Annotated in this window: 118 protein-coding genes, 2 tRNA genes and 4 pseudogenes (1 of these 124 running past the window's edge); 73 read left to right on the top strand and 51 right to left on the bottom strand. The window is 71.9% G+C overall.

The window, feature by feature from the left end; genetic code table 11:
- A protein-coding gene (locus tag ACF08D_RS23730) for a zinc-binding dehydrogenase (RefSeq protein ID WP_392224946.1) crosses the window boundary here: on the top strand, positions 1-88 show its 3' portion. The gene continues 911 nt to the left of window position 1, outside the view; the window shows 88 of its 999 coding nt (coding positions 912-999); its start codon lies off the left edge, out of view; it ends in the stop codon at positions 86-88.
- Positions 89-196: 108 nt separating this feature from the next.
- The gene (locus ACF08D_RS23725) at positions 197-1,090 is read left to right on the top strand and encodes a hypothetical protein (RefSeq protein ID WP_392224944.1); all 894 of its coding nucleotides are present in this window, start codon (positions 197-199) and stop codon (positions 1,088-1,090) included.
- Here the strand turns inward: ACF08D_RS23725 and ACF08D_RS23720 are convergent.
- On the bottom strand, positions 1,087-1,560 hold the full coding sequence (locus tag ACF08D_RS23720; RefSeq protein ID WP_392224942.1) for a GNAT family N-acetyltransferase: 474 nt from the start codon (positions 1,558-1,560) through the stop codon (positions 1,087-1,089). The genes ACF08D_RS23725 and ACF08D_RS23720 overlap by 4 nt on opposite strands.
- A gap of 59 nt (positions 1,561-1,619) precedes the next feature.
- Positions 1,620-2,447: an aminoglycoside phosphotransferase family protein gene (locus tag ACF08D_RS23715; RefSeq protein ID WP_392224940.1), complete on the bottom strand. Its 828-nt coding sequence runs from the start codon at positions 2,445-2,447 to the stop codon at positions 1,620-1,622.
- Positions 2,448-2,506: 59 nt separating this feature from the next.
- Here ACF08D_RS23715 and ACF08D_RS23710 point away from each other — a divergent pair, with 59 nt between their 5' ends.
- A complete protein-coding gene (locus ACF08D_RS23710; RefSeq protein WP_392224938.1) occupies positions 2,507-3,898 on the top strand; it encodes an NAD(P)/FAD-dependent oxidoreductase in 1,392 nt (463 codons plus the stop codon).
- Between the two features lie 217 nt (positions 3,899-4,115).
- Positions 4,116-4,928 (top strand): DUF6551 family protein, encoded by an 813-nt coding sequence (locus tag ACF08D_RS23705; protein ID WP_392224936.1) that lies wholly within the window; start codon positions 4,116-4,118, stop codon positions 4,926-4,928.
- Between the two features lie 313 nt (positions 4,929-5,241).
- Here ACF08D_RS23705 and ACF08D_RS23700 read toward each other — a convergent pair whose 3' ends face one another.
- Complete coding sequence (locus tag ACF08D_RS23700; protein WP_392224935.1) at positions 5,242-5,604, bottom strand: hypothetical protein; 363 nt, start codon at positions 5,602-5,604, stop codon at positions 5,242-5,244.
- Between the two features lie 62 nt (positions 5,605-5,666).
- On the bottom strand, positions 5,667-6,422 hold the full coding sequence (locus ACF08D_RS23695; protein WP_392224934.1) for a GntR family transcriptional regulator: 756 nt from the start codon (positions 6,420-6,422) through the stop codon (positions 5,667-5,669).
- Positions 6,423-6,500: 78 nt separating this feature from the next.
- On the opposite strand from ACF08D_RS23695, the pseudogene ACF08D_RS23690 reads away from it, so the two are divergent.
- From ACF08D_RS23690 to ACF08D_RS23620, 15 genes and pseudogenes are all read left to right on the top strand, one after another.
- Positions 6,501-6,778, top strand: a pseudogene (locus ACF08D_RS23690) (hypothetical protein).
- A gap of 376 nt (positions 6,779-7,154) precedes the next feature.
- Positions 7,155-7,379, top strand: coding sequence for a hypothetical protein (locus ACF08D_RS23685; RefSeq protein WP_392224932.1), 225 nt, complete (start codon positions 7,155-7,157; stop codon positions 7,377-7,379).
- Between the two features lie 8 nt (positions 7,380-7,387).
- A complete protein-coding gene (locus tag ACF08D_RS23680) occupies positions 7,388-8,053 on the top strand; it encodes a GntR family transcriptional regulator (protein ID WP_392224930.1) in 666 nt (221 codons plus the stop codon).
- A gap of 685 nt (positions 8,054-8,738) precedes the next feature.
- Positions 8,739-9,812: a DUF262 domain-containing protein gene (locus ACF08D_RS23675; protein WP_392224929.1), complete on the top strand. Its 1,074-nt coding sequence runs from the start codon at positions 8,739-8,741 to the stop codon at positions 9,810-9,812.
- The gene (locus tag ACF08D_RS23670; RefSeq protein WP_389659274.1) at positions 9,809-10,561 is read left to right on the top strand and encodes an MAE_28990/MAE_18760 family HEPN-like nuclease; all 753 of its coding nucleotides are present in this window, start codon (positions 9,809-9,811) and stop codon (positions 10,559-10,561) included. The genes ACF08D_RS23675 and ACF08D_RS23670 overlap by 4 nt, the downstream gene beginning before the upstream one ends.
- Positions 10,558-11,649 carry a DNA cytosine methyltransferase gene (locus tag ACF08D_RS23665; protein WP_392224926.1) on the top strand — a complete coding sequence of 364 codons (1,092 nt, stop codon included), beginning with the start codon at positions 10,558-10,560 and terminating at the stop codon, positions 11,647-11,649. Before ACF08D_RS23670 ends, ACF08D_RS23665 begins: the two co-directional genes overlap by 4 nt.
- Positions 11,650-11,999: 350 nt before the next feature.
- Positions 12,000-12,263, top strand: a pseudogene (locus tag ACF08D_RS23660) (hypothetical protein); the annotation flags it as partial.
- A gap of 113 nt (positions 12,264-12,376) precedes the next feature.
- Positions 12,377-13,634, top strand: a pseudogene (locus ACF08D_RS23655) (FtsK/SpoIIIE domain-containing protein).
- A gap of 85 nt (positions 13,635-13,719) precedes the next feature.
- Positions 13,720-14,376 (top strand): DUF2637 domain-containing protein, encoded by a 657-nt coding sequence (locus ACF08D_RS23650; protein ID WP_392224924.1) that lies wholly within the window; start codon positions 13,720-13,722, stop codon positions 14,374-14,376.
- A gap of 17 nt (positions 14,377-14,393) precedes the next feature.
- Positions 14,394-14,588 carry a mobile element transfer protein gene (locus tag ACF08D_RS23645; protein WP_150504141.1) on the top strand — a complete coding sequence of 65 codons (195 nt, stop codon included), beginning with the start codon at positions 14,394-14,396 and terminating at the stop codon, positions 14,586-14,588.
- A 13-nt stretch (positions 14,589-14,601) separates the two neighbouring features.
- Positions 14,602-14,760: a hypothetical protein gene (locus ACF08D_RS23640; RefSeq protein WP_392224922.1), complete on the top strand. Its 159-nt coding sequence runs from the start codon at positions 14,602-14,604 to the stop codon at positions 14,758-14,760.
- Between the two features lie 23 nt (positions 14,761-14,783).
- Positions 14,784-15,101 carry a SpdD-like protein gene (locus tag ACF08D_RS23635; protein ID WP_392224920.1) on the top strand — a complete coding sequence of 106 codons (318 nt, stop codon included), beginning with the start codon at positions 14,784-14,786 and terminating at the stop codon, positions 15,099-15,101.
- A gap of 89 nt (positions 15,102-15,190) precedes the next feature.
- Positions 15,191-16,582 (top strand): replication initiator protein RepSA, encoded by a 1,392-nt coding sequence (gene repSA / locus ACF08D_RS23630; RefSeq protein WP_392224918.1) that lies wholly within the window; start codon positions 15,191-15,193, stop codon positions 16,580-16,582.
- Entirely contained in the window at positions 16,579-16,770 is a 192-nt protein-coding gene (locus tag ACF08D_RS23625) for a helix-turn-helix domain-containing protein (protein WP_392224916.1), read from the top strand. Before repSA (ACF08D_RS23630) ends, ACF08D_RS23625 begins: the two co-directional genes overlap by 4 nt.
- Positions 16,770-17,931: pseudogene (locus tag ACF08D_RS23620) on the top strand (tyrosine-type recombinase/integrase). Before ACF08D_RS23625 ends, ACF08D_RS23620 begins: the two are co-directional and overlap by 1 nt.
- 76 nt (positions 17,932-18,007) lie before the next feature.
- Here ACF08D_RS23620 and ACF08D_RS23615 read toward each other — a convergent pair.
- Positions 18,008-18,107: transfer RNA gene (locus ACF08D_RS23615), tRNA-Thr, on the bottom strand.
- Positions 18,108-18,415: 308 nt separating this feature from the next.
- Between ACF08D_RS23615 and ACF08D_RS23610 the strand changes: the two genes are divergently transcribed.
- Complete coding sequence (locus ACF08D_RS23610; protein ID WP_392225580.1) at positions 18,416-19,192, top strand: DUF3800 domain-containing protein; 777 nt, start codon at positions 18,416-18,418, stop codon at positions 19,190-19,192.
- 670 nt (positions 19,193-19,862) lie between these two features.
- Positions 19,863-20,774, top strand: coding sequence for a nuclease-related domain-containing protein (locus ACF08D_RS23605; RefSeq protein ID WP_392224914.1), 912 nt, complete (start codon positions 19,863-19,865; stop codon positions 20,772-20,774).
- On the opposite strand, the gene ACF08D_RS23600 is transcribed toward ACF08D_RS23605, so the two are convergent.
- A complete protein-coding gene (locus ACF08D_RS23600; protein ID WP_392224912.1) occupies positions 20,747-21,430 on the bottom strand; it encodes a YdcF family protein in 684 nt (227 codons plus the stop codon). The two genes, ACF08D_RS23605 and ACF08D_RS23600, sit on opposite strands and share 28 nt — an antisense overlap.
- Positions 21,427-22,221, bottom strand: a complete 795-nt coding sequence (locus ACF08D_RS23595; protein ID WP_392224910.1) for a GntR family transcriptional regulator — start codon at positions 22,219-22,221, stop codon at positions 21,427-21,429. Before ACF08D_RS23595 ends, ACF08D_RS23600 begins: the two co-directional genes overlap by 4 nt.
- A gap of 155 nt (positions 22,222-22,376) precedes the next feature.
- Between ACF08D_RS23595 and ACF08D_RS23590 the strand changes: the two genes are divergently transcribed.
- From ACF08D_RS23590 to ACF08D_RS23540, 11 genes are all read left to right on the top strand, one after another.
- Positions 22,377-22,709, top strand: a complete 333-nt coding sequence (locus tag ACF08D_RS23590; protein ID WP_392224908.1) for a hypothetical protein — start codon at positions 22,377-22,379, stop codon at positions 22,707-22,709.
- 2 nt (positions 22,710-22,711) lie between these two features.
- Positions 22,712-24,058 (top strand): FtsK/SpoIIIE domain-containing protein, encoded by a 1,347-nt coding sequence (locus tag ACF08D_RS23585; RefSeq protein WP_392224906.1) that lies wholly within the window; start codon positions 22,712-22,714, stop codon positions 24,056-24,058.
- Between the two features lie 81 nt (positions 24,059-24,139).
- Positions 24,140-24,796 carry a DUF2637 domain-containing protein gene (locus ACF08D_RS23580; protein WP_392224904.1) on the top strand — a complete coding sequence of 219 codons (657 nt, stop codon included), beginning with the start codon at positions 24,140-24,142 and terminating at the stop codon, positions 24,794-24,796.
- A 19-nt stretch (positions 24,797-24,815) separates the two neighbouring features.
- A complete protein-coding gene (locus ACF08D_RS23575) occupies positions 24,816-25,001 on the top strand; it encodes a mobile element transfer protein (RefSeq protein ID WP_392224902.1) in 186 nt (61 codons plus the stop codon).
- A 14-nt stretch (positions 25,002-25,015) separates the two neighbouring features.
- Positions 25,016-25,312 carry a SpdD protein gene (locus ACF08D_RS23570; protein ID WP_392224900.1) on the top strand — a complete coding sequence of 99 codons (297 nt, stop codon included), beginning with the start codon at positions 25,016-25,018 and terminating at the stop codon, positions 25,310-25,312.
- 1 nt (position 25,313) lies between these two features.
- Complete coding sequence (locus ACF08D_RS23565; RefSeq protein WP_392224898.1) at positions 25,314-25,553, top strand: hypothetical protein; 240 nt, start codon at positions 25,314-25,316, stop codon at positions 25,551-25,553.
- Positions 25,554-25,558: 5 nt separating this feature from the next.
- Positions 25,559-26,107: a GGDEF domain-containing protein gene (locus ACF08D_RS23560; RefSeq protein ID WP_392224896.1), complete on the top strand. Its 549-nt coding sequence runs from the start codon at positions 25,559-25,561 to the stop codon at positions 26,105-26,107.
- A 91-nt stretch (positions 26,108-26,198) separates the two neighbouring features.
- On the top strand, positions 26,199-26,381 hold the full coding sequence (locus ACF08D_RS23555; RefSeq protein ID WP_392224894.1) for a hypothetical protein: 183 nt from the start codon (positions 26,199-26,201) through the stop codon (positions 26,379-26,381).
- A gap of 5 nt (positions 26,382-26,386) precedes the next feature.
- Positions 26,387-27,790: a replication initiator protein RepSA gene (gene repSA, locus ACF08D_RS23550; RefSeq protein WP_392224893.1), complete on the top strand. Its 1,404-nt coding sequence runs from the start codon at positions 26,387-26,389 to the stop codon at positions 27,788-27,790.
- A 2-nt stretch (positions 27,791-27,792) separates the two neighbouring features.
- Positions 27,793-27,996 carry a helix-turn-helix domain-containing protein gene (locus ACF08D_RS23545; RefSeq protein WP_392224891.1) on the top strand — a complete coding sequence of 68 codons (204 nt, stop codon included), beginning with the start codon at positions 27,793-27,795 and terminating at the stop codon, positions 27,994-27,996.
- The gene (locus ACF08D_RS23540) at positions 27,996-29,132 is read left to right on the top strand and encodes a tyrosine-type recombinase/integrase (RefSeq protein ID WP_392224890.1); all 1,137 of its coding nucleotides are present in this window, start codon (positions 27,996-27,998) and stop codon (positions 29,130-29,132) included. Before ACF08D_RS23545 ends, ACF08D_RS23540 begins: the two co-directional genes overlap by 1 nt.
- Before the next feature lie 71 nt (positions 29,133-29,203).
- On the opposite strand, the gene ACF08D_RS23535 is transcribed toward ACF08D_RS23540, so the two are convergent.
- Positions 29,204-29,277, bottom strand: a tRNA-Thr gene (locus ACF08D_RS23535).
- A 183-nt stretch (positions 29,278-29,460) separates the two neighbouring features.
- Here ACF08D_RS23535 and ACF08D_RS23530 point away from each other — a divergent pair.
- From ACF08D_RS23530 to ACF08D_RS23520, 3 genes are all read left to right on the top strand, one after another.
- The gene (locus ACF08D_RS23530) at positions 29,461-30,558 is read left to right on the top strand and encodes an ABC transporter ATP-binding protein (protein WP_392224889.1); all 1,098 of its coding nucleotides are present in this window, start codon (positions 29,461-29,463) and stop codon (positions 30,556-30,558) included.
- Between the two features lie 224 nt (positions 30,559-30,782).
- On the top strand, positions 30,783-31,196 hold the full coding sequence (locus tag ACF08D_RS23525) for a hypothetical protein (protein WP_392224887.1): 414 nt from the start codon (positions 30,783-30,785) through the stop codon (positions 31,194-31,196).
- A 39-nt stretch (positions 31,197-31,235) separates the two neighbouring features.
- Positions 31,236-31,952 (top strand): NDP-sugar synthase, encoded by a 717-nt coding sequence (locus ACF08D_RS23520; protein WP_392224885.1) that lies wholly within the window; start codon positions 31,236-31,238, stop codon positions 31,950-31,952.
- A 67-nt stretch (positions 31,953-32,019) separates the two neighbouring features.
- On the opposite strand, the gene ACF08D_RS23515 is transcribed toward ACF08D_RS23520, so the two are convergent.
- The 6 genes from ACF08D_RS23515 to ACF08D_RS23490 all read right to left on the bottom strand — a co-directional run bounded on the left by ACF08D_RS23515 (position 32,020) and on the right by ACF08D_RS23490 (position 38,298).
- The gene (locus tag ACF08D_RS23515; RefSeq protein ID WP_392224883.1) at positions 32,020-33,672 is read right to left on the bottom strand and encodes a DoxX family membrane protein; all 1,653 of its coding nucleotides are present in this window, start codon (positions 33,670-33,672) and stop codon (positions 32,020-32,022) included.
- Positions 33,673-33,766: 94 nt separating this feature from the next.
- Complete coding sequence (gene rlmB / locus ACF08D_RS23510; RefSeq protein ID WP_392224881.1) at positions 33,767-34,717, bottom strand: 23S rRNA (guanosine(2251)-2'-O)-methyltransferase RlmB; 951 nt, start codon at positions 34,715-34,717, stop codon at positions 33,767-33,769.
- Positions 34,718-34,796: 79 nt separating this feature from the next.
- Positions 34,797-36,191, bottom strand: coding sequence for a cysteine--tRNA ligase (gene cysS, locus ACF08D_RS23505; protein ID WP_392224879.1), 1,395 nt, complete (start codon positions 36,189-36,191; stop codon positions 34,797-34,799).
- A gap of 58 nt (positions 36,192-36,249) precedes the next feature.
- Positions 36,250-36,744 carry a 2-C-methyl-D-erythritol 2,4-cyclodiphosphate synthase gene (gene ispF, locus ACF08D_RS23500; RefSeq protein ID WP_392224878.1) on the bottom strand — a complete coding sequence of 165 codons (495 nt, stop codon included), beginning with the start codon at positions 36,742-36,744 and terminating at the stop codon, positions 36,250-36,252.
- Positions 36,734-37,471: a 2-C-methyl-D-erythritol 4-phosphate cytidylyltransferase gene (gene ispD / locus ACF08D_RS23495; RefSeq protein WP_392224876.1), complete on the bottom strand. Its 738-nt coding sequence runs from the start codon at positions 37,469-37,471 to the stop codon at positions 36,734-36,736. Before ispD ends, ispF begins: the two co-directional genes overlap by 11 nt.
- A 344-nt stretch (positions 37,472-37,815) precedes the next feature.
- Positions 37,816-38,298, bottom strand: coding sequence for a CarD family transcriptional regulator (locus ACF08D_RS23490; RefSeq protein ID WP_003953493.1), 483 nt, complete (start codon positions 38,296-38,298; stop codon positions 37,816-37,818).
- Positions 38,299-38,984: 686 nt separating this feature from the next.
- Between ACF08D_RS23490 and ACF08D_RS23485 the strand changes: the two genes are divergently transcribed.
- Positions 38,985-39,683, top strand: coding sequence for a DUF461 domain-containing protein (locus ACF08D_RS23485; RefSeq protein WP_392224875.1), 699 nt, complete (start codon positions 38,985-38,987; stop codon positions 39,681-39,683).
- 88 nt (positions 39,684-39,771) lie between these two features.
- Here the strand turns inward: ACF08D_RS23485 and ACF08D_RS23480 are convergent, their stop codons facing one another.
- A complete protein-coding gene (locus ACF08D_RS23480) occupies positions 39,772-40,452 on the bottom strand; it encodes a response regulator transcription factor (RefSeq protein ID WP_126884732.1) in 681 nt (226 codons plus the stop codon).
- The gene (locus tag ACF08D_RS23475; protein ID WP_392224873.1) at positions 40,449-41,675 is read right to left on the bottom strand and encodes a sensor histidine kinase; all 1,227 of its coding nucleotides are present in this window, start codon (positions 41,673-41,675) and stop codon (positions 40,449-40,451) included. Before ACF08D_RS23475 ends, ACF08D_RS23480 begins: the two co-directional genes overlap by 4 nt.
- Before the next feature lie 202 nt (positions 41,676-41,877).
- On the opposite strand from ACF08D_RS23475, the gene phoU reads away from it, so the two are divergent.
- Both phoU and ACF08D_RS23465 read left to right on the top strand, forming a co-directional pair.
- Positions 41,878-42,558: a phosphate signaling complex protein PhoU gene (gene phoU, locus ACF08D_RS23470; RefSeq protein WP_392224871.1), complete on the top strand. Its 681-nt coding sequence runs from the start codon at positions 41,878-41,880 to the stop codon at positions 42,556-42,558.
- Positions 42,559-42,664: 106 nt separating this feature from the next.
- On the top strand, positions 42,665-42,802 hold the full coding sequence (locus tag ACF08D_RS23465; RefSeq protein WP_392224870.1) for a hypothetical protein: 138 nt from the start codon (positions 42,665-42,667) through the stop codon (positions 42,800-42,802).
- A gap of 93 nt (positions 42,803-42,895) precedes the next feature.
- Here ACF08D_RS23465 and ACF08D_RS23460 read toward each other — a convergent pair whose 3' ends face one another.
- Positions 42,896-43,654, bottom strand: a complete 759-nt coding sequence (locus ACF08D_RS23460) for a phosphoglyceromutase (protein WP_392224868.1) — start codon at positions 43,652-43,654, stop codon at positions 42,896-42,898.
- Positions 43,655-43,772: 118 nt separating this feature from the next.
- Between ACF08D_RS23460 and ACF08D_RS23455 the strand changes: the two genes are divergently transcribed.
- Positions 43,773-45,044 (top strand): MDR family MFS transporter, encoded by a 1,272-nt coding sequence (locus ACF08D_RS23455; protein ID WP_392224867.1) that lies wholly within the window; start codon positions 43,773-43,775, stop codon positions 45,042-45,044.
- 61 nt (positions 45,045-45,105) lie between these two features.
- Here ACF08D_RS23455 and ACF08D_RS23450 read toward each other — a convergent pair whose 3' ends face one another.
- Together ACF08D_RS23450 and mshA are read right to left on the bottom strand one after the other, a co-directional pair.
- The gene (locus tag ACF08D_RS23450; protein ID WP_392224866.1) at positions 45,106-45,603 is read right to left on the bottom strand and encodes a YbjN domain-containing protein; all 498 of its coding nucleotides are present in this window, start codon (positions 45,601-45,603) and stop codon (positions 45,106-45,108) included.
- Entirely contained in the window at positions 45,596-46,975 is a 1,380-nt protein-coding gene (mshA, locus tag ACF08D_RS23445) for a D-inositol-3-phosphate glycosyltransferase (protein ID WP_392224864.1), read from the bottom strand. Before mshA ends, ACF08D_RS23450 begins: the two co-directional genes overlap by 8 nt.
- 346 nt (positions 46,976-47,321) lie before the next feature.
- Between mshA and ACF08D_RS23440 the strand changes: the two genes are divergently transcribed.
- The 3 genes from ACF08D_RS23440 to ACF08D_RS23430 all read left to right on the top strand — a co-directional run bounded on the left by ACF08D_RS23440 (position 47,322) and on the right by ACF08D_RS23430 (position 51,056).
- Positions 47,322-48,119: a class I SAM-dependent methyltransferase gene (locus tag ACF08D_RS23440; RefSeq protein ID WP_392224862.1), complete on the top strand. Its 798-nt coding sequence runs from the start codon at positions 47,322-47,324 to the stop codon at positions 48,117-48,119.
- A gap of 185 nt (positions 48,120-48,304) precedes the next feature.
- Positions 48,305-49,432, top strand: a complete 1,128-nt coding sequence (locus ACF08D_RS23435; RefSeq protein ID WP_392224860.1) for an NlpC/P60 family protein — start codon at positions 48,305-48,307, stop codon at positions 49,430-49,432.
- Positions 49,433-49,733: 301 nt separating this feature from the next.
- Positions 49,734-51,056 carry a PP2C family protein-serine/threonine phosphatase gene (locus ACF08D_RS23430; RefSeq protein ID WP_392224858.1) on the top strand — a complete coding sequence of 441 codons (1,323 nt, stop codon included), beginning with the start codon at positions 49,734-49,736 and terminating at the stop codon, positions 51,054-51,056.
- Here ACF08D_RS23430 and ACF08D_RS23425 read toward each other — a convergent pair.
- From ACF08D_RS23425 to ACF08D_RS23410, 4 genes are all read right to left on the bottom strand, one after another.
- Complete coding sequence (locus tag ACF08D_RS23425; RefSeq protein ID WP_392224856.1) at positions 51,053-51,382, bottom strand: DUF2516 family protein; 330 nt, start codon at positions 51,380-51,382, stop codon at positions 51,053-51,055. The two genes, ACF08D_RS23430 and ACF08D_RS23425, sit on opposite strands and share 4 nt — an antisense overlap.
- Positions 51,383-51,520: 138 nt before the next feature.
- Positions 51,521-52,093: a hypothetical protein gene (locus tag ACF08D_RS23420; protein ID WP_392224855.1), complete on the bottom strand. Its 573-nt coding sequence runs from the start codon at positions 52,091-52,093 to the stop codon at positions 51,521-51,523.
- A 25-nt stretch (positions 52,094-52,118) separates the two neighbouring features.
- On the bottom strand, positions 52,119-52,523 hold the full coding sequence (locus ACF08D_RS23415) for a helix-turn-helix domain-containing protein (protein WP_392224853.1): 405 nt from the start codon (positions 52,521-52,523) through the stop codon (positions 52,119-52,121).
- Between the two features lie 27 nt (positions 52,524-52,550).
- Positions 52,551-54,596, bottom strand: coding sequence for a HelD family protein (locus ACF08D_RS23410; RefSeq protein ID WP_392224851.1), 2,046 nt, complete (start codon positions 54,594-54,596; stop codon positions 52,551-52,553).
- A gap of 208 nt (positions 54,597-54,804) precedes the next feature.
- On the opposite strand from ACF08D_RS23410, the gene ACF08D_RS23405 reads away from it, so the two are divergent.
- Both ACF08D_RS23405 and ACF08D_RS23400 read left to right on the top strand, forming a co-directional pair.
- The gene (locus ACF08D_RS23405; RefSeq protein ID WP_392224849.1) at positions 54,805-55,629 is read left to right on the top strand and encodes a tRNA-dependent cyclodipeptide synthase; all 825 of its coding nucleotides are present in this window, start codon (positions 54,805-54,807) and stop codon (positions 55,627-55,629) included.
- Entirely contained in the window at positions 55,619-56,818 is a 1,200-nt protein-coding gene (locus ACF08D_RS23400) for a cytochrome P450 (RefSeq protein WP_392224847.1), read from the top strand. The genes ACF08D_RS23405 and ACF08D_RS23400 overlap by 11 nt, the downstream gene beginning before the upstream one ends.
- 125 nt (positions 56,819-56,943) lie before the next feature.
- On the opposite strand, the gene ACF08D_RS23395 is transcribed toward ACF08D_RS23400, so the two are convergent.
- Complete coding sequence (locus ACF08D_RS23395; protein ID WP_392224845.1) at positions 56,944-57,597, bottom strand: TetR family transcriptional regulator; 654 nt, start codon at positions 57,595-57,597, stop codon at positions 56,944-56,946.
- A 10-nt stretch (positions 57,598-57,607) separates the two neighbouring features.
- Positions 57,608-58,399 carry a TetR/AcrR family transcriptional regulator gene (locus tag ACF08D_RS23390; RefSeq protein WP_392224844.1) on the bottom strand — a complete coding sequence of 264 codons (792 nt, stop codon included), beginning with the start codon at positions 58,397-58,399 and terminating at the stop codon, positions 57,608-57,610.
- Positions 58,400-58,523: 124 nt separating this feature from the next.
- Here ACF08D_RS23390 and ACF08D_RS23385 point away from each other — a divergent pair, with 124 nt between their 5' ends.
- Both ACF08D_RS23385 and ACF08D_RS23380 read left to right on the top strand, forming a co-directional pair.
- Positions 58,524-59,474 (top strand): ATP-binding cassette domain-containing protein, encoded by a 951-nt coding sequence (locus ACF08D_RS23385; RefSeq protein ID WP_392224842.1) that lies wholly within the window; start codon positions 58,524-58,526, stop codon positions 59,472-59,474.
- Positions 59,467-60,222, top strand: a complete 756-nt coding sequence (locus ACF08D_RS23380; protein WP_392224840.1) for an ABC transporter permease — start codon at positions 59,467-59,469, stop codon at positions 60,220-60,222. The genes ACF08D_RS23385 and ACF08D_RS23380 overlap by 8 nt, the downstream gene beginning before the upstream one ends.
- Here the strand turns inward: ACF08D_RS23380 and ACF08D_RS23375 are convergent.
- The 3 genes from ACF08D_RS23375 to ACF08D_RS23365 form a co-directional block, all read right to left on the bottom strand.
- Complete coding sequence (locus ACF08D_RS23375; RefSeq protein WP_392224838.1) at positions 60,190-60,792, bottom strand: HAD family hydrolase; 603 nt, start codon at positions 60,790-60,792, stop codon at positions 60,190-60,192. The genes ACF08D_RS23380 and ACF08D_RS23375 overlap by 33 nt on opposite strands.
- 83 nt (positions 60,793-60,875) lie before the next feature.
- The gene (locus ACF08D_RS23370) at positions 60,876-61,838 is read right to left on the bottom strand and encodes an asparaginase (protein WP_392224836.1); all 963 of its coding nucleotides are present in this window, start codon (positions 61,836-61,838) and stop codon (positions 60,876-60,878) included.
- 41 nt (positions 61,839-61,879) lie between these two features.
- Positions 61,880-62,476 carry an ABC transporter substrate-binding protein gene (locus ACF08D_RS23365; RefSeq protein ID WP_392224834.1) on the bottom strand — a complete coding sequence of 199 codons (597 nt, stop codon included), beginning with the start codon at positions 62,474-62,476 and terminating at the stop codon, positions 61,880-61,882.
- Positions 62,477-62,618: 142 nt separating this feature from the next.
- Between ACF08D_RS23365 and dtd the strand changes: the two genes are divergently transcribed.
- Positions 62,619-63,044, top strand: coding sequence for a D-aminoacyl-tRNA deacylase (dtd, locus tag ACF08D_RS23360; protein WP_392224832.1), 426 nt, complete (start codon positions 62,619-62,621; stop codon positions 63,042-63,044).
- A 3-nt stretch (positions 63,045-63,047) separates the two neighbouring features.
- Here dtd and ACF08D_RS23355 read toward each other — a convergent pair whose 3' ends face one another.
- The 3 genes from ACF08D_RS23355 to ACF08D_RS23345 all read right to left on the bottom strand — a co-directional run bounded on the left by ACF08D_RS23355 (position 63,048) and on the right by ACF08D_RS23345 (position 65,158).
- Positions 63,048-64,028, bottom strand: a complete 981-nt coding sequence (locus ACF08D_RS23355; RefSeq protein ID WP_392224830.1) for a YgfZ/GcvT domain-containing protein — start codon at positions 64,026-64,028, stop codon at positions 63,048-63,050.
- Between the two features lie 9 nt (positions 64,029-64,037).
- Positions 64,038-64,517 (bottom strand): Fur family transcriptional regulator, encoded by a 480-nt coding sequence (locus ACF08D_RS23350; RefSeq protein WP_392224828.1) that lies wholly within the window; start codon positions 64,515-64,517, stop codon positions 64,038-64,040.
- A gap of 68 nt (positions 64,518-64,585) precedes the next feature.
- Positions 64,586-65,158, bottom strand: coding sequence for an FABP family protein (locus ACF08D_RS23345; protein ID WP_392224827.1), 573 nt, complete (start codon positions 65,156-65,158; stop codon positions 64,586-64,588).
- Between the two features lie 245 nt (positions 65,159-65,403).
- Here ACF08D_RS23345 and ACF08D_RS23340 point away from each other — a divergent pair, with 245 nt between their 5' ends.
- Positions 65,404-65,766: a DsrE family protein gene (locus tag ACF08D_RS23340; RefSeq protein WP_392224825.1), complete on the top strand. Its 363-nt coding sequence runs from the start codon at positions 65,404-65,406 to the stop codon at positions 65,764-65,766.
- 46 nt (positions 65,767-65,812) lie between these two features.
- Here ACF08D_RS23340 and ACF08D_RS23335 read toward each other — a convergent pair whose 3' ends face one another.
- The 8 genes from ACF08D_RS23335 to ACF08D_RS23300 all read right to left on the bottom strand — a co-directional run bounded on the left by ACF08D_RS23335 (position 65,813) and on the right by ACF08D_RS23300 (position 71,082).
- Positions 65,813-66,073, bottom strand: coding sequence for a DUF3099 domain-containing protein (locus ACF08D_RS23335; RefSeq protein ID WP_392224823.1), 261 nt, complete (start codon positions 66,071-66,073; stop codon positions 65,813-65,815).
- A 124-nt stretch (positions 66,074-66,197) separates the two neighbouring features.
- The gene (locus tag ACF08D_RS23330; RefSeq protein ID WP_392224821.1) at positions 66,198-66,485 is read right to left on the bottom strand and encodes a DUF1416 domain-containing protein; all 288 of its coding nucleotides are present in this window, start codon (positions 66,483-66,485) and stop codon (positions 66,198-66,200) included.
- A 41-nt stretch (positions 66,486-66,526) separates the two neighbouring features.
- Positions 66,527-67,372, bottom strand: coding sequence for a sulfurtransferase (locus ACF08D_RS23325; protein ID WP_392224819.1), 846 nt, complete (start codon positions 67,370-67,372; stop codon positions 66,527-66,529).
- Between the two features lie 188 nt (positions 67,373-67,560).
- Positions 67,561-67,641 (bottom strand): putative leader peptide, encoded by an 81-nt coding sequence (locus tag ACF08D_RS23320; RefSeq protein ID WP_392225578.1) that lies wholly within the window; start codon positions 67,639-67,641, stop codon positions 67,561-67,563.
- A gap of 196 nt (positions 67,642-67,837) precedes the next feature.
- A complete protein-coding gene (locus tag ACF08D_RS23315) occupies positions 67,838-68,530 on the bottom strand; it encodes a DUF2993 domain-containing protein (protein ID WP_392224817.1) in 693 nt (230 codons plus the stop codon).
- 104 nt (positions 68,531-68,634) lie between these two features.
- Complete coding sequence (locus tag ACF08D_RS23310) at positions 68,635-69,921, bottom strand: hypothetical protein (RefSeq protein WP_392224815.1); 1,287 nt, start codon at positions 69,919-69,921, stop codon at positions 68,635-68,637.
- Positions 69,922-69,931: 10 nt separating this feature from the next.
- On the bottom strand, positions 69,932-70,186 hold the full coding sequence (locus ACF08D_RS23305; protein ID WP_392224813.1) for a MoaD/ThiS family protein: 255 nt from the start codon (positions 70,184-70,186) through the stop codon (positions 69,932-69,934).
- A gap of 50 nt (positions 70,187-70,236) precedes the next feature.
- A complete protein-coding gene (locus ACF08D_RS23300; RefSeq protein WP_392224811.1) occupies positions 70,237-71,082 on the bottom strand; it encodes an alpha/beta hydrolase family protein in 846 nt (281 codons plus the stop codon).
- A gap of 221 nt (positions 71,083-71,303) precedes the next feature.
- On the opposite strand from ACF08D_RS23300, the gene ACF08D_RS23295 reads away from it, so the two are divergent.
- The 5 genes from ACF08D_RS23295 (at position 71,304) to ACF08D_RS23275 (ending at position 76,453) form a co-directional block, all read left to right on the top strand.
- Entirely contained in the window at positions 71,304-72,098 is a 795-nt protein-coding gene (locus ACF08D_RS23295) for a response regulator transcription factor (RefSeq protein WP_392224809.1), read from the top strand.
- A gap of 24 nt (positions 72,099-72,122) precedes the next feature.
- Positions 72,123-73,151: a LacI family DNA-binding transcriptional regulator gene (locus ACF08D_RS23290; protein WP_392224808.1), complete on the top strand. Its 1,029-nt coding sequence runs from the start codon at positions 72,123-72,125 to the stop codon at positions 73,149-73,151.
- A gap of 152 nt (positions 73,152-73,303) precedes the next feature.
- On the top strand, positions 73,304-74,281 hold the full coding sequence (locus ACF08D_RS23285; RefSeq protein WP_392224806.1) for a S1C family serine protease: 978 nt from the start codon (positions 73,304-73,306) through the stop codon (positions 74,279-74,281).
- A gap of 19 nt (positions 74,282-74,300) precedes the next feature.
- Complete coding sequence (locus ACF08D_RS23280; RefSeq protein WP_392224804.1) at positions 74,301-75,026, top strand: response regulator transcription factor; 726 nt, start codon at positions 74,301-74,303, stop codon at positions 75,024-75,026.
- Entirely contained in the window at positions 75,023-76,453 is a 1,431-nt protein-coding gene (locus tag ACF08D_RS23275) for an ATP-binding protein (protein WP_392224803.1), read from the top strand. The genes ACF08D_RS23280 and ACF08D_RS23275 overlap by 4 nt, the downstream gene beginning before the upstream one ends.
- Here the strand turns inward: ACF08D_RS23275 and ACF08D_RS23270 are convergent.
- Positions 76,430-77,305, bottom strand: a complete 876-nt coding sequence (locus ACF08D_RS23270) for a phosphatidylinositol-specific phospholipase C domain-containing protein (RefSeq protein WP_392224801.1) — start codon at positions 77,303-77,305, stop codon at positions 76,430-76,432. The two genes, ACF08D_RS23275 and ACF08D_RS23270, sit on opposite strands and share 24 nt — an antisense overlap.
- A 169-nt stretch (positions 77,306-77,474) precedes the next feature.
- Positions 77,475-79,307 (bottom strand): bifunctional metallophosphatase/5'-nucleotidase, encoded by a 1,833-nt coding sequence (locus tag ACF08D_RS23265; RefSeq protein WP_392224800.1) that lies wholly within the window; start codon positions 79,305-79,307, stop codon positions 77,475-77,477.
- Between the two features lie 143 nt (positions 79,308-79,450).
- On the opposite strand from ACF08D_RS23265, the gene mshD reads away from it, so the two are divergent.
- The 11 genes from mshD (at position 79,451) to pstB (ending at position 91,571) form a co-directional block, all read left to right on the top strand.
- Positions 79,451-80,389: a mycothiol synthase gene (gene mshD, locus ACF08D_RS23260; protein WP_392224798.1), complete on the top strand. Its 939-nt coding sequence runs from the start codon at positions 79,451-79,453 to the stop codon at positions 80,387-80,389.
- A gap of 141 nt (positions 80,390-80,530) precedes the next feature.
- A complete protein-coding gene (locus tag ACF08D_RS23255) occupies positions 80,531-80,917 on the top strand; it encodes a GntR family transcriptional regulator (protein ID WP_392224797.1) in 387 nt (128 codons plus the stop codon).
- Positions 80,914-81,822: an ABC transporter ATP-binding protein gene (locus tag ACF08D_RS23250; RefSeq protein ID WP_392224795.1), complete on the top strand. Its 909-nt coding sequence runs from the start codon at positions 80,914-80,916 to the stop codon at positions 81,820-81,822. The genes ACF08D_RS23255 and ACF08D_RS23250 overlap by 4 nt, the downstream gene beginning before the upstream one ends.
- A complete protein-coding gene (locus ACF08D_RS23245; RefSeq protein ID WP_392224794.1) occupies positions 81,819-82,790 on the top strand; it encodes a hypothetical protein in 972 nt (323 codons plus the stop codon). The genes ACF08D_RS23250 and ACF08D_RS23245 overlap by 4 nt, the downstream gene beginning before the upstream one ends.
- A 174-nt stretch (positions 82,791-82,964) precedes the next feature.
- On the top strand, positions 82,965-85,190 hold the full coding sequence (locus ACF08D_RS23240) for an RNA degradosome polyphosphate kinase (RefSeq protein ID WP_392224793.1): 2,226 nt from the start codon (positions 82,965-82,967) through the stop codon (positions 85,188-85,190).
- Complete coding sequence (locus ACF08D_RS23235; RefSeq protein WP_392224791.1) at positions 85,177-86,172, top strand: CHAD domain-containing protein; 996 nt, start codon at positions 85,177-85,179, stop codon at positions 86,170-86,172. Before ACF08D_RS23240 ends, ACF08D_RS23235 begins: the two co-directional genes overlap by 14 nt.
- The gene (locus ACF08D_RS23230; RefSeq protein WP_392224789.1) at positions 86,145-86,564 is read left to right on the top strand and encodes an NUDIX hydrolase; all 420 of its coding nucleotides are present in this window, start codon (positions 86,145-86,147) and stop codon (positions 86,562-86,564) included. The genes ACF08D_RS23235 and ACF08D_RS23230 overlap by 28 nt, the downstream gene beginning before the upstream one ends.
- A 901-nt stretch (positions 86,565-87,465) precedes the next feature.
- Positions 87,466-88,596 carry a phosphate ABC transporter substrate-binding protein PstS gene (gene pstS / locus ACF08D_RS23225; RefSeq protein WP_392224788.1) on the top strand — a complete coding sequence of 377 codons (1,131 nt, stop codon included), beginning with the start codon at positions 87,466-87,468 and terminating at the stop codon, positions 88,594-88,596.
- A gap of 111 nt (positions 88,597-88,707) precedes the next feature.
- Complete coding sequence (pstC, locus tag ACF08D_RS23220; protein ID WP_392224787.1) at positions 88,708-89,697, top strand: phosphate ABC transporter permease subunit PstC; 990 nt, start codon at positions 88,708-88,710, stop codon at positions 89,695-89,697.
- 8 nt (positions 89,698-89,705) lie between these two features.
- Positions 89,706-90,773 (top strand): phosphate ABC transporter permease PstA, encoded by a 1,068-nt coding sequence (gene pstA / locus ACF08D_RS23215; protein ID WP_392225576.1) that lies wholly within the window; start codon positions 89,706-89,708, stop codon positions 90,771-90,773.
- 21 nt (positions 90,774-90,794) lie between these two features.
- Positions 90,795-91,571 carry a phosphate ABC transporter ATP-binding protein PstB gene (gene pstB, locus ACF08D_RS23210; RefSeq protein WP_392224785.1) on the top strand — a complete coding sequence of 259 codons (777 nt, stop codon included), beginning with the start codon at positions 90,795-90,797 and terminating at the stop codon, positions 91,569-91,571.
- Between the two features lie 110 nt (positions 91,572-91,681).
- Here the strand turns inward: pstB and ACF08D_RS23205 are convergent, their stop codons facing one another.
- Positions 91,682-92,680, bottom strand: coding sequence for an anion permease (locus ACF08D_RS23205; protein ID WP_392224783.1), 999 nt, complete (start codon positions 92,678-92,680; stop codon positions 91,682-91,684).
- Between the two features lie 5 nt (positions 92,681-92,685).
- Positions 92,686-93,306: a DUF47 domain-containing protein gene (locus tag ACF08D_RS23200; protein WP_073757147.1), complete on the bottom strand. Its 621-nt coding sequence runs from the start codon at positions 93,304-93,306 to the stop codon at positions 92,686-92,688.
- Between the two features lie 193 nt (positions 93,307-93,499).
- Between ACF08D_RS23200 and ACF08D_RS23195 the strand changes: the two genes are divergently transcribed.
- Entirely contained in the window at positions 93,500-93,853 is a 354-nt protein-coding gene (locus ACF08D_RS23195; protein ID WP_392224781.1) for a metal-sensitive transcriptional regulator, read from the top strand.
- 11 nt (positions 93,854-93,864) lie between these two features.
- Here ACF08D_RS23195 and ACF08D_RS23190 read toward each other — a convergent pair whose 3' ends face one another.
- Both ACF08D_RS23190 and ACF08D_RS23185 read right to left on the bottom strand, forming a co-directional pair.
- Positions 93,865-94,047 (bottom strand): hypothetical protein, encoded by a 183-nt coding sequence (locus ACF08D_RS23190; RefSeq protein ID WP_392224779.1) that lies wholly within the window; start codon positions 94,045-94,047, stop codon positions 93,865-93,867.
- Between the two features lie 85 nt (positions 94,048-94,132).
- The gene (locus ACF08D_RS23185) at positions 94,133-94,945 is read right to left on the bottom strand and encodes a hypothetical protein (RefSeq protein ID WP_392224778.1); all 813 of its coding nucleotides are present in this window, start codon (positions 94,943-94,945) and stop codon (positions 94,133-94,135) included.
- Positions 94,946-95,056: 111 nt separating this feature from the next.
- Here ACF08D_RS23185 and ACF08D_RS23180 point away from each other — a divergent pair, with 111 nt between their 5' ends.
- Entirely contained in the window at positions 95,057-95,260 is a 204-nt protein-coding gene (locus ACF08D_RS23180; protein WP_392224776.1) for a hypothetical protein, read from the top strand.
- Positions 95,261-95,271: 11 nt separating this feature from the next.
- Here ACF08D_RS23180 and ACF08D_RS23175 read toward each other — a convergent pair whose 3' ends face one another.
- The 4 genes from ACF08D_RS23175 to ACF08D_RS23160 all read right to left on the bottom strand — a co-directional run bounded on the left by ACF08D_RS23175 (position 95,272) and on the right by ACF08D_RS23160 (position 98,957).
- Entirely contained in the window at positions 95,272-96,000 is a 729-nt protein-coding gene (locus tag ACF08D_RS23175; protein ID WP_392224774.1) for a phosphatase PAP2 family protein, read from the bottom strand.
- Between the two features lie 138 nt (positions 96,001-96,138).
- Positions 96,139-97,152 carry an NlpC/P60 family protein gene (locus ACF08D_RS23170; protein ID WP_392224772.1) on the bottom strand — a complete coding sequence of 338 codons (1,014 nt, stop codon included), beginning with the start codon at positions 97,150-97,152 and terminating at the stop codon, positions 96,139-96,141.
- Positions 97,153-97,234: 82 nt separating this feature from the next.
- Positions 97,235-98,020 carry an SAM-dependent methyltransferase gene (locus ACF08D_RS23165; RefSeq protein WP_392224771.1) on the bottom strand — a complete coding sequence of 262 codons (786 nt, stop codon included), beginning with the start codon at positions 98,018-98,020 and terminating at the stop codon, positions 97,235-97,237.
- Positions 98,021-98,069: 49 nt separating this feature from the next.
- A complete protein-coding gene (locus tag ACF08D_RS23160) occupies positions 98,070-98,957 on the bottom strand; it encodes an NAD(P)-dependent oxidoreductase (RefSeq protein WP_392224769.1) in 888 nt (295 codons plus the stop codon).
- A 108-nt stretch (positions 98,958-99,065) separates the two neighbouring features.
- Here ACF08D_RS23160 and ACF08D_RS23155 point away from each other — a divergent pair, with 108 nt between their 5' ends.
- The 7 genes from ACF08D_RS23155 (at position 99,066) to ACF08D_RS23125 (ending at position 107,088) form a co-directional block, all read left to right on the top strand.
- Positions 99,066-99,656 carry a TetR/AcrR family transcriptional regulator gene (locus ACF08D_RS23155; protein ID WP_392224767.1) on the top strand — a complete coding sequence of 197 codons (591 nt, stop codon included), beginning with the start codon at positions 99,066-99,068 and terminating at the stop codon, positions 99,654-99,656.
- 271 nt (positions 99,657-99,927) lie between these two features.
- The gene (locus ACF08D_RS23150; RefSeq protein ID WP_017945892.1) at positions 99,928-100,236 is read left to right on the top strand and encodes a hypothetical protein; all 309 of its coding nucleotides are present in this window, start codon (positions 99,928-99,930) and stop codon (positions 100,234-100,236) included.
- A 77-nt stretch (positions 100,237-100,313) separates the two neighbouring features.
- Positions 100,314-101,165, top strand: coding sequence for a hypothetical protein (locus ACF08D_RS23145; RefSeq protein ID WP_392224765.1), 852 nt, complete (start codon positions 100,314-100,316; stop codon positions 101,163-101,165).
- Positions 101,155-102,537: a hypothetical protein gene (locus ACF08D_RS23140; protein WP_392224763.1), complete on the top strand. Its 1,383-nt coding sequence runs from the start codon at positions 101,155-101,157 to the stop codon at positions 102,535-102,537. The genes ACF08D_RS23145 and ACF08D_RS23140 overlap by 11 nt, the downstream gene beginning before the upstream one ends.
- Entirely contained in the window at positions 102,534-104,087 is a 1,554-nt protein-coding gene (locus ACF08D_RS23135) for an SCO6880 family protein (protein ID WP_392224762.1), read from the top strand. The genes ACF08D_RS23140 and ACF08D_RS23135 overlap by 4 nt, the downstream gene beginning before the upstream one ends.
- A 15-nt stretch (positions 104,088-104,102) precedes the next feature.
- The gene (locus ACF08D_RS23130; RefSeq protein ID WP_392224760.1) at positions 104,103-105,503 is read left to right on the top strand and encodes an ATP-binding protein; all 1,401 of its coding nucleotides are present in this window, start codon (positions 104,103-104,105) and stop codon (positions 105,501-105,503) included.
- 1 nt (position 105,504) lies between these two features.
- Entirely contained in the window at positions 105,505-107,088 is a 1,584-nt protein-coding gene (locus tag ACF08D_RS23125) for a type IV secretory system conjugative DNA transfer family protein (protein ID WP_392224758.1), read from the top strand.
- Here the strand turns inward: ACF08D_RS23125 and ACF08D_RS23120 are convergent.
- Complete coding sequence (locus ACF08D_RS23120; protein ID WP_392224757.1) at positions 107,078-107,668, bottom strand: GNAT family N-acetyltransferase; 591 nt, start codon at positions 107,666-107,668, stop codon at positions 107,078-107,080. The two genes, ACF08D_RS23125 and ACF08D_RS23120, sit on opposite strands and share 11 nt — an antisense overlap.
- Before the next feature lie 27 nt (positions 107,669-107,695).
- A complete protein-coding gene (locus ACF08D_RS23115; RefSeq protein ID WP_392224755.1) occupies positions 107,696-108,595 on the bottom strand; it encodes an aminoglycoside phosphotransferase family protein in 900 nt (299 codons plus the stop codon).
- Positions 108,596-108,746 lie beyond the last annotated feature (151 nt).

Below are 108,746 nucleotides of genomic sequence, written 5' to 3'. Positions count from 1 at the left end.
CCAGCGCTTCCCGCTCGCCGAGGCCGCCGCGGCCCACCGCGCCCTGGAGAACCGCGCCACCGTGGGCAAGGTGGTCCTGGTGCCATGACCCCGCCGGGTGAACCGGCGTAGCGGAACCGGCGCAGTACCCGCGTGGGGCGGGCCCCGCCACCACGCGGCTCGCGCACCATCCAAGCCGACCGAAGAGGAGGCACGGATGACCACGAGACCGCGCACCACCCTGTACGCCGCGCTGGGCACCCTGTCCGCGCTGCTGGCGGCGACCGTCACCACCGCCCACGCCACCCCGCCCGCGGCCCCGGCCCCGGCCGCACCGGCTCCGTCGGGGCCCGTCACCCAGTGCGCGCCCGGCGGCACCCTGCGCGGGCCGCACGGCCAGTACGCCGACATCGCCCTGTGCGTGACCGGCACGGGCGCCACCATGACCGTGACGGCCGCCGCGACCTGCCGCCGGGGCCACACCGGGCTGCGCCCCCAGTGCCGCACCTCGGGCACCTGGACCGCGCACCGCGCCGGCGGTCCGGCCGACGCGCCCGCCGCGACCGGCACCCTCGCCGGCCGCGCCGACTACCCGGGCCCCGGGACGTACACCGTGGACGCCGAGGTCACCGTCGCCTCCGAGGCCGCGGAGACCGAGCTGACCGGCCGGGCGCGCGCCACGGTCACGCTCACCGCCGCCCGGCCCGAGCCGACGCACCGGATCACCGTCACCCCGGGCGGCGGGGCGCTCCGGGCGGGCGCGACCACCACGCTCACGTACACCGTGGCGCGTGTCGGCGACGGCGACGGCAGCGCCCGCCTCGGCCTGATCGGCGAGGAGGCGAGCGGCATCCGCCTCACCTCCGCCGACCGGCGCTGCGTCAACCCGCTCCCCGGCCGGGCCCCCTCCACCACCCGGAGCATGTACGCGCTGGACTGCGCCCTGACCGACCTCCAGCCGGGCCGCCCCACCACCGTCACGGTCCGCGCCACGCTGAAGAAGGGCGCGTGCTCGACGGTCGTGTCCAAGCTGGGCTACTGGACGCCGAGGGGGCAGGAGAGCACCGGTGGGATGCTCACCGGCCCCACGCTCACCTGCGCGGCCTCCTAGTCGCTGCCCAGCTCCGCCAGCGCCCCGTCGGTCAGCCGGTACACCGTCCACTCGTCCTGCGGCCGCGCGCCCAGCGACTCGTAGAAGGCGATCGACGGGGCGTTCCAGTTCAGTACGGACCACTCCAGGCGCTGGTAGCCGCGGGCCACGCAGATCCGCGCCAGCTCCCGCAGCAGCGCCTTGCCGTGGCCGCCGCCGCGCAGGTGGGGGCGGACGTACAGGTCCTCCAGGTAGATGCCGTGGACCCCGCGCCAGGTGGAGAAGTTCAGGAACCACAGCGCGAAGCCCGCGACCTGCCCGTCCTCGGTCTCGGCGATGTGCGCGAAGGCCGCCGGCCGCTCGCCGAACAGCGCCTCGCGCAGGTCCTCCTCGCCGGCCTGGACCTCGTCGAGGGCCTTCTCGTACTCGGCGAGTTCGCGGACCATGGCGTGGAGGGCGGGTACGTCGTCGATGACAGCGCTACGAATCATGACCGCAGCCTGCCTCGCCCACCCCCGGCCGCGCCAGCAGCGTCCAGGGACTGAACCCCTTACCGCGCGAGCAGCAGCCGCGCCACGGCCACCCGCTCCCCCTCCAGCGCCGTCGCCCCGTCCTCGACGTCCCACAGGCAGTCCTGGAGCACCCGCCCCAGCGTCCAGGCCACGGTCCGCGCCCGGTCCAGCCCGAGCGCCTCGGTCATCAGGTCGAACCGCCACAGCACCTCGGCCGGGTCGAACCGGTTGGCCAGCGCCGGCAGCAGTTCGAAGCCCGGGTCGCCGGCCAGCGGCTTGGGGTCGATCGCCAGCCAGGGCTCGCGGTCCGCGGCGAGGACGTTGCCGAAGTGCAGGTCCCAGTGCAGCAGCCGGTCCCCCGGCTCGCCCGCCACCTCCCGTACCGCCGCGGCGCAGTCCCGCAGCAGCAGCCGGTCCTCCTCGGCAGCCACCGCCCGCACGGCGTCCGGCACCTCGTCGAGCATGTCCGCGGCGATGGCGTCCAGCCCCCGCAGCCCGGCCGGCGCGGGCACGGCCACCAGCCGCGCCAGCAGCCCGGCGAGCAGGCGCGTGGCCTCCCGGGCGTCCGCCACCGCCGACAGGTGCCGGGTCTCGTCCAGCCGCTCCAGCAGCAGCGTGCCGGTGGCGGGGTCGTCCCGGAGCAGCCGTACCGCCCCGTCCCCGTCCCAGGCCCGCAGCGCGGCGGCCTCGCCCTCGTTCTCCTCGTCCAGCGGCTGCAGCTTCAGCGCCGCGGGCGTACCGTCGTGTGCCACGACCGGAAGCACCAGCGCCGACCAGCCGCGCATCGCCGGCCCCGTCCTCCGCAGCCCCCACTCCTCCAGGAACCGCCCCGCGTCCGGAGCCTTCTCCGCCGGGACCTCGATCACCGCACACCCCATCCGCTAACGTCCACACCCACCCACTGACGATGGACCCAAGGAACCACATGAGCACCGTCAACGGCGGCATATCGTTCTGGTACGCCCAGGAGGGCGCCCCCGCTCCCCGGGAGCCCCTCCCCGGCGACACCACGGCCGACGTCTGCATCGTCGGCGGCGGCTACACCGGCCTGTGGACCGCGTACTACCTGAAGAAGGCGGTCCCCTTCCTCAACATCGTGGTCCTGGAGGGGAAGTTCTGCGGGTACGGCGCCTCCGGCCGCAACGGCGGCTGGCTCTACAACGGCATCGCCGGGCGCGACCGCTACGCCAGGGCGCACGGCCACGAGGCCGCCGTACGGCTCCAGCAGGCGATGAACGACACGGTGACCGAGGTCGTCGAGACCGCCGCGGCCGAGGGCATCGACGCCGACATCCACCAGGGCGGTGTCCTCGAAGTCGCGTACACCCCGGCGCAGTTGGCGCGGCTGAAGGCGTTCCACGCGGTGGAGCTGGCCTTCGGCCAGACCGACCGGGAGCTGTACGGCGCCCGCGGGACCGCCGAGCGCGTCCGCGTCGCCGGTGCCGTCGGCTCCTCCTGGACCCCGCACGGCGCCCGGATCCACCCGGCCAAGCTGGTCCAGGGCCTCGCCGCGACCGTCGAGGCGCTGGGCGTCACCGTCCACGAGTCGACGCCGGTCACGGAGATCAGGCCCAAGCACGCCGTCACTCCGTACGGTACGGTCCGGGCGCCCTATGTCCTGCGCTGCACCGAGGGGTTCACCGCGAACATCAAGGGCCTCAAGCGCACCTGGCTCCCCATGAACTCCTCGATGATCGTGACCGACCCGATCCCCGGGGACGTCTGGGACGCCATCGGCTGGACCGGCCGCGAGACCCTCGGCGACATGGCCCACGCCTACATGTACGCCCAGCGCACCGCCGACGACCGCATCGCCCTCGGCGGCCGGGGCGTCCCGTACCGCTTCGGCTCCCGCACCGACAACGACGGCCGCACCCAGCCCGCCACCGTCGAGGCGCTCCGCGAGATCCTCGTCCGCTTCTTCCCCCGGCTCGCCGGCACCGGCATCGCCCACGCCTGGTCGGGCGTCCTGGGCGTCCCCCGCGACTGGTGCGCCACCGTCACCCTCGACCGCTCGACCGGCCTGGGCTGGGCGGGCGGCTACGTCGGCTCGGGCGTCGCCACCGCCAACCTCGCCGCCCGCACGCTGCGCGACCTGATCCAGCAGGACTCGGGCCAGTCCGGCCCCACGGACCTCACGACCCTCCCCTGGGTCAACCACAAGGTCCGCCGCTGGGAACCGGAACCCCTCCGCTGGCTCGGCGTCCACACCCTGTACGCCGCCTACCGCGCCGCCGACCGCCGCGAGGCCACCGCGCACACCCCCGCCACCGACCGCATCGCCACCCTGGCCGACCGCGTCTCGGGCCGCCACTGACCGGCGCGCACACGGACCCCGGACCGCCGTCGGTCCGGGGTCTTCCCGCCGGCCGCCAGGCTATGGGCGCCTCAACCAAGCGCCCCCGTAAGCGAACTGACGTACGGTAAAAATGCTGGGGTGTACTCCTTTCGGGCTAGTACCCTGTGCCCGAACGTCGCATCCCCTTCATTGGCAACAGCCACCCTCCTGAGCGCGACGTGAGGAAGGCAGAGGCATGCCCAAGAAGTACCCGTACCAACTGCCGCAGCACAGAGTCGTCCACGGCGTCTCCATTCCCGTCGAAGAGCTCAAGATCGACGACAAGGCCCAGAGGACTCTCAACGAATCCCGCGCCTTGGGAATCGCCAAGAACATGGTTCCGGAAGCGCTCGGGACCATCGTCGTCTCACAGCGGGCCAATGGCGACCGGTTCATCGTCGACGGAATGCACCGCTGGCATGCGGCCAAGGTCTCGGGGCTCGACACACTGGTGGCCGAGGTGCATCACGACCTCGATCAGCAGGAAGAGGCGGTCCTGTTCCTGATCAAGAACCGTGAATCGAGCAAGCCCCGACCCATCGACGAGTACAGGATCGGTCTGACCGCCGGGCTCCCTCTCTTCGTCGACACGGAGTCCGCGCTGGTGGCCCGCAACCTGTCCATGGGCTCGTCCGGGACGAACACCGTGGGCGCGGTCTCGGGCGTGCTCCGCATCACCGACCAGTACGGCCCGACGATCCTGGAACGCACGCTCAAGGTCGCCGAAGAGGCGTGGGGGCGCACGAAGGACACCTGGGACGGGATGCTGCTCGGGGGCATCGGCATGTTCCTGGGGCGGCATGGCGACCACGTGGACGACAAGGCGCTGGCCGAGAAGATCGGCAAGAAGGACCCGGCGTTTCGGTGGCGAGCCAACATCACCGCCCTGGCGTCCGCGGGCGGCACGCAGCACAGCGGAACGGGCTCCAGGGTCAGCACCTGCTATCAGCTGATCCTGACCGAGTGGAACAAGGGCCGGCGGGTCGAGAATCGGATCCCCGCCGGATGACCTGCCACCGAGGCGCTCAAGGGTTCGTGACGCCGAAACCGACGGCCGCGTCGGCACGCTGATCACACCGAAGGGCCGGCACACGGGGAACGCCCCCGTGTGCCGGCCCTTCGCCTGGAGCCCCCTGTCGGGTTCGAACCGACGACCCCTGCTTTACAAGTTCGATCTACGCCCTTCCCCGGGGGCCGCTGTCGGCTGGTCCTCGGCCACCCAGGGATGCCGCTGTACGGCGCCGTCCGGGCCCGTTGATGTCAGCGTTGGATGTCAGCCCGAGCTGGCGGACGACGCTGGGGCTCGCGACGGTTGGAGGGCACTACAGCTCCGGCCAGATGTGCGGCTCCATGTAAGCGTGCTCCCCTCGGAAGAACCAGTCCGCTAGATCCCCTAGCCGCTCGATGCACGCGGTGTAGTAGTCCGCCGGCTCCGGGCGAGGGAAGTTGGGGTGTGCCGTCCACGAGGGAACGTCCGTGGCAACGTGGTAGTACCCCTCGGCCAGCCATCGAGGAAGATCTTCGGCCTCCTGCATGCGTTCGCACACAGCACGCATGGCCTTCTCCAGCCTGGAGAAGGCCGCTCGGTCCCAGACCAGATCACTTCGCAGACCGAGCAGGAAGCTTCCGGGCTCAGAACGGAACTCGCGTTCCAGGGTCTTCAAGGCTTGGTCCATGGCATGCATGCTGCCAGGTTGCCCAGTCGGCGACGTGCGCGTACGGCCGGGGAGCACCCTCTGAAGTGCCCTCAGCGGTTGATGGGAATCTCGTAGACGATCTCGCAGAGAGCGGCGGGGACGATGATGTCGGCAGTCTCCACGGGGTGGCCCTGGTCGCTGTAGTAGGTCCGCCGGATGTGAGTGACAAGTGCGGCCTTCTGAATCCCGAGAAGTGAAGCCTCCTCAGCGGTCGCCTGCCGCGGCTCCGGCCGCTCGACCGCGTGGCTGACGGTGACGCCGATCTTGGCCATCCGGTTCACGACGCCGGCCCCCGCATGCGGCCCGCCCTCGGGAAGGACGATGAGGGTCCCGCCGGTGAGGTCGTACGGCTCCCAACTCGTCGACAGCTGTACGGGTCGCCCATCGGCAAGGAACTCGTACACGGTCCGGACGCACAGCTCGCCCTCACCGATCCCGAGCCGCGCAGCGATCTCGGCCGGCGCAGGAACCTTCGCATCGGTCCGGCTCTCCCAACCGCCGTTCCGCCCGACGGCCTTCATGTCCGCCCGAAACGGCGACCCATCCGGCTGCTCGCGCGCTGCGGACCGAACCATCCGCACCCGCTGGCGGGGCTCGGCCACGTAGGTCCCAGACCCGGCCCGCCCCTCCAGCACGCCCTGGGAGATCAGCAACTCCTGGGCTCGGCGAACGACGTTCTCGCCCACCCCGCACTCCTGGCCGATCTGGGCTCGCGAGGGCAGCCGGTCCCCAGGACTCCACTCGTGCTCCGCGATCCGCCGCCGCAGTTCGTCGGCGATACGGAGGTAGGGCGGCTGCTCAGACATATGGAAAATCTAGTCCACTAGGTCTAATTTAGTTAACTAGCTTCACTGAAAGTGATCGCCGGTGACGGAGGCTGCCTTGTGCCTGCTCCAGAAGTAAGCGCGGAGGCCCTCGCCGCCCGGCTGTCAGCCGTCGGCCTCACCACGCGCACGCAGGAGCATGCACGACACACAACGATCGAAGTGGAGGTGCCGGAAGCCCTCCCCGCCAAACATGGCGGGAGGTCCTGGAAGTCGTGGCGACGGCAGACCGGTTCGGGCTCCTCGCCACCAGCCTGGGCGGCCGCACCCTGTGGGCCGTCGTACGCAAAGCGGTCCCCGCGACGGGCGATGTCCGGGGACCTGGCCATCAGCGATAGGAGCTGATCAGCGTGCTCAACCGTATCCGCCGCGCCATCGCGCGCACCAGGGAGCGTTACTCCCGAACGCCCCGCCGCCACGCGCCCTTACCGCCCTCCGCCGCGAGTCGCGCGGACATCATTCGAGGAGAGGCGACAGTCCTGGTCCGCCCGTACGTGCCCGCCATCGAGCATCTCCTCATGCCGGCGGAGGTCTTCTGATGCCGTCGACTCAGGCCGCGCCGTACCGCTCGACCCCCTGCCGGATCGGCACGCATCACGAGTGCGCCCACCCCTCCCCGGCGAAGTCCCCGGTCGATATCCCCGTCATCTACGAGTCGTGCACCTGCCCCTGCCACGAGCCGGCCACACATCCCGTCCCCGCAGAGGTGACGGCATGAAGACCTGGATCCCGAACGGCGCCGTGGCCGGACCCGTCGAGATCACCTCGGCCAACGTGCAGCGCGGCGACGTCATCCAGATTGGCGGCCAACCCTGCCGAGTCGCCGACCTCCGCCAACTGCCCCTCGGCGCCAAACGCCTCCTCTTCGAGTCGGGCGAACAGTTGACCTTGCACCCCCGCACCCGACTCGTCGCACTCCGAGTCCTCAGAAGGTGGTGATCCAGCCCGTGCCGTCCCTCCGCGACACCATCGCCGCAGACCTCCGGACCCAGATCACCACGGGCCACCTCAAGCCCGGCGAACGTCTCCCGTCGGAATCCCAACTCGCCTCCCACTACAAGGTCAGCACCCCGACCATGCGCAACGCCCTGGCGCTCCTCCAGACGGAGGGGCTGATCGACAAACTCCACGGCAAGGGCAACTACGTCCGCCGCCCCGTCAGGCGGCTCACGTACGAGGGCGGCCTCCTCACGCCCACCCTCCACCTGACCGTCCGCACGACCCAACTCCGCGCCCAAGGCCCGCTGGCCGCCCTGCTCAAAGTCCGCTCACGCACCCCGCTGACTGAATTCCTCTGCATCGGTCACGAGGGGGAGTCCCCACACAGCCTGGCCCGCATCTACATCCCCCGCGACCTCGTCGCCGCCGAGCCGCCGTGGTGCCGCCAGCGGCCGGCGGAAGTCCGAGACAAGGTCACTGCCCGCCTCCCAACCTCCGAGGAAGCCGCAACTCTCCGCATCACCCCGACCCTGGCCATCCTCGCCATCACCCGCATCTCGACCGACCCCACCGGCCGCGTCATCGAGGCGGCCCACCTGGTCCTCCCCGGCGACCGCGCCGAAGCACTCTTCACCACCCACCAAACGACCGGGGAAGGAGGTGCAGAGGGATGACACCCCGCAACGGCCTCCGCCTCCTCCGTGGACACCCCCCGACGGCAACCCCTGCTACCTGAGCACCGACGACCCCAACAGCCACCTGTCCCGCCTATCTGACCACCTGGAAGCCGAACAGCTCGCCCTGGCGTCCGACCTCGTGGATGTAGCGGCTGGCGTGCTCGGCGATGAGAAGACGGATCTGGGCGCCCTTCGAGCACTGTCCGCGGACCTAGGCGAAGCCCTGCGGGACACTCTTCGCGTCGCGACAAGCCGCTGTCGCAGACTGACGTTTCCGGTGCTTACGGCTCACGAGGGCCAGGACAGCCCCCGGCTACCAGGTGTCCAGCATCAATAGTGACGACGCAACCCAACGGAGGCCCCGGGACACCCGGGGCCTCTGCGTGCAGCAGCCAAGTTCAAGCATCGGGCATCTTCTGATCCACCCACGCATCCTCACAGGGCTGCTGCCTGTCAGCGACTACATATCGTTCGTTCTGACACGGCCGTCGACGTCGCCAGTGATTGTAAATTTGAAGCGCCAGGACGGAAGACCTGAGTGGCCCTGGGGCTACAGAGGGGCGCCGCAGCCGGTCGGTTCGGCCGTGGGCTCTTGCATGGCAAGACGCCTGTGACATCATCAACTTGCGCCAACATGTTGGCCAATCAGTGAGAGCAGACGGCACCGGGGAGGCACCGAGCGATGTCGAGCGAAGCCATCATGATCACGCCCGACGAACGCGATGCTGCCGAGAAACAGATCGCCGATCAGACGAAGCGCATCGATTTCTACATCACCGAATATTCGGTTGAAATCCTTGCGAACAAGATGAACAGTGGCGAGTATGTCGTGCCCGACTATCAGCGCGAGTTCACGTGGGAGCACGAGCGGAAGTCAAAGTTCATCGAATCTCTGATCATGGGCCTGCCGATTCCATTCATCTTTTTCTGGGAGATGGAAGATGGCAAGCTGGAGATCGTTGACGGTTCCCAGCGGCTCAGGACTCTCGAAGAGTTCCTGCTAAAGGGGTACCGCCTTGGTGAGCTTGACCAGCTCACCAACGTGTCTTACTTCACCTTCGAAGATCTCCCTGAATCGCGACAGCGAAAGATCCGTAACCGTTCCATCCGCGGCATTGTGCTTAACGAACACGCTGACGAGGCCGCACGATTGGACATGTTCGAGCGGATCAACACGGGCAGCAAGAATGCCAATACTGCGGAGATTCGTCGCGGCGCATTGGCTGGCCCGTTCATGAGGCTTGTAATAGAACTCGCAACAGATACTCGGTTCGCTGAACTCGCTCCGATGAGCGCCAAGAGTAAGAGTGAACGGGGCTACGAAGAACTGGTGACCCGTTTCTTCGCGTACGGAGATGGACTCGAAAAGTATAGAGACCGTCCCGCTGACTTCATCTTCGACTATGTGAAGAAGAAAAACGTCGTTTTTGGTGAGCGACCGACGCTCTTGGACGAGTATAGGCGGCGTTTCCAGGAGATGCTGGATTTCGTGGAACGAGCGTTCCCGTACGGATTCCGCAAGGCGCCCACTGGAAAGGCTACGCCGCGGGCTCGTTTCGAGGCCATCGCAATTGGGTCTCACCTTGCGCTGCAGGAAAAGCCCGAGCTTCGCGAAATCGGTGCCGATCAACTGAACGTGCGCTCGTGGCTGGAAGGCGCCGATTTTACACGGGTCACAGGGTCTGACGGCGCTAACGCGCGCTCTCGTCTTGAAAGGCGCATCAACTTCGTGCGCGACAAGCTGGTGCGGGAATGAACGCCGGCGACCTTCTCTCATTCTTCGAAGAAAGGTTCGAAGAGGTTGACGCCTATGTGGGTTTACTCGAAGAGCTAGAGAAAGCCGCACAGGATGGCGCCCCCCGCCTCCACGGAACTGCTTACAAGATCTCTGCTACGCAGCAGAAGATCTTGTACTCCAGCCTGTACCTCCAGCTATACAATCTCGTCGAAGCAACGGTTTCGCGATGCGTAGAGGCAATAACCCAGGCTGCGGCTCACGATGGCCGGTGGCAGCCTCACCAGCTTAATACCGAGCTTCAACGCGAATGGATTCGCTCCATCGCGCGAACTCATACAGATATGAGCCCCGAGAATCGCTTGAAGCACGCTGTGCAGCTCAGCGAACACATCATCCAGCAGCTACCCGTTAGGGAATTCAGCGTTGAAGCCGGCGGCGGCGGTAACTGGGACGATGAAGCAATCTTCGTGATGGGCAAGCGCCTGGGGTGCGTGATCTCCATCACGCCTGAGACCCGACGAGACGTCAAGGCCAACATGCGAGACGACCTCGGACCCCTGAAGCTCGTCAAGGATCGTCGGAACAGTCTGGCTCACGGCTCCGTCTCGTTTGCCGATTGCGCGGACGGGGTGGCCGTCGAGGAGCTGCGACGGATGGCCTCCAGTGTCGAAGGCTACTTGCGTGAAGTGATAGACTGCTTCATTCGGCATATCGAATCCCACAATTTTCTCCGGCCGGATTGCAGGCCAAGCGGCGGTGCACCATGACGAGTACGTACCCGACTATTTCTGCAGTCGATCTCTTCTGTGGGGTCGGCGGACTCACTCATGGTTTGGTCCGGAGTGGCATCAACGTTACGGCTGGTGTTGATCTCGACGCCTCATGCCGCTACCCGTACGAAGCTAACAACGATGCCAAGTTCATTGAGCGGGATGTCAATGAGTTGACGCCTGAGGAGATTCTCCCCCACTTGAGTGGGGGTGAGTTTTCGCTTCTCGCCGGTTGTGCGCCGTGCCAGCCATTCTCGTCTTATAGCCAAAGTGGACGTGGTAAGAAGAGTGGCAAGGATTGGCAGCTGGTCTCCAGTTTTGGGGATCTGGTGGCAGATCTCCAGCCAGATCTGGTAACTATGGAGAACGTTTCTCAGCTCGCGTCACATAGCGTGTTCAAACGCTTTCTGAAAAGCCTCACGGGCTACTACGTTCATTGGTCGATCGTTGAGTGCACCAAGATTGGGGTTCCTCAATCAAGGAAGCGGCTGGTCCTTCTCGCGTCAAAGCTGGGTGATCTTGGCCTGGATCGCATCGATCAGATGAATTCACCCGTTCGTACAGTCCGGGATGAAATTTCTGATCTTCCTAAGATTCGTGCGGGCGAGCAACATCCTCGGGATCCACTCCACGCAGCCTGCTCTCTCAGCGAAATGAACATGAGGCGAATCAAGGCTTCGAAACCTGGTGGCACTTGGCGCGACTGGGATCCGGAGCTACTTTCCGCATGTCATCGGAAGAGCACTGGTGCTACTTATCCCAGCGTATATGGTCGCATGGAGTGGGATATGCCGGCCCCCACAATGACGACTCAGTGCTTCGGGTACGGGAATGGTCGCTTCGGCCATCCGTCGCAAGATCGAGCCATTTCCTTGCGGGAAGCGGCTATGATTCAGACCTTTCCTCGCTCCTATAAGTTTCTGGAGGAAGGGGAAGCTGTGCGCTTCAATCGCCTGGGGAGGCTGATCGGTAATGCTGTCCCCGTGCGGTTGGGCGAAGTAATCGGAGAGACCCTGAAGCAGCATGTCGCGGATGCAACGAGGGCGGATGGTTCGGAAACAATGCGTTCCGGGCGACTCTTCTAGTCAATTGGGCGCCGGAGTTGATGCGGGCGATGCTCACGAGGTCGGCGGAGCGGCTTTGGGGCGAGTGATCATGTCCCCGTAAGCTTCCGGCGCGTCGGGCAGTCTGTGGACCTGCCCGGTAAAGCACGACGTTGGGGCCATGATCTTAGAGGCTCGCCCCAAAGTGGCTGCCTTAGAGCCGTGGAGCCGGCCGCCCCAGCCACAGAGGGGTTCACCACCCATCAACCCGAGCCGTTAGCCGTGCGGCTGGCGGTCGGGCTGGAGCGGGGCGGAGGCAGGAGCGCAGGCCCGGGCGTCGGGCCGCGCGCGCCGCGCTGGGCGCGGCGGGAAGGACCGCCGTGCCGGCGCGCGCCATGGACGCCGAGACCGGTGCCGCACTGTCGACCGTGGACGTCATGTTCGCGGCCAACGGTGAGGTCGAGATCCTGACCGTGACGGTCCCGGAGACCGGCGTCTCCGCCGACCTCGTCATGGGAACCCCGGTCGCCGTCACCGGCCTGATCGCCCGGCCCTGGGAGAACGAGTTCAACGGCCAGCGTCGGCACGGCATCGCCTTCCGCGCCGTCGCGGTCACCTCGCTCGTCGGCAGCGCGGCGAACCCGAAGGCCGCCTGATCACGGAGTGGCCGAGTCTCTCCGCCGTGGTGGTCGTCGTCGCCCTCGCCGGTCTCCTGCGGTGGCGGCGGCCCGCCTGGTACTGGTTGGCCTTCGGGGCCGCGCTCGCCATCCTGCGGGTCCTGGTTCGGTACTCCTCGGTCATGGACGCCTGCGGGCTGACCGTTCCCTCCGCCCCGGTGGCGTCTCGCCATCGCCCGGATGGCCAACCGGCCCGTGCCGGAGCCCCGCGCCCCGCGCATCCTGCGGCTTCGGCCCACCCGTACCGGCCTCGTCTTACGGCTGGGGCTCCGCCCCGGACAGGACGCCTTCGACGTGGCCACCTCGTGCGACCGGCTGCGACACTCGTTCGGCATGCACGGTGTCGCTTCGCGGGAGATCCGCTCCGGCGTCGTCGAACTGCGGATGACCGGTTACGACGTGCTCAAGCGGGTGCAGATGCCCGCGGGCGTCGAGCGCTCGACCATGCGCTTGCCGGTCGCCCTGCGGGAGGACGGCGCAGTCCACTACCGCGACTATCGCACCACCCCTCACGCCCTCACGATCGGAGCCACCAAGTCCGGCAAGTCCGTCTACCAGCGGAACCTGGTCGCCGAACTCGCCGCTCAGGAAGTGGCCTTGATAGGAATCGACTGCAAGCAAGGGGTCGAGCTGTTCCCCCTGGCCCGTCGCTTCTCCGCCCTCGCCGACAACCCCGACACCGCCGCCGACCTCCTCGACGCCCTCATCGCACACATGGAAGGCGTCTACCAACTCATCCGTGCCGAACAGCGCATCACAGCCGACACCCCGGACGCCGACATCGCCGCCGACATCTGGGACCTGCCCGACCACCTCCGTCCCGTTCCCGTGGTCGTCCTCGTCGACGAGGTCGCCGAACTCGCCCTCTTCGCCACGAAGGAGGAGGAGAAGCGGCGGGACCGGATCATCACCGCACTCGCCCGACTCGCCCAGCTCGGCCGTGCCGCCGGCATCTACCTGGAGATCTGCGGGCAGCGCTTCGGCTCCGAACTCGGCAAGGGCATCACCATGCTCCGCGCCCAGCTCAGCGTCCGTACCGCCCACCGCGTCAACGACGAGACCAGCGCCAACATGGCCTTCGGCGACATCGCACCGGACGCCGTGCTCGCCACCGTCCAGATCCCCGTCGAGTCGCCCGGCCTCGCGATCACCGGCGACGCCTCCGGCGGCTGGGCCCGTATCCGTACGCCCCACACCTCGCTCCGTACGGCCGTCAACGCCTGCAACACGTACGCGCACCTCACCCCGGACCTACCCGGCCTCGCCGCCTTCCGGCCCGCCGTCGAGCCGCTCACGCACCCGGCCAAGGTTCCGGCCCCGGCATCCGCCGAGTCCCCGGCCACCGCCTGACCTTCACCCCACCCGGTCGGCGCGACCGCATCGCGCCACGTCCCTACCCCGCCATGCCCGGAATGCCCGCAAAGGAGGTGCCGACATGACCAGCAAGCTCCGCGTAGACGCCGTGCTGGTCCAAGCCCTGATCGCCGGTGCGCTGTCCTTCGCCCATCTGCACGACCTGGCCGCCGCGGCCGGTCAGACCGGATGGAAGGCTTGGGCCTACCCCGTCTCCGTCGACCTGCTCCTGGTCGCCGCCTGGCGTCGGCTCCGCTCGGACGGCTCGTCCCGGCTCGCCTGGTGCTGGTTCCTGGTCTCCCTGTTCGCCTCGCTCGGTGCGAACGTCGCCACCGCCGGGTTCCTCGACCTCGCCCATCCACCCGGCTGGCTGCGCTTCGGCGTCGCCGGATGGCCTGCGGTCGCCTTCCTCGGCGGCACGCTGCTCGCGCACTCAGCACCGCCGAAGGCCTTGGAGACCTGCCCGGTGGTCGAGCCGAAGCCGATCGAAAGCGTGTCGACCGAGGCGGAGCACGTCCCCGAGCCCGATCCCGAAGCCGCCGCCGAGGTGGAGCCCACCCGGCCCGCGCCGGCAACCGCACCCCCCGTGCCCGTCCCTGCCGCTCTGGTCGAACACGCCCGCAAGCTCGCCGACGACCACCACGCCCGTACGGGCCACCCCATCGACCCCGGCACCCTGCGCGCCCGTCTCGGGGTCCCCGCGCCCATGGCGGACGCCATCGCCGCCCAACTCGCCTAATCCGAACGGAGAACGCCATGTCCCCTCGCGACCACTTCCACTCCGTCATGCGCATCGGCCCCGTGCAGATCGGCACCCACCGCGACCGCCACGGCCGCACCAAGTACGCCGCCGTCTGCACCGCCGACCGCTGCGGCTGGTCCTCCGACTACTCCAGCTCCTCCGCCGCCCAGCTCGCGGCCCGTACCCACCGCTGCCGCATCTCCGACTGAACGGATACCCCTCGTGGATGTCCCGCTCTGGCTCGCCCTGATCGTCGTCGGCGCCCTCGGCATCAAGCTCATCCGCCCGCCCTGGTGGCTGGTCGCCGTGATCCTGCTCGGCGGCTTCCTCCTCGCCGACAGCCTGCTCGCCCCCGTCATTGGCACGGCGATCTCCAAGTAATCCGACCCGAAGGGAGAACCCCCATGCTCCGACCCAAGATCCCGACCATGCCGACGCCGGCCGGTCTCGTCACCCCGCCCGCCGTCGTCTGGCCGACCGCCGTCGAGCCGATCGCCGTCGAGCCTGTGCAGACGTCCCCGGCTCCGGGCGCCCAGCGCCCCACCGTCCAGATCACCCCCGGCACCGCACTCGCCGTCATCGGCGCCGGCACCGCCGTCGTCCTGGTCGTCGGAACGGTCCTGGTCTCGATGCTCCTCGCGACCGCCGTCACGGCCGCATCGGTCGCCGTCTGCGCCGTCGTCGTCCGTTCGCTGATCGCGTCCTCGGCCAAGCGCCGCTGACCGGCCCCGGGCGGCCTCGATACCGCCAAGCATCCGCCGCCCGGGAGCCGTACCCCTCGCCGATCTCTCGACCGGAAGGAACACCCATCATGGATCAGCGCACCGCCGCCACCGCGGCGGGCCTGGACCCGGCCACCCTCCACGACATCCTCCGAGTCGCCGCCGCCCCCGACTTCGACCGCTGGCGGGACCAGGTGCACCGCACCGGCGGCTGCTCCGATCCGGTGCACCTGACCGGCTGGGCCCTCGCCAAGGACCGCACGTCCGGCGAGACCCTCCGCCGCTACTCCACGGAGGTCGAGCCCGGCGGCCGCCTCCGCATCGCCTGCGGCAACCGCCGCGCCTCCCGCTGCCCCTCCTGCGCCCACACGTACGCCGGGGACAACTATCACCTGATCCACGCGGGCCTGGCCGGCGACAACTCCAAGGCCGTCCCCACCACAGTCCGCGACCACCCGCGGGTCTTCGCCACGCTGACCGCTCCGTCCTTCGGGCCCGTACACAACCGACCCGACCGCGGCGCCTGCCGCTGCGGCGCCCGCCACCCGGAGAACGACCCCGTCCTGGGCACGGCGCTCGACCCCGAGTCGTACGACTACGCCGGAGCCGTCCTCTTCAACAACCACGCCGGTCAGCTCTGGCAGCGCTTCACCAACCGGCTGCGGCGCGAACTCGCCGCCCGTGCCGGGCTCACCCAGCGCGAGCTGAAGGACGTCTTACGGGTCTCGTACGGGAAGGTCGCCGAGTTCCAGAAGCGCGGCGCCATCCACTTCCACGCCGTGATCCAGCTCGACGGACCGGACGGCCCCGGCACCGTCCCGCCCTCGTGGGCCACTGTGCGGCTCCTCGACGACGCGATCCGCGCCGCCGCCGTCCACGCGTACACGACCATCACCGTCCCGGCCGCCGGAGACCAACCGCTCCGACGGTTCCAATGGGGCCGCCAGCTCGACATCCGTCCGGTCAAGGCGTTCGGCGACGGCTCCGACATCACCGAACAGGCCGTGGCCGCGTACGTCGCGAAGTACGCCACGAAAGCCGCCGAGACCACCGGCAGCCTCGACCGGCGGATCGGCAACCGGGAGGTGCTCGACCTCCTGGACGTGGCCGACCACCCCCGCCGCCTCATCGAGGCCTGCCTCGACCTGGCCCCGCTCTACCCGGACCACAAGCTCACCGCCTGGGCCCACATGCTCGGCTTCCGCGGCAACTTCTCCACCAAGTCCCGCCGCTACTCGACCACCCTCGGCGCCCTCCGCCAGATCCGCGCCGACTACCGCGCCGCTCAGGAACGCGTGGACGCCGACCCGGACACCGTGCTCGTCCTCGCCTCCTGGCAGTACGCCGGACACGGCCACAGCCTCGGCGAGGCCGCCCTCGCCGCGACCATCTCGCGCGGAATCCGGCTCAACCGCCAGACCGCCCGCGCAGCCCTGCGCGACCAAATCGCCTTGGAGACACCGGAAGGAGCCGCAGCATGACCACCGCCACCACCGACGAACTGCTGACCGTGCCCGAGGTCATGGCGCGGCTCAAGCTCGGACGCTCCACCATCTACGACCTCATCCGCTCGCGCCGCCTCACCTCGATCACCGTCGGCCGTGCGCGCCGCATCCCGGTCGGTGCCGTCCGGGACTTCATCTCGTACGAGATCGGGGAGGCCGCCTGATGGCCGCCCAGCGCAAGCGCAACCCGAACGGCGCCGGCACCATCACCCAGCGGAAGGACGGACGCTTCCAGGCCGCCGTCTACGTCCTCCAGCCAGACGGCACCCGCGCCCGGAAGTTCGCGTACGGCAAGACCTGGGCCGAGTGCGATGCCAAGCGCCGCGCGCTGCTCGACAAGGTCGCGAGCGGTACCCCCGTACCCACCCGCTCGGCGAAGCTCTCCGAGTGGCTGACGTACTGGCTGGACAGCGTTGTCCGGCCGCGCCGCAAGCTCAGCACGTACGACAAGTACGAGGCGCACGTCCGCCTCTACCTCTCCCCCCTGCTCGGCACGAAGCGGCTGGAGTCGCTGAGCGTCCCCGACGTCCGGCGCTTCCTCCTCCAGCTGGAGAAGAAGACCACCGCGGCCACCGCCAAGGAGTCCCACCGCGTGCTGCGTACGGCGCTCTCCGCCGCCTGCCGGGAGGAGCTGATCGTCCGGAACGTCGCCAAGCTCGTGGAACCGCCCAGGGCCGCCGTACGCGACCTCAGCCCATGGTCTCTCGACGAGACCGCTCGACTTCCTCGCCGCCGCCCGCCGGGACTCGCTGTACGCCGCCTTCGTGCTCGCCATCGCGATGGGGCTCCGCCGGGGCGAGATCGTCGGACTGCGCTGGAACGACATCGACCTGGAGAACCGCGTCCTCCTGGTCCGCCAGCAGGTCCAGCGCCGCCGCGGGGTCCTCTACAACGACGAGACCAAGGGACGTCGCTCCCGGGCGATCCCCCTTCCCGCCATGTGCCTGGCTCCCCTGCGGTGGCATCGGATGCGCCAGAAGGCGACGTACGAAGCGGTCGGCACCAATTGGACGACTACGGGTTACGTCTTCGCCACCCGCACCGGCCGTCCCGTCGAGCCCCGCAACGTCCACCGCTCCTTCGTCCGCGTCAGCGAGGCGGCCGGCCTCCGCCCCATCCGCCTCCACGACGCCCGGCACGGCTGCGCCACGCTCCTCACGGCGGCCGGGGTCGCGCCCCGCGTCGTGATGGAGATCCTGGGCCACAGCCAGATCAGCCTGACCATGGATGTCTACACCCACGTCGTCCAGGACACCCAGCGCGAGGCCATCAGCCACATGGACCGGCTCCTCAAGCGAAAGCAGCCCAGGCCCGACCGCCCCTGAACGTCGCCGTTGATGTCAGCCGTAGATGTCAAAGACCCCCAACCATGATCGGTTGGGGGTCTTCGACGTTCCTGCCTGGAGCCCCCTGTCGGGTTCGAACCGACGACCCCCGCTTTACAAGAGCGGGAGGGGGCTCATAGCCGCGACCTGCAAGCTCGTCGTCCAGTGAATGCCCTGGACGGGCACCGCCCTTGCTCGGGGTTCCCCGTGGCTCCCCGCCACTTCTGGCACGGAAGTGGCACGGCCACCTTCTGGTCCGCAGCTCTAGCGGGATGGGACAGCGACGGCCATTCTGGCCGCTACAGGGCCCCGGACGGATACTGACAGACACAGAGCCGATTGCTCGGGTGCGGTGCAAGGCTGCTGTACTGCTGCTCCCAACCCGCCGCACCGCCAGTGCGATTCCGGAGAATGGGTGGTGGCCCTCGCCGACAAGATCTATGCTGCCCCTCATCGCCTGGGGGTCATAGTGGATCTTAATGGGATGGACTCTGTCGGGTCGCTTCTAGCACAGGCTGAGCGCCCCTCATTCGAGTGGGCCTACGTTGACGAGACCGGGGATTCCGGCATGTCTGGAGGCTCAGCCACGTACACACTGGCTTGCGTGCTGGTGCCTGCCGACGGATGGACTCAACGCCTCGACGTCTTGACGGCAATGCGCCGCCTAATCGGCAAACGGTATGGCGTACGTTTGCGCGACGAAATCAAGGCGAACTATCTCCTCCGAAGCCGAGGAGACCTTAAACGGTACGGACTCGGAGACGGACAGCGCCGGGACATATACCAGACTCACATGAGAAACCTGATCCTGGTTTCCTCAGGCGTCTTCGCCGTTGTGATCGACAAGCGCAGAATGACCAAACCGCGCGACCCTTCCGAAATAGCGTGGACCTATCTGATGCAACGCATGCGCGAACGGTCGAACCAGTCGGGCACGCCCATCGCTCTCGTGCACGACGAGGGCGACGACAAGAAGATCAAAGCGCTTCACAGGGCCTTTCGAAGGATCAGCTGGGACGCCCGGGGCAATCCTGTTCAGGCGCCCTTCTTCGTTGAGGACCCAATATCACGCCGATCAGACGACTCTTATTTCATCCAGCTAGCCGATCTTTGCGCCTACGCCGCGTATCGGCGCATTGTCCCTCCCATGGGGAAAGCTGGAGCAGTCTGCAATGAGCGAATGTGGGATGAACTCGGAACGCGCGCCTTGGCGGAGGTTTCCACAAACCGCCCCGACGGCATCGTCCATTGGCCTCGATAAAAAGAGGCCCCCCGTAAAGGAGGGCCTTGATCGCAGACCTACACCTGTCAAGGAGGACAGGTTCAGCCCGCACCTCGATACAACTCGAAATGAGAGATCAAGTCAAGCTGGCGGTCCACATGCCGCACGCTCAGCACCCACCTCAAGCACCCCAACTCCCATCCCGTCTGCCGTCGACCCACACTCCGTGGAGCGGGCGCGGTGCCGGGCGTCCAGGTGGAGCGCGCCACTGTACGAACGACCTGGACGCCCGGTGCCGTGTCTGCTCGGCTTGTCCTGGGTCGATGGCAGACGGGATGGGAGTTTCCCGCCTCAGCCCTCCACGGCCGGCACCCGCGTACGGCGCCCCCGCCATCCCGGAGTCGGAGCGCCCCCGCCGGAGGCATGTCGGTGACGGGGAGGGAACCGCGGGCCGTTGGGGCTCGGCTCATGCCCTTGGGCCTATCCCAGCCGTAGGGGCGGGCGTCGGCGCAGCGCGCGCGGAGCGGGCCGAAGGCAGGAGCGTCGCGCGGAGCGGAGCCGGGAAGCCCGCCCGGCGGAGCGGAGCGCAGCCGGGTGCTTGATGAGGTAGAGAAACCTGTAACAGCTCGCTCCGCCCCAGGCGGTCTTGTCGGCCTGGCCGCCAGGTGGTGGCATATGTGTGGGGACGGCACGCATTGGGGGGCGACCGATGAGCGATCTCACGGTGAAGTGGTGGAAGCGGCATGGCAAGCATCGGCTCTACGTAAACCTCCCGAACGGAACGGCCGTCGCATGGGCGGATCGAGCTACGAAGGCCGTGACGATCAAGGAACAGATGTACCAGGACGAAGCGTTAGCCCTGCTTCGACGGCACCTTGGTGAGGGGGTCACCGTTGCGTCAGCGCCATCCGCTCCGAGCATGCCCCGCTCTGTGCCGACCGCTCAGAAGCCCTCAACTCCAAGGCACCATGAGAATCGGGCGGCACCCCTCCCGCCCCCCTCTCCCAGCGATGACCTGGCGAGGAATCCGCCCGGCGCCGGCCTCATCGGGATGATCGCAACGCGCGGCCCCTCCACGGCTCAGCGCTTGTTGGCGAAGTTGTTGCGGCAGCCCTCCGAATGGGACAGCTGGTACACCGGGCTTGCGGGTGAACGGAAGGTCGGTCGGGAACTGGAACGCCTGACCTCACACGGCTGGCGGGTCCTCCACGGCATCGAGAAGGGCAACGGCGGCGACATCGATCACTTGCTCATCGGCCCCGGCGGTGTGTTCAGCATCAATACGAAGACCCACCGCGGAGCCTCGGTCTGGGTCGGCGACACGATGACCAAAGTCAATGGCGGGGACCCGAAGCCGTATGCCGCCGCGAGCAAGGCGGAAGCCGACTACGTGCGACGGGTTCTGGGGCGGCACTGCGACTTCGCTGTACCGGTGGACCCGGTCTTGGTGTTCGTCGGGGTCGCGTCCCTGCATCGCGCGGCCACGTCGCAGTACACCGTGCGCCTCTACCAGGAACGTGAGGTCGCGGCTCTCGGCCCTCTCACGGGCAGGCTCACACCGGAACAAGTGGAGAGCGTGTACGCCGTGGCTCGTCACCGGCGCGTCTGGCTGAGAGCTTGACCTTCCTCGTCCCGGAGGAGGCGGCTTGTGAAGCCCCGACCGCACAGGCGCTCATAGGCGTCGATCACATCGTGGGGCACCTGCTGCTCGATCATGAACCCCTGCTCCGGGTAGATGAGCAGTCTTTGCAGCGCGCCTACCAGCATGTCGATGACCAAACGGGCATCACCGATGGAGTCGACATACTCGTCCAATGTCAGCGGCGCGGAAGCGCTGACGATCTCGACTTCGGGCCAGAGCTTGCGCGCTGTGGCGTAGGCCCGCCTCTCCTCGTACGGCTTGCTGATCAGCAGGACGGAGGACACGTCGACTCCGGCTTCTTGCAGCAGCGCGCGGGAGAAGCGGATGTTCTCGCCGGTGTTCCGCGCACACGGCTCGACCAGTACGGCCGCCCTGGGCACGCCCAGCTGAAGTGCCCGCTCCTGGTAGTGGACCGCTTCGCCCCGGGGCATGCGATCTCGCGTTGTCGGGCTGGTGGCCCCGGTGAAGACGAGTAGTGGAGCCAAGCCGCGCCGGTACAGCTCGACTGCGGTGTCGGCCACCCCCAGGTCGTGGCTACCGAGTCCGATTGCGACCGAGCACGGCCGGAGAGCGTGTCCCATCTGGTGGTAGTCCCACAACCGCCGCGTGTCCGCCCAGTCCTGCGCCGAGATCACTGTTCGTTCCCGTTCTTGGCGGCTGAGTCCGGGACTTTGAAGTCGTACTCCCAGGCGAAGCGGGAAGCCGCGTGGACACCGATGGCGACCTCCACGACCGTCCCGGAAGCCGTATAGGTGGTCCGGCGCAGTTCGACAACCGGTTCTCCGGGGGGAAGCTGCAACAGCTTCACCTCGTCCGGAGTCGGAGCACGGGCGAAGAGCTCTTCCTTCATGTGATCGATCTCGTAGCCCGCGTCGTACAGGACGCGAAATCCGCCGCCTCGGCCGGCCGGACCGGGCGTCGGATCCACCAAGCGCGTGCCTTCAACGTGTTCAGGCCGGTAATAGCTGGTCAGGGTGTGTGTCGGCTGGTCGCCCTCCTTCACCAACCGCGCGCGGGCGTAGACCGGGGCACCCGTCGGCAGACCATGCGCGGCGGCTACCTCGGCCGGCGCCTCGACAAGGCTCACCGTCTGGGTCTGCTCGTTGCGGCGGTACGCGCGCCCGGAAGCCACGCGGTCGGCGATGAACGCCACCTCGTCCCCGTCACGCCACTTGGCCTTGTCGTATCGGGCGATGCCAAGCCGCTTGAGCGGTACTTGCTGGCGCACCACAGTGCCATGGCCACGGGACGAGGTGACCAGGCCTTCTGCTTCCAGTGCCTTGTACGCGGCATGGACGGTGGCCTTGGAGCCCTCGCCCGCCTCAACCAGCTCCCTGATGTGCGGCAACTGCTGGCCTGGCGCGTAGTCACCTCTCCGGATCTGCTCAGCCAGCTTGTCTGCCAGCTCTCGCCACTTGGGCGCCATCTCGAACCCCTTCCAACAAGGACAAGTCAAACACAGTCCTAGGACTGTTGACAGTCCTAGGACTGCGGGGTCACTATCTCTCTAAGCGCTCGCAGTCCTAGGACAGCGAACGGAGAGGCCCTTCTTTGGGCTGCCCGACAACGCAGGGAGAACCAATGCCGTCGTTCAAGGTAGACACGTCGACCGCTGTGGTGTTCGTCGCCACGGCTCCCGTGCCGAAGCTCGTGAGTAAGCAGACCGGTGAGCGTGCGATGGACCGGGAGACCGGTGCCGGGCTGTCCACGGTGGGCCTGCTGATCTCGGACGAGGGTGAGGGCAACCTCTACCAGGTGACCGTTCCGGAGACCGGCCTTCCGGAGGGGCTGGCGCCGGGGATGCCGGTGTCGGTGATCGGGCTGAAGGCCCGGGACTGGGAGAACACGTTCAACGGCCAGACCCGGCACGGCATCTCGTTCCGCGCCGTCGCCGTCACCCCGGTCGGGGCCTGACCATGACCGACCTGTCGACGTTATTCGAGGTCGGGATCCCGCTGGCTGGTGCCGGTGGTCTCGGCTACGCCAAGGTCCGTGCCCCGCGCGTGTTCTGGTCGCTGGCCGGGCTGCACGTGACAAAGGTGCGGTTCGCGGTCACCTACCGCTCCACGATGGACGTGTGCGGGCTGACGGTTCAGCCGTCCCGCCTGCGGGCGTTCATGGTCCGCACCGTCGCCCGCCGCAGCGACGTCCCACCTGTGCCGCCGAAGATCCGCCGGGTACGGGGCTCGGCGACCGGCCTGCGGGTCACGCTCCGTCTGCCTGCCGGTCTTGAGCCCGCCGACGTCATGGCGGCCTCTGAGCGGCTGCGGCACGCCTGGGGCGTCCACTCAGTGAACGTGGTGGAGACCAAGCCCGGGTTCGTGGAGCTGCGGATGACCGGCTACGACGTGCTGCGGCGGGTGAAGATGCCGCGCCGCCGCCCGTCCGGGCCGATGACAGTGCCGGTGGCTCTGCGGGAGGACGGCACCGCATACGTCCGGGACTACCTGAAGGTCCCGCACGCGCTGACGCTGGGGGCCAACCAGTCGGGCAAGTCGATGTACCTGCGCAACCTGATCGCCGGGCTTGCTCGGCTCGACGTCGCCCTGGTCGGCATCGACTGCAAGCGAGGTGTCGAACAGCGCGGGTATGCGCCTCGGCTGTCGGCGCTGGCTGTCACGCCCGGAGAAGCGTCCGACGTCCTGGACGCGCTGGTGGGCGAGATGGAAGACCGTTTCGACCAGCTCAGCGAGCACGGGGCCGCCGACATCTGGGCGCTTCCCGAGAAGGTCCGGCCGGTGCCGGTCGTGGTCCTGGTGGACGAGGTCGCGGAGCTGTTCCTGGTGGCGGGGAAGAAGGACGAGGAACGCCGGGACCGGATGGTCATGCAAATGATCCGGCTCGGGCAGATGGCCCGCGCGGCCGGCATCTTCTTGGAGGTCTGCGGGCAGCGGTTCGGCTCCGAGCTGGGCAAGGGTGCCACCACGCTGCGCGCCCAGCTCACCGGCCGGGTCGTGCACCGGGTCAACGACAAGCAGACCGCCGACATGGGCCTGGGCGACATCGCCCCGGACGCCGTGGTGGCCGTGATCACGATCCCGCCCGACCGGCCCGGCGTTGCCGTCGCCGGTGACTCCTCCGGCGGCTGGTCCCGCATCCGCACCCCCGAACTCAGCGCGGCCGAAGCCGCTGCCATCTGCGCCCAGTTCGCCCGCCGCACACCGCACCTCCCGCGCCTGGCCGCGTACCGGCCGGTGGTTTCCACCGCTGCCGAGTCCGGCGAGCCGGTGTCGCTGGTGAAGCCGATCCCGGCTACGGACTGACGGCCCCCTCTCCCTCCTCGGTCGGCGTGACCGTCTCGCGCCAGGTCCCTACCCGACCCATGCCTGAAAGGAGGTGACCTCGTGTTCCGCACCCTCCGCCTCGACGCCGTACTCATCCAGGCCGTGATCGCCGGTGCCCTGTCCTTCTCCCACCTGCATGACCTGGCGCAAGCCGCCGGGCAGGACGGCTGGAAGGCGTGGGCCTACCCGGTGAGCGTCGACCTGCTGCTGGTCGCCGCCTGGCGCCGCATGCGCGCCGACGCGGGCAACCGCGATGCCTGGCTGTGGTTCGCCATCGCCCTCATCGCGTCCCTCGGCGCCAACGTCGCCACCGCCGGAATGCTCGACATGCAGAACGTCCCGCCGTGGCTACGGATTCTCGTCGCCGGATGGCCCGCCCTCGCGTTCCTCGGCGGCACGCTCCTGGCCCACGCACCCACACCAGCGCCGGCGCCCGAACCGGACCAGGACCTGGTGGAAGGCCCCGGCCCCGAACCCGTTCCGGACATGACCGTAGAGCGGGCCCCGGATCCGGCGCCCGAGCTGCCGCCCGTCGACCCGGCCCCGCCGGTAGTACCTCGTGCGGCTCCAGTTCCGCCCGCGCTGCTCGACCACGCACGCAAGGTCGCTGACGCCCACCGCGCCCAGACCGGCACCCCGATCGACGCAGCGACCCTGCGCAGTCGCCTCGGTGTCCCGGCCGCACTGGCGGACTCCATCGCCCACCAACTCGCCTGACACGAAAGGAGAACGACCCGTGCGACCGAACCGCTTCTACAACGTCATCCGCATTGGCCCCGTCCAGGTCGGCACCCACCACGACGGCCGGGGCCGAACCAAGCACACCGCCGTGTGCTCCGCCCCCGGCTGCGACTTCTCCGCCGACTACTTCACCCGCGCCGCCGCCGAACTCGCCGCCCGCACCCACCGCTGCAAAGTCTGAAAGGAGACCGGCCCGTGTTCACTCCGAAGTACCCGCCCCCCGACACCTACACCCCGGCCCACCACACCGTGCCCGAGCACACGGCCGCCCCCGTGCCGGCACCCCCGGCCTCGGTCGCCCCTGCCGCCCGTACGGCGGTCCAGCTCACCCCCGGCAGCGCGCTCGCCCTCGTGGCCGGTGGCGGGGCCGTGGTCCTGGTCGTCGGCGCCGTCCTCGTCTCCATGCTCCTCGCCGTCGCCATCACCGCCACCTCCGTCGCCGTGTGCGCCGTCGTCCTCAAGTCCCTGATCAACCAGGAAAGGAAGCACTGACATGGGCCTCTTCCGCCGCAAGAGCGAAAGCACGCCGTCCAACCCGCAGATGGCCGAGCTGGGGCGCGAGTACGCCATCGCCAAGCGCCACGGCGACCGCAAGGCCATCGGCCGCATCCACCGCCAGCTCGGCACCACCGGCATGAACGACAACGACCGGGCCTCCTTCGAGCAGGGCCGCGACGCCTACGACGCCATCCCGCCCATCAAGCCCGCCCGCAACCGGCGCAAGGGACGGTGACCGGCATGGACGCGGTCACGATCGCCGCCGCTGGCTTACCGGCCCTCGGCTGGGCCCTGCACGGCGGGCTGCTCATCCGCCGCCTGGCCACCGCCCGCCGCGACCCCCTGACCGGCCTGCACACCCGCGCCGGATGGACCGCCCGCGCCGACCACCTCATGACCCGGCACGCCAACGCGCTCGTGGTCCTGGTCGACCTCGACGACTTCAAGGCCATCAACGACACCCACGGCCACGCTGCCGGGGACACCGTCCTCGCCGCGACGGCCGACCGCCTCAGCACCTGGTGCGGCCGTCACGGCATCGCCGCCCGCCTCGGCGGGGACGAGTTCGCCGCCATCGTCACCGACCCCGGCCACACCGCCGGCCTTCCCGCCCTCCGGGCCGCGCTCGACGAGCCGGTCACCCACCACGGCCACACCCTGCGGGTCTCGGCCTCGGTCGGCCACTGCCACCGCGCCCACCTGCCCCTCCCCGCCCTCACCGACGCCCTCTCGGCCGCCGACAAGTCGATGTACGCGGCCAAGGGCCACGGCAGGCGCAACACACACTAAGCGGCCCCCGGAGCGGCCTCGGTCGCCAAACTTCCGCCGCCCCGGGCGCCTGAACCCTTCCCAGATCCACCGGACCCGAAAGGGACAACCCATGATGCCCCAGCACCCGACCCCGCGCGTCTGCTCCCACTGCGACGGCTTCCCCGTCGTCCACATCACCACCGGCACCACCGCGCCGGACGGGCAGCGCCGCACCCTTCCCGCCACCTGCCCGGCCTGCAAGGGCACCGGCACCCGCACCGTCCCCGCCGCCCTCGCCCGCGCCGGGAAGTGACCGCCTTGACCGACACCGCCACCGCGGCGGGCCTGGACCCGGCCACCCTGAGCGATCTGCTCCGGGTGGCCGGGTCACCCGGCTTCGACCGCCTCACCGAACAGATCCGCCGCACCGGAGGATGCGCCGCACCCATCCGCCTGTCCGGCGGCACCAAGCTCATCGACCCCGCCACCAAGACCGTCCTCCACGCCTACACCACCGACAACGAACCCGGCGGCGTCCTACGCGTCGCCTGCGGCAACCGCCGCGCCTCCCGCTGCCCCGCCTGCGCCTGGACCTACGCCGGGGACACCTACCACCTGATCCGCGCCGGACTCGTCGGTGCACCCGACAAAGGCACCCCCGACACGATCCGCGACCACCCCCGCGTCTTCGCCACTCTCACCGCCCCCTCCTTCGGACCCGTCCACAACCGCCCCGGCAACCGGCCCTGCCGCTGCGGCACCCGACACCCCGAAGACGCACCCCAACTCGGCACCCCGCTCGACCCGGACACCTACGACTACGCAGGCGCGGTGCTGTGGAACAACCACGCCTCCGAACTGTGGCGCTACTTCACGATCTACCTCCGCCGGGAAGTCGCCCGCCGCGCCGGCCTCACTCAGAAAGCCGCCCGCGAGCAGTCCCGGGTCTCGTTCGGCAAGGTCGCCGAGTACCAGAAGCGCGGCGCTGTGCACTTCCACGCTGTCATCCGCTTCGACGGCCCCGATGGACCCGACACCCCGCCCCCGGCTTGGGCCACCCTCGACCTGCTCACCGACGCCATCCGGTCCGCCGCCGCCCGCGTTGAGGTCAGCGTTCCCGCCGCCCCAGAGCACGGCGTCGACCAAGAACTGGTGCTGCGGTGGGGCGACCAGCTCGACGTCCAGCCCATCGGAGCCTTCGGCCAGGGCGAGGAACTGACGGAACAGGCGGTCGCCGCCTACGTCGCCAAGTACGCCACCAAAGCCGCCGAGACCACCGGCACCGTCGACCACCCGGTCGGCAACAAGGAAGCCCTCATCCTCCTCGGCATCCCGGACCACCCCCGGCGGCTCATGGAAGCCTGCATGGACCTCGATGCGGCCTACCCGGACCGGCGCCTGCGGGCCTGGGCCCACATGCTCGGCTTCCGCGGCCACTTCTCCACCAAATCCCGCCGCTACTCCACCACCCTCGGCGCCTTACGCCAGGTCCGCGCCGACTACCGCGCCGCCCAGCAACACGCCGCACTCGGCCTGCCCGACCCCGACGAACACCCGGAAGCCACCGTCCTCGTCGTCGCCCACTGGGCCTACGCCGGACACGGCTCCACCCCCGGCGAATCCTGGCTCGCCGCCAACATCCAACGCGACATCCAGCACAACCGCGAACACGCCCGCGAAGTCCGCGCCCAGCTCGAAGCGTCCACCGAAGAGGAGTGGTGACCATGTCCGTACGTCTGCTCACCGTCGACCAGGTCGCCGAACTCCTCGGTACCTCGGTACGGTTCCCCAGGCGATTGATCGAGGAACGGCGCATCACCTTCGTGAAGGTCGGCCGCCACGTCCGCATCCCGGAGCCCGCCGTCGAGGCGTTCATCGAGAAGCACACCGTCCGGCCCGTCGAGCGTCGTTTCCGGGTGGTGGCCTGATGGCGAACCGCACCGGCCGCCGGCGCCGTTTCGGCAGTGTGCGCCAGCTCTCCTCGGGCCGCTGGCAGGCGCGCTACCGCGATCCGTTGTCGGGTGAGACGCAGTCCGCGCCACACACCTTCGACACGAAGACGGACGCCGGTGTCTGGCTGACCACCATCGAGGCGGAGATCATCCGGGGCACCTATCAGGCGCCCGACGCCGGAAAGGTCGCCTTCGGGCCGTACGCGGACGACTGGCTGAAGCACCGCAAGCTGGAGGACCGCACCCGGGAGCGGAACGAGAGCGTGATCCGGCTGCACATCAAGCCGACGTTCGGTGCCGGGACCGTGGCCGCGATCACCACGCCCCGCGTCCGGGCCTGGCGTACCAAGCTGCTGGAGGACGGCGTGGGTGAGCCGACCGTGGTCAAGGCGTACCAGCTGCTCCGGGCGATCCTGAACACGGCGGTGGACGACGAGCTGATCCGTCGCAACCCGTGCCGCATCAAGGGGGCCGACCGCTACGACGTGCCGGAGCGTCCGGTCCTCACCGTGCCCGAGGTGTACGCGGTGGCCGACGCCATCCGGCCGCACTACCGGGTGCTCGTGCTCCTCGCCGCCTTCACCACGCTCCGGTTCGGTGAGCTGGCCTCTCTGCGTCGCCGGGACCTCGACCTGGCCCGCTGCGTGGTCTTGGTCCGCCGTGCCCAGTCCGAGCTACAGAACGGCAGCCTGGCCGATAAGGCGCCGAAGTCCGCCGCCGGGGTCCGGCCGGTCGCCTTCCCGGCCGAACTCGTCCCTGAGCTGGCTCACCACCTGGAGCACTTCGCCGGGGCCGGGCAGGACGGCCACCTCTTCCGGGGCCCCCGCGGCGGCCTGCTTCGGCGGAGCAACTTCCGGGACGACTGGACCGCCGCCCGTGCGAAGGCCGGCGTCTCCGGGGACGTGCACTTCCACGACCTTCGGCACACGGGGAACACCCTGGCTTCCAGCGCCGGGGCCAGTACGCGCGAGCTGATGACGCGGATGGGGCACAGCACGACGCGGGCCGCGCTGATCTATCAGCACATGACGAGCGACCGTGATCGGCACATCGCTGGGAAGCTCGGCGAGATGATCCGCCAAGCCCGTCAGGGCGGGCCTTCTGGCACGTAGGTGGCACGGCCGTGATCATGCGAAAGGGCCAGAGCCGGGGAAACACACCCCTGCGCTGGCCCTTCGTCTTGAGCCCCCTGTCGGGTTCGAACCGACGACCCCCGCTTTACAAGAGCGGTGCTCTGGCCAGCTGAGCTAAGGAGGCACTGCGCACGAGTGTAACCGGACACCCGGCGCCTCCGGTCGGAAATCTCACCGCCCGGCGACTGCTGACAGGAGCCCCGGCGGGAGGTAGCGTCACCCCAGGTCCACCGCGTGGACCAGACCACCTCCATTCCTTTACTCGGATCGTCCGGCACGTTCCTGCCGGTGAAGGGAACGCATCACCATGGCTTCTGTCACGTTCGACAAGGCGACCCGGATCTACCCGGGTGGCACCAAGCCCGCCGTCGACCAGCTCGAGATCGAGATCGCCGACGGCGAGTTCCTCGTCCTCGTCGGGCCCTCCGGCTGCGGCAAGTCGACCTCCCTGCGCATGCTCGCCGGTCTGGAGGACGTCAACGGCGGCGCCATCCGGATCGGGGACCGCGACGTCACGCACCTGCCGCCGAAGGACCGGGACATCGCCATGGTGTTCCAGAACTACGCGCTGTACCCGCACATGACCGTCGCCGACAACATGGGCTTCGCGCTCAAGATCGCCGGCGTCAACAAGGCGGAGATCCGCAAGAAGGTCGAGGAGGCCGCGAAGATCCTCGACCTCTCCGAGTACCTGGACCGCAAGCCCAAGGCGCTCTCCGGCGGTCAGCGCCAGCGGGTGGCGATGGGCCGCGCCATCGTGCGCGAGCCGCAGGTGTTCCTGATGGACGAGCCGCTGTCGAACCTCGACGCCAAGCTCCGCGTATCGACCCGTACGCAGATCGCGAGCCTCCAGCGCCGGCTCGGCATCACCACCGTGTACGTCACGCACGACCAGGTCGAGGCGCTCACCATGGGCGACCGGGTGGCGGTGCTCAAGGACGGGCTGCTCCAGCAGGTCGACACCCCGCGCAACATGTACGACCGCCCGGCCAACCTGTTCGTCGCCGGCTTCATCGGCTCCCCCGCCATGAACCTGGTCGAGGTCCCGATCACCGACGGCGGCGTGAAGTTCGGCAACAGCGTGGTGCCGGTGTCCCGCGAGGCGCTGTCCGCCGCGTCCGGCAAGGGCGACACCACCGTGACGGTGGGCGTCCGCCCGGAGCACTTCGACGTGGCGGGCTCCGAGAGCGACCAGGGCCTGGCCGTGTCGGTCAACGTCGTCGAGGAGCTGGGCGCCGACGGGTACGTCTACGGCTCGACCCGGGTCGGCGGCGAGGACAAGGACCTGGTGGTCCGCGTCGGCGGCCGGTCCATCCCGGAGAAGGGCTCCGTGCTGCACGTCGTGCCGCGCCCGGACGAGATCCATGTGTTCTCGACGTCCACGGGTGAGCGCCTCACCGGCTGACGCCCGCGGAAACTCGTACACGGCCCCGCACTTCGGTGCGGGGCCGTCGTGCGCGGCGGGACCGGAGGGCGGGCGGAGAGCACCAGGATGTCGACAAATACCCCGGCACACCGGTCAATTCGGACTTCGTTCGTCAACACCCAATTCGAAAAGGAGCATCGAACCATCCCTCGTGGGGGTGACTAAATGTCTCCAAATCATCACTGGCCGCTACGCTCACGTCCGTGACCCACACCGCACGCCGAATCGGCCGCTCCCTCGCCCTCGTCCTGCCCGTCGTCCTGGTGCTCTCCGGAACTCTCGCGGTCACCAGTGTCCCGTGGGCGGGCGGTGGCTCGCAGACCCAGATGCTCACCGCGTCCTCGGAGAACGTCTCGGTACGGGCGAAGCCCCGTGCCCCCCAGGATATTCTCCGCGACAAGCTCCTGGCGGAACTTCAGGAGAAGGACCCGGGTGTCGCCCTGACCCACCTCCAGCGCACCGTCGAGGAGCGCCCCTCCCTCGCCAAGCACTGCATGTCGATCGCCCGCGCGCTCGGCAAGGCCGCCGTCCAGCACTACGGCCCCGTCCGCGCCCAGACGTTCTCCCGCCCCGTGTGCGACACGTCCTACGCCGCCGGCGTCGCCCACGAGAGCTGAGCGCATCACCGGCACCGGGGTGCGCCTATCGTGCGCGGTATGCACACCTCTCCGACGCAGGCCGTGGTCCTGGCGGGCGGCCAGGGTTCCCGACTGCGCCCCTACACCGACGACCGCCCCAAGCCGATGGTCGAGATCCCGGGAACCGGGACCCCGATCATCGGCCATCAGCTTTCCTGGCTGGCCGCCGAGGGCGTGACCGACGCCGTCGTCTCCTGCGGACACCTCGCCGAGGTGCTCCAGCAGTGGCTGGCGACGGCCCAACTGCCCCTGCGGGTCACCACCGTCGTGGAGACCGAGCCCCTGGGCCGCGGCGGCGGCCTCAAGTACGCCGCGGCACGTCTGCCGCACCCCGGCGAGCCGTGGTACGCCACGAACGGTGACATCTGGACCCGTTTCTCGCTGCGCGAGATGGCCGCGTTCCACGCCGAGCGCGACGCCACCGCGACACTCGCCCTGGCCCGTCCCCGTATCCCCTGGGGGGCCGTCGAGACGGACGCCTTCGGGCACATCACCGACTTCATCGAGTCGCCGCCGTCGCCCTACCTCATCAACGCGGGCGTGTACGTCTTCTCCCCGGCCTTCACGGACCTTCTGCCGGACGTCGGGGACCACGAGCGCACCACCTTCCCCCGGCTGGCCCGTGAGCGGCGGCTGGCGGGCTTCCCGCTGCCGCAGGGCGCGTACTGGAGGGCCATCGACACCGCCAAGGACCTCCAGGAGGCGGCGAAGGAGCTGGGCGCCCGGGCGTCGTAGGAGAACGCCGGCGCAGAGAAGAGGGGCGGTCACCGTGGACACGGTGACCGCCCCTCTCCGTCGTACGTCAGCCGAGCAGACCGCCGATCGGGTTGCGGTTGCCGCCGGTGGACGAGCCGCCGCCGGAGCCGCTGGAACCGCCGCCGCCGGAGCCGCCCGAACCGGAGCCTCCGGAGCCGCTGTCGTCGCCGCCTCCGCCGCCACCGCTGCCGCCGCCGTCACCGCCGTCACCACCGCCCGTGGAGGTGGGGCCGGCGCTGGAGGTCGGCGGGGGCAGGGGCTCGGACTGCTCCGGGGCCTCCTGGCCGGTGCCCTGGGAGGCGGTCGGCTGCTCCTCCTCCACGCGCTCCTCCTCGCTGTCCGTCGCGGCCGGCGAGGACGCCTCCTCCTCGGCCGTGGGGCCGGCGGAGGCCGACGCCGAGGGCTCGGGGCGGCGGGAGGACTCACGGGCCGCCGGGGAGCGCTCGCCGGGCTCCTCGGGCAGCGGCCGGCCGGGCAGGTGGTTGGTCGGGTCGTCGTTGGGCCCGGGGACGGTGACCATCTCCGTGGACCGTACGGCGCCGCCGAGCACCGAGCCGATGAGCAGCGTCAGCCCGATCACCACGGCGGCGACCAGGGCGCCGCGCCGCAGGACCCGGCGGCGCAGGTCGGCCAGCGCCGAGCGGGGCCCGAGGGTGCGCCACGCCTCGCCCGCGAGGCGCCCGTCGACGGAGTACACCGGCGCGCCGGCGATGATCAGCGGCGACCAGGCGGCGAGGTAGATGATGTCGGGCGCGTCGTAGACGGGGACCGTCTTCCAGCTCACGGTGAGGATCAGCGCGGCCGACAGCAGGGCGCCGAAGACCGCGGCGACCCGCTGCCAGAGCCCCAGCACGGTGAGGACGCCCACGACGACCTGGGCGAAGGCCACGGTGAGGCCGGCGCCCACGGGGTGGGCGAGGGCGAAGTCGCGCAGCGGCTCGGCGAGCGCCCAGGGGTGGAGGGAGTTCAGCCAGGTGACCATGGAGCCGCGCTCGCCGCCGTCGAAGTAGACGGGGTCGCACAGCTTGCCCATGCCGGCGTAGATCGAGATGAAGCCGAGGAACACCCGCAGCGGCAGCAGCACCACGCCCAGGTTCATCCGGCGGCCGGGGTAGTACGCGTGCCGGTGGGCCGGGCCGGTGTACGCCCCGGAGGCGCCGCGCGCGTCGGCGCGGTCGTCGCGGGGCGCGGGGTCGTCGGGGTGGCCGTCCCCGGGGCCGTACCCGCCGGGACGGCGGTCGTCGGGGTGGAACTCGTCGGGCTGCTCGTCGTAGGCGCCGACCGCGCGGCGCATGGGGGGCAGCAGCGGCGGCGCGTCGGGGCCGCGCTGGGTGCCGACGACGGGGGTGGGCATGGTGTCGTCGAGGCGCGGGATGACCTGGGTGGCGCCGGCGTCGAGCGTGCCGACGGCGGTCGACTCCCGCACGGCCTGGAGGAGCCCGGTCGCGCCGGGGTCGCCGGGCGAGGACTTCCCGCTCCACACGACGGGGGCGCGCCGCCGGGCGGCCCCCGCGCCGGCGCCGCTCATCGCGGGCACGCGGGCGGGGTCGGCCGGGCGGGGCCGCTTCACCGGGGCGAGCTGCACACGGAAACTGGCGTGGTTCACGATGACCTGCGCGGGATCGCAATCCACCTTGACCATGCTCAGCGCAGGCTGATCGTCGAATCCGGGCCGGGGCGTTCTGGTGTCCACACTCATCTAACCGAGTGACGTGGGTTTAGGACACTGCCTTGACGGCCGGGAAATGTCCGAGACCCGTCAAGATCATGACGGGTCCCGGGGTGACGCGTGATCAGGCGCGGCGGCGGGCCGCCTCGTACAGCACGACACCGGCCGCGACACCGGCGTTGAGCGACTCGGCGCCGCCCGGCATGGGGATGCGGACGAGGAAGTCGCAGGTCTCGCCGACCAGGCGGGACAGGCCCTTGCCCTCGCTGCCGACGACGACGACCACCGGGCCGCCGAGCGCGTCCAGCTCGTGCACCTCGGTGTCGCCGTCCGCGGCGAGGCCGACGACGGTGATGCCGGCCTTCTGGTACGCCTCCAGGGCGCGGGTCAGGTTGGTGGCCCGGGCGACCGGGGTGCGGGCGGCGGTGCCCGCGGCGGTCTTCCACGCACCGGCGGTCATCCCGGCCGCGCGCCGCTCCGGCACGACCACGCCGTGGCCGCCGAAGGCGGAGACGGACCGCACGACGGCGCCCAGGTTCCGCGGGTCGGTCACCCCGTCGAGCGCCACGATCAGCGGGTCCTCGCCGTCGTCGAAGGCGGCGGCGGCGAGGTCCTCCGGGTGGGCGTACTCGTACGGCGGGACCTGGAGGACGAGGCCCTGGTGGTTGAGGCCGTTCGTCATCCGGTCGAGCTCGGCGCGCGGGGCCTCCATGAGGTGGATGCCGCCGCGGTCGGCCGCGAGCTTGAGCGCGTCGCGGACCCGCTCGTCGTTGTCGATGAACTGCTGGACGTACAGCGTGGTGGCCGGGACGCCGTCGCGCAGCGCCTCGAAGACCGGGTTGCGGCCGACGACCATCTCGGAGGAGCCCTTGCCGCCGCGGCGGGCGATCTGGCGGCGCTGGGCCTGCTTGGCCTTGGCGTTGGCGACGCGGTTCTTCACATGGCCCTTGCGCGCGGACGCGGGCGGCGTGGGGCCCTTGCCCTCCAGGCCCCGGCGCCGCTGGCCACCGCTGCCCACCGTCGCGCCCTTCTTGTTGGACGTGCGGCGGTTCCTGCGCTGGCTGTTCCCGGCCATGACTTACCTGCTCTGTCGATGCGTGTCGTACATATGTGTGTCTATGAAGTGTGCCAGCGGAAGTGGGCCGGCGGGCGGCTCAGCGGGCGCCGAGCGTCCAGCGCGGCCCGTCGGGGCCGTCCTCGATGGCCAGCCCGGACTGGCCGAGCTGGTCGCGGATGGCGTCCGCGGTGCTCCAGTCCTTGCGGGCGCGGGCGGCCTCCCGCTGGTCCAGGACCATACGGACGAGGGTGTCCACGACGCCGTGGAGGTCCTCGCCCCGGTCGGCCTCGCCGGCCCAGTGCGGGTCGAGCGGGTCCAGCCCGAGGACCCCGAGCATGGCGCGGACCTCGGCCACGCGCGCGACGGCGGCCTCCTTGTCGTCGGCGGCCAGCGCGCTGTTGCCCTGCCGGACGGCGGTGTGGACGATCGCCAGCGCCTGCGGCACGCCCATGTCGTCGTCCATCGCCTCGGCGAACGCGAGCGGCACCTCGGCGGCCGGCTCGACCGGCCCGGCCTTCTCCACCACCCGCTGCACGAAGCCCTCGATACGGGCGAACGCCGACTCGGCCTCGCGCAGCGCCTCCGGGCTGTACTCGATCATCGACCGGTAGTGCGGGGTGCCCAGGTAGTAGCGCAGCACGATCGGCCGCCACTGCCTGACCATCTCGGAGACCAGCACCGAGTTGCCCAGCGACTTGGACATCTTCTCGCCGCTCATGGTGACCCAGGCGTTGTGCACCCAGTAGCGGGCGAACTCGTCCCCGTACGCCCTGGCCTGGGCGATCTCGTTCTCGTGGTGCGGGAAGACCAGGTCGAGGCCGCCGCCGTGGATGTCGAAGGCGCTGCCCAGGTACTTGTGGGCCATCGCCGAGCACTCCAGGTGCCAGCCGGGCCGGCCGCGGCCCCACGGGGTCTCCCAGTCGGGCTCGCCCGGCCTGGAGGCCTTCCACATGGCGAAGTCGCGCGGGTCGCGCTTGCCCGCGACACCCTCGTCGGGCTGGCGCAGGTCCTCGATGTCCTGGTTGGACAGCGCCAGGTAGCCGGGGAAGGACCGCACGTCGAAGTAGACGCTGCCGTCGGCCTCGTAGGCGTGGCCGCGCTCGATCAGGCCCCGCATCATCTCGATCATCTCCGGGACGTGCCCGGTGGCGCGCGGCTCGTAGGTGGGCGCCAGGCAGCCCAGCGCCTCGTACCCGCTGTTGAAGGCGCGCTCGTTCTCGTACCCGATCGCCCACCAGGGGCGGCCCTGCTCGGCGGACTTCTTGATGATCTTGTCGTCGATGTCCGTGACATTGCGCACGAACGTCACGTCGTAGCCGCGGTACGCGAACCAGCGGCGCATGATGTCGAAGTTGAGCCCCGAGCGGATGTGACCGATGTGCGGGGCGGCCTGCACGGTGGCACCGCACAGGTAGATCGAGACACAGCCCGGCGTGATCGGGGTGAAGTCACGGATCTGCCGGGCGCTGGTGTCGTACAGACGAATAGTCACCACTCCAGGGTAGTGGGCCTCCGCCAGTGCCCGGTGCCCGTACGGCACGACCGCCGTCTCAGCCCCGGCGGACGAGCAGCGCCGTGGCGATCGCGGCCAGCCCCTCGGCCCGGCCGGTCAGCCCGAGGCCGTCCGTGGTGGTGCCGGACACCGACACCGGGGCGCCGGCCGCCGCGCTCAGCGCCTTCTGCGCCTCGTCGCGCCGCTTGCCGATCTTCGGGCGTACGCCGATGACCTGGACGGCGATGTTGCCGATCTCGAAGCCCTCGGCGCGGACGATACGGGCCGCCTCGGCGAGCAGGGTGACCCCGGAGGCGCCGGACCACTCGGGGCGCGAGGTGCCGAAGTGGGCGCCGAGGTCGCCGACGCCGGCGGCGGAGAACAGCGCGTCGCAGGCGGCGTGGGCGGCCACGTCACCGTCGGAGTGCCCGGCGAGCCCGTACCCGCCGCTGTCCGGACCGTCCCACAGCAGGCCCGCGCACCACAGCTCGCGGCCCTCCTCGAAGGCGTGGACGTCGGTGCCGATGCCGATGCTGGGCAGCTCAGAAGCCATCGTTGGCCCTCCTCCGGGCGAGGACCGCCTCGGCGAGGACGAGGTCGAGCGGACGGGTCACCTTGAACGCTTCCTCGTGGCCGGGGACGACCACGACCGGCTCGCCGAGCCGCTCCACCATGCTCGCGTCGTCGGTGACGTCCTCGGTGACGGTGGCGTGGGCGCGCAGCAGCGTCTCACGGGCGAAGCCCTGCGGGGTCTGCACCGCGCGCAGCGAGGCGCGGTCCGGGGTGCCGAGGACCGGCTCGGCCTCGCCCTTCTCGCGGGGCTCGACCTGCTTGACGGTGTCGGCGAGCGGTACGGCGGGGACGACGGCGACGGCTCCGTCGCGGACGGCCTCGACGACCGCGTCCACGGTGTCGACCGGCACCAGCGGGCGGGCCGCGTCGTGGACGAGGACGGTGGCGACGTCCTCGGGCAGCGCCTCCAGGCCGAGGCGGACGGACTCCTGGCGGGTCTCGCCGCCGGGCACGACCCGGTAGTCGGTGCGCTCGGGCAGGGCGTGCGCGTCGAGGAGGTTCTTCACCTCGGACGCGCCGTCGGGCGGCGCGACCACGACGACCAGGGAGACCGCGCGGGAGGCCGCCATGGCGCGGACCGCGTGGATGAGCATGGGGGTCCCGCTCAGGGCGCGGAGCGCCTTGGGGGCTCCCGGGCCGAGCCGTACGCCCCGGCCGGCCGCGGGGATCACCGCGGCGGTGCGGGCGGGGGGTGCTGCGTCAGACATCGGTGGCACTCCGGCAGGTCGGTCGACGGCGGGCCGGCCGACGGGTCGGTCGGCGGCGGGCCGGTCGGGGGCGGTGTGCCGACAGCGGGTTTGTCGGCGGCAGGTTTGTCGGCTCGGCCGACATGGGTATGGCATCGGCGGGCGGGCGTGACGCCTGGACCGGGACCCTTCCGTGACCTCGGTCGAGCGACGCGCCGGCCGCCGCGCGGCGGGATGCCGCGTGGGGTGCGGAGCTGCGGAGCCGGACATGCCGCAGCGCCCGGCGACAGAGCTGTGGATCACAGCAGGGTCGGCGGGCACCGCGGCATCGCTTCATTCCGGCGCGCCGGTCACATGACCGGACGTCAGGACGCGAGGACCTCGTCCAGCAGGGCCTCGGCCTTGTCCTCGTTGGTGTTCTCCGCGAGGGCCAGCTCGCTCACCAGGATCTGCCGCGCCTTGGCGAGCATGCGCTTCTCGCCGGCCGACAGTCCGCGCTCGCGCTCGCGGCGCCACAGGTCGCGCACCACTTCGGCGACCTTGATGACGTCGCCGGAGGCGAGCTTCTCCAGATTCGCCTTGTAACGACGCGACCAGTTCGTCGGCTCCTCGGCGTACGGCGCGCGCAGCACCTCGAAGACCCGGTCCAGCCCGTCCTGACCGACCACGTCGCGTACGCCCACGAACTCCGCGTTGTCCGCCGGCACACGAACCGTCAGGTCGCCCTGGGCGACCTTGAGCACCAAGTAGGTCTTGTCCACGCCTTTGATCTGGCGAGTTTCGATGGCCTCGATCAGCGCGGCCCCGTGATGGGGATAGACCACGGTGTCGCCAACCTTGAACGTCATGTGACAGGTACCCCTTCCGTGGCTATCCAGGGTAACACGGATTCGGCTTCTTCTGAATGGCGTTTTCGCAGGTCAGGGCATATCTCGGGGCTTGACAACGGCAACCGGAACGTGCTGCGGAGGGCTTGCGGAACGAGGTATTCGCAGGTCGGAGCGGCTGCGCGGGCGCTGGGAAACGGGCTCGTCGCACCCCTCGACGGAGGGTCCGAAGGGGTGGATCATCCCGGTTTGCCGGGTTCCCGGAGGTGAACTTCCCGTACTCCGTTCGGCCGCCGCTCACCCGTACGGACGCCCTCGCGGGCCTTTGTCGAAAAAGCGGGGAGGCCGGGCGCCGAGATGCCCGGCGAGATGCGCCGCGAGTTGCGTCCCGAGTTGCCCGGCGGACGGTCCGTGGTGTCGCCACGCGCGTGATCGGCGACACCTTTTCCCGGCGAATGCGCGACCGCCCGGGAATTGATCAAGAGCGGTTTTGTGAACGGGCGGCGAACCACCGGTGCGGGCCGGCCCGGCGGGGGCACCGCCGAGCGGCACGCGCGCGTGGGGCGGGTCGGGTGCGGGGCGGGGCGGAGGGGTCGGTAACCTGAGCGCGCCGGATGATCGGCGGCCCCGCCCGGGCCCGCCCGACCGGCACCCGCAAAGACCGTGCCCGTCCCGTCCGTCCGTACGTCCTAGGAGTTGCCGCCGCCGTGAGCCGCAGCCTTCGACGCGGTGCCCTCGCCGCCACCGCCCTCGCGTTCTCGATCGCCTCGCTCTCCGCCTGCGGCGCGGGCAACAACGCGCAGTCCCTCGAGATCAAGCCGGACAACGCCGCCACCTCGGTCGGCACCGTCAAGATCCAGAACGCCCTGGTGATCACGCAGCCGAAGCTCGACGCCGAGGGCCCCGCCGTCGTGTCGGCGATGCTCTTCAACAACGGCGCCAAGGCGGAGACGCTGGAGGCCGTCGAGCTGCCCGGCTCCGACGCCCCGGTGAAGCTCACCGCCGCGAGCGGCTCTGGCCCGATCACCGTCCCCGCGGGCGGCTCGGTCCTCCTCGGCGGCAAGGGCAACGCCTCCGCCGTGATCGAGAAGGGCCGCGAGGCCGCCAAGGACGGCAACGCGCAGGAGGTCGTCTTCAAGCTCAGCGAGACCGGCGACGTCCGGCTGGAGGCCTTCGTGGTCCCGGCGACGAACTACTTCGCCGGCTTCGGCCCGAGCCAGGTGCCGCAGCAGCCGGCCGACCAGGCCCCCACGTCCGTCCCGCCCGCCCCGCCGTCCGGCCGGCCCACCGGCAGCCCGTCCGGCTCGCCGGCCGCGCCGGACGCCCCGGCCGAGGACAACGACGGCGGCGCGGAGGGCCCGGCCCCGTCCGACTCCGCCTCGGCCTCGCACGGCACGGAGCACTGACCCGTCCGCCGCCGGACACGTACGTACGCGAGGGGCGCCCCACCGGACCGGTGGGGCGCCCCTCGCGTACGTACCGCCGCGGACCGGCCTACGGCTCGAACTTGTAGCCCAGGCCCCGGACGGTGACCAGGTAGCGCGGCGCGCCCGGGTCGGGCTCGATCTTGGCGCGCAGCCGCTTCACATGGACGTCGAGGGTCTTGGTGTCGCCGACGTAGTCCGCGCCCCACACCCGGTCGATGAGCTGCATCCGGGTGAGCACCCGGCCCGCGTTGCGCAGCAGCATCTCCAGCAGGTCGAACTCCTTCAGCGGCAGGTCGACCTTGCCGCCCGCGACCGTGACGACATGGCGGTCCACGTCCATCCGGACGGGCCCGGCCTCCAGGGCCGCCGGGGTGACCTCCTCGGGCTCGCCGCGGCGCCGCAGCACCGCGCGGATGCGGGCGACCAGCTCGCGGGAGGAGAAGGGCTTGGTGACGTAGTCGTCGGCTCCTATCTCCAGTCCGACGACCTTGTCGATCTCGCTGTCCTTGGCGGTCACCATGATGACCGGGACGTTGGACCGGCCGCGGAGCTGGCGGCAGACCTCGGTGCCGGGCAGGCCGGGGAGCATGAGGTCGAGGAGGACGAGGTCGGCGCCGTTGCGCTCGAACTCGTCGAGCCCCTCGGGCCCGGTGGTCGCCACGGCGACCTCGAAGCCCTCCTTGCGGAGCATGTAGGACAGGGCGTCGCTGAAGGATTCCTCATCCTCGACGACAAGCACTCGGGTCACGGAAGGACCTCCGGGGCGGTGAGCGGTTCGTGGTGGGTGTGGTCGTGGTCGGACCGCGTGGAGCGGTCCCTTCCGGCGCCGGCCTCGGGGAGGCGGAGGGTGAAGGTGGAGCCCTGACCCTCGGTGCTCCACACCGTGACCTCCCCGCCGTGCGAGGCGGCCACGTGCTTGACGATGGCGAGGCCCAGTCCCGTGCCGCCGGTGGCACGGGAGCGGGCGGGGTCGACGCGGTAGAAGCGCTCGAAGATGCGCTCCTTGTCCTTGTCGGGGATGCCGATGCCCTGGTCGGTGACGGCGATCTCGATGAGGTCGCCGCCGGGCGCGGTGACACGGCGCGCGGCGATGCCGACCCGGGTGTGGGCGGGCGAGTAGTTGACGGCGTTCTCGACGAGGTTGCCGAGGGCAGCGGCGAGCTGGCCGCGGTGGCCCCAGACGTGCAGGTCGGCGGTGCCGCCGGAGGCCATGGTGATCTGCTTGGTGGTGGCGGTGTGCCGGGAGCGGTCGACGGCCTCGGCGACGAGTTCGTCGACGCGTACGGGCTCGGCGTCCTCCAGCGGGTCGTCGTTCTGGACCCGGGAGAGGTCGATCAGCTCCTGCACCAGGTTGGTGAGCCGGGTCGCCTCGATCTGCATGCGCCCGGCGAAGCGCGTGACGGCCTCGGGGTCGTCGGAGGCGTCCATGACGGCCTCGGACAGCAGGGAGAGGGCGCCGACGGGGGTCTTCAGCTCATGGCTGACGTTGGCGACGAAGTCGCGGCGTACGGCTTCGATGCGGCGGGCCTCGGTGAGGTCCTCGACCAGCAGCAGGACCAGGCGGGAGCCCAGGGGGGCGACGCGGGCGGAGACGGCGAGCGCCTCGCCGCGCCCGGTGCCGCGCCGCGGCAGGTCCAGTTCCACCTGCCGTATCTCGCCGTCGCGGCGGGTGTCGCGGGCCATGTGGAGCATCGGCTCCACGGCGAGCTTCCCGCCGCGGACGAGCCCGAGCGCGTACGCCGCGGAGCTGGCCTTGACGACCGAGTCGCTCTCGTCGAGGACGACGGCGGAGGACCGCAGCACGGAGAGGACCGTGTCCACACCGGGCGGCAGCACCGCGTCCGTGTGGAGGGAGCTGCGGGTGGGTCGTGCCTGGTCGCGCTCGCTCCAGCGGAACGCCAGCATGGCGATCACGCCGGTGCACGCCCCGGCGATCGCGGCCAATGCGGCGACCGCCGCGTTCACGTCCATGACTCCAGGTTATGCGGGGCCGCGGGCACTCTCCCAGCCGTCGGGGGCCGTGCTCGAACACTCGTCGCCCAGAGTTCACCGAGGGGCAAGTGACGGTTCACTTGAGAGGGAGGCCCCGGCCTTTTTGCCCTCGGACGGTGGCACTGTGGGGGCCCGAGCCCCACCCCGGACCCCTGTACGACGTAGTGAGAGAGGGACATCGATGCGGGACGCGTACCACGAGGAACTGGACTCGATAGGCGAGGGCCTGGTCGAGATGGCCCGGCTGGTCGGGTCGGCCATCGGGCGCGCCACCACGGCGATGCTCGACGCCGACCTGAAGCTGGCGGAGGCCGTGATCGCCGCCGACCAGAAGGTCGACGACCTCCAGCACGACCTGGAGGCCCGGGCCATCGCCCTGCTGGCGCGGCAGCAGCCCGTCGCCACGGACCTGCGGATCGTGGTGACCTCGCTGCGGATGAGCGCGGACCTGGAGCGCTCCGGCGACCTGGCCCAGCACGTCGCCAAGCTGGCGCGGCTGCGCTTCCCGGACGCGGCGGTGCCCAGGGACCTGCACGCCACGATCCTGGAGATGGGCCAGCTGGCGCAGCGCCTGATGGCGAAGGCGGCGGAGGTGATCATCACCAAGGACGTCGACCTGGCGCTGCAGCTGGAGCACGACGACGACGAGATGGACCGGCTGCACCGCACGCTGTTCCAGCACCTGATGGACGACCGCTGGAAGCACGGCATCGAGACGGCGGTCGACGTGACGCTGCTGGGCCGCTACTACGAGCGGTTCGCCGACCACGCGGTGTCGGTCGCCAAGCGGGTGGTGTACCTGGTGACGGGCGAGCACGCCGACGAGCTCCAGCAGGCGGAGGCCCCGGTCGAGGGCGCCTGAACCGCGCGGGCCGGCCTCCGTGCGCCGTTGATGCGCCCTGCCGGGCGGGCGTGCAATGGGGAGCAGGCGACGTACGCCTGGGAACGGACGCCTTCGAGGAGGATCCATGGCCGAGACGCCCATGACCGAGCCCGAGCAGGAAGTACCCGTCGAAGTGCGCCGCCTGCCCCTGCTGGGCGCCTGCGGCTGCGGCTCGGGCTGCGGCTGCGGCTGCCAGTCGGGCGCGCCCTGCCAGTGCGGCTGACCCGCCCCGCCGGGCGGGACGGCGAAGGCCCCCCACCCGCCGGTTCTCCGGTGGTGGGGGGCCTTCGCCGTGCACGCGTGCGGGGGCCGGGGCCTACTTCTTGCCCTGGTTCTTGACCGCCTCGATGGCCGCCTTGGCCGCCTCGGGGTCCAGGTACTTCCCGCCCTTGGTGAGCGGGGTGAAGTCGGCGTCCAGCTCGTAGACCAGCGGGATGCCGGTGGGGATGTTCAGGCCCGCGATGTCGGCGTCGGAGATGCCGTCGAGGTGCTTGACCAGCGCGCGCAGGCTGTTGCCGTGGGCGGCGACGAGCACCGTGCGGCCGGCCAGCAGGTCGGGGACGATGCCGTCGTACCAGTACGGCAGCATGCGGACGACGACGTCCTTGAGGCACTCGGTGCGCGGGCGCAGCTCCGGCGGGATCGTGGCGTAGCGCGCGTCGTTCGCCTGGGAGTACTCGTTGTCGTCGGCGAGGACCGGCGGCGGGGTGTCGTAGGAGCGGCGCCACAGCATGAACTGCTCCTCGCCGAACTCGGCGAGCGTCTGCGCCTTGTCCTTGCCCTGGAGCGCGCCGTAGTGCCGCTCGTTGAGGCGCCAGGAGCGGTGGACGGGGATCCAGTGCCGGTCGGCGGCCTCCAGCGCGAGCTGCGCGGTGCGGATGGCGCGCTTCTGGAGGGAGGTGTGCAGCACGTCGGGGAGCAGACCGGCGTCCTTCAGCAGCTCACCGCCGCGGACTGCCTCCTTCTCGCCCTTCTCGGTGAGGTTGACGTCCACCCAGCCGGTGAACAGGTTCTTCGCGTTCCATTCGCTCTCGCCGTGGCGGAGGAGGATCAGCTTGTACGGTGCGTCGGCCATGCGTACGAGATTAATGGACGCCACTGACGCTTGACGGTCCCCGTCAATTCACTGGCTCGGGGCAGCGGCGCGCTTGTAACGTCCGGTCACCGGGTCGGGCGCTTACAGGGGGAACCGTATGTCCATCAGCACGCTCAAACGCGCGGCGACGGAGACCGTCTCGGGTCTGCCGCGCGCCTTCTGGTGGCTGTGGGCCAGCACGCTGATCAACCGGCTCGGTGCCTTCGTCGCCACGTTCATGGCGCTGTACCTGACCCTGGAGCGGGGCTACTCGGCCTCGTACGCCGGTCTCGTCGCCGCCCTGCACGGGCTCGGCGGCGTCGTGTCGTCGCTGGGCGCCGGGGTGCTGACCGACCGGCTGGGCCGCCGCCCCACGATGCTGGTCGCGCAGGTGGCGACGGCCCTGTCGGTCGCCGTGCTCGGCTTCATGCAGCACCCGGTGGCGATCGCGGCCGTCGCGTTCCTGGTGGGCGCCGCGTCGAGCGCCTCACGGCCGGCCGTGCAGGCGATGATGGCCGACATCGTCCGCCCCGAGGACCGGGTGCGGGCCTTCTCCCTGAACTATTGGGCGATCAACCTGGGCTTCGCGGTCTCGACGGCGGGCGCCGGCTTCATCGCCGAGTACAGCTATCTCGCCGGTTTCCTCGGGGAGGCCGTGCTGACCCTGGTCTGCGCGGTCCTCGTCTACGTCAAGCTCCCCGAGTCCCGCCCGGCGCAGGACCCGCCCGCCGCCGGGAAGGACGCGCGCGTGGAGGCGGGTCTGGGGGCGGTGCTGCGCGACGGGCGGTTCATGGGCGTGGTCGGCCTGTCGTTCCTGATCTCGCTGATCTTCCAGCAGGGGTACGTGGGCCTGCCGGTCGCCATGGGCGCGGACGGGTTCGGCGCGGCCGACTTCGGTGCGGCGCTGGCGGTGAACGGCGTCCTCATCGTGGCGCTCCAGATCCCGGTCACCCGGTACATCGAGCACCGCGACCCGCGCCGGCTGCTGATCCTGTCGTCGCTGCTGGCCGGGTACGGCTTCGGGCTCACCGCGTTCGCCGGCTCGGTCGGCGTCTACGCGCTGACGGTGTGCGTGTGGACGCTCGCCGAGATCGTCAACGCCCCGACCCAGACCAGCCTGGTGGTGCGGCTCTCGCCGGTGCACGGCCGCGGCCGGTACCAGGGCATGTACGCCATGTCGTGGTCGGTGGCCGCGCTGGTCGCCCCGCTGATGTCCGGCTGGGTCATCGACCGCTTCGGGGCCACCTGGCTGTGGGGCGCGTGCGCGGTGCTGGGCACGGTCACCGGGCTCGGCTACTGGCTGCTCATGCGGAACCTGCCGGCGGAGGACGCGGAGAGCGGCGTGGTGGCCGTGCGGGCGCCCGCCGCACCGGAGCGGGTCACCGCCTGAACCCGGCGCGGCGGCCGGATCTCCGGGGGCGTACGGACACGGGGGTGCCGTACGCCCCCGGTCACTCCTGCGGGGTGCCGGGGCGGGTGAGGTGGGCGAACGCGTCCAGGTTGCGCGTGGACTCGCCGCGCGCGACCCGCCACGCGTACTCCTTGCGGATCGCGGACGCGAAGCCCAGCTCCAGCAGCGTGTTGAACGCCCCGTCCGCAGCCTCCAGGACCGAGCCGAGGACCCGGTCCAGCTCCTCGGGGGTGATCGCGGACAGCGGCAGCTTGCCGGTCAGGTAGATGTCCCCGAGGCCGTCGATCGCGTACGCCACCCCATAGAGCCGCAGGTTCCGCTCCAGCAGCCACCGGTGGACGCCCGCCTCGTTCTCGTCGGGGTGCCGGATCACGAAGGCGTTCAGGGAGAGGGAGTGCCTGCCCAGGCGCAGGGACAGCGTGGTGGACAGCTTGCGCGTACCGGGAAGGGTGACGACGTACGAGCCGGGCTCGGGGGACTCCCAGGTCAGCTCGGCGTCGGTCAGCGCGGACTCGATGATCTTCCGGGCGTCAGCCATGACGCGAGCGTACGCCACGGCGGTGTTCGTGCATGGCCGCGGTGTAGACGTCCGCCGTGCCCGAGGCGGCGGTGTCCCAGCCGAAGGATTCGGCGTGCCGCGCGGCGGCCCCGCCCAGCCGGGCGGACAGCGACGGGTCGTCCACGAAGCGGCGCAGCGCGGTGGCGTAGTCCGCCGGGTCGTGGCCCTGGACCAGGAAACCGGTCGCACCGTCCCGGACCGCCACCGGCAGGCCGCCCACGGACGCGGCGACGACCGGGGTGCCGGCGGCCTGCGCCTCGATGGCGACCAGCCCGAAGGACTCGCTGTACGAGGGCATGACCAGCACCGACGCCGCCCGGAACCAGTCGGCGAGCCGCTCCTGGTCCACCGGCGGGTGGAAGCGGACCACATCGGCGATGCCGAGGCGCGCCGCCAGCTTCTGCAGGCCCTCGGGCTTGGCGAGGCCGCTGCCGCTGGGCCCGCCGACGACGGGGACCAGCATCCGGGACCGCAGGGACGGGTCCTCGTCCAGCAGCCGGGCGGCGGCCCGCAGCAGGATGTCGGGGGCCTTCAGGGGCTGGATGCGCCCGGCGAAGACGGGGATGAACGCGTCGGCGGGCAGGCCCAGCCGGGCGCGGGCCGCGGCCCGGCCGTCGGCGGGCCGGAAGTGGTCGAGGTTCACCCCGGGGTGCACGACGGCGACCTTTGCCGGCTCGGCCTCGTAGAAGCGGACCAGCTCGTCCGCCTCGCCCGTGGTGTTGGCGATCAGCCGGTCGGCCGCCCGGACGATCTGGGTCTCGCCGATGACCCGCGCCGCCGGTTCGGGGGTGTCGCCCTGGGCGAGCGCCGCGTTCTTCACCTTGGCCATGGTGTGCATGGCGTGCACCAGCGGCACGCCCCACCGCTCGGCGGCGAGCCAGCCGACGTGCCCGGAGAGCCAGTAGTGCGAGTGGACCAGGTCGTAGTGGCCGGGCCGGTGGCCCGCCCAGGCGCGCATGACGCCGTGGGTGAAGGCGCAGAGCTGGGCGGGCAGCTCCTCCTTGGCGAGCCCCTCGTACGGTCCGGCGTCCACGTGCCGGACGAGGACGCCCGGCGCCAGCTCGACGGCGGGGGGCAGCCCTCCGGCGGTGGCCCGGGTGAAGATCTCGACCTCGATGTTGATCGCGGCCAGCCGCTTGGCCAGCTCCACGATGTAGACGTTCATGCCGCCCGCGTCGCCCGTGCCGGGCTGGTGCAGCGGGGAGGTGTGGACGCTGAGCATGGCGACCCGCCGCGGCGTGCGCGGGCGCCCGGGCAGCCGCAGCCGGTGCGCGCCGCCGCTCCGGTGCGGTCCGGCGGTCCGGTGCGTACCGGCCAGGGTGCCGGCGAACCGGGACACGTACTGGCTCACGTCGGCGTCCTTCCGCAGTGCGGGCAAATGGCGGGGCGGGGCTGTGCGGGGCGGGTCTGTACCAGGGGCAGTGCTGGGCGGTGCGGGCACGGCATGGCGGGCATGCCGAACGGAGGACACGCGCGCGACGGTGCGCACGGCCCTCCTCACAGCCACAACAGCCGGCCGGCCCGTCGCATTTCCGCTTTGCCAATTCATTACGCGGGGCGGGGCGCGTGCCGTGGCGTCGCTGTTCTGCGCGCTGGGGGCGGAGGCGGTCCCAGCGCGCGTGGGCGGCCCGGCGGGCGAGGCGGGGTGGTCGTACGCGGCCGGGGCCCGCCGCCCGGGACCGCTTACCCTCGTCCCCATGGCCCCGCGCACCACCCGCCCTGTCGGCACCCCGACCCGCGGGACCACCAACCCCAACCGCCTGCGCCGCATGGACCGCTGGATCGCCGCCGTCCACGGCCCGGCGCTGCGCCGCTGCGACGCCCCGCCCATCGCGGTCGACCTCGGGTACGGCGCCGCGCCCTGGACCGCCGTGGAGCTGCTCCAGCGGCTGCGCGCCGGGGCCGACCCCCGCACCCGGGTCGTCGGCGTGGAGATCGACCCCGCCCGGGTGGCCGCCGCCCAGCGCCACGCGCGCGAGGGGCTGGATTTCGTGCACGGCGGCTTCGAGGTGCCGGTGGACGGCACCCCGGCGCTGATCCGGGCGGCGAACGTGCTGCGCCAGTACGACGAGGAGCGGGTCGCGGAGGTGTGGGGGCGGCTCTGCGCGCGGCTGGCGCCGGGCGGGCTGCTGGTCGAGGGGACGTGCGACGAGGTGGGGCGGCGCCATGTGTGGGTGGCGCTGGGGCCGGAGGGGCCGCGCACGGTGACCTTCGCGGCCAGGCTCGGGTCGCTGGAGCGCCCCTCCGACCTGGCGGAGCGGCTGCCGAAGGCGCTGATCCACCGGAACGTGCCGGGCGAGCCGGTGCACGCGTTCCTGCGGGACTTCGACCGGGCGTGGGCGGCGGCGGCCCCGTACGCCTCGCTGGGCGCGCGCCAGCGGTGGATCAGGACGGCCCGGGACCTGGCGGCCGACTGGCCGGTGGTGGACGGCCGGCGGCGGTGGCGCCAGGGGGAGTTGACGGTGCGGTGGCCGGCGCTCGCCCCGGGGGGCTGAGCGGGGCGGGACGACCCGGCGGCACGCCGGGGGGAACGGATCGGGTGGTCAACGGAACGCGTGGGGGCGGTGCTTCGTCCACAGGGGTGGGTGCGCCCCTGTCGTTTTGGCCACGGCCGTGGCACCATCTCGATCGGTAGCCCGAAGTTACTGACGGTAAATCAGATGGGGATTTGGGGGAGTCCGTGAACCGACGCCGCTGTGCCGCCGCCGCGATCACCGTGGTGTGCGCTCTGACCGTACTGGCGGGACCGGCCACGGCGGCCCACGCGGCGCCCACCGCGCCGGACCCCGGCTCCTCGGCCCCGGCGTCCGTGACCACCGGCCCCTTCCCCACCCCGCCGCCCCTGTCCGCCCCCTCCTCCACGCACCCGTCCGGCAAGAGCCTGGAACAGGTACGGCGGGAGATCGACGATCTCTACCGCAAGGCCGCGTCCGCCACCGACGCCTACAACCTCGCCGAGGAGCGGGCGAAGAAGCAGTCGGCGGAGATCGTGCGGCTGTCGCGGGCCATCGTGGAGGGCCGGGCGCGCATCGCGGACCTCAAGGACCGGGCCGGCGCGGCCGCCCGGGCCCAGTACCGCAACGGCGGGGTGCCCGACGAGGCGAGGCTCGTGCTCGCCGACGACCCGCAGCTCTTCCTCAGCGGCGTCGGCCGGCTCCAGCAGGGCCAGAAGGCCACCAGGGACCTGCTGGCCGAACTGAACAAGAGCCAGGCCGAGTTGGAGACGTACACCAAGCAGGCGGGCGCCCACTGGACCACGCTGGAGGCCAACCGGGCACGGCAGGCGAAGGCGAAGAAGGACATCGAGGCGAAGATCGCCGCCGCCGAGAAGCTGGAGTCCGAGCTGGAGGCCGAGCAGCGGGAGCGGCTGCGGCGCCTGGAGGCGGAGGAGCAGCGGCGCGCCCAGACGGCCTGGCTCGGGTCGGGCGTGCTGAAGGAGGCCGCGGGCAGCGCCGGCCCGCAGGGCGCCAAGGCGATCGCCTTCGCCACGGCCCAGCTCGGCAAGCCGTACGTGTGGGGCGCCGAGGGCCCCGGCTCGTACGACTGCTCGGGGCTGACGTCCCAGGCGTGGGCGGCGGCGGGGACGGCCATACCGCGCACCTCGCAGGAGCAGTGGCGGCTGCTCCCCCGGGTCGACGTCAAGGACATGCGCCCCGGCGACCTGATCATCTACCACGCGGACGCCAGCCATGTCGGGCTCTACATCGGTGACGGGTCGATCATCCACGCGCCCCGGCCCGGCCGGAACGTGACGGTCGCGGGCGCGGGCTCGATGGCGATCCTGGGGGTCGTACGCCCGGACCGGTGAGCCCCGCCGCGCCCGCCCCCTCCCGTCCCGGCTCCCCCGACTCCCTTGTCGGCGCCCTTCCCGGCACCCGGCGAACCCCCGGCCGCGACCCGCGCGTGACCCGTCGTGTGACCCGTCCGACACCGGGCGCGTGACGTTCGTCATGGGGCGGTGCCCAACTACCTCCCGCTGCGCGGCATATGCCATCGGCTCTTCGTGGAACGCCATTCCGCTGGGCCGCCGCGGCCCGCTATGGTCCCCGTCGGTGGTGTGTCGACCGGCGCCCCACCGTGCCCTCGGGGGGAGGGAAGGAAACCAACCGATGCCCGTACCCGTACCGCGACAGAGGGTGAACGCTCCGGACGGAGCCATGGTCGCGGAGGCCGCCGCCGCGGCCGGCGCGGACCTCACCCTCCTGGTGATCGAGGACGACCCGGCGGGCATGTTCACCGTTCCGGAGCTGCTCGACGCGTCGGGCGGCCGGGTCCGTATCCGTACCGCCCGCAACCTCACCGAGGCCGCGCGGCTGCTCACCGACGACGTGCACTGCGTGCTCGTCGACCTCGCCCTGCCCGGCGCCCGCCCCGGCGACGACCCCATGGAGCCGCTGCACCATGTGCTGCGGATCGCGCCGCGCCACCCCGTCCTGGCGCTGACCCCCTCGGGGGACGCCGCGCTGTCGGCCGCGGCGGTACGCGCCGGGGCGCAGGACCACCTGTGCCGCGAGGAGCTGGACGGACCGCTGCTGAGCCGGGCCATCCGCTACGCCGTGGAGCGCAAGCGGGCCGACTCGGTGCAGGTGAAGCTGGCCGAGTCGCGGCTGCGGGCCCAGGAGAACGCCCGGCTGGAGCGGGGCCTGCTGCCCACGCCGCTGCTCCAGGGCTCCGACCTGCGCTTCGCCGCCCGCTACCGGCCGGGGCGCTCCCGCGCGCTGCTGGGCGGCGACTTCTACGACACCGTCCGGACGCCGGACGGGACCGTGCACGCCATGATCGGCGACGTCTGCGGGCACGGGCCGGACGAGGCCGCGCTCGGGGTGGAGCTGCGCATCGCCTGGCGGGCGCTGACGCTGGCGGGCCTGTGCGGGGACGAGCTGCTGTCCACGCTCCAGCAGGTGCTGGAGCACGAGCGGGACAACGAGGAGATCTTCGCGACGCTGTGCACGGTGGACATCGCGCCGGACGGCCGACGCGCCGGGCTGTGCCTGGCGGGCCACCCCTCGCCGCTGATCGCGCGCAGCGGGCGGGCGGCGCAGCTGCTGCCGTACGAGGACGGCGGCCCGGCCCTGGGTCTGCTGCCGCGCGCCCGCTGGCCGCGCCGGCAGGTGGAGCTGGGCGGCGCCTGGAGCCTGATGATGTACACCGACGGGCTGATCGAGGGCCGCTCGGCGGGCCCGGGCTCCCCGCGGCTGGGCCAGGACGGCATGGTCGAGATGGTCAACCGCCAGCTGTCGGCGGGCCTGGGCGGCGAGGAGCTGCTGGAGGCCGCGGTGGCGGAGGTGCGGGAGCTGAACGGCGGCGAGCTGACGGACGACGTGGCCGTGCTGCTGCTGGCCCGGGAGCGGTCGGCGGCGTCCGGCCGCCGCGGGCGCCCCGGCGGCCACCGCAGGCCGCCGAGCGCCGGCTCCGTGCCGCCCGGCCTCTAGCGGCCGCCGTTGTACGGGCCGTACGGCCCGTCGCTGCTGGACCCGCCGCGCCGGCCGCCCGACACTCCCCGGAGGGCGGGGCGGACGTCCACCATGAAGACGATCGAGGCGATGAGCCCGGCGATCTGCAGGAACAGCATGGGCACCAGCAGGTTCACCGCGACCGTGACGCCCAGGATGATCAGCCAGAACATCTTGCTCTGCTTGTCGGCGGCGCGGTAGGCGTCCTCGCGGGCCGTGACCGCGAAGAAGAGGGCGACCACGGCGATGACGAGCATGGCGAGGTTGAGCAGAAAGAGAAACGTGCCGAATCCTGCGAGCAACATGCTGAGCACCGCCTAGTCAGTGAGTGAAGCGCCTCGCGGCCAAGGTACCCGTACAACGCCCCGGCCACCCCGAACGTGCCCGGCCGGAGCCGGGTCACGCCCGGGAGAGCCCGGAGCCGCCCGCCGGAGCAGCGGGCGTCAGGCGTCGGGGGACGTCTTCTTGGCGGCCGGCTTGCGCGGCGCCGGGGCCTTCTTCGCGGTGGGCTTGGCGGCCTTGGCGCCGGTGTCGCCGGACTCGTCCGCCGCGCCTTCCCGGGCGGCGGGCCTGGGCTCCGGGTCGGGCTCGACGGCGATGGCGATCTCGGTGATCTCCTCGGCGGCCTCGCCGCGCCACTGCTTGACGGCCTGCTCGCCGTGCTCGGCGACCTTCTCGTACGCCTCGCGCGCCCGTACGGCGTACTCGGCGGCCACGCCGACGCCGCGCAGCGCCAGGTGCTGGGCGTTCTCGCCGATCTTCTTGAGGTCCGTGTCCAGGGAGCCGAACACCTCGGTCGCCCTGGCCTGCACGGTGGCCTGGGCCTCCTTGGCCTGGGCGGTCACCTTCTCCTGCACGGCCTTGGGGTCGGTGTTGCGCACCGCGTCGATCCGCGCGGGCGCCTCCGCGGCGATCTGCTCGATCAGACCGGGCACCTTCTTCGCCTGGCGCACGGCGAGGTCGGCCGTACCGGCGGCGAAGTAGAGCGGGGTGCGGAGTTCTTCGATGATGGCCACGACTGTGGTCCTCCCGGATCGCAGGTCAGAGTTCGAGGGGGGTGCCGTCCCCACTGATGTGATCGGCACCCTTCGGCTCCGTATCGAGCCCGTTCTCCTTGCGGAACGAGTCGTAGATCTGGAGCAGCACCTGCTTCTGCCGCTCGTTGATCGACGGGTCGGCGAGGATGACGGCGCGCGTCTCCAGCTCCTCGCGCTCCCGCTCGTCCAGGATCCCGGCCCGCACGTACAGCGTCTCGGCGGAGATCCGCAGTGCCTTGGCGACCTGCTGGAGGACCTCCGCGCTCGGCTTGCGCAGCCCGCGCTCGATCTGGCTCAGATACGGATTGGACACCCCCGCCGCCTCGGCGAGCTGCCGCAGCGACAGCTGCGCACTGCGCCGCTGCTCGCGCAGATACTCACCGAGGTTGCCGACGTTGAGTGATGCCATGTCTCCGATGGTGCACCGCTCTGCTAACTATTGCAAGCGACTGCTTGCAATAGTGTTCCAGCTCTCCCCCGCCGCCGGGCGCCCCAGCGCTTCCGGGAGCGGGCGGGTGTGGAGGATGTCCAGGCGGGAGACCGCGCGGGTGAGCACGACGTACAGGCGGTGCAGGCCGCGGGGTTCGGCGGCGGCGATGTCGGCCGGCTCGGGGACCACGACGTGGTCGTACTCCAGGCCCTTGGCGAGCGTGGCCGGCAGCACCGTGACGCGCGGTCCGATGAGGCCCGCCTCCTCCAGCGCGGCGTGCAGGGCGCCGGTCGCGTCCCGCGCCGCGATCACGCCGATGGAGCCCTCCCGCCGCAGCGCGGCCCGGACGGCGGCGACCACCGCCTCCCGCACGTCCCGCACCTCCCGGACGGTCACCTCGCCGTCCCGGCGCAGGGAGCGCGCGGGCGGGACGTCCACCCCCAGCGCGCCCAGCAGGCGGTTGGCGAGCGCGAGGGCGCCCGCCGGGACGCGGTAGCCGGTCGTGAGGGCGGTCACCGGCACCGACGTCCGGCCCAGGTGGGCCAGCTGGGACGGCCAGTCGCGGGCCGCCCACGGGGTGGTGCCCTGCGCGAGGTCGCCCAGCACGGTCAGGGTGCCGAACTCGGCGCGGCGGGCGATGGCCCGGCACTCCATGGGCGACAGGTCCTGCGCCTCGTCCACCACGATGTGCCCGTAGCCGGCCGGACGTTCCAGCAGCCCGGCCAGTTCGTCGAGGAGGACCAGGTCGGGGGCGCTCCACCGCGCGGAGCGGTACGAGCGCGGGGGCCGCGGCCACCGGATCGCCGCCCGTTCCCCGGGGTCGAGCGCCGGGTCGCGCGGGTCGGCGAGCACGCCCGCGAGGACCTCCTCCGGGGTCACCCGGGGCCAGCAGGCGTCCACGAACGCCGACACCGCGCGCGACCGCCCGATCCGCTGCTCCCACGCCCCGCCCCGGGGGCCCGCGCGCCGCTCCGCCCGGTCGCGGACGGCCCGGACCGCCCGGTCCCGCACCCGCTCGCGGCCCACGGCGTAGGGCGGCGCCCCGGCGCGCACGTCCTCGACGATCCCGGCCAGCTCGTCCACCGGGACCCGCCAGCGGTAGGAGCCGTCCGGCACGGTCAGCGGTTCGGCGGGCGCGGCGGTCCGGGCGTACAGGGCGCGCCGCAGGACGCCGGCCATGCGGGCGTCGTGCTTGACCGCCTCGGCGCCCGGCGGGTCGGTGGCCCGCACCGCGCGGCCCCGGCCGATCTCGCCCTGGAGCGTCGACTGCCGTACGTCCGCCTCGCCGAGGGCGGGCAGGACCTGGGAGACGTACGCCAGGAACGTGGGGTTCGGCCCGAGGACGAGCATGCCGTCGCGCCGGACGCGCCGGGGGTGGGTGTAGAGCAGGTACGCGGCGCGGTGCAGCCCGACGGCGGTCTTGCCGGTGCCTGGGGCGCCCTGGACGCAGACGGTCTCGGTGAGCCCGGCGCGTACGAGGTCGTCCTGCTCGGGCTGGATGGTGGCGGCGATGTCCCGCATCGGCCCGACCCGGGGGCGTTCGATCTCGCCGGTGAGCAGCGCGCTCGGGGCCGCGGGGCCGCCGGTGGCCAGGTGCTCGTCCTCCAGCCCGGTCAGGTCGGCCGCGTCGCCGCCGTCCGCGCCCTCGCGGGGTGCCCAGCCGAACCGCCGCCGCACCCGGACGCCCTGCGGGTCGCGGGCGCTCGCCTGGTAGAACGCGCGGGCGACGGGCGCGCGCCAGTCGACGACGAGCGGCGGATCGGCCGGGTGCTCGGCGATCCGGCGGCGGCCGATGTGGTGGCTGCGGCCGTCCTCGTGGTCGAGCCGGCCGAAGAACAGCGGGCCGCGCGGCTCCTCGCGCAGCTCCTTGGCGTGGCTGCGCAGGTGGTACCCGAGGGCCTCGGCGTCGGCGCCCGACGCCGCGACGTCCTCTCCGGTGACCACCCGCTGCGCGGCGCCGCCCACCATGCGGTCGAGGGCCGCGCGGCAGGCGTCGTGGTGGGCGCGTTCCTTGCTCAGCTCGCGGTCGAGCGGTGTCGTCGTTCCGTCCATCCGGACGAGGATAATGCAACTTGGTTAATTCTCTTACTCAGTTTCTTGATGAACGGGAAATGACACGGAGCGTACATTTGCATGTACACACGGGTAACGAAAGGAGACTCGTTGACACTCTCCGTGGCCGGAAGCTAACTTCACGGCGTCGTCGCCACACCAGGAGCACGAGGCTCCCCCGGGACTAGCGGCGCGAAGGACTTCCCAGTTGACGACTGAGACCGTCTTCGAGATCCGGCCCTTCACCGCTCCTGACACCGCTGCCGGACTCTTCACCGTGCAGCCCTACACCGCCCACTGCCAGGTGATCCGCGCCGAAGGCGCCCACGCCGTCATCGGCGTCTCCCCCGGCAACAGCTACTTCTCCGCCCGGCGCGTCACCGACCTGGCCCGCTGGGGCACCGCCCACTTCGCGCGCGTGGACTTCGTCTACACCGACCTCCACGTCGCCGAGATGTACGAGGCGTCCGGCTACACCGCCGAGGACGCCCGCCGCAAGGCCGTCAAGAACCTGCGCGGCGTACGCGCCAAGGTCAACGCCGCCGTCACCGAGGTCGACCCCGGGGGCCGCCGGCTGCGCGCCCACCCCATGTCGACCTTCCTCGACAACCCCGCCTACCGCGAGATCCACCGGCACCTGCGCGCCCGGCTGGCCACCGACCCGGACTTCCGCGCCACCTGCGACGCGCTCATCGACACCTTCCTGTCCTCCAAGGTCCTGGACGGGCAGGCCCCGACCGAGCGCCAGCGGGAGGTGTGCGTCGAGTACGTCTGCGCCGAGGCACCGCTCTTCCTCGACACCCCCGCCATCCTCGGCGTGCCGTCGTCCCTGAACTGCTACCACCAGCTCCTGCCGCTGGCCGAGATGCTGTACGCACGCGGCTCCGGCCTGCGCGCCTCCCGCAACCAGGGCCACGCCATCGTCACGCCCGCCCCCGCCCCCGCGCCGGCCGCCGAGGCCGGTTCCGTACGCGTACAGCACGAGCGGCGCGCCGCCGGTGCCGCCGAAGGAGAGTCCCCCGATGTCCGTTGAGACGCCGCCCGACGAGCTGATCGACTTCCCGTTCTCCTGGCGGGGCGACCGCATCCCGGCCGAGGTGGAGCCGCTGCGCGAGAAGCGCCCGGTCGCCCGGGTGCGGACCATCGCCGGCGACGAGGCGTGGCTGGTCTCCTCGCACGCCCTGTGCAAGCAGGTGCTGGAGGACCCGCGCTTCAGCCTCAAGGACACCTCGGCTCCCGGCGCGCCCCGCCAGTACGCGCTGACGATCCCGCCCGAGGTCGTCAACAACATGGGCAACATCACGGGCGCCGGTCTGCGCAAGGCCGTGCTCAAGGCGCTGAACCCCAAGGCCCCCGGGCTGGTGGAGTGGATGCGGTCGGCCGCCGCCGACCTGGCCGACCGCATCCTCGCCGACGGCGCGCCCGGTGACCTGAAGAGCGGCTTCGCCGACCCGTACTCCGCCGCCATGCACTGCCACATCCTCGGCATCCCGCAGGCGGACGCGCCCCGGCTGATGCGCAGCCTGGACATCGCCTTCATGAACTCGGCCTGCCCGGTCGCGGGCGCCCGGCTCAACTGGGACCGCGACCTCGCCTACATGGTGGAGCGGCTGGACGACCCGGCCACCACCGGGCTGATGGCCGAACTGGCGGCGCTGCGCGAGGACCCGGACTACGGCCACCTCACCGACGAGATGCTGGCGACGGTGGGCGTGACCATGTTCGGCGCCGGGGTGATCTCCACGGCCGGGTTCCTGACCATGGCGCTGGTCTCCCTCATCCAGCACCCCGAGCTGAGGGACCGGCTGCTCGCCGACCGGACCCTGGTCCCGGCGGCCGTCGAGGAGTTGCTGCGGATCAACCTCTCCATCGGGGACGGCCTGCCGCGGCTCGCCCTGGAGGACGTGCGCCTCGGCGACGTCCTGGTGCGCGCCGGCGAGCTGGTGCTGGTGCTGGTGGAGGGCGCCAACTTCGACCCGGACGTCTTCCCCGACCCGTACGCCGTGGACCTCGCGCGGGACAACAGCACGGCCCACCTCTCCTTCGGCGGCGGGCGGCACTACTGCCCGGCCACCGCGCTCGGCAGGAAGCACGCGGAGATCGCGCTGGAGACCGTGCTGGACCGGATGCCGGGCCTGCGGCTCGCCGTGCCGATCGAGCAACTGGTGTGGCGTACGGGGTTCATGAAGCGCCTCCCGGAGCGGCTGCCCATCATGTGGTGATCGCCCGCGCGCCCGTACGGTCCGGCCGCGCACCCGTGCGGTCCCGGCCTCGCGCCCGTACGGTCCGGCCGCGCCCGTGCGGTCCCGGCCCGCCGCCCCGAGGAGGGGGCGGCGGGCCGGACCCGTCACAGCTCCAGGCCCTCCGCGAGCTGCCGGAACGCCAGGGCGGCGGCGGCCACCGCGTCGGGCTCCACCGCGCCGGCGGGCTCCCCGGCCGCGATCCGCCGCCAGTTCTCCTCGGCCAGGATCCGCTGTACGGCGACGATCTGACCCGCCGCCAGCCGCTCCCGCACCCCGGCCGGCCCGGCGGCCCCCGGCGCGCCCGCGCCCGGCGCGCTCCCGGCCAGCGCCTCCGCCAGCGCCGCCTCGGACGCGCCCTGGTACGCGTACAGCCGCGCGACCAGGCTCGGCGTGCCGTACAGCAGCCGGTGGAAGGCGAGCACGTCCGGGTCGTCGCACAGCCCGGTGACCGGGTCCCGCCGGGCGAGCCCGTCGGTGAAGCGGCGGTGCAGCGCCTCCAGCGGCCCGACGCCCTCGGGGCGCCCGGCCACGACCCGCGCGGCCTCCTCCCGGTGGTCGGCGAACCGGTGCAGCACCAGGTCCTCCTTGGCCGGGAAGTAGCGGAACAGCGTCGGCTTGGACACCTCGGCGGCCTCGGCGATCGCGGCGACCGGCACCCGGTCGAAGCCCTTCTCCAGGAACAGGGCGATCGCCGTGTCGGAGATCGTCTCGTACGTCCGCCGCTTCTTGCGCTCCCGCAGCCCCATCTCACCGCTCATGCAGCCGACCCTACGCGTCCCCGGGCGCGCCCCGGTGCCCGTCGATCAGCACCTGGACCCCGTCGAGGACCCGGTCCAGCCCGAAGCCGAAGTCCGCGTCGGGGTCGTCCGGCTCGTCCAGCGCCCCGGCCGCCAGCATCCGGGCGACGGCCGGGTAGCGGTCCGGGTCGGCCAGGCGGCGGAGGGTGCGGCCGTAGCGGGCCATCACCTCACGGGGGGTGTCGCCGGTGGCGCGGATGGCCGCGTCGATGTCGGCCATCAGCCCGGCGGTGCTGCGCACATAGCCGCTGACCAGCATGATCACGGCGATTTTGGTGCTCTCGTCCAGCCCGGTGTCCTCCAGGGCGACCATGCCCCACTCCCACCAGGCCACCGAGCCGGGGGTGAGCGGCGGCCCGGTGACCGGGACCCGCAGCATCCAGAGGTTCCGCCCGAAGACCGCGCGCTGGGCCCCGGCCCACTCGGTGAGGGCCGCCCGCCAGCCGGTGCCGGGCGCCGGGGGCGGCGGCGGGGGGCCGACGGCCCGGTCCAGCATCAGCAGGTACAGCTCGTCCTTGGCGCCGACGTACCGGTACAGGGACATGGTCGAGACGCCCAGCTCCTTGGCGACGCGCCCCATGGAGACGGCGCCGAGGCCCTCGGCCGCCGCGAGGTCCACCGCCGTGGAGACGATCCGGTCCAGGCTCAGCCCCGGCTTCGGCCCCTTGGCGGGCCGCTCCCGCAGCCCCCACGCCGCCTCGATGGCGGCCGGCAGGCCGGTCTCCGTACCGGCCCCGTCCCGGGTGCCGTCCCTGTCGCCCACCGCCGGTCTCCCTCCGCGCCCACCCAGGCCCCGTTCCCGGTCGCCCTTGACGCCCATCCTAGTAATGCGTAACCCTTACACAGTAATGCGTAAGGCATACGCAGTAGTGAGCCGAGGAGGCGCCATGAACGGCGGCGACAGCACGCCCGAGGACCCGGCCGTCGAGGCCACCGGCCTGCGCAAGTCCTACGGCGGCGTCACGGTGCTGGACGGCATCGACCTGCGGGTGGAGCGCGGCACCGTGCACGCCCTGCTCGGCCCCAACGGCGCGGGCAAGACCACCACCGTCAGCATCCTCGCCACGCTCACCCGCGCCGACGCGGGCCGCGCCCGGGTCGCCGGGCACGACGTGGTCGCCGACCGGGCGCGGGTCCGCCGCGCGATCAGCCTCACCGGCCAGTTCGCGGCGGTGGACGCCATGCAGACCGGCGAGGAGAACCTGCGCATGATGGCCCGCCTCTCCGGCCTCACCCGCGCCGCCGCCGGGCGCCGCGCCACCGAGCTGCTGGAGCGCTTCGGCCTCACCGGCGCCCGCCACCGCCTGGCCGGCACCTACTCCGGCGGGATGCGGCGGCGCCTCGACCTGGCGGCCGGGCTGGTGGGCGACCCGGAGGTCGTCTTCCTGGACGAGCCGACCACGGGCCTCGACCCGCGCAGCCGCCGCGAGCTGTGGCAGGTGGTCTCCGAGGTGGCGGCCCGGGGCGCCACGATCCTGCTCACCACCCAGTACCTGGAGGAGGCCGACCTGCTCGCCGACCGCATCGGCGTCCTGGACGCCGGGCGGCTGGTCGCCGAGGGCACCGCCGCACAGCTGAAGTCCCTGGTCGCCGGCCACCGCCTCGACCTGGTCGCCACGGACGCAGACGCCTACCGGCGCCTCGCCCCCCGCGCCGCCCACCACCACCCGGACACCCTGACCCTCGGCTTCCCCACCGACGGCACCGCCGCCCACGTCCGCGCCCTGCTCGACGCGCTCGACCCCGGCCGCACCGACATCGCCCGCTTCGGCCTGCACAGCGCCACCCTCGACGACGTCTTCCTCGCCCTCACGGCCAAGGAGCCGGCCCATGCCTGACACGCTCACCCACGCGCTCACCCTCACCGGCCGGGGCATCCGCCTCAGCCGGCGCAACGTCGACGCCGTGATCACCGCGCTGGCCCTGCCGGTGATGCTGATGCTGATCTTCGTGTACTTCTTCGGCGGCGCGATCGACACCGGGACGCAGTACGTGACCTACGTCGTCCCCGGGGTGCTGCTGCTCTGCGCCGGCTTCGGCTCCTCCACCACCGCCGTACGCGTCAGCGAGGACATGAAGGAGGGCATCGTCGACCGCTTCCGCTCCCTCGACGTGGGCGCCACCCCCATCCTCGCCTCGCACGTCGCCGCCAGCACCGCCCGGAACATGCTGTCGACGGCGCTCGTCCTCGGCGTCGCCTTCCTGATCGGCTTCCGGCCCTCCGCCTCCGCCACCGGATGGCTCGCCGCCCTCGGCGTCCTGCTCGCCTTCGTCCTCGCCGTCTCCTGGCTCTCGGCGGCCGTCGGGCTGCTCGCCCGCACCCCGGAGGCGGCGAGCGGCTTCACCTTCTTCATGATGTTCCTGCCCTATCCGAGCAGCGCCTTCGTCCCCATCGACACCATGCCGTCCTGGCTCCACGGCTTCTCCGAGCACCAGCCGGTCACCCCGGTGATCGAAGCGCTGCGGGGGCTGCTGCTGGACCGGCCGACCGGCACCGCGCCCCTCCTGGCGCTCGCCTGGAGCGCCGGTCTCCTCGCGGTGGCGGTGGCCCTGTCAGGCGCGTTCTTCCGCGTACGGACCCGCTGAGGGGCCCGCCGGCGGGCCCGCGTACGGGCTCCCGCCCCGGGCGCGGTGGCGCGCGGCGGCGCGGACGGCGGCCAGCACCGGTTCCAGGGACGGCACCACCCGGCGCGCCCCGGCCGCGCGCAGCAGCTCCGCCCGCGCCTCGTCGGGGCCGTGGCCCAGGAAGGGCACCCCCGCCTCCCGGGCGGCCGCCAGCTCCGCGGGGCGGGCGCCGATCAGCAGGACCGTCTCCGGGGCCGCGCCCAGCGACGCCAGCGCCTCGTCCACCCCGGCGTACACGTGCGGGCCGAAGCACCCGGCCAGTCCCCGCCCGGCCAGATAGCGGGCGGCCCAGGGCGGGGAGGTGTCCCCGACGACCGCGAGCCGGACCCCGACCGCGTACAGGGTGCGGATCAGCGGATCGGCGTACGGGGTGGGCCACAGCTCCCCGGCGGGCGCGCCCGCCCGGCCCGAGGGGCGGCACACCGGGCCGTCGAAGCCCAGCAGGACGCACCGGGCGGCGCCGATCAGGTCGCCGGGACGGGAGGAGCCGTCGGTGGGGCCGAGGTCCGTGTGAAGCCTGTCGTCGTACACGTCCGCCGCCAGAGGTCGGGGTCAGCTGTACGACGAGGGTGACAGATCACGGACCGTCCGGACACCCGCGGGACCCCCGCCCGTCAGAACGCCGCGCGGATCTCGCCCACCCGCTGCCCGCCGCCCAGCAGCGGAACGTCCGCGAGCCGGGCCACCACCGGCGCGTCCACGCCCATCATCCCGAGCGCACGCGCCAGGACCGGGCCGATCGCCCGCATCGAACCGTCGTCGATCTTGAAGGCGAGCGCCCGCCCGTCCGCCAGCGCGACCGCCTGCACCGCCTCGGCGCCCATCTTCGACAGCGCGCCCGGCACTTCCCGCATCAGCCAGGTGTCCGGCCGCCGCTCCCCCGCCACGTACTCCGGGTGCGCCCGCATCGCGTCCGCGACCCGCCGCCGCGGGGTGCCCGGCTCCGCCAGGACGTACGCCCGGAAGGCCCGCGCGAGGCCCACCAGGCTGATGGCCATCAGCGGCGCGCCGCACCCGTCGGTGCCGACCACCGGCACGCTCTCCCCGGACGCCGCCTGGACCTCGTCGAGGATCAGCCGCTGGAGGGGGTGCGCCGGGTCCAGGTAGCCGGCCGGGTCCCAGCCGTTGGCGGCGCAGGCGGCCAGCATCGCCGCGTGCTTGCCCGAGCAGTTCATGGTGATCCGCTCCCGGACGCGGCCGGCGGCGAGGTACGCCTCCGCCTCCACCGGGTCCAGCGGCAGGTCGGGCGGGGTCTGGAGGTCCGCCTCGGAGAAACCGTGCTCGGCGAGCATCTTGCGCGCCAGGTCCAGGTGGGCGGGCTCGCCCGAGTGGCTGGCGGCGGCCAGCGCCAGCCGCTCCCCGGACAGCTCCAGGCCGGCCCGCAGCAGCGCCGCCGCCTGCATCGGCTTGTTGGACGAGCGGGGGAAGACCGGCGCCGCCGGGTCGCCGGCCGACATCTCGACGGTGCCGTCCGCGGCCAGCACGACGAGCGACCCCCGGTGGTGGCCCTCGACGAAGCCGGAGCGGACGACCTCGGCGAGGACCGGGGGTATGACGGTGGTGGCGGAGGAGGTCATGACGGCCGGCCTTCCGGGACGGTGACCCGCCCCGCCGGATCTCAGCGGAGGAGGTCGTCTACTTGCGCTTCGCCTTCACGGTACCTGCGGGCGATCTCCGCGCTGCAATCGTCGGCGGTCCGCTGGAGCTGCTGCCGGCGCCGCGACACCTGCTGTTCGTAGCGCGCCAGCCGCCCCATCGCGGCGTGCAGCTCCTCGTCCGTTCGGGCGGTGAGGTCCGACAGCCCGACCTCCTCCAGCATGTCGGCGGCCAGCTTGCGGTACTCCTCGCCGCGCGGGGTGGTCATCGTCACGTGCCGCGCCGACGAGCGGTGGCGCGAGGGGGTGTCCGTGAGGATCTCGGGCAGCCGCTCCACCACCGGGACCGCCGCCCCGCCGCGCCGCGCCAGCTCGGCGCGGAGGATGTCGATGCGCCCCTGGAGCAGTCTCCGTACGTAGCTGAGGTCGGCCTCGTCGCCGTGCGAGTCCCGGCGCAGCGCGCGCAGCTCCGGGAGCCGCAGCGCCTTGAGGTCGTGGTCCCGCGTCTCCGGGAGGACGGCGTCACCGCCCCGCTGGGCCGGAGGCCGCAGCGCTCCTCTGCCGGTGGCACATGTCATCGGTACGGGATGCGGCGTCTGCCCGGCGCCAGGTGTGCTCATAGGAATCCGTCCCCTCGACCGGTGCTCCGGGTCGCCCGGGCCCCAAGGGCCGGGGGAAGCACCGCCTGAGAGGCATGGTGCCATCTGGGCACCGGCCGGTGCAGGCGCCTGCACCCGTTCGGACGCGGATAGGTTGGTCCGTATGCGTGCAGTGGTACAGAGGGTCGACGGGGCGAAGGTCGTCGTCGCCGGTGAGACCGTGGGTGAGATCACCGGCGAGGGTCTGTGCGTGCTCGTGGGGGTCACCCACGAGGACACGCCCGAGAAGGCGGCACAGCTCGCCCGGAAGCTGTGGTCGGTGCGGATCCTGGAGGGCGAGAAGTCCTGCTCGGACGTGGACGCGCCACTGCTGGTGATCTCGCAGTTCACTCTCTACGGGGACGCCCGCAAGGGGCGGCGCCCCACCTGGAACGCGGCAGCGCCCGGCGAGGTCGCCGAACCGCTGGTCGACGAGGTGGTGGCGCGGCTGCGCGGGCTGGGCGCCACGGTGGCGACGGGCCGGTTCGGCGCGGACATGCGGGTCTCGCTCACCAATCACGGCCCGTTCACCGTCGTCGTGGACGTGTAGGGGCTACGGCTCCACGACCGTCTCCTGGGCGGCGGCGGTGGTGCCCGCCAGCAGCTCGGCGTCCACCGGGACGTTGCGCTTCACCAGCGCGAGCGCGATGGGCCCCAGCTCGTGGTGGCGTACGGCGGTGGTGACGAAGCCGAGCTGCCGGCCCTCCTCGCCGTCCGCCTTCAGCCGCACGGGCGTGCCGTGCGGGGGCAGGTGCACCTCGCTGCCGTCGAGGTGGAGGAAGACCAGCCGGCGCGGCGGCTTCCCCAGGTTGTGGACGCGCGCCACCGTCTCCTGGCCCCGGTAGCAGCCCTTCTGGAGGTGGACGGCGCTGCCGATCAGCCCGATCTCGTGCGGGATCGTGCGGTGGTCGGTCTCGAAACCGAGCCGCGGCCGGTGCGCCTCGACGCGCAGCGCCTCGTACGCCCAGATCCCGGCGAGCGGCCCGTGGTCCCGCGCGTACGCCTCCAGATCCGCGCGCGGCAGGAACAGGTCCCGGCCGTGCGGGGTCTCCCGTACGGCGACGCCGTCCGGCACCTCGGCGATGGAACCGGCCGGCAGGTGCACCACGGCGATGTCGCCGGTGCGGTCGGCGACCTCGACCCGGTAGAAGAACTTCATCGACTCCAGGTAGGCGATCAGCGCCTCCTCGGTGCCCGGCTCCACGTGCGCCCAGACCGTCTCGCCGTCGTCCACCAGGTACAGCGCGTGCTCGATGTGCCCGTTGGCGGAGAGGACCAGCGCGTCGGTGGCGTGGCCGGCCGGGAGGTCGCTGACGTGCTGGGTGAGCAGCAGGTGCAGCCAGCCGAGCCGGTCGGCGCCGGTCACGGTGACGACACCGCGGTGGCTGAGGTCGACCAGACCGGTGCCGGCCGCGAGGGCGCGCTGCTCACGGAACAGGTCGCCGTAGTGCGCGGCGACGCCTTCGTCGCGTCCCTCGGCGGGGACGGCGCCGGGCAGGGACAGCAGGGGGCTGGTCGATGATTGTCGCAGCATGCGATCAGCCTACGACTCGCCGCCGGGCGGGGTGCCGTCGTCGTCCGGCCCGGCACCGGCCGCCGCGTCCGCCGTGCCGGTGCAGGACGCGCAGCGGCCGAAGATCGCGAAGTGCTTGAGGTCGGTGTCGAAGCCGAAGGTCTCGCGGAGCTTCGCGGTGAACTCCGTCGCCACCTCCACGTCCGCCTCGATCACCTCGGAGCAGTCCCGGCACACCAGGTGCAGGTGGTGGTGGCGTTCGGCGAGGTGGTAGGTCGGCGCGCCGTGCCCGAGGTGGGCGTGGCTGACCAGGCCCAGTTCCTCCAGCAGCTCCAGCGTGCGGTAGACGGTGGAGATGTTGACGCCCGAGGCCGTCTTGCGCACCTGGCCCAGGATGTCGTCGGGCGTCGCGTGCCCCAGGACGTCCACGGCCTCCAGGACGAGCTGGCGCTGTGGGGTCAGCCGGTAGCCGCGCTGGCGCAGGTCGCTCTTCCAGTCGGTGCTCACCACGCGCTCCAGTGTAGGAGCACCGACCGCGCGAGCAGGAGGGCTGCGTCAGGAGGGCTGCTTCAGGAGGGCTACTTGAAGAAGGCGATGCCGTCGTCCGGCAGGTCGCCCAGGTCCTTGGCCCACGCCTCGACCTGCTCGGGCGTGACGACCTTCTTCAGGTGGGCCGACATGTAGGGCCGCAGCGGGACGTCCGGGGTCGACTTCTCGCCCACCCACATCAGGTCGCCCTTGACGTAGCCGTACAGCCGCTTCCCGCCGCTGTACGGGCCGGAGGCCGCGGTGCGGGCCACGGCGTCGGTGGCCAGGTCGATCTGCGGCTTCTGGTCGGCCAGCTCGCCGTACCAGACCTCGACGATGCCCTGGTCGCGGACCATCACGATCTCGACCTTGCGCCCCTTGTCGATGCGCCAGTAGCCGCTCTCCGACTCCAGGGGCCTGACCTTCTTGCCCTCGGCGTCCAGCACCCAGGTGTGGGACGTGTACTCCAGGAAGTCACGGCCGTCGTGGCTGAAGGTCACGGACTGGCCGAAGTTGCACTTCTCGGCGCCCGGGAAGTCGGAGACGCCCGCGCCTTCCCACGTGCCGAGCAGGAACGCGAGGGGGACGAGGTCGGGGTTCAGGTCGGACGGGATCTCGATCATGAGGGGCTCTGTCGATCTGTAGGAGTGGTCAGCGCTGGCCCTGGTACAGCTTCTTCACGGTCAGGACGGCGAAGCCGAGCACGCCGACGCAGACCAGGACCAGCAGGGCGGAGAAGAAAGCCTCAAGCACGGGGTGCTCCTCGGTGAGCGGTGTGGGCGACGATGGGGCCGGGTCCCAGCGTAATGGGTGGCGCCCCGGCCCTCCGTGCGAGGTTCGGCGAACGGGCGGCACTACAGTTCCGCCCATGGCGAAGAAGCTCGTGATCAAGGTGACCGCCGGGGCCGACGCCCCCGAGCGCTGCTCGCAGGCCTTCACGGTGGCGGCGGTCGCCGTGGCCAGTGGGGTGGAGGTCTCGCTCTGGCTGACCGGGGAGTCCTCGTGGTTCGCGCTGCCGGGGCGGGCGGCGGAGTTCGCGCTGCCGCACGCGGCGCCGCTGCCGGACCTGCTGGACGCGATCCTCGCGGGCGGCCGGATCACGCTGTGCACCCAGTGCGCGGCGCGGCGGGAGATCACCGAGAAGGACGTCCTGGAGGGCGTGCGGATCGCGGGCGCACAGGTCTTCGTGAGCGAGGCGATGACGGACGGGACGCAGGCGCTGGTCTACTGACGCCGGTCCACTGGCGCCTTCTCCCGGCGCCCTGTGCCGGCGCCCGCTACTGGCGCCTCTTCCTGCCGTCCAGCTCGTCCCACCACTCGTCCGACTTCGGGTCGCCGGAGGGGTCGTCCCACCAGCGGTCCTCCGGCCCCCGCCGGTTGGCGACCATCGCGGCGACCGGCGGGATGACCATGGCCACCACGCACATCGCCACGGCGGCGGGCACCGACCACAGCCGTACGACGGCCCAGGCGCCCACGAAGAGCACCAGGCAGGCCGTCATCATCCCGAAGTAGAGGTGCCGGCGCCGGGCGTACATGCCTCCAGCGTACGTCGCGTACACGACGAGCCGCCCGGCACGACGGAAGGGCCGCACCCGGTCCCGGTAGCGTCCAAACCCCCAGGGAAACCGCGGTGCGGCCCTTCGGCCGGCAGGTGTGCCGTCAGACGGCGATGGCGACCTCGGCCAGGCCGCCCTGCTGGGCGACGACCGTGCGGTCGGCCGTGCCGCCCGGGACGAGGGCGCGGACGGTCCAGGTGCCCTCGGCCGCGTAGAAGCGGAACTGGCCGGTCGCGGAGGTCGGGACCTCGGCGGTGAACTCGCCGGTCGAGTCCAGCAGGCGCACGTAACCGGTGACGGGCTCGCCGTCCTTGGTCACCTGGCCCTGGATGGTGGTCTCACCGGGCTTGATCGTCGAAGCGTCCGGGCCGCCGGCCTGTGCTCCACACATGGGTACTCCTGAGGGGTCGGGGGACGGGAGGTCCGGGAGGGTTACTTGGCCGCGCCGAGCTCGATCGGCACGCCGACGAGGGAGCCGTACTCGGTCCACGAGCCGTCGTAGTTCTTGACGTTCTCCTGGCCGAGCAGCTCGTGCAGCACGAACCAGGTCAGGGCCGAGCGCTCACCGATGCGGCAGTAGGCGATCGTGTCCTTCGCCAGGTCGACCCGCTCCTCGGCGTAGAGGGCCTTCAGCTCCTCGTCCGACTTGAAGGTGCCGTCGTCGTTGGCGTTCTTGGACCACGGGATGTTGCGGGCGCTGGGCACGTGGCCGGGGCGCTGCGACTGCTCCTGCGGGAGGTGCGCCGGGGCGAGCAGCTTGCCGCTGAACTCGTCGGGCGAGCGGACGTCGACCAGGTTCAGGGTGCCGATCGCGGCCACCACGTCGTCGCGGAAGGCGCGGATCGAGGTGTCCTGGGCCTTGGCCTTGTACTGGGTGGCCGGGCGGCTGGGGACCTCGGAGCCGTCCACCAGGTCGCGGGAGTCCAGCTCCCACTTCTTGCGGCCGCCGTCGAGGAGCTTGACGCTCTCGTGGCCGTACAGCTTGAAGTACCAGTAGGCGTAGGAGGCGAACCAGTTGTTGTTGCCGCCGTAGAGGACGACCGTGTCGTCGTTGGCGATGCCCTTCGCGGACAGGAGCTTCTCGAAGCCCTCCTGGTCGACGAAGTCACGGCGGACCGGGTCCTGGAGGTCCTGCTTCCAGTCGATCCGTACGGCGTTCTTGATGTGGTTCTTGTCGTACGCCGAGGTGTCCTCGTCGACCTCGACGATGACGACCTTCGGGTCGTCGATGTGGGCCTCGACCCAGTCGGCGTCGACCAGGACGTCGCTGCGGCTCATGCTGTTTCTCCTCCGGGGCAGATGCGGCGGGGTGTCACGGGTGTGGCGGGGTGTGGCGGTGGTGCCGGGTGCTCCCGCGGGTCTCGCGCGGTCCGTGACGCGGGTACGGGTGTGCCTGCGTACGGCGCGGTGCGGCGCGGGGCGGGGCCTCGGTGACGGGCCCTGGATACGGGAGGCCGGGCTCCCGCTCAGACGGAGCGACAGAGCATGGCGGCGACGCGGCACAGGTCTACTGCCCGCCGCTTCGTGAGGTCCGCGTGTCGCTTCATGACGCCGATCGTAGGGACGGTCGGGCGGCCGTGTCACCGGCGTGTCGCATGATGAGACACGATCGTCCGCGATGTGGGACGAGGAGGGGGCCGGGCGGGGTGCCGGGGCGCTCGCCGCACGGGCCGTGGCGCCCGTCATCTGCGGAGCGGACGGCCCCGTCTCACGATGTGGCCGAAACGCGTTCCGGCCGCCGGATCAGCCCGCCAGGGCCACATTCGTCCCGGAGACGCTGATCACCACGCCGTCGGACGTGGCCTCGACCTTGCGGAGCTTCAGCCCGGTGGGCAGCCCGCCGATCTGCCGGTCGAAGTCGGTGCGCTCGCGGATGCGGTCCTCGACGCCCGGCAGCCCCTCGCCGGGCACCTTGTCGGCGCGCACGCGGATGGTGTCGCCGCCGGTGATGCTCACCGACGACAGGACGCTGCGGGTGATGCTGCCCAGGACCGGGACGTCGACCGTGCCGGTCACCTTGACCTTGCCGTTCCCGCCGTACCCGACGGTGACGTCCTCCTCGGACGCGGCGCCCAGGTCGGCGTACGAGATGCGCGCGGTGCCCGTCGCGGAGGCGGCGACGGCCCGCGAGAAGTTGTCCTCCAGCCGGACCCGCTCCAGGGCGGCCTTCATCTCGGTGACCCGCACCTTGCGGCCGCCCGCCGACGCCTCCACGCCGGTGAGCGTGACGTCGACCCGGTCCAGCTCCTTGCCCATCACCTGGGTCAGGAAGGGGAAGCCGTCGATCGAGACCTCCGCCGGGCCCGTCAGGCCCTGACTGGCCCGTATTCGCTCGGCGGCCTCGTCCTCGGCGTAGTTCACCGCGAGCCGGTCGGCGAGGACGAAGAGCCCACCGAGGACCACAGCGGTGATCAGCAGTATTCGCAGTGCTCGCATGCCCGGTGTCCCCCACCCTGTTTCGCGGCCGGCCCCGGCCCCCGTCACGTCATGATCGACGCTGGAGGCCACTCATTGGTTCCCCCTTCCCGCACAGACGCCTCTCAGGCCAGCGCGCGCCCCAGGACGTAGACGGCGGGGGCGGCGACGGCGAGCGGCAGCGCCACCCCGGCCGTCATGTGGACGAACCGCGACGGGTAGTCGTAACTGGCCACCCGGTGGCCGATCAGGGCGCACACCCCGGCGCCCAGGCCCAGCAGCGCGCCCCGGGCCCCGATGCCGGTCAGCCCGCCGGCGGCCACCCCGGCCCCGGCCGCCGCGAGGAGCCCCACCACGACCGACCCGGCCACCGGGCGCGGCACGGCGGCCCGACCCACGACCGCGGCGGCGACCGCGAGGCCGCCCACGACCACCGCGTCGGAGTCGGCGGCCAGGTGTCCGGCGGCGATCACGGCGAGGGCGGACGAGACGACGGTGGCCATCAGGCCGTACTGCCGCTCGTCGGAGCCGGCGTGGCTGCGCAGCTGGAGGACCAGCACCAGCAGCACCCACACGCCGAGGGTGCCGAGGAGGGCCGCCGGGGCGTGCTCGGCGCCCGTCGCCAGCAGCGCCACGTCGGCGGTCAGGCCGCCCGCGAAGGCGAGCGCGATGCCCTGGCGGGCGGGCCACATGCCGTTGAGCCGGAACCAGCCGGCGGCGGTGACGGCCTGGAGCAGGACCAGCGGGACCAGCAGCCCGTACGGACCGAGGGCGGCGCCCACGGCCAGCAGGACGCCGAGCGCGGCGGTCAGGGCGGCCGGCTGGACGCCCGGCTCGATGATCGGCGAGCGGCCCTCGGCACGGGCGCGCTGGGCGTCGGTCAGCCGCACGTGCCCGGAGGTGGTGGGCGTGCTGTATCCCGGTCCGGCACCGGCGGGCGCCGGCGCTCCGGGTGCCGCCTCGGCCGCTCCGGGCGCTCCGGGCGCCGCCGCGGGATGCGGCGCGGGGGCCGGTTCCGGGGCGGGGTGCGGGACGGGGTCCGGGGCGATGGGCCGCAGGTGCGTCGTCGGGGGGTCGTACGGCGTCCCGTGCGTCTCGTACGGCGTCTCGTACGGCACCTCGGGAGGCAGCGGCTGCGCGGCGGCCGGGGCGTGCTGGCCCTGGTGCGCCGCCGGGCCCTGGTGCGCCGCCGGGCCCTGGTACGCGCCCGGGGCCGCCGGGTCCTGCACCGGCAGGTACGCGGTCTCCGCGGCGTACGGCTGGGGCGGCTGCTGCTGGGCGGGCGGGTAGGGGCCGACGGCCGGCTGGTACTGGGTGTCCCAGGTCTGGCCCTCCCACGTCTGCGCGACGTCCGGGTCCTGGTACCCGTACCCGTCCCCCTGCCCGTACGGGTACTGCTGATCGCTGCTCATGCTGTGGGGTTCACCCTCCTGCGAACGGCGGGAGCACCTCGACCGTGCCGCCCTCGGCCAGCCGTACGGTCTCATGGCTCCGGGTCCCGACCGGGTCGCCGTCGACCAGGAAGGAACACCGCTGGAGCACCCGCACCAGCTCACCGGGGTGGCGCTCGCGCGCGGCGGTCAGCGCCTCGGCCAGGTTCTCCGCGGTGTAGGGCTCCTCGGCGGTCCCGGCCGCGGCCTTGGCCGCCGCCCAGTAGCGGATGGTCCCCGCTGCCATGGCGCACTCCTCTCGTCGGCCTCCACGGCCTCGTCGGCATCCATGATGGGCTATGGCACGGACAGCCAGTCCGCGATGCGGGCGAGGAGGGCGTCGTCCGCCGCGTTCTCGGCGTGCCCCATGCCCCGTTCCAGCCACAGCTCGGCCGGTCCGGCGGCGGCCAGCGACCGCGGGTGGTCCACCGGGAAGTACGGGTCGCTGTCCCCGTGCACGATCAGCAGCGGCACCGGCGCGATCAGCGGGACCGCCTCCACCGGGGACATCGGCACCGGGTCCCAGTCCCGGTCGTGGATGCGGGTCCGCAGGCCGTAGCGCCCCACCAGCCGCCCGGCGGGCCGGGTGATCATCCAGTGCACCCGCCGCATCGCGGGCGTGCCCCGGTAGTACCAGCGGGCCGGGGCGCTGACCGCGACCACCGCGTCGGTGCGCGCCCCGGGGTCGTCCTTGGCGAGCGCGGCGTGCCGCAGCACCACCGAGCCGCCCATGGAGAAGCCGACCGTCGCCACGCGCGCGTACCCCAGCTCACGCGCCCAGCGCACCGCCGCCGCCAGGTCCAGCACCTCGCGGTCGCCGACCGTGGACCGGCCGCCCGAGCCGCCGTGGCCCCGGAAGGAGAAGGTGACCACTCCGGCGCGCCGGGCGAAGGCCCGCGCCGCGCGCCGCACGGCGGGCCGGTCGACCGACCCGGTGAAGCCATGGGCGACAACGACCGCCGTGTCCGGGACACTGGCGGTATGCACCCCCTGTGCCGTACGCACCGTTCCGCGGGTTTCGCACGGCGAGTGGACCGCCTCGATCCGGACACCGTCGGATGTACGCAGGGTGGCGCGCGAGGGGCCCGGAGTGATCGAGGGAACATCCGCGGTGTGACGTACGCCCTCTTTCTCGGAACTCATGTGGGCTATTGTGCTGCGCGGAGGATCCGGGCGACGCAGCCCCCGGATCCTTTTGTGTTTTCCACCCGTTGTTACGGGCGGGTGAACAAGGGCTCTCAGGGCGTGGGGAGCCGCGTACGAAGCAGAGCCGCAGCGTCCTCGCAGGGACCGAGGAGGAACCGACGTATGGGCCGGCGAACCGTGCACGACCGATGGACGACGCTCGACGCACAGGGGGCGCGATGAGCTCCCTGCTGCTGCTGACCAACGCCCTCCAGCCGTCGACGGAGGTGCTCCCCGCCCTCGGGCTGCTGCTGCACAACGTGCGCGTGGCGCCCGCCGAGGGCCCTGCCCTGGTGGACACCCCCGGGGCCGACGTGATCCTGGTCGACGGCCGCCGGGACCTGCCGCAGGTGCGCTCGCTGTGCCAGCTGCTGCGCTCCACCGGGCCCGGCTGCCCGCTGCTGCTGGTCGTCACCGAGGGCGGGCTGGCGGCCGTCACCGCCGACTGGGGCGTGGACGACGTCCTGCTCGACACGGCCGGCCCGGCCGAGGTCGAGGCGCGGCTGCGGCTGGCCACCGGCCGCCGGCAGCTCACCTCCGACGACTCCCCCATGGAGATCCGCAACGGCGACCTGTCGGTGGACGAGGCGACGTACAGCGCCCGTCTGAAGGGACGGGTCCTGGACCTGACCTTCAAGGAGTTCGAGCTGCTGAAGTACCTGGCCCAGCACCCGGGGCGGGTCTTCACGCGCGCGCAGCTCCTCCAGGAGGTGTGGGGGTACGACTACTTCGGCGGCACCCGCACGGTCGACGTCCATGTGCGGCGGCTGCGGGCCAAGCTGGGCCCCGAGCACGAGTCGCTGATCGGCACCGTACGGAACGTCGGCTACCGCTTCGTCACCCCGGAGAAGGCGGAGCGTCCGGACGGCGATTCCCGTACCAAGGACAAGAAGCCGGCACGGCCCGCGGCCGTCACCCGGTCGGCGGACACCGGGGCCGCGGAGGAAGCAGCCGCACGACCTGCCCAGAGGTAGGTCACCCCGCGTAGACTGCCGCGCGTGGCCAAGGTGACGCGGGACGATGTGGCACGACTGGCGGGGACATCCACCGCGGTCGTGAGCTATGTCATCAACAACGGACCCCGGCCGGTCGCCCCGGCCACGCGCGAGCGGGTGCTCGCCGCGATCAAGCAGCTGGGGTACCGGCCCGACCGGGTCGCCCAGGCCATGGCATCGCGCCGCACCGACCTCATAGGCATGATCGTCCCCGACGCCCGGCAGCCGTTCTTCGCCGAGATGGCACACGCGGTCGAACGGGCCGCCGCCGACCGCGGGAAGATGGTCCTCGTCGGCAACTCCGACTACCGCGACGAACGCGAGATCCACTATCTGCGGGCCTTCCTCGGCATGCGGGTCGCCGGGCTGATCCTGGTCAGCCAGGGCATGAGCGAGCGCGCCGCCCAGGAGATCGAGGCGTGGGACGCGCGCGTGGTGCTGCTGCACGAGCGGCCGGAGGCCCTCGACGACGTCGCGGTGGTCACCGACGACATCGGCGGCGCCCAGCTCGCCACCCGGCACCTCCTGGAGCACGGCCACGCGTACGTGGCCTGCCTCGGCGGCGTGGAGAACACCCCCGCCGTGGGCGACCCGGTCGCCGACCACGAGGAGGGCTGGCGCCGCGCGATGCTGGAGTCCGGCCGCTCGGTGGAGGGCCGGCTGTTCCAGGCCCCGTACAACCGCTACGACGCCTACCAGGTGGCGCTGAAGATCCTGGCCGGCCCCGACCGGCCCCCGGCGATCTTCTGCTCCACCGACGACCAGGCGATCGGCGTGCTCCGCGCGGCCCGCGAGCTGCGCCTCGACGTGCCGGGCGACCTGGCGGTGGCGGGCTTCGACGACGTCAAGGAGGCGGCGCTCACCGATCCGCCGCTGACCACCATCTCCTCCGACCGCCCGGCGATGGCCCGGGCGGCGGTCGATCTGGTGCTGGACGACGGGCTGCGGGTGGCCGGATCGCGCCGCGAGCGGGTCAAGCAGTTCCCGTCGGCGCTGATAGTGCGCCGGTCCTGCGGCTGCGACGGCCAGTAACCCCCGGCGGGCGGCCCCGGCGGCTCCCGGCACAAGGGCGGCCCCCCGGAACCCCCGGGCGCCCCGGGCTTTATCCCGGGCGTACGAGACTTTTCCCCTACTCTCAGGGCCTCCTCAGACGGCTCTCATCCACGCCCCCGAGAGTCGTCCCCATGACGGACTACTCCCAGGGTGACCCGCAGCAGACCTCCTCCTTCGCGGCCTACCCGCCGCCCCCCGCGTACCCGCCCGCCGCGCACCGCCGCCCCCGGCGCCCGGTCGCGCTGATCGCCGCCGTCGCGGTGGCCGCGGCCCTGGTCGGCGGGGGCGCCTCGGCGCTGGTACAGGAGCTGACCGGGAACGGGACCGCGCCGGCCGGCACCGGGGCCGTGAACGGCACCAATGTGTCCAGCTCCAGCACCGGCACGGTCGCGGGCGTGGCCCGGGCGGTCTCCCCGAGCATCGTGGAGATCAACGCGTCGACGGGCGGCGGCAAGTCCACCGGCTCCGGCGTGATCATCACGGCCGACGGCGAGATCGTCACCAACAACCACGTCGTGGCGGGCGCGTCCGAGGTGTCGGTCCGGCTCAGCGACGGCAAGACGTACACCGCCGGGGTCGTCGGCACCGACCCGGGCAAGGACCTGGCGCTGATCAAGCTGAAGGGCGCGTCCGGGCTGAAGGCCGCCGCGCTCGGCGACTCGGGCAAGGTCCGGGTCGGCGACGAGGTCGTGGCGATCGGCTCCCCCGAGGGCCTGACCGGCACCGTCACCAGCGGCATCGTCTCCGCGCTGGACCGCGACGTGACGGTCGCCCGGAGCGACGACGGGCGCTCCGGGCAGCAGCAGCGGCCCGGCGACGGGCAGGGCTGGCCCTTCGAGTTCGGCGGGCAGCAGTTCAACGGCGACACGGGCGACGCGAAGACCACGTACAAGGCGATCCAGACCGACGCCTCGCTCAACCCGGGCAACTCCGGCGGCGCGCTGATCAACATGAACGGCGAGATCATCGGCATCAACTCCGCCATGTACTCCCCCAGCTCCGCCACCGGCTCCACGGCGGGCAGCGTGGGTCTCGGTTTCGCCATCCCCGTCGACACCGTCAAGGCCGATCTCGACGCCCTGCGCTCCGGGTCCGGGACCGCCTCCTGACCCGTGCGACGCTGACCCCATGGACACCACCGCTGACGCCGACCGCATCCTGATCGTCGACGACGAGCCCGCCGTCCGCGAGGCGCTGCGGCGCAGCCTCGCCTTCGAGGGGTACGGGACGGACGTGGCCGTCGACGGCGCCGACGCGCTGGAGAAGATGGACGCGCACGCCCCCGACCTCGTCGTCCTCGACATCCAGATGCCCCGCATGGACGGCCTCACCGCCGCCCGCCGCATCCGCGCCGCCGGCTCGACCGTCCCCATCCTGATGCTCACCGCCCGCGACACCGTCGGCGACCGTGTCACGGGCCTGGACGCGGGCGCGGACGACTACCTGGTGAAGCCGTTCGAGCTGGACGAGCTGTTCGCCCGCATCCGGGCGCTGCTGCGGCGCAGCTCGTACGCGGCGGCCTCCGGCGCCCCGGAGCCGGCCGGTGACGTGCTGGCCTTCGGGGACCTGCGGATGGACCTGACGACCCGTGAGGTGACCCGGGCCGGGCGGCCGGTGGAGCTGACCCGGACGGAGTTCACCCTGCTGGAGATGTTCCTGTCGCACCCGCGGCAGGTGCTGACCCGGGAGCAGATCCTCAAGGCGGTGTGGGGCTTCGACTTCGAGCCCAGCTCCAACTCCCTGGACGTGTACGTGATGTACCTGCGGCGCAAGACCGAGGCGGGCGGCGAGCCGCGGCTGGTGCACACCGTGCGCGGCGTCGGCTATGTGCTGCGGAGCGGGGCCGCCGAGTGACCGGCCCGGTGCGCCGCTTCCGCGCGCTGCCGCTGCGCTCGCGCCTCGCCCTGCTGACCGCCGTGGCCGTGGCGGTGGCGGTGGCCGCGGTGTCGGTGGCGTGCTGGTTCTTCACCCGCGCCCAGATGCGGGACGAGCTGGACGCCTCGCTGCGGAACACCAGCGCCCCCGACGAGGTGCTGCGGGAGGCGTTCGACGCGTGCGGGGTACGGCTGCGCCAGCCGTCCGCCGAGACCGCCAACTTCGCGTACGTCCAGCTCGTCCTGCCCGACGGGCGGCGCTGTGTCGCGCCGTACTACCCGCCGGTCAAGGTGCGGCCGGAGGACCTGGAGGTGCTGGGCGGCGCGGCGGAATCGGTGCACGACAGCACCACGGACGGCGGGGCGGAGGTGCGGGTGCACAGCTACCGGACCACCGTCGGCGGGGTGCCGGTGACGGCCTCCGTGTCCCGGCCGCTCGGCGAGATCGACGCCACCCTGAGCCGCCTGGCGCTGGTGCTCACCGCCCTGGCCGGGATCGGGGTCGTGGGCGCCGGGGCGGCCGGGCTGTGGGTGGCCAGGACCGGGCTGAAGCCGGTGGACCGGCTGACCGGGGCGGTGGAGCACGTGGCGCGCACCGAGGACCTGACGGTGCGCATCCCGGTGGAGGGCGAGGACGAGATCGCCCGCCTGTCGCGGTCGTTCAACGCGATGACGGCCGCGCTGGCGTCGTCCCGGGACCGGCAGGCGCGGCTGATCGCCGACGCCGGGCACGAGCTGCGCACCCCGCTGACCTCGCTGCGCACCAACATCGAGCTGCTGGCGCGCAGCGAGGAGACGGGGCGGGCGATCCCGCCCGGGGACCGGCGGGCCCTGCTGGCGTCGGTGACGGCGCAGATGACGGAACTGGCGTCGCTGATCGGCGATCTGCAGGAGCTGGCCCGGCCCGACGCGGCGGCCCCGGGGCGGCTGGAGGTGGTGGCGCTGCACGAGGTGCTGGACACGGCGCTGTCCCGGGCCCGGCTGCGCGGCCCGGAGCTGACCGTGTCGGCGGACGAGGTGCGCCCCTGGTACGTACGGGCGGAGCCGGCCGCGCTGGAGCGGGCGCTGGTGAACGTCCTGGACAACGCGGTGAAGTTCTCGGAGCCGGGCGGCACGGTGGAGGTGTCGCTGGTGGACGGGGAGCTGGTGGTGCGGGACCACGGGCCGGGCATCGCCCCGGAGGAGCTGCCGCACGTCTTCGAGCGGTTCTGGCGGTCGCCGTCGGCGCGGAGCCTGCCGGGGTCGGGGCTGGGCCTGTCGATCGTGGCGCGGACGGTGCGGCAGGCGGGCGGCGAGGTGGCGCTGGCGGCGGCGGAGGGCGGCGGTACGCGGGCCGTGATCCGGCTGCCGGGGGCGCCGACCCCGCCGCCCGCCCCGCCGGGCTCAGGGGTTGTGCCGGATCAGTGACTCGACCAGGCCCGCGCGGGTGTTGGGGAAGTCCATCGGGACGATGCCGAGGCCCCGCCAAGTGCTCGCCGTGCCGTCGAGGAAGCCGTGGACGCGCGGGTTGAGCCGGTCGGCGTTCCAGCGGGGCGGCAGCAGCGCGGCGGTGGAGACATGGTTGACGTACAGCTTGCCGGGCTGTGCGGCGGCCTTGCGGAAGTGGGCCTCGATCGTGGGGTACTTGGCGTTCGGCTCGGCCATGTAGTCGTCCTGGACGTCGAACAGCGCGCCGTCCCCGTACCGGACGCCGGGCAGGCCCCCGTTGTCGGCCAGGAGCACGACTCTGCCGCGGGCCTCGCCGAGCGCGGGCAGCCCGTCGCCAATACGGAAGAGGGGGCGCCAGCCCTTGGCGTCGAGGTAGAGGTCGAAGATCCGCCGGAAGGAGGCGTCGGACTCCTCGGAATACTCCTGCCTGACGCGCATCAGCACGGTCTCGGAGGGGTGGGCGGCCAGGAAGGCGCGGCAGGCGACGAGGACGTCGCCGAACATCTGGTTCTGGAAGAAGGAGCCGTGGTGGATGGCGAAGGAGTCGCCGGTGATCCGGCACCGGACGTCCAGGTAGCGGATGCCGCTGTCCAGTTGCCGGGCGACGGTGGTGTTCTGGCAGGCGACCCACGGCCCTCCGGCGGGGGCGCCGGAGTTGTGCGTTCCGGGGATGGTCAGCGCCCGCAGCGGGGTGTCGGCGGGGAAGCGGGCCATCCAGTCCTGGGTGCCGAGCACCCGGGTGCGGGTGCGGGCGCGGGCGGGTGTGCCCAGCAGGGCGGTGGCGGATACGGCGGCGGTACCCGCGAGGAAGCTCCGTCGGCTGAGGTCCATGCGCGGGAGTATGGCGCGTACACGACAACGACACCAGGGGCGGGACACGCCGCGGGGCGGCGGGCCGTCCACCGGCCCCGCCGCCCCGCTCCGTACCGCCGTCCGCGTCCTGCTCCGCGCCCTGATCTGCGTCCTGACTGCGCCGCAGGTCGCGTCGTGGCGACGCGCCCTACTTCACGACCGTGATCCGGTCGGCGGCCGGCGGCGCGAGGGGCGCCGCCGCCGAGGAGTTGGCCGCCAGGTAGGCGTTGAAGACGTCCAGGTCGGACGCACCGACCAGCTTGTTCGTGCCCTGCGCGAGGGCCGGGAAGCCGTCGCCGCCGCCCGCGAGGAACTCGTTCATGGCGACGCGGTAGGTCTTCGCCGGGTCGATCGGCGCGCCGTTCAGCCGTACCGAGTCCGCCACCACCCGGGCCGCGCCGGTCTTGGTCATGTCCAGCGTGTAGGTGAAGCCCTTCGACACCTGGAGGATCTTCGGGGACGCCTCGTTGGCGCCGCTGACCTGCTGCTGGAGGCCGGCCACCAGCTGCGCGCCGGTGAGGTCGACCACGTTCATCATGTTGGTGAACGGCTGGACGGTGAACGCCTCGCCGTAGGTCACGACCCCGTCGCCCTCGGCGCCGGATGCCTTGTGCACCAGGTCGGAGCGGATACCGCCCGGGTTCATCAGCGCGATCTGCGCCCCGCCCTTGTCGGCCGGGGACAGCCCCGCGAGCTGCGCGTCGGCGATCAGGTCGCCGAGCGGCTTCTCGTACGCGGTGGAGCCGCGGCCGTTGATGTCGGCCGCGATGTACCCCTGCGGCTTGTTGGCGATCGGCGCGGCCAGCGCGTTCCAGCGCTCGATCAGCGACGTCATGTCGGCGGCCTTCGGCACGTCACGCGTGACGACGCGGTTGGCCGACTCCACCGACGTCCGCACGATGTCGCGGGTGCGGCGGTCGTAGGTGAGGGTGGTGTCGGTGAAGAGCTTGCCGTACGAGGAGGCCGAGGTGACCATGCGCGGCTTGCCCGACGGGTCGGGGATCGTGCACACGTACGCCTGGTGGGTGTGCCCGGTGACCAGGGCGTCGACCTGCGGGTTCAGCTTCTTGGCGATGTCGACGACCGGGCCGGAGATCCCGTCGCCCGCGCCCGGGCTGTCGCAGTCGTAGTTGTACGAGGACGAGGCCGGCGCGCCGCCCTCGTGGATCAGGGCGACGATCGACTTGACGCCCTTGCGCTCCAGGACCTTGGTGTACTTGTTGATCGTCTCGACCTCGTCACCAAACTTCAGGCCCTTGACGCCCTCGGCGGTCACGATGTTCGGCGTCCCCTCCAGCGTCACGCCGATGAAACCGATCTTGACGCCCTTGCGCTCCCAGACGACGTACGGGTCCAGGATCGGCCGGCCGGTCTTCTCGTCCGTCACATTGGCGGCCAGGTAGGGGAACTCGGCCCCGCGGAACTTCTTGCCCTTCTCGTAGCAGCCGCCGGTCGGGTGGCAGCCGCCGTTCTGCATCCGGGCCAGCTCGCGGGCGCCCTCGTCGAACTCGTGGTTGCCGACGGAGGAGACGTCCAGCTTCAGCTTGTTGAGCGCCTCGATGGTCGGCTCGTCGTGGAACAGCCCCGACATCAGCGGCGACGCGCCGATCATGTCGCCCGCGGCGGCGGTCACCGAGTACGGGTTGCCCTTGCGGGCGGTCCGCAGGTGCGTGGCCAGGTACTCCACACCGCCCGCGTCGATCTTCTCGGTGGTGCCGTCCGGGTGGGTGCGGGTGACCTGGCCGGAGGAGCCGGCCGGCGGCTCCAGGTTGCCGTGCAGGTCGTTGAAGGAGAGAAGCTGCACGTCGACGGTACGGCCGTGGTGGCCGCCGCCGTGCCCGTGGCCGTGGCCGCCGTGGTGCCCGCCGCGCTCACCGGCGCCGGCCGGCAGGGCGGCGACCAGGGCGCCGACAGTGGCGAGTCCGGCGGCGGTGGCGAGTATCCGCCGTCCCGCCCGGTTCTTCTGCGGTGTCGCTGACATCTGTCCCCTTGTTGCTCAACACGTTCCTCGGCCCGTTCCGTGGCCTTGCGCAGCCTAGGGTCAACGCGCGTAGCGCAACAGGGGTTGGCGGGTTACGAGGTGGTTGCCATCGGGCACCGGCGCCCGGTCGTAGGCTCGTACCCATGACGACTGACGCCCCCGTACCGGCCCTTGAGCCGGGCCGACGTATCGACACCTTCGACGAGCTCACGCCCGAGCAGGCCGGGGACGTCCTCGCACTCCTCGCCGACGCCGCGGGCTCCGACGGGATGCAGGCCGTCTCCGAGCAGGGCCGCATCCGGATCGGCGGCGGGCGCCGCGAGGGGGTGTCCCACCTGCTGCTCACCGTCCGCGGCGAACTCGTGGGCTACGCGCAGCTGGAGGACACCGACCCGGTCGAGGCGCCCGCCGCCGAGCTGGTGGTCCACCCCTCGCACCGCGGGCGCGGCCACGGCCGGGCGCTGGGCTCGGCCCTGCTGGCCGCCTCGGGCAAGCGCCTGCGGGTGTGGGCGCACGGCGGCAAGTCGGCCGCCCGCCACCTGTCGCAGGTGCTCGGGCTGACCCTGTTCCGGGAGCTGCGGCAGATGCGCCGGCCGCTCACCGCCCCGGGGGAGCTGCCGGAGCCGGTGTTCCCGCCGGGCGTCACGGTGCGCACCTTCGTCCCGGGCGAGGACGACGCGGCCTGGCTGGCCGTCAACGCCGCCGCGTTCGCCCACCACCCCGAGCAGGGCTCGCTGACCCAGCGCGACCTGGACGACCGCAAGGCGCAGCCCTGGTTCGACCCGAAGGGCTTCTTCCTCGCCGTCCGGGAGGCCGACGGGGAGATCGCCGGCTTCCACTGGACGAAGGTGCACGCCGAGGAGCAGCTCGGCGAGGTGTACGTCGTCGGGGTCGCCCCGGACGCGCAGGGCGGCGGCCTCGGCAAGGCCCTCACCGCGGTCGGGCTGCGCCACCTGGCGGCCGAGGGGGTGCCGACGGCGATGCTCTACGTGGACGCCGACAACACGGCGGCGGTGCGGGTGTACGAGGGGATGGGCTTCACCACGCACGAGGTGGACCTGATGTACCGCTCGGAGACGTGACGCGCGGGAGCGCGCGGGATCGGGGCGGGGTCGCCGGCCGTACGGGACGGGCCCCCGGGGGCTGATCGTTCCGGGTTGACACCCCGCCCTCTCTTACACCACCCTTTCACTACTTGATTAGTGAAAGGGTGGTGCTGGCGCGTGATCGCGTACCGCATCGACCGGCGCAGCGGCGTCGCGACGTACCTCCAGCTCGTCCAGCAGACCAAACAGGCCCTCCGCCTGGGCCTGCTGGAGCCCGGCGACAAGCTGCCCACGGCCCGCGAGGTCGTCGAGGCCACCGCCATCAACCCGAACACGGTGCTCAAGGCCTACCGCGAGCTGGAACGGGAGGGCCTCGTCGAAGCCCGCCGGGGCCTCGGCACCTTCGTACGGAGGACCCTGGGCGCCGCCCCGGCCGACACCCCGCTCCGCGGCGAACTCGCCGACTGGGCCGCCCGCGCCAGGGCGGCCGGACTGGAGCGGGACGACCTGACGGCCCTCTTCACCTCCGTACTGGAACAGACCTACGAGGGGGACGACCGATGAACAGCGCCCTGGAGGCCCGCGGCCTCACCAAGCGGTACGGGCGGCGGCGCGCGCCCGCCCTGCGCGACTGCGCCTTCCGGATACCCGAGGGCGGCGTCTGCGCACTCGTCGGCCGCAACGGCGCCGGCAAGTCGACCCTCCTCGCCCTGGCGGCCGGGCTGGCCCGCCCCACCTCGGGCACCGTCCGGGTCCTCGGCACCGACCCCGCCGACGCCCGCGCCCGCGTGGGATACGTCGCCCAGCAGCGCCCGCTGTACCCGAGGCTCACGGTCGCGGAGACGCTCCGCATGGGCCGCGAGCTGAACCCGGGGCGCTGGGACGCCGACGCGGCCCGGCGCGTCGCCGGCCCGCTCGACCCCGGGGCCCGCGTCCACACCCTCTCCGGCGGCGGGCGCACCCGCCTCGCCCTCGCCCTCGCCCTCGGCAAACGCCCCGAACTCCTGCTGCTGGACGAGCCGATGGCCGACCTCGACCCGCTCGCCCGCCACCAGCTCATGGGCGCGCTGATGGCCGACACCGCCGAGCGCGGCACCACCGTCGTGATGTCGTCGCACATCCTCGGCGAGCTGGCCGACGTCTGCGACCACCTGCTGCTGGTCGACGACGGCCGGATCCGCCTCGGCGGCGCCGTGGACGACGTCCTCGCCGCCCACACCCTGGTCACCGGCCCGGCCGACGGCGACCTCGCCCCGCACACGGTCGTCGAGTCCCACGTCACCGGCCGCCGGCTCACCGCGCTGATCCGCCCCGCCGGCCCGGCCGTCCCGGAGCCCTGGCAGACCACGGAACCGTCCCTGGAGGACCTGTTGCTCGCCCACCTGCGCGCCCCGGACGCCCCACCGCTCCTGACCCCGGACGCCACCCCGGACGCCGGCCCGTCCCCGGCGGGGACGGTGGCGGCATGAGCGCCGGACTCCTGACGGGCGCGCCCTGGGTCGTCGTACGCCAGCACCGCAGGGCCCTGTGGACGGCACTGGGCCTGCTCGCCGCCGCGATCGCCGTGATGCTGGGCTCCCGCCTGTGGGCGGACCACGCGGAGGAAGCCCTGCGGGCGGTGGACTGCACCCTGGCCTCCGGGGACCCGCGCTGCTTCCAGCCGGGCCAGGACTACATCGACGCCATCTGGCTCGCCCGCCACCTCGTCGAGTACACCGCGGTGGGCATCACCGTGCTCCCCGCCCTGGCCGGGGCGTTCGTGGCCGGACCCATGATCGCCAGGGAACTGGAGGCGGGCACCTACGGACTGGTCTGGACCCAGTCCGTCAGCCCCACCCGCTGGCTGGCCGCCAAGCTCGCCGTCCCGCTGGCCGTCACCGTCTCCGGGGCCGCGCTGCTCGCCCTGATGTTCCACTGGGCCTGGTCCACCGGCCCCGCCCACGACTTCCCCACCTACTGGTACGCGCCCACGATGTACGCCTCCATGGGCGTCGTCCCGGCGGCCTCCGCGGTGCTCGGCATCGCCCTGGGCACCCTCGCCGGCCTCCTGGTACGCCGTACGGTCGCCGCGATGGCCGTGACCGCCGCGGTCATGGGAGCCCTCGCCCTCCTCCTGTCACAGGTGCGCGCCCACCTGTGGCCGGTCCGCACCTTCACCGGCACCACCACGCCGCCCTTCAGGGACTCCATGACCTGGACCGTCGAGCGGGGCATGCTGACCCCGTCCGGTGCCCGCCTGAACATGGACACCTGCTTCCAGGCACCCGGTGCGCGGCCGGCCCTGTGCGACACCAGGAGCGGTGTGACGTACTACCTCGACCACCACCCCGCCTCGCACTTCTGGCCCCTCCAGCTCGTCGAGAGCGCCATCGTCCTCGGCCTCGCGGCGATCGCCGTCGTCCTCGCGCTCCGGGCGCTGCGCCGTCACCACGCGTGACCACCCGCCCGGGGGCGGGCGTCCGGGACGGGGGTCCGGGCGCCCGCCCCCAGCACGTCACGTCACCGTTACCGGCCATTCAGACACGCTTGCGACGCTCTGCCAATGAAGCCCGCCGTGTCCGCGGCCCTCTCCGACGCGCTTGACCAGCCCCTCGCGCGGAAGAATGGTGCCATGAGCCAGCAGCCCGCCGAGGTCCAGGTCCCGCAGTCCCAGCCGTCCGTCGGCTCCATAGCCGCGCACCGGCCGCACACCGTGGCCCATGTGCCCGTGTCCGACCTGGCCCGGGATCTCGACGCCGATCTCGACGGGTACGAGGACGACGGCGCGGGCGCCGAGCTGCCGGCCGGCCGCTTCCTCGACCGGGAACGCAGCTGGCTGGCGTTCAACGAACGGGTGCTGGAGCTCGCCGAGGACCCGGCGACGCCCCTCCTCGAACGGGCGAACTTCCTGGCGATCTTCGCGTCCAACCTGGACGAGTTCTTCATGGTCCGGGTCGCCGGCCTCAAGCGCCGCATCGCCACCGGCGTGGCCACCCGCTCCGCCTCCGGCCTCCAGCCCCGCGAGGTCCTCGACCTCATCTGGACCCGGTCGCGGGAGCTGATGGCCCGGCACGCCGCCTGCTTCCAGCAGGACGTCGCCCCCGCCCTCGCCGACGAGTCCATCCACCTCATCCGCTGGCCCGACCTGACCGAGAAGGAGCAGGCGCGGCTCTTCACGCTGTTCCGCCAGCAGATCTTCCCGGTGCTCACCCCGCTCGCCGTCGACCCCGCGCACCCCTTCCCGTACATCTCCGGCCTCTCCCTCAACCTGGCCGTCGTGGTGCGCAACCCCGTCAGCGGCCACCGCCACTTCGCGCGCGTGAAGGTCCCCCCGCTGCTCTCCCGCTTCCTGGAGGCGTCCCCGCAGCGCTACGTCCCGCTGGAGGACGTCATCGCCGCGCACCTGGAGGAGCTGTTCCCCGGCATGGAGGTGCTGGCGCACCACATGTTCCGGGTGACCAGGAACGAGGACCTGGAGGTCGAGGAGGACGACGCCGAGAACCTCCTCCAGGCGCTGGAGAAGGAGCTGATGCGCCGCCGCTTCGGCCCGCCGGTGCGGCTGGAGGTGGAGGAGTCGATCGACCCGTACGTCCTCGACCTCCTCGTCCGCGAGCTGAAGGTGTCCGACGCCGAGGTGTACCCGCTGCCCGGCCCGCTGGACCTCACCGGCCTCTTCGGCATCTCCGCCCTCGACCGGCCCGAGCTGAAGTACCCCAAGTTCGTCGCCGGCACCCACCGGGACCTCGCCGAGGTCGAGTCGGCGTCCGCGCCCGACATCTTCGCCGCGCTGCGCGAGCGGGACGTCCTGCTGCACCACCCGTACGACTCCTTCTCCACCTCCGTCCAGGCGTTCCTGGAGCAGGCCGCCGGCGACCCCGACGTCCTCGCCATCAAGCAGACCCTCTACCGGACCTCCGGCGACTCGCCGATCGTCGACGCCCTCATAGACGCCGCCGAGTCCGGCAAGCAGGTCCTCGTCCTCGTCGAGATCAAGGCCCGCTTCGACGAGCAGGCCAACATCAAGTGGGCGCGCAAGCTGGAGGAGGCCGGCTGCCACGTCGTGTACGGGCTGGTGGGCCTCAAGACCCACTGCAAGCTGTCGCTCGTCGTCCGCCAGGAGGGCGACACGCTGCGCCGCTACAGCCACGTCGGCACCGGCAACTACCACCCCAAGACCGCCCGCCTCTACGAGGACCTGGGCCTGCTGACCGCCGACCCGCAGGTCGGCGCGGACCTCTCCGACCTGTTCAACCGGCTCTCCGGCTACTCCCGCCGCGAGACCTACCGCCGCCTGCTCGTCGCGCCCAAGTCCCTGCGCGACGGCCTGATCTCCCGCATCAACAAGGAGATCGTCCACCACCGCGCGGGCCGCCCCGCCCACGTCCGCTTCAAGGTCAACTCCATGGTGGACGAGGCCGTCATCGACGCCTGCTACCGCGCCTCGCGGGCCGGTGTGCCCGTCGACATCTGGGTACGCGGCATCTGCGCCGTACGGCCGGGCGTGGCCGGCCTGTCGGAGAACATCCGCGTCCGCTCCGTCCTCGGGCGCTTCCTGGAGCACTCCCGCATCTTCGCGTTCGGCAACGGCGGCGAGCCCGAAGTCTGGTTCGGCAGCGCCGACATGATGCACCGCAACCTCGACCGCCGCATCGAGGCGCTGGTACGGGTCTCCGACCCGGCCCACCGCGCCGCCCTCGACCGGCTGCTGGACACCGGCATGGCCGACTCGACCTCGTCCTGGCACCTCGGCCCGGACGGGGACTGGACCCGCCACTGCGCGGACCAGGACGGCCGTCCGCTGCGGCACGTCCAGGAGATGTTGATCGACGCGCGGAGGCGCCGACGTGCTCAACCCTGACCGCATCCCCGCCGGCGCCGACCGCCCCGGTGGCTCCGCCGGCCCCGGTGGCTCCGCAGCTGCCGGTGGCTCCGCCGGGGAGGTGCTGGCCCCCTACCTCCACGCCCGCGCGGGGGACTTCCTGCGGAGCCTGCGCCTCCACACCGACAGCGGCGCCGACACGGCCGGCTCCGAGGAGGCCGCCCGGGGCCTGCGCGCCGCCGCCCGCCGCATCAGCGGCACGCTGCACACCTTCCGGCCGCTCCTGGACGCCGCCTGGGCGGACCACCTGCGCACCGAACTCGCCTGGCTCTCCGGCACCCTGGCCGCCGAACACGCCTGTACGTCACGGCTCGTCCGGCTCGTCGACGCGCTGGCCCGGCTGTCGGGCGGCACGGCGACCGTCCCCGCGCCCAGGGGCCCCGCCACCGGGACCGGGGCGCTGGCCGTGGGCGCCGCCCGGGCGGGCGCCCTGCTGGACCGGCAGCTCACGCTCGCCAGGACCCGCGCCCACTCCGCCGCCCTCCAGGCGCTGGGCTCCTCCCGCTTCCACGCGGTCGCCGACGCGGTCGCGCTGCTCGCCTCCGAGGTGCCCCTGGGCCCCGCCGCGGCGGCCCCCGCCTCCGAGGTGCTCGGCCCGCCCGCCGAGGCCGTCGAGCGGCGCCTCCTCGACGCGGTCGGCTCCCTGCCGATGGCCCCGGCCGTGGGCGGTGAGCAGCTCGACGGGCCCTGGCACCAGGTACGGCTGCTGCTGCGGCTGCACCGGTACGCGGGCGAGGTGCGGGGCGCGCAGCCCCCGCTGTACGAGGCGGGCCGGGCGCTGGACCGCCACCGGGACGCCGCCGAGGCAGCCGCCGCCGCGGCGACGGCCGCGCGGACGCCGAGGATCGCCCCCGCGACGGCGTACGCGCTCGGGGTGCTGCACGCGGACCAGCGGCACGAGGTGGAGGCCGCGCGCCACGCCTTCCAGCGCGTATGGCAGCGCACGGTGGTGACGACGTGATCCGGGCGGCGGGCTGTGTGCTGTGGCGCCGCGCCGCGGGCGGCGGGGTCGAGCTGGCGGTGATCCACCGACGGAAGCACGACGACTGGTCGCTGCCCAAGGGCAAGCTGGAGCCGGGCGAGGACTCGCTGACGGCGGCGGTGCGGGAGGTGCGGGAGGAGACCGGCATGACCTGCGCGCCGGGCCCCGAGCTCCCCACGTCGCGCTACGAGGTCGCCGGCCGCCCCAAGGAGGTCCGCTACTGGTCCGCCGAGGCGACGGGCGGCGTGTTCCGCCGCAACCATGAGGTCGACGACCTGCTGTGGCTCACCCCGGAGGCGACGCTGACGCGGCTCACGTACGAAAAGGACAAGGAAACGATCAAGGCGTTCCTGACTGCGCGGCACCCCTGACGCCGAGGACACCGCCCGTCGCGTACCGCGCCCACCCCGGTCCGTTGTGGGCAGCGCGCCCGTCGGTCGCCCACCCCGTTCCGTTGTGGGCATTCGTTCCGCTGGGGCGATGGGGGTCCCCCCTGCTCGAGCGAAGCCGAGAGCTTGGGGGAGGGTGGGCACAACGGGGCACCCGGGACGGTGCGCCTGGCGGTCACCTCCACCCGTTGTGGGCAATCGTCCCGCAGGGCGATGGGGGTCCCCCCTGCTCGAGCGAAGCCGAGAGCTTGGGGGAGGGTGGGCACAACGGGTGCCCACCAGGGCGGTGCCCTCGGAAGCTGCGGGTGCGTGGGGGGCGGGGCCCCTCCGGGCTCACCTCCTCGCGGTCGGCGGGTTGCCCTACCGGTCGGGTGACCGTGCGACGCCGCCGATCCGCTGCGGGGGCGACCCTGCACGGCCCCACCCCGGCCGTACGCCGACCGCGGGTCGTGGGTGGGAGGGGCGCGGGGCCAGCCCGGTGGTACGCCGACTGCAGGCCGGTGGGGCGAGGGGCACGGCCCCACCCCGGCCTCACCCCCCGGGGTGACCCCCGCCCACCGGCGTGCCGCCCGCGCGGGTGATCCCCGCAGGGGGCCGCGCACCGGCGTACGCCCCCGGCCGCACGCACCGCGCGGCCCGCCGCACACGCCGCCGCCCCGCGCAAGGGGCACCGGGCGGGGGCGGGGCGCCGCCCGACAATGGGCCGCGCGGCCCCTCACCACGGCTTCCGTCACGGTTCACCTGCCGTTCACTCTCCTCCGTCGGCCGCTTCACCTGTTCTGCCTAATTTCGGCCCTACGAGGTGAACGCCATCACCCGCTCCCCGACACACGCCGCCGCACACGACCACCTGGCCGGCGGCTCCTGGAAGGAACACCCGAAAGTGAAGCTTTCGCGCAAGAACGGGCTTCGCGCCACCGCGCTCGGCGCCCTTGCCGTCTCCGGCGCCCTGGTCCTCACGGCGTGTGGTTCGGACGACAACACCGGCGCCACGAACGGTGAGAAGAAGACCGGGGCCGCGTCGAACATCAAGTGCGACGGCGCCAAGGGGCAGCTCCTGGCCTCGGGCTCCTCGGCGCAGAAGAACGCCATGGACCTGTGGGTCAAGAACTACATGGCCGCCTGCACCGGCGTGGAGATCAACTACAAGTCCTCCTCCTCCGGCGAGGGCATCGTCGCCTTCAACCAGGGCACCGTCGGCTTCGCCGGCTCCGACTCCGCGCTGAAGCCGGACGAGGTCGCCGAGTCCAAGAAGGTCTGCAAGAGCGGCCAGGGCATCAACCTCCCGATGGTCGGCGGCCCGATCGCCATCGGCTACAACGTGCCCGGCGTGAAGGACCTCGTCCTGGACGCCCCCACCATCGCCAAGATCTTCAACGACAAGATCAAGAAGTGGGACGACCCGGCGATCGCCAAGCTCAACCCGGGCGCCAAGCTCCCGAGCACCGCCATCCAGGCGTTCCACCGCTCCGAGGACTCCGGCACCACCCAGAACCTCGGCAAGTACCTCGGCAAGGCCGCCAAGGCGGACTGGCCGTACGAGGCCGAGAAGAAGTGGCCCGCCCCCGGCGGTCAGGCCGCGTCCGGCTCCTCCGGCGTCGCCGCCCAGGTGAAGCAGGCCGAGGGCGCCATCGGCTACTTCGAGCTGAGCTACGCCACCTCGCAGAACATCCCCACCGTCCAGATCGACACCGGCGCCTCCGCCCCGGTCGCGGCCACCTCGGAGAACGCCTCCAAGGCCATCGCCGCCGCCAAGGTCAAGGGCACCGGCAAGGACCTCGCCCTGGACCTGGACTACGCCACCAAGGCCGAGGGCGCGTACCCGATCGTCCTGGTGACGTACGAGGTCGTCTGCGACAGCGGCAACAAGCCCGAGACCCTCGGCACGGTGAAGTCCTTCCTGACGTACACCGCCTCGGAGGAGGGCCAGAAGGTCCTGTCCGACGCCGGCTACGCCCCGATCCCGGCCGAGATCAACGCCAAGGTCCGCGAGACGGTCAACGGCCTCTCGTAACCCCTACGCACGGGCCGGCCCGGCCGCTCGCCGGGCCGGCCCCACCCCATCCGGTGCACCGCCGCCAGGGGAGCCGCCACCGCGGCCTCTCCCACACAGACCGGAAAGATCATGGCTATAACGACTGACAACGCGCCGGCGCCGCCGGCCGCCAAGAAGCCCGGGAAGACGTCCACCGGCCGCGCCGGCGACAAGATCTTCCTCGGCCTCTCCCGGGGCTCCGGCATCCTGCTCCTGGTGATCATGGCGTCGATCGCCGTGTTCCTCACCTACCGGGCCTCGCTCGCCCTCTCCGAGAACGAGGGCAACTTCCTCACGACCTTCGACTGGAACCCGGCCGGGCAGCCCCCCGTCTTCGGCATCGCGGTCCTGCTCTTCGGCACGATCGTCAGCTCGATCATCGCGATGGTGATCGCGGTCCCGATCGCCGTCGGCATCGCGCTGTTCATCTCGCACTACGCGCCGCGCAGGCTCGCCGCGCCCCTCGCGTACGTGGTCGACCTGCTGGCCGCCGTGCCGTCGATCATCTACGGCATCTGGGGCGCCCTGTTCCTCGTGCCGTACCTGGAGGGCCTCAACCTCTGGCTGGACCAGGTCCTCGGCTGGACGTACGTCTTCGAGAAGACCGAGATCGGCGTCGCCCGGTCGCTGTTCACCGTGGGCATCCTGCTGGCCATCATGATCCTGCCGATCGTGACCAGCGTCAGCCGCGAGGTCTTCCTCCAGGTCCCGCGGATGAACGAGGAGGCCGCGCTCGCGCTCGGCGCGACCCGCTGGGAGGTCATCCGCCTCTCGGTGCTGCCCTTCGGCCGCTCCGGCGTCATCTCCGCCTCGATGCTGGGCCTCGGCCGCGCGCTCGGCGAGACGATGGCCGTCGCGACGGTGCTGTCCCCGAGCTTCGTGATCTCGCTGCACCTGCTCAACCCGGGCGGCGGGACGTTCGCCCAGAACATCGCCGCGAAGTTCGACGAGGCCAATGAACTGGGGCGGGACGCCCTGATCGCCTCCGGCCTGGTGCTGTTCATCCTCACCCTGCTGGTCAACGGCGCGGCCCGCCTGATCATCGCGCGCCGCAAGGAGTACTCGGGGGCGAACGCCTGATGAGCAACATGGTCCAGGACGCGACGCCCGTCCAGTCCCACTCCCTGCCCCCGAGCGACCTCAGCCGGCGCCGTCTGCCGCGCTGGGCCCCGGCCGGCTTCGCCGCCGTCGCGGTGGCCCTCGGCACCGCCATCGGCGCGGGCGCCGGGCTGGAGAGCCGGATGCAGTGGGGGCTGATCGCCGCCCTGCTGTTCGTGATCGTCTCGTACACGGTCACCTCGGCCGTCGAGAACCGGCGCCAGGCCAAGGACCGGCTCGCCACCAGCGTGGTCTGGGTGTGCTTCGTCCTCGCCGTCGTACCGCTGCTGTCCCTGATCTGGGTGACGGTCAGCCGGGGCATCAAGGTCCTCGACGGGTACTTCCTCACCCACTCCATGGCGGGTGTACCCGGCTTCGAGCCCGGCGGCGGTGTCTACCACGCGCTGATCGGCACCCTGGAGCAGGTCGGCCTCGCCACCCTGGTCTCCGCCCCCATCGGTCTGCTGACCGCCGTCTACCTCGTCGAGTACGGCAAGGGCGCGCTCGCCAGGGCCGTCACGTTCTTCGTCGACGTGATGACCGGCATCCCCTCGATCGTCGCCGGCCTGTTCATCCTGTCGATCATGCTGATCGCGGGCCTGGCGCCGTCCGGCCTGATGGGCGCGCTGGCGCTGGCGATCCTGATGATCCCGGTCGTGGTCCGCTCCACCGAGGAGATGCTCAAGCTCGTACCGAACGAGCTCCGGGAGGCGGCGCTCGCCCTCGGCGTACCGAAGTGGCGCGTCATCCTCAAGGTGGTCATCCCGACCGCGATCGGTGGCATCACGACCGGTGTGATGCTCGCCATCGCCCGTATCGCCGGTGAGACCGCGCCGATCATGCTGCTGGTCTTCGGCAGCCAGCTGATCAACACCAATCCGTTCGAAGGTGCCCAGTCCTCGCTCCCCTTCTACATCTGGGAGCAGTACCGGGTCGGCAGCGAGGCGTCGTACGACCGCGCCTGGGCCGCCGCCCTCGTCCTGATCGCCTTCGTCATGATCCTCAACCTGGTCGCCCGCGGCATCGCCCGCTGGAAGGCCCCGAAGACCGGCCGCTGAGGCCACCTGGAAGTGATTGAAATGGCCAAGCGCATCGATGTCAGCGGCCTGACCGCCTACTACGGCTCCCACAAGGCGATCGACGACATCTCCATGACCGTCGAGCCCCGCTCCGTGACCGCCTTCATCGGCCCGTCCGGCTGCGGCAAGTCCACCTTCCTGCGCACCCTGAACCGGATGCACGAGGTCACCCCCGGTGGCCGCGTCGAGGGCAAGGTGATGCTGGACGACGAGAACCTGTACGGCAAGGACGTCGACCCCGTCGCCGTCCGCCGCACGATCGGGATGGTCTTCCAGCGCCCCAACCCCTTCCCCACCATGTCGATCTTCGACAATGTGGCGGCGGGGCTGCGGCTGAACCGCAACTACAAGAAGAACGAGCTGAGCGATGTCGTGGAGCGCTCGCTCAAGGGCGCGAACCTCTGGAACGAGGTCAAGGACCGGCTCAACAAGCCCGGCTCCGGTCTCTCCGGCGGCCAGCAGCAGCGCCTGTGCATCGCCCGTGCGATCGCGGTCGAGCCGGACGTGCTGCTGATGGACGAGCCCTGCTCGGCGCTCGACCCGATCTCGACGCTCGCGATCGAGGACCTGATCAGCGAGCTGAAGGAGCGGTTCACGATCGTCATCGTGACCCACAACATGCAGCAGGCGGCGCGCGTCTCGGACCGCACGGCCTTCTTCAACCTGGCCGCGGTCGGCCAGCCGGGCAAGCTGATCGAGCTCGACGAGACGGAGCGCATCTTCTCCAACCCGTCGGTGCAGGCCACGGAGGACTACATCTCCGGCCGCTTCGGATAAGCACCCCGCACGTCCTGCGGTGCTGCATGGCGGTGCCACCGCACGGCGAAGGGCCCGCCCCTCTCCCAGGGGCGGGCCCATTCATGTTCCGTGGCCGTGGCGGCGGGCGGTCAGCCGAAGAACAGCCGCACCACGAAGAAGCTGGCGCCGGCGACCAGCGCCGCCGCCGGCATGGTGATGAACCAGCCGAGGATGATGTTCTTGGCGACGCCCCACCGCACTGCGTTGACGCGCTTCGTGGCGCCCACACCCATGATCGCCGAGGTGATGACATGGGTCGTGGAGATCGGCGCGTGGAAGATGAACGCCGAACCGAACATGATCGACGCGCCCGTGGTCTCCGCGGCGAAGCCCTGCGGCGGGTCCAGCTCGATGATCTTGCGGCCCAGGGTGCGCATGATGCGCCAGCCGCCCGCGTACGTGCCCAGCGACAGCATCACCGCGCACGCGATCTTGACCCAGATCGGGATCTCGTCGCCGGCGTCCTGGACATCGGCGATGACCAGCGCCATCACCACGATGCCCATGGTCTTCTGGGCGTCCTGGAGGCCGTGGCCGAGCGCCATGCCGGCCGCCGAGACGGTCTGGGCGATCCGGAAGCCCCGCTTGGCCTTGTGCGGGTTGGCCTTGCGGAAGAGCCAGAGGATCACGCACATCACCAGGTAGCCGGCCACCAGGCCGACCACCGGCGACACGAACATGGGGATGACGATCTTGTCGACGACACCGCCCCAGTAGACAGTCGTCCCGCCCGCGAGCGCCGCGCCGACCATGCCGCCGAACAGCGCGTGCGAGGACGACGAGGGGAGGCCGAAGTACCAGGTGATCAGGTTCCAGACGATCGCGCCGACCAGCGCCGCGAAGAGGATGCCCATGCCGCGCGAGCCCTCGGGCGTGGCGATCAGGCCCTCGCTGACCGTCTTGGCGACACCGCTGCCGAGGAAGGCACCGGCCAGGTTCATCACCGCGGCCATGGCGAGCGCCGCGCGCGGGGTCAGGGCCCGCGTGGAGACCGACGTGGCGATGGCGTTCGCCGAGTCGTGGAAGCCGTTCGTATAAGTGAAGCCGAGCGCGACACCGATGGTCACGACCAGTGCGAAGGTGTCCACGAAGCTCAGGACTCCTTGACCGCGATGGTCTCCACCGTGTTGGCCACGTGCTCGAACGCGTCGGCCGCCTCTTCCAGCACGTCGACGATCTGCTTCAGCTTGAGCACCTCGATGGCGTCGTACTTGCCGTTGAAGAGGTGGGCGAGCAGCTTGCGGTGGATCTGGTCGGCCTGGTTCTCCAGCCGGTTGACCTCGATCCAGTACTCGGTGAGGTTGTCCATGGTGCGCAGGTGGGGCATGGCCTCGGCGGTCAGCTCGGCCGCCCGTGCCAGCACCTCGATCTGCTGCTCCACGCCCTTGGGAAGCTCCTCCACGTTGTAGAGGACGACCAGGTCGACGGCCTCCTCCATGAAGTCCATGATGTCGTCGAGCGACGAGGCGAGGTTGTAGATGTCCTCGCGGTCGAACGGCGTGATGAAGGAGGAGTTCAGCTGGTGGAAGATCGCGTGGGTCGCGTCGTCGCCCGCGTGCTCCGCTGCCCGCATCCGCTCCGCGATCTCGGCCCGGGCGGACGAATCCGCTCCGAGCAGTTCCATCAGGAGCTTGGAGCCCGTGACGATGTTGTCCGCGGACGCGGAGAACATGTCGTAGAAGCTCGTCTCCCTGGGGGTCAGACGAAAGCGCACGTGGGGTCCTCTAGGTGCATGGGTTCGGTCAGGCTGATGCTAGGCGCATCATCCGGCCACGGCTAACCGGCGTTCTTCAGTGTCGCCCATCGGGCACAGTGAACAGAACCGGCCCCCGCCGCCTGCGGCAAAGGATCGGTACCATATACCCATGAGGGGTATACAAACCCTTGACGGACAACGGGAGGACGCGATGACGACCACCGAGGCGGCCGGCCTTCCGGTCACGGAGACGGACGGCGCGGTGACGGATCACGACCACGGCGTGCACGGCTATCACCAGCAGAAGAGCGAGCACCTCAAGCGCCTCCGCCGGATCGAGGGCCAGATCCGGGGTCTGCAGCGCATGGTCGACGAGGACGTGTACTGCATCGACATACTCACCCAGGTCTCCGCCTCCACCAAGGCCCTCCAGTCCTTCGCGCTCCAGCTCCTGGAAGAGCATCTGCGGCACTGCGTCGCCGACGCCGCCGTCAAGGGCGGTGACGAGATCGACGCCAAGGTCGAGGAGGCCACCAAGGCCATCGCCCGCATGATGCGGACCTGACGCCCGAGCGGTCACCGGGGCGCGGCGGACCGGCCGCGCCCCTCGGGTATGACGTTCAGCACCTCGTCGATGAGGTCCGCGCTGAGCCGCTCCCCGTCGGCGGCCGACGCCGCGATCATCAACTCACCGCACAGCTCGATCTCGGCGAGGGCGACGTGGTCATGGACGGTCGTCTGCGTCGGGGCCACGCGCATCACCTCTTCCTGCCGGAGTCGGTTTCCTAGCGTAGGGAGCCCCGCACGGACCGCGCATGGCACGTCCGGACCATTCTGGTGATGGTCAGGCCCTGACCCGGCCGGCGTAGATGTCCTTCCGCGGCGGCAGCTGTACGGCGACGGGGGCGCCGAACTCGTACAGCAGCGTCGTCGAGGCGACGGCGACCGTGCGCCCCTCGTTGGCGAAGCTGAACTGGTGGCGCACCTTGCGCAGCCGCCCCTCGCGGTCGAGGTACGCGTCGAAGGGCACCGTGTCCCGGGCGAACCCTTTCGCCGCCGCCGCGAGCGCCCCGCGGACCTGCGGCGAGGCGAGGCGGGCCGCGCGCCCCAGGTCGCTCACGCCCCGGTAGTGGACGACGGGGACGCCCGCCAGCTCCTCCTCGCCGACGTGCGTCACGTCCCGCGCGCCGCGCAGCAGCTCGGCCGCGGCGGCCGGGTCGGTCGCCCCGCCGGTGACCAGGTTGCCGTCCTCCAGGGTGGTGGTGTCGACGCGGACCCACTTGTCGGCGGGGACACCGGCGCCGCGGTTCTTCATGTAGAGCGCGCCGGGGGCGAGGAGTTCGGTGATCGGGCGGTGGCCGTCGGCCCCGGAGGGGTCCTCGGGCAGGACGACCCTCAGCCGGCCGTGCCGGGCGGAGAAGTCGTACTCCCCCTCGCCCCTGATGGTGACCCGCGTTCCGCCGGTCGCCATCTCCATGGAGGTCCGAGCCTTGGACGTGCCCGCCCGTGTCAGCGCGTCGGGGGCCGCGCGGACCGCCGCACCCGGGTCCGCCCCGGGCGAGGCGTCGGCCGCCGCGGAACACCCGGTGGCCGTCGCCGCCATCACGGCGGCCGCGGCGGCGAACGCGCCGCCCTTGCGCCTGTGCTGCACCACCATCGCCTGCCAACCCCCAACGCTGTGCCGTCGGCCTGGACCCTGAGGACCCGGGGGGTGCCCCACCCGACTAACGACCGCACGGGCCCGCCGTCACGCCGGTACCGTGGAGGGGTGCACGCGCATGACCAGACGCCCGGACCCGGTTCCGGCCCGGACGTCCACAACGCCACGACCACCGAGCGGGGTTCGTTCTCCGTGGCCCGCTGCGCCTGCGGCTGGGCCGGCCCGGCCAGGCGCTCCCGGGACCGCGCCCGCACGGACGCGGCGGACCACATGGCCCACCGGACGCCTGCCGCCGCACCCGGAGGGGCCTAGCGGGGCGTTCCTCAGGCGGCCAGGTCGTTCTCGCCGGCGCCCGTCGCGGCGGAGCCCGGGCCGAACTGGGCCTCGGGGAGGTCCAGGGTCTCGTGCCGCTCGCGCACGGGTGCCCGGCGCGACCGTACGAGCCGGCCGGCGCGCGGGGCGCGGGCGACCGCCGACACCAGCGGGGTCAGCAGCGCGAGGGCGACCGGCGCGAGGAGCAGCGCCACCGCCGTACCGAGCGCGAGCCCGCCGACCACGTCGGTCGGGTAGTGCACGCCCATGTAGACGCGGCAGAAGCCCTCCACGAGGGCGAGGCCGATGGCCGCGATGCCGAAGCGGCGGTCGGCGACGAAGACGCCCACCCCGATCGCCATCGCCATGGTGGCGTGGTCGCTGACGAACGAGAAGTCGGTCTTCCCGGCCACCAGCACCTCCAGCCCCGGGTGGTCGTGGAACGGCCTCGGCCGCTCGACGAATCCGCGGATCGGGATGTTTACCAGGAGGGCGATCCCGGCGGCGAGCGGCGCCCACACCAGGCCGGCGACGGCGGCGACGGAGTCCTCCGGCGCACCGCGGCGGCGCACGCTCGTCCAGCACCAGAGCACGAGCAGCACCATGGCGAGCATGAGCCCGTACTCACCGGTGAACGCCATCACGCGGTCGAACCACGAAGGGGCGTCCTTCGCCAGGCCGTTGATGTCGTAGAGCAGGCCGACATCGGGGTTCGAACCGTCCGATGCGAGTCCAGCCATCTGCCGCGGCCCCTTGCCTTGTGTCACCCGGTCACTGTCGCCATCGTCGGTCCAGGGAACGACCCGCAGGAGGGGTACGTTCCACTCTCCACGGAACGATCACGACGACGTTATCGAAGAGTGATACGTACGCGCAGCTCAGGGCCGTGCCGTGGGGAGCGCTTTCGCGCCATCCTCGGTTACCCGGGTGGCGCCGAAGTAGTCGGGCGTGTCGATCTTGTCGAACCGGATCACGGCCCCGGTGTACGGAGCGTTGATCATATAGCCGCCCCCCACGTACAGCCCGACGTGCCGGATGGCCCGCGAGTCGGTCAGGTCGTCGGAGAAGAACACCAGGTCCCCCGGGAGCAGTTCGTCGCGCGAGGGGTGCGGACCGGCGTTGTACTGGTCGTTGGCGACGCGCGGCAGCTCGATGCCCACCGTCCGGTACGCGGCCTGCGTCAGCCCCGAGCAGTCGAACCGGCCCTGCTGCTCCGGTGTGCCGTTGCCGCCCCACAGATAGGGCGTGCCGAGCTTCTTCTGCGCGAAGTAGATCGCCCCGGCGGCCTGCCGGGACGGCTCCACGCGCCCCACGGGGCGGGCGAAGCTCTTCTCCAGGGAGCGGATGATCCGGACGTAGTTCCGCGTCTCGCTGATCCCCGGGACGCCGCCGGCCTTTATCACCCGGTACGCGCCGGCGTTGTAGGCGGCGAGCATGTTGTTGGTCGGGTCGCCGGGCACCTTGCGCACGTATCCGGCCAACTCGCAGTCGTACGAGGCCGCCGACGGAATGGCGTCGGCCGGGTCCCAGATGTCCCGGTCTCCGTCCTTGTCGCCGTCGATCCCGTGGGCGGCCCAGGTGCCCGGGATGAACTGCGCGATCCCGCGCGCGTCGGCGGGGCTGACCGCCCGGGGGTTCCAGCCGCTCTCCTGGTAGAGCTGGGCGGCGAGCAGGGCGGGGTTGATGGCGGGGCACAGGTTCCCCCACCGCTGGACGAGCGGCTGGTACGCGGCGGGCACGGCGCCCTTGGCCAGCCCCACCAGCCCCCTGGCGGCGCCCTGGGCCCCGCCGAGCAGCCCGGCGGCGGCGGAGTACGTACCGACGACGAGCAGCGCGACGAAGCTCAGGCACGCCCCGAGGGACACCCCGACGACCACCCACGCCTTACGCACCGTCAACCACCCCTATACGCCATGGCAGTCCACCGAGCGTCAGTGTAGGTGGCGGGTCCGTCAACGAGGGGGGAAGCGGCGGCTATGGCTTGCGCGCGACCCCCGCGTACATCGCGACCGGGTCGGCGGGGGCCTCCGGACGCCACTGGGAGCAGGGGACGACCCCCGGTTCGAGGAGGTCGAGGCCGTCGAAGTAGCGGGCGATGGCCTCGGGGCTGCGCTGGGTGAGCCTCGGCGTGCCGTGCTCGTTCCAGAAGGCGACCGCCTCGTCCACGTCCGGCATCGAGGGGTGGACGACGGTGTGGGAGAGCACCAGGTGGCTGCCGGGCGCCAGAGCGTCCATGAGGCGGCGGACCACGGCGTACGACTCGGCGTCGTCCTCGACGAAGATGACGACGCCGAGCAGCATCAGCGCGACCGGGCGGTCGAGGTCCAGGGTCTTGGACGCCGCCTCCAGGACGGTGTCGACGTCCCGCAGGTCGGCGTCCAGGTAGTCGGTGCGCCCCTCGGGGGTGCCGACGAGCAGGGCGCGCGCGTGGGCCAGGACGAGCGGGTCGTTGTCGACGTACACCACGCGCGCGTCCGGGGCGACGCGCTGGGCGACCTCGTGGGTGTTGTCGGCGCTCGGCAGGCCGGTGCCGATGTCCAGGAACTGGCGGATGCCCTCCTCGGCGGCCAGGTGGCGCACCGCCCGCCCCAGGAAGAGCCGGTCGGCCCTGGCGTAGTCCCCGATGCCGGGGTGCAGCTCCCGGATGCGGTCGCCGGCCTCCCGGTCGACCGGGTAGTTGTCCTTGCCGCCGGTCCAGTAGTTCCAGATGCGGGCCGTGTGGGGCCGGCTGGTGTCGATTCTCGCTTCGCTGTCGGTCACGGCACCAACGTAGGAAACAACCGCCCCGCGCGCAGGGCTTCTTAAGGATTCAACGACCCGATGTCGCGGACAGGACCTCGACGAGGCTGGAGCTGCTGTCACCGCCGTGACCGGCGGCGACACCGCGCTCGAAGATCTCCAGCAGGGCGGCGGGCAGGGTGGTGTCCACGCCCGCGTCGGCGTTGGTGTGCAGCACATGGGCCACGCTCGCCGCGCCCATGGCGAGCCGGTCGACGTCCCCCGTGTGGTCGCCGGCGTCGACGCGGGGCGAGTAGAAGTCCAGGAACTGGCTGAGGTCCAGGGCGCCGGTGGCCAGGGGCAGGATGTCGGCGGCCTTGAGGCCGTGCGCGCCGGCCAGGGCGAGGGCCTGCCAATAGGCCGTCAGGGCGGTCCAGAACAGGGTCATGTTGAGCTGGTAGAGCAGCGCGGCCGTGCCCGGGTCCTCGCCCCGGTGGTCGGCGGCGGTCAGGACCTCCAGGGTCACCCGGTGGGCGTCGAACACCTCGCGCGGGCCGCTGTAGAGGGTGGTCGACCCGGGGTCGCCGATGCCCCCGGGCGGGGTCAGCACGCCGCCGGTGAGCTGGACGGCGCCCCGCTCGGCGAGCCAGGCGGCGGCCTCGCGGGTGCGCTCGGGGGTGTCGGACCCCAGGTTCACCACGACCCGGCCGGCGAGGGCGGCGGGGTCCGCCCGCTCCAGTACGGCGTACATCGCGTCGTGGTCGGTGAGGCTCAGCACGACCACCTCCGAGGCGGTCAGGGCCTCCTCGACGGTGGCGGCCAGGCGGGCGCCGCGCCCGACGAGTCCGTCAGCGCGGGACGGGGTGCGGTTCCAGACGGTGACGGGGTGGCCGCGGTCGAGGTAGGCGCCCGCCATGGCCCGGCCCATGGGGCCCAGGCCGATGACGGTGACGGGAGCGGGAGCGGGAGTGCTGGGCATGGATCTCTCCTGGCGGTCTAGAACGAACGCTCTATCCAGAGCACGGGCCCGACCGTAGCACAGCACTAGAACGAACGCTCTACTCAGTCGCTCAGTAGGATCGGCGCCATGCAGACCAGCACCCCCGGCAGCGCCCCCGGCACGCGCGAGCGGATCGTCGTCGCCGCCGCCCGCCTCGTCCAGCGGCAGGGCTACGTCGGCACGGGCATCAAGCAGATCGCCACGGAGGCCGGCGCCACCCTGGGCTCCGTCTACCACTTCTTCCCCGGCGGGAAGGAAGCCGTTGCCGTCGCCGCCATCAAGCACGGCGACGAGGAGTTCGCCGCCCTGCTGCGCGAGGCGCTGGACAGCGCCGACGCCCCGGCCGCGGCCGTCGAGGAGTGCGCCCGCCGGCTCGCCACCGCGCTGCGCGCCTCCGGATGGACCGACGGCTGCCCCGTCACGGCCGCCGCCCTGGAGACCCTGGGCACCGACTCCGAGATCCAGCAGGCGTGCGCGGACGCCCTGCGCGGCTGGCAGGACCTGGTCGCCACCCGGCTGCTGCGCGCCGGACTCGACCGGACGGCCGCCCGCGAGGTCGCCGGCACGGTCGTCAGCACCCTGGAGGGCGCCGAGGTGACGGCCCAGGTCACCCGCAGCGAGGAGCCCCTGCTCCAGGCGGGCCGCCAGCTCGCGCGCCTGGTGTCCACGTACCTCTGACGGGGTGTCCGTTACCGCCCCAAGAGTGCACCAACGACAGTCATTGCCCGGAGTCACCCCCCGTGATACACAGAGTGACGATACGCGTACCCGTACTCCTTCGGCCCACCGCCTTCGCAGGTCAGGACGGCCGGATCGGTCAAAGGTGCGGGGATCGGGTAAAGAGACCAGCCAAGTCGGCGCACACGGGCGGTTTCATCAGCGAAGATAGTGCGGTGACCCGTGCCATGGGGCAGGGGCGTCGAACTACCCAACAGGGGCGGTGAGTTACATGTACCTGGCGGCCGAAAAAGGCGACATCACCACCATCATTGGCGGAATCGCCCCCAACTGGGGGCCCTTCGGGAGCCTGGGGAACGAAGCCCGCGTGATGATCGAGGTGGTGATGGCCGTGGCCATCCTGCTCTGCCTCGGCATCGCGATCTGGGGAGCGGCCAAGCAGCGCATCGGCGCGACCGCACTCCGGGACACGTTCAGCGCCGAACAGGGCAAGGGCCTGATCGTGGCCGGCCTGACCGGCGTCTTCATCATCGGATCACTGGGAACGCTGTTCACCATCGTCTACGGAATGGCCGTGTAACCGGACCACCTGCGGGCGCGTCACCTGATGTCCAGTCACCATCCAGATCAGCAACCGGTTGAGGGGGCGTACCCGTCATGAGCCTCGGCGACGAGCACGACGGCGCCAGCGGCGCGGGAGGCGGCGGTACGGGGCAGACCCGTACCCGCCTGCCCGACAGCGCCTCCGGCGACGGCTACGGCGGCGTCTACGGCGGCGCCCGCCGCCCGCCCCGCAACTCACGGTCGCTGATCACCGTGGTGGGCGTGGTGGTCCTGCTGATCGCCGCCATCGCCTTCGCCAACCGGGGCGGCGGCACCGAGGACGGCCCCGCCGCGGACGCCGCCCCCGCCCGCGACGCCGCCCCCACGGCCGCGACGGGCATCAAACCGGTCGCCGGCAAGAACGGCACGATCCCCACGGGCTACTCGAAGGACGAACAGGGCGCCCAGAGCGCGGCGGCGAACTACGCGGTGGCGCTCGGCTCGGACGGCATGTTCAACACGGCGCGGCGCCACGAGATCGTACGTGCGGTCCATGACCCCGCCGTCGTCGACGGCCTGCTGAGCCAGATCGACGCCGCCTACTCACCGGCCTTCCTGAAGAACGTGGGCCTGAACGAGGACGGCTCGACCCCGGAGGGGCTCACCTTCGTGTCCCGCACGGTGCCCGTCGGCACGAAGGTGATCGAGTCGAGCGGTGACACCGCGACCGTGGAGGTCTGGTGCACCGGGCTGGTGGGACTCGCCGGAGAGGGGTCCACCAAGCCGGTGACCGAGACCTGGTTCACCCTCACCCAGAAGCTGAAGTACATCGGCGACGACTGGAAGGTCGAATCGTCGAGCCAGCGGGAGGGGCCGACACCCGTCAACGGCGACAACCGGGCCTCCACCGCAGACGAGATCGCGAGTGCCGTGGCCGGATACGGAGGCTTCACCTATGCCCGGTAGCCGTCGGACACGATCCGTCCTCGCGGTCCTCACCGCCGCACACGCGGCACTGCTCCTGCTCGCGAGCCGTGCCGCGGCGGCACCGACCCCCTCGCCCCCGGCACCCTCACCGAGCACCAGCAACAACCCCTGCGACCTGATCGTCGGCCTGGCCAGGGACTACTGCGAGGACGGCGAGAAGGCGGCCAACGGGTCAGGCGCCCGCTCCGCGCCCACCAACCCCGCCGACCCCACCACCGCCCTCGACCCCCTCGCGTCCCTCGCGCGCGGGTGCGCCGACGCCGCCGCGTGGATCGTCGGCAAGCTCAGCGAGGCCGTCGAGAGCACCGCCGAGGTGGACTTCACCAACGCCCGGTTCCTCCAGCAGTACGCCGTCGTCTTCGCCGCCTCCACCGTCCTGACCCTCGTCCTGTGGCTCCTGGCCGTCGCCAAGCGCGCCATCCGGGGCGTACCGCTGTCGACCGCCGTGTCGGAGGCCATCGGGTTCCTCTGGCTCACCGTCCTCGCCTCCGCCTTCACCCCCCTCATCCTCTACACCGTCGTCTCCGCCACCGACGGCATCACCGAGGTGATCGCGGGCAGCGGCGGCGGGCAGACGGACGCCTTCTTCGGGACGTTCGCCGAGGCCCTCAAGAAGGGCGAGGGCATCGGCGGCGGGCCGATCATGCTGATCGTCGTCTCCCTCGTGTCGATCCTCGCCGCCGGCGTCCTCTGGCTGGAGCTGGTCATCCGGGCCGCCCTGCTCTACGTCGGCGCCCTCCTCGGCACCGTCGTCTACGCCGGGCTCGTCGACAAGAACATGTGGGGCCACGTCCGCCGCTGGGCCGGCATCATGATCGCGGTCATCCTGGTGAAGCCCGTCATCGTCATCGTCCTCGGCCTCGCAGGCGCGCTCTCCTCCGACGACGGCCCCGGCGCCCTCTCCGCCGTCGTCTCCGGCCTCGCCATCATCCTGCTGGCCATCTTCGCCTCCGCGATGATCTACCGCTTCGTCCCCGGCTTCGGCGACGAGATCGCCGCCGCCCGCACCAACCGCAAGCAGGCCACCGACGGCTCCCAGGCCGCCGCCGTCATCTCCTCGCCCGCCGCCCTCGTCTCCCAGGGCATCAAGACCCACAGCAGCCGCGGCCACCAGCGCGGCGGCAGCGGCGGCGGCGACGCCCGGCCTGCGAACGCCGTCTCCGGCGGCGTCGCCGCCCACAGCGCCCGCAACCGGCCCACCGCCGCCCCCGGAGCCTCCGGCGGCGCCGCGCCCGTACCCACGGCCGCCCCACCGCCCCGCAGCCCCGGCACCAGCGGCACGCCGCACACCCACCGTAAGAGCAGCACAGGCACAGGCAGCACCGGAAGCACAGGAGGTGGAGGGCGTTGACGACCCAGTCCCAACCGATCACGCCCCGCCGCACGTATCTCATCGGCCGCGCCCGGCCGAACGCGATCGTCGGCAAGAACCGCGAGACCGGCGAGATCGCGCTGATCATCGCCGGCGCGTTCCTCGGCATGATGAGCGGGCTGCTGGTCCCCGTCCTGTCCCTGCGGATCGTGTCCCTCATGGGCTTCCCCATGCTCGCGCTCGCCGCCGTGTACGTCCCGTACAAGGGCCGCACCTTCTACAAGTGGTTCGAGATCAACCGCAGCTTCAAGCGCACCCTCCGGCAGGGCACCGCCTACCGCTCCGGCGCCATGGAGGCCGGCACCGCCATCGACGGCCGCGAGGTCGAGGTGGGCCCGCCGCCCGGCATCGGCCGCATCAGCTGGCTCGCCGCGCCCTTCGGCCCGGACGAGATCGCCGTCCTCCTCCACGCCGACCGCCGCACCGTCACCGCCGCCATCGAGATCGAGGGACCCGGCGTCGGCCTGCGCGACAGCGAGGACCAGGAAGCCCTGGTGGACCGTTTCGGCACCCTCCTCAAGCACGTCGCCAACGGAGACGGCTTCGTCACCCGCCTCCAGATGCTGGCCCGCACCCTCCCCGCCGACCCCGACGCCCACGCCAAGGACGTCGCCCAGCGCGGCGACCCGGGCGCCCCCGGCTGGCTCCGCGACTCCTACGACCAGCTCCAGTCCATGGTGTCGACGTCCAGCGAACAGCACCGCGCGTACCTCGTCGCCTGCATGCACTACACCCGCGAACTGGCCGCCGAGGCCCACGCCATGGCCCGCGCCGCCCGCCAGGCCACCGGCGTGCGCAAGCTCGACAAGGACGCCGGCCTCGCGGTCGTCATGGCCCGCGAGCTCACCGACATCTGCGCCCGCCTCGCCGAGGCCGACATCCGGGTGCGCCAGCCGCTCGGCCAGTCCCGCCTCGCGTCCCTGGTCCACTCCATGTACGACCCGGACCACCCCATCGATCACATCCAGGCCATGTCCAAGCGCAACGCCTGGCCCGCCGAACTGGACGCCGTCGAACCGACGTACCTCCAGGCCAAGACCCGCGAGTCCTCCACCCGGGCCCCCTGGTGCCACGCCACCGCCTGGGTGAAGGAGTGGCCGATGACCCCCGTCGGCGTCAACTTCCTCGCGCCCCTCCTCGTCCACACCCCCGACGTCATCCGCACCGTCGCCGTCTGCATGGACCTGGAACCCACCGAGGTCGCCATCGAGCGCATGCTGACCGAGAAGACCAACGACGAGGCGGAGGCCAGCCGCGCCGCCAAGATGAACCGCACCGTCGACCCCCGCGACATCGCCGCCCACGGCCGGCTCGACCAGCGGGGTGAAGATCTCGCCAGCGGAGCGGCGGGGGTGAACCTCGTCGGGTACATCACTGTGTCGTCCCGTACCCCCGAAGCCCTGGCCCGGGACAAGCGGACGATCAGGGCCTCGGCCGGCAAGTCGTACCTGAAGCTGGAGTGGTGCGACCGCGAACACCACCGGGCCTTTGTGAACACCCTGCCGTTCGCGACCGGCATCCGCCGATAGGGGCGCCTGATTCTCATGCGTGATCCGCTGTCAGCCCTCACCGAGGCCTTCACCTCCTTCCTCTTCGGGAAGGTCGAGACGACCCGGCTTCCCGTCCGTACGTCCACCGGCCAGGCGCAGGCCGTTTACCTGCCGACCGCCGCGCCCGGCCTCGGCGACTCCGGCGTGATCATCGGGCGCGAGGTGTACAGCGGCAAGGGGTACATCTACGACCCCTTCCAGCTCTACGGACAGCAGCTCCCCGCCCCCCACTGGCTGGTCCTCGGCGAGTCCGGCAACGGCAAGTCGGCGCTGGAGAAGACCTACGTCCTGCGCCAGCTCCGCTTCCGCGACCGCCAGGTCGTCGTCCTCGACGCCCAGGGCGAGGACGGGGTCGGCGAGTGGAACCTCATCGCCCAGGAGCTGGGGATAACTCCCATCCGCCTGGACCCGATGGCCGCCCTCGACGACGGCATCCGGCTCAACCCGCTCGACCCGTCGATCACCACCACCGGCCAGCTGGCGCTGCTCCGGACGATCATCGAGGTCGCGATGGGGCACGGCCTGGACGAGCGGTCCGGCTTCGCCCTCAAGGTCGCGCACGCGTACGTGCACCAGACCATCACCGACCGCCAGCCCGTCCTCACCGACATCGTGGAGCAGCTGCGCCACCCGGAGCCGGAGTCGGCCGCCGCGATGAACGTCGACATAGACGATGTACGGGCCTGGGGCCTGGACGTCGCCCTCGTCCTCGACCGGCTCGTCGACGGCGACCTGCGGGGCATGTTCGACGGGCCGACGACGGTCGGCATCGACCTGGACGCCCCGCTGATCGTCTTCGACCTCTCCCACATCGACCGCAACTCCATCGCCATGCCGATCCTGATGGCCATCGTCGGCGTGTGGCTGGAGCACACCTGGATCCGCCCGGACCGCAAGAAGCGCATCTTCCTGGTGGAGGAGGCGTGGCACATCATCAACAGCCCGTTCGTGGCGCAGCTGTTCCAGCGGCTGCTGAAGTTCGGGCGGCGGCTCGGCCTGTCCTTCGTGGCGGTCGTCCACCACCTCTCCGACGTGGTGGACGGCGCGGCGGCGCGCGAGGCGGCGGCGATCCTCAAGATGGCGTCCACGCGGACGATCTACGCCCAGAAGGCCGACGAGGCCCGAGCCACCGGCCGGGTGCTGGGGCTGCCGCGCTGGGCGGTGGAGATCATCCCCACGCTCACCCCCGGTATCGCGGTGTGGGACGTCAACGGCAATGTGCAGGTGGTGAAACACCTGGTCACCGAGGCGGAACGGCCCCTCGTCTACACCGACCGGGCCATGACCGAGTCCTCCGTGCCCGACGACATCCAGGCCGCCGAATGGGAGGCGGAGCAGCGCGCGGCGCTCATCGAGCGGCAGATGAACGAGTCGTCCCAGTCGACGGTCGCCTGACATGGCCCGGCCCGACACGGATCGGCACAGCGACCGGCACCCCGGGGAGCGCGGCATCCCGGACGGGCTGCTGCTGGGGCTGCTGGGGCTCCTGCTGAGCCTGACGCTGCTGGTGTGGACGGCGACCGGCCTGGCGGGGCTGTTCGCCCACGGCGCCTGGCCGGACGGAGTGACGTTCACTCAGACGCCGCTGGCGGTACGGAGCCTGGTCGGCGACCCGCAGGACCTCGCGGGCGCCTGGCCGGCCACACCGCCCGCCCAGCTCTCCGGGTACGGCCTCTTCTGGGGCCTGCTCATCAGCGAGCTGATGGTGCTGGTGGTGCTGGCGGTGTTCGTCCTCGGCACCCTGGCCCGGTGGCGCGCGGTCCGCGCGGCCGCGAAGCAGGAGCGTACGAGCGGGGTGGGCGGTACGGAGCCGTACGCGGCGCCGCGTCCGGGTGGGGCGGGCGGTACGGAGCCGTACGCGGCGCCGCCGCAGGCCGCCACCGCCCCGGCGCCGGCGGACCCGGTACCGGCAGCCGCGGTGCCCGCACCCACAGCCCCGCCCACCGCCGCCGTCACACCCGCCTCCGCAGCCACAACAACGCCGTCAGCGACCCCGCCCGCGGCCCTCGGACTGGCCCCCGCAACAGCCCCCGCACCCGCCTTCGAAACAGCCCCCGTCCCCCGGCTGCTCCACGGCGACGCCGCCACCCGCCGCCCGGCCGCCCGCCGGGCGCTCGACGAGGCGCCCGGCCCCGCCCTGGTCGTCACCTCCGACCCGTCCCTGTGGGCCGACACCAAGGACGCCCGCACCAAGCTCGGCCCCGTCCTGGTCTACGACCCCGGCCACCTCTGCGACACGCCAGCCCGGCTCCACTGGTCGCCCACCCAGGGCTGCGAGGACACCGGGACGGCCGCCGCCCGCGCCACCGCGCTCCTCGCGCCCGTACGCCCCCGCGCCCGCATGGACGCCGCCGTCGCCGACACCGCGGAAACGCTCCTCCGCTGCTGGCTGCACGCCGCGGCCGTGGACGGACGCCCCTTCAAGCAGGTCCAGCGGTGGGCGCAGAACAACGGCGCCCACGAACCCGTACGCCTTCTCCGTACGCACCCCAAAGCCATCAACAGCCACGCCGGCCTGCTGGAATCGGCCCTCACCGCGTACCCGGAACGCAGGCAGGTGGCGCAGGAGTTGACCGTACGGGCGCTGGCGTCGCTCTCCTCGGTCCACATCCGCGAGGCGTGCACCCCGAATCGAACTGATTCGCTGGCGCTGGAATCTTTCCTCGCCGAAGGGGGCACACTTTATGTGGTGGGTGAACCGATCGAGGACCCGAGGACCCACCCGGGCGCGATGCCCCTCCTGACCGCGCTCGCCTCAGACGTGGTCGAGCACGGCCGCCGCATGGCCGCACGGTCATCCGACGGTCGGCTCGACCCACCACTCACGCTGGTCCTCGACGACGTCGCGGCCGTCGCGCCCCTTCCGGCGCTGCCCGAGCTGCTGACACGCGGTCAGGACATCGGGCTCTCGGCGCACGCCCTGCTCCGCTCGGCGGAACAGGGCCGCGCCCGCTGGCCCGACCGGCCGCTCACCCCGTGACGGGCCGCCGGATCTCGAACTCGAGCTCGTCCGCCCCGCTCGCGTCCCCCTCGACGGGCAGACTCTCCCCCGTCGGTACGAAACCGGCCTTGCGGTAGAACGCCTCGGCCCGCCCGTTCCGCTCATGCACATAGAGCCGTACGCGCCGCACATCGGCGCCGCCGCCCTCGCCCGCCCGCCCGTCGAGCGACCAGGACCACTCCACGGCCGCCCGGAGCAGTGCGTCCGCCAACCCGGCGCCCCGTCCCCGGGGGCGTACGTACACCCCGACGACATGCGTCTGGTCCGCCTCGGGCACCGAGCCGAACCGGGTGGGCTCCCCCGCCCGCTCCACCAGCACGGTCACCGTCCCGTCCCACGTCCCGTCCGGAGCCTCGGCCACGAACTGCCGGACGGCCGATCCGCCGTCCACCGCCGCCGCGGCGGTCCGCTCCCGCCAGTGCTCATCGGGCCGGGCGACGGCCGCCTCGTACGTGTCGAGGAACGCCACCGGAGCCACCGGGTCCTGAAGCGCCGCGAGCCGGATCTCGCGGGCCTCGCGCCACTCTTCGGCGCGGACGGGTCGTATCACATGGTCCATCCCCGAATCCTCACCTCCACCGCCCGCTCAGGGCAATGGCATTCCAGGACGGGCGTCCTCGCCGAGAACCGCCCGGATCACCCGCCGGGCGTTGCCCGCCATCGCCGGATTCGATCCCCGGTGGTACGGGAGTGAGATCAGCGCCTGGGAGAACGTGCGCGCCCGGCCCCGGACCCAGGTCGCGTCGTCCACACCGAGCCGCTCCCGGAAGACCTCCCGCGCGTCGGCCGGCAACAAGTTCCAGGCGGGGAACAGGTCACAGGCCGGGTCGCCCACGCCCATGCACCCGAAGTCGATCACGGCACCCAGCCGGGGTCCGTCCAGCAGGACGTTGCCGGGCATCAGGTCGGCGTGCAGCCACACGGGCGGCCCGTCCCAGCCCGGGCCCGCGAGCGCGTCCTCCCAGACGGCCAGGGCGGCGTCGCAGTCCACGCCCTCCTCGGGGATGCCCCGCAGTTGCTCGATCGCCGCCCGGGTGGATGCGTCCAGCGATGCCAACGGACCGCCCCGGTACGCCGCCGGCGCCCCCGGCAGGTCGACCTTGGCCATCGCGGCGACGAACTCCGCCAGGTCCTCGGCCAATGGCAGGGGCTGGGCCAACGCGTCCGCTTCCGGGGTGTCGCCCTCCAGCCAGCGGTACACCGACCACGCCCGGGGGAACTCCGCGTCCGGGACGCCCACCCCCAGCACCTCGGGTATCGCGGCCGGCAGCACCCCCGCGAGCCGGGGCAGCCACTCCCGCTCCCTGACCAGATCGGCGGCCCCGCCGTTCGTGAACGGCAGCCGGACGACCATGTCCTCCCCCAGCCGGAAGACGTCGTTCACGGTGCCCCCGGACGGGAACCGCCGCACCGGCAAGCCGGCCCACTCCGGAAACTGCCGAGCCACCAGCCGCCGCACCAGGACATCGTCCATCGCTCTGCTCATGCCGACATCCGACCGCCCGAGCGGGAAGTCGGTCAAACGCTTTCCACCATGCCCTGAACGCAGGAAAGCCCCGCACCATAAGGTGCGGGGCTTTCCCACAATGATTGTTCGGCGGCGTCCTACTCTCCCACAGGGTCCCCCCTGCAGTACC

The organism is Streptomyces sp. NPDC015131, assembly GCF_043079975.1.
Taxonomy (GTDB): Bacteria; Actinomycetota; Actinomycetes; order Streptomycetales; family Streptomycetaceae; genus Streptomyces.
This window is presented reverse-complemented; position numbering and strand designations above follow the sequence as displayed.

Excerpts from the sequence above, each read along its gene's own strand:
- ACF08D_RS23710 (WP_392224938.1), top strand. The coding sequence starts at position 2,507 with ATGAGCACCGTCAACGGCGGCATATCGTTCTGGTACGCCCAGGAGGGC.
- ACF08D_RS23160 (WP_392224769.1), bottom strand. The coding sequence starts at position 98,957 with ATGCCCAGCACTCCCGCTCCCGCTCCCGTCACCGTCATCGGCCTGGGC.
- ACF08D_RS23410 (WP_392224851.1), bottom strand. The coding sequence starts at position 54,596 with ATGGACGGAACGACGACACCGCTCGACCGCGAGCTGAGCAAGGAACGC.
- ACF08D_RS23145 (WP_392224765.1), top strand. The coding sequence starts at position 100,314 with ATGAGCCTCGGCGACGAGCACGACGGCGCCAGCGGCGCGGGAGGCGGC.
- ACF08D_RS23720 (WP_392224942.1), bottom strand. The coding sequence starts at position 1,560 with ATGATTCGTAGCGCTGTCATCGACGACGTACCCGCCCTCCACGCCATG.
- ACF08D_RS23305 (WP_392224813.1), bottom strand. The coding sequence starts at position 70,186 with ATGGCAGCGGGGACCATCCGCTACTGGGCGGCGGCCAAGGCCGCGGCC.
- dtd (WP_392224832.1), top strand. The coding sequence starts at position 62,619 with ATGCGTGCAGTGGTACAGAGGGTCGACGGGGCGAAGGTCGTCGTCGCC.
- ACF08D_RS23385 (WP_392224842.1), top strand. The coding sequence starts at position 58,524 with ATGAACGGCGGCGACAGCACGCCCGAGGACCCGGCCGTCGAGGCCACC.
- ACF08D_RS23320 (WP_392225578.1), bottom strand. The coding sequence starts at position 67,641 with ATGAAGCGACACGCGGACCTCACGAAGCGGCGGGCAGTAGACCTGTGC.
- ACF08D_RS23315 (WP_392224817.1), bottom strand. The coding sequence starts at position 68,530 with ATGCGAGCACTGCGAATACTGCTGATCACCGCTGTGGTCCTCGGTGGG.
- ACF08D_RS23565 (WP_392224898.1), top strand. The coding sequence starts at position 25,314 with ATGGGCCTCTTCCGCCGCAAGAGCGAAAGCACGCCGTCCAACCCGCAG.
- ACF08D_RS23555 (WP_392224894.1), top strand. The coding sequence starts at position 26,199 with ATGATGCCCCAGCACCCGACCCCGCGCGTCTGCTCCCACTGCGACGGC.
- ACF08D_RS23115 (WP_392224755.1), bottom strand. The coding sequence starts at position 108,595 with ATGAGCAGAGCGATGGACGATGTCCTGGTGCGGCGGCTGGTGGCTCGG.
- ACF08D_RS23250 (WP_392224795.1), top strand. The coding sequence starts at position 80,914 with ATGAACAGCGCCCTGGAGGCCCGCGGCCTCACCAAGCGGTACGGGCGG.
- ACF08D_RS23395 (WP_392224845.1), bottom strand. The coding sequence starts at position 57,597 with ATGAGCGGTGAGATGGGGCTGCGGGAGCGCAAGAAGCGGCGGACGTAC.
- ACF08D_RS23330 (WP_392224821.1), bottom strand. The coding sequence starts at position 66,485 with ATGTGTGGAGCACAGGCCGGCGGCCCGGACGCTTCGACGATCAAGCCC.
- ACF08D_RS23675 (WP_392224929.1), top strand. The coding sequence starts at position 8,739 with ATGTCGAGCGAAGCCATCATGATCACGCCCGACGAACGCGATGCTGCC.
- ACF08D_RS23665 (WP_392224926.1), top strand. The coding sequence starts at position 10,558 with ATGACGAGTACGTACCCGACTATTTCTGCAGTCGATCTCTTCTGTGGG.
- ACF08D_RS23175 (WP_392224774.1), bottom strand. The coding sequence starts at position 96,000 with ATGGCTGGACTCGCATCGGACGGTTCGAACCCCGATGTCGGCCTGCTC.
- ACF08D_RS23695 (WP_392224934.1), bottom strand. The coding sequence starts at position 6,422 with ATGTCTGAGCAGCCGCCCTACCTCCGTATCGCCGACGAACTGCGGCGG.
- repSA (WP_392224918.1), top strand. The coding sequence starts at position 15,191 with ATGGATCAGCGCACCGCCGCCACCGCGGCGGGCCTGGACCCGGCCACC.
- ACF08D_RS23545 (WP_392224891.1), top strand. The coding sequence starts at position 27,793 with ATGTCCGTACGTCTGCTCACCGTCGACCAGGTCGCCGAACTCCTCGGT.
- ACF08D_RS23455 (WP_392224867.1), top strand. The coding sequence starts at position 43,773 with ATGTCCATCAGCACGCTCAAACGCGCGGCGACGGAGACCGTCTCGGGT.
- ACF08D_RS23310 (WP_392224815.1), bottom strand. The coding sequence starts at position 69,921 with ATGAGCAGCGATCAGCAGTACCCGTACGGGCAGGGGGACGGGTACGGG.
- ACF08D_RS23130 (WP_392224760.1), top strand. The coding sequence starts at position 104,103 with ATGCGTGATCCGCTGTCAGCCCTCACCGAGGCCTTCACCTCCTTCCTC.
- ACF08D_RS23365 (WP_392224834.1), bottom strand. The coding sequence starts at position 62,476 with ATGAGCACACCTGGCGCCGGGCAGACGCCGCATCCCGTACCGATGACA.
- rlmB (WP_392224881.1), bottom strand. The coding sequence starts at position 34,717 with ATGGCCGGGAACAGCCAGCGCAGGAACCGCCGCACGTCCAACAAGAAG.
- ACF08D_RS23340 (WP_392224825.1), top strand. The coding sequence starts at position 65,404 with ATGGCGAAGAAGCTCGTGATCAAGGTGACCGCCGGGGCCGACGCCCCC.
- ACF08D_RS23430 (WP_392224858.1), top strand. The coding sequence starts at position 49,734 with ATGCCCGTACCCGTACCGCGACAGAGGGTGAACGCTCCGGACGGAGCC.
- ACF08D_RS23670 (WP_389659274.1), top strand. The coding sequence starts at position 9,809 with ATGAACGCCGGCGACCTTCTCTCATTCTTCGAAGAAAGGTTCGAAGAG.
- ispD (WP_392224876.1), bottom strand. The coding sequence starts at position 37,471 with ATGTCTGACGCAGCACCCCCCGCCCGCACCGCCGCGGTGATCCCCGCG.
- ACF08D_RS23185 (WP_392224778.1), bottom strand. The coding sequence starts at position 94,945 with ATGGTGGTGCAGCACAGGCGCAAGGGCGGCGCGTTCGCCGCCGCGGCC.
- ACF08D_RS23650 (WP_392224924.1), top strand. The coding sequence starts at position 13,720 with ATGACCAGCAAGCTCCGCGTAGACGCCGTGCTGGTCCAAGCCCTGATC.
- ACF08D_RS23490 (WP_003953493.1), bottom strand. The coding sequence starts at position 38,298 with ATGACGTTCAAGGTTGGCGACACCGTGGTCTATCCCCATCACGGGGCC.
- ACF08D_RS23560 (WP_392224896.1), top strand. The coding sequence starts at position 25,559 with ATGGACGCGGTCACGATCGCCGCCGCTGGCTTACCGGCCCTCGGCTGG.
- ACF08D_RS23230 (WP_392224789.1), top strand. The coding sequence starts at position 86,145 with ATGGCAGCGCACGGTGGTGACGACGTGATCCGGGCGGCGGGCTGTGTG.
- ACF08D_RS23530 (WP_392224889.1), top strand. The coding sequence starts at position 29,461 with ATGGCTTCTGTCACGTTCGACAAGGCGACCCGGATCTACCCGGGTGGC.
- ACF08D_RS23645 (WP_150504141.1), top strand. The coding sequence starts at position 14,394 with ATGTCCCCTCGCGACCACTTCCACTCCGTCATGCGCATCGGCCCCGTG.
- ACF08D_RS23520 (WP_392224885.1), top strand. The coding sequence starts at position 31,236 with ATGCACACCTCTCCGACGCAGGCCGTGGTCCTGGCGGGCGGCCAGGGT.
- ACF08D_RS23190 (WP_392224779.1), bottom strand. The coding sequence starts at position 94,047 with ATGCGCGTGGCCCCGACGCAGACGACCGTCCATGACCACGTCGCCCTC.
- ACF08D_RS23280 (WP_392224804.1), top strand. The coding sequence starts at position 74,301 with ATGGACACCACCGCTGACGCCGACCGCATCCTGATCGTCGACGACGAG.
- ACF08D_RS23300 (WP_392224811.1), bottom strand. The coding sequence starts at position 71,082 with ATGAGTTCCGAGAAAGAGGGCGTACGTCACACCGCGGATGTTCCCTCG.
- ACF08D_RS23685 (WP_392224932.1), top strand. The coding sequence starts at position 7,155 with ATGAAGACCTGGATCCCGAACGGCGCCGTGGCCGGACCCGTCGAGATC.
- ACF08D_RS23155 (WP_392224767.1), top strand. The coding sequence starts at position 99,066 with ATGCAGACCAGCACCCCCGGCAGCGCCCCCGGCACGCGCGAGCGGATC.
- ACF08D_RS23465 (WP_392224870.1), top strand. The coding sequence starts at position 42,665 with ATGGCCGAGACGCCCATGACCGAGCCCGAGCAGGAAGTACCCGTCGAA.
- ACF08D_RS23425 (WP_392224856.1), bottom strand. The coding sequence starts at position 51,382 with ATGTTGCTCGCAGGATTCGGCACGTTTCTCTTTCTGCTCAACCTCGCC.
- ACF08D_RS23295 (WP_392224809.1), top strand. The coding sequence starts at position 71,304 with ATGAGCTCCCTGCTGCTGCTGACCAACGCCCTCCAGCCGTCGACGGAG.
- ACF08D_RS23240 (WP_392224793.1), top strand. The coding sequence starts at position 82,965 with ATGAGCCAGCAGCCCGCCGAGGTCCAGGTCCCGCAGTCCCAGCCGTCC.
- ACF08D_RS23515 (WP_392224883.1), bottom strand. The coding sequence starts at position 33,672 with ATGAGTGTGGACACCAGAACGCCCCGGCCCGGATTCGACGATCAGCCT.
- ACF08D_RS23595 (WP_392224910.1), bottom strand. The coding sequence starts at position 22,221 with ATGGCGCCCAAGTGGCGAGAGCTGGCAGACAAGCTGGCTGAGCAGATC.
- ACF08D_RS23590 (WP_392224908.1), top strand. The coding sequence starts at position 22,377 with ATGCCGTCGTTCAAGGTAGACACGTCGACCGCTGTGGTGTTCGTCGCC.
- ACF08D_RS23415 (WP_392224853.1), bottom strand. The coding sequence starts at position 52,523 with ATGGCATCACTCAACGTCGGCAACCTCGGTGAGTATCTGCGCGAGCAG.
- ACF08D_RS23265 (WP_392224800.1), bottom strand. The coding sequence starts at position 79,307 with ATGTCAGCGACACCGCAGAAGAACCGGGCGGGACGGCGGATACTCGCC.
- ACF08D_RS23150 (WP_017945892.1), top strand. The coding sequence starts at position 99,928 with ATGTACCTGGCGGCCGAAAAAGGCGACATCACCACCATCATTGGCGGA.
- mshD (WP_392224798.1), top strand. The coding sequence starts at position 79,451 with ATGACGACTGACGCCCCCGTACCGGCCCTTGAGCCGGGCCGACGTATC.
- ACF08D_RS23335 (WP_392224823.1), bottom strand. The coding sequence starts at position 66,073 with ATGTACGCCCGGCGCCGGCACCTCTACTTCGGGATGATGACGGCCTGC.
- ispF (WP_392224878.1), bottom strand. The coding sequence starts at position 36,744 with ATGGCTTCTGAGCTGCCCAGCATCGGCATCGGCACCGACGTCCACGCC.
- ACF08D_RS23475 (WP_392224873.1), bottom strand. The coding sequence starts at position 41,675 with ATGGACGTGAACGCGGCGGTCGCCGCATTGGCCGCGATCGCCGGGGCG.
- ACF08D_RS23140 (WP_392224763.1), top strand. The coding sequence starts at position 101,155 with ATGCCCGGTAGCCGTCGGACACGATCCGTCCTCGCGGTCCTCACCGCC.
- ACF08D_RS23120 (WP_392224757.1), bottom strand. The coding sequence starts at position 107,668 with ATGGACCATGTGATACGACCCGTCCGCGCCGAAGAGTGGCGCGAGGCC.
- pstA (WP_392225576.1), top strand. The coding sequence starts at position 89,706 with ATGGTCCAGGACGCGACGCCCGTCCAGTCCCACTCCCTGCCCCCGAGC.
- ACF08D_RS23345 (WP_392224827.1), bottom strand. The coding sequence starts at position 65,158 with ATGATCGAGATCCCGTCCGACCTGAACCCCGACCTCGTCCCCCTCGCG.
- phoU (WP_392224871.1), top strand. The coding sequence starts at position 41,878 with ATGCGGGACGCGTACCACGAGGAACTGGACTCGATAGGCGAGGGCCTG.
- ACF08D_RS23635 (WP_392224920.1), top strand. The coding sequence starts at position 14,784 with ATGCTCCGACCCAAGATCCCGACCATGCCGACGCCGGCCGGTCTCGTC.
- ACF08D_RS23540 (WP_392224890.1), top strand. The coding sequence starts at position 27,996 with ATGGCGAACCGCACCGGCCGCCGGCGCCGTTTCGGCAGTGTGCGCCAG.
- ACF08D_RS23355 (WP_392224830.1), bottom strand. The coding sequence starts at position 64,028 with ATGCTGCGACAATCATCGACCAGCCCCCTGCTGTCCCTGCCCGGCGCC.
- ACF08D_RS23725 (WP_392224944.1), top strand. The coding sequence starts at position 197 with ATGACCACGAGACCGCGCACCACCCTGTACGCCGCGCTGGGCACCCTG.
- ACF08D_RS23585 (WP_392224906.1), top strand. The coding sequence starts at position 22,712 with ATGACCGACCTGTCGACGTTATTCGAGGTCGGGATCCCGCTGGCTGGT.
- ACF08D_RS23125 (WP_392224758.1), top strand. The coding sequence starts at position 105,505 with ATGGCCCGGCCCGACACGGATCGGCACAGCGACCGGCACCCCGGGGAG.
- ACF08D_RS23285 (WP_392224806.1), top strand. The coding sequence starts at position 73,304 with ATGACGGACTACTCCCAGGGTGACCCGCAGCAGACCTCCTCCTTCGCG.
- ACF08D_RS23195 (WP_392224781.1), top strand. The coding sequence starts at position 93,500 with ATGACGACCACCGAGGCGGCCGGCCTTCCGGTCACGGAGACGGACGGC.
- ACF08D_RS23245 (WP_392224794.1), top strand. The coding sequence starts at position 81,819 with ATGAGCGCCGGACTCCTGACGGGCGCGCCCTGGGTCGTCGTACGCCAG.
- ACF08D_RS23605 (WP_392224914.1), top strand. The coding sequence starts at position 19,863 with ATGAGCGATCTCACGGTGAAGTGGTGGAAGCGGCATGGCAAGCATCGG.
- ACF08D_RS23625 (WP_392224916.1), top strand. The coding sequence starts at position 16,579 with ATGACCACCGCCACCACCGACGAACTGCTGACCGTGCCCGAGGTCATG.
- ACF08D_RS23370 (WP_392224836.1), bottom strand. The coding sequence starts at position 61,838 with ATGACCTCCTCCGCCACCACCGTCATACCCCCGGTCCTCGCCGAGGTC.
- ACF08D_RS23400 (WP_392224847.1), top strand. The coding sequence starts at position 55,619 with ATGTCCGTTGAGACGCCGCCCGACGAGCTGATCGACTTCCCGTTCTCC.
- ACF08D_RS23440 (WP_392224862.1), top strand. The coding sequence starts at position 47,322 with ATGGCCCCGCGCACCACCCGCCCTGTCGGCACCCCGACCCGCGGGACC.
- ACF08D_RS23325 (WP_392224819.1), bottom strand. The coding sequence starts at position 67,372 with ATGAGCCGCAGCGACGTCCTGGTCGACGCCGACTGGGTCGAGGCCCAC.
- ACF08D_RS23450 (WP_392224866.1), bottom strand. The coding sequence starts at position 45,603 with ATGGCTGACGCCCGGAAGATCATCGAGTCCGCGCTGACCGACGCCGAG.
- ACF08D_RS23610 (WP_392225580.1), top strand. The coding sequence starts at position 18,416 with ATGGACTCTGTCGGGTCGCTTCTAGCACAGGCTGAGCGCCCCTCATTC.
- ACF08D_RS23705 (WP_392224936.1), top strand. The coding sequence starts at position 4,116 with ATGCCCAAGAAGTACCCGTACCAACTGCCGCAGCACAGAGTCGTCCAC.
- ACF08D_RS23270 (WP_392224801.1), bottom strand. The coding sequence starts at position 77,305 with ATGGACCTCAGCCGACGGAGCTTCCTCGCGGGTACCGCCGCCGTATCC.
- pstB (WP_392224785.1), top strand. The coding sequence starts at position 90,795 with ATGGCCAAGCGCATCGATGTCAGCGGCCTGACCGCCTACTACGGCTCC.
- pstC (WP_392224787.1), top strand. The coding sequence starts at position 88,708 with ATGGCTATAACGACTGACAACGCGCCGGCGCCGCCGGCCGCCAAGAAG.
- ACF08D_RS23700 (WP_392224935.1), bottom strand. The coding sequence starts at position 5,604 with ATGCATGCCATGGACCAAGCCTTGAAGACCCTGGAACGCGAGTTCCGT.
- ACF08D_RS23460 (WP_392224868.1), bottom strand. The coding sequence starts at position 43,654 with ATGGCCGACGCACCGTACAAGCTGATCCTCCTCCGCCACGGCGAGAGC.
- ACF08D_RS23380 (WP_392224840.1), top strand. The coding sequence starts at position 59,467 with ATGCCTGACACGCTCACCCACGCGCTCACCCTCACCGGCCGGGGCATC.